The organism is Polymorphospora sp. NPDC051019, from assembly GCF_040683055.1.
Classification (GTDB): Bacteria; Actinomycetota; Actinomycetes; order Mycobacteriales; family Micromonosporaceae; genus Polymorphospora; species Polymorphospora lycopeni.
Map to the genome: position 1 here is coordinate 343464 of NZ_JBFBCH010000002.1, position 115343 is coordinate 458806.

Here is a 115343-nt window from a genome sequence, read left to right on the forward strand (position 1 = left end):
CAGCCGACCCGCTTGCCGAGCACCAGGGCGAGGGCCAGGGCCGCCGCACCGGCATTGATGTGGACGGCGGTGCCGCCGGCGAAGTCCAGGACGCCCATCTCGAAGATCCAGCCGCCGCCCCACACCCAGTGCGCGACCGGGAAGTAGACCAGGGTGGCCCACAGGCCGGCGAAGATCAGCCACGGGCCGAACTTGGCCCGGTCGGCGATGGCGCCGCTGATCAGCGCGACGGTGATCACGGCGAACATCAGCTGGAAGCCGGCGAACAGCAGGTCGGGGATGCCGCCCTCGGTGCCGGACTCCAGCATCCCGCGCAGGCCGGCGGCGGACAGGTCACCGGTGATCCCGCCGATGTCCTCGCCGAACGCGATGCTGTAGCCGTAGAAGACCCACAGCAGGCTGACGAGTCCGATCGCGCCGAAGCTCATCATCATCATGTTGAGTACGGACTTGGAACGCGTCATGCCGCCGTAGAACAGCGCCAGACCGGGTGTCATGAGCAACACCAGGGCGGCGGACGTCAAAATCCAGGCGGTGGCACCAGAATCTAGCTCCGGCACGCTGCCTCCTCTCAGGTGAGATAACCACCGGCCTATGAGGCAGCATCGCCCGACGCCGGTTGCTGGGAAGCTTCCGGCGCCGCTGTTTCACCCGCCGTCACCACGCGGTTTCGACCACGTCACGGGTTGTTTCGCACGTGTGAAGAAAACCTCACAACAGCGGGAACGGACAGGGGCATATCAACCGAATAGCCCATGCCAGCTGTCGAAGAGGTGACAGGTGTACCGCGCTTGTTAACGCAGTGCGTATTCGAGGGTGTGCCGCTCGTAGTCGAGCAGCCGCAGGTCGCGCATCGGACGGCGCAGATGCCCCTTGTGCACGATCCGCACGAACGCCGGGTCACCGGCCGCCGCCATCCGGCGGATGCCCTCGACGTGGTCGACGACCCGCTTGCGGATCGTGCGGACCAGCCGGTGCCGGTCGCGCGGGATCAGCCCGTACGCGTCGGCGAACAGCCGCAGCCGGCGCGGCCGGTCGGGGCGCTTCCAGCCCAGCGTGTAGGAGTCCCGGTCGGAGAAGAGCGGCACCCACGTCCACGCCGCGTACGCCACGTCGTAGATCCGGGCGCCGGGCGAGGCGAGGTCGAAGTCGATCAGGGCGAGGGTGCCGTCCGGCCGCCAGATCACGTTGTGCGGGGCGGCGTCGTGGTGGCAGATCACCTCGGTGTCCGGCGGCGGCGGCCCGAACGAGCGCCACACCGCGTTCGGCGGCGGCTGGAAGCCGTACTGGGCGTCGTGGAACATCCGCAGCATCGTCGCGACGGTCACCAGCGCCTCGTCGGTGACCCAGTGCGGCGCCAGCGGGTATTCGCCGCACTCCCCCTCCAGGTACGACAGCACCTCGCGGTTGCGCTCGTCCATGCCCAGGGCGCGGGGCGAGCCGGTGAAACCGACGTACTCCAGGTGGCGCAGCAGGGCGTGGACCGACTGGGTCCACGGCCCGACGTTGCGCCGGACGGTGTCACCCACCCGCACGACGGTGCTCACGTTGCCGCCGTGGAGCGGGATCTCCTGCGAAGTCACGTGCGGTCTCCCGTGGCGTAGCGCCTGATCGCGGTAAGTCACCCGAGGTTACGCGTCCGTGCCAAGCGGCTCGGTACCCAGGAGCGCGTCGACGAACTGCGCCGGGTCGAACGGGGCCAGATCGTCGGGGCCCTCACCCAGCCCGACCAGCTTGACCGGGATGCCCAACTGCCGCTGTACGGCGATCACGATGCCGCCCTTGGCGGTGCCGTCGAGCTTGGTGAGCGCCACCCCGGTCACGTCCACGACCTCGGTGAACACCCGGGCCTGGCTCAGCCCGTTCTGCCCGGTGGTGGCGTCGAGGATCAGCAGCGTCTCGTCGACCGGGCCGTGCTTCTCCACCACCCGCTTGACCTTGCTCAGCTCGTCCATCAGGCCGACCTTGTTCTGCAGCCGGCCGGCGGTGTCGATCAGCACGGCGTCGACGCCGGTGTCGATCCCCCGGCGCACCGCGTCGAACGCGACGCTCGCCGGATCGGCGCCCTCCGGGCCACGGACCACCTCGGCGCCGACCCGGCCGGCCCAGGTGGTGAGCTGCTCGGCGGCGGCGGCCCGGAACGTGTCGGCGGCGCCGAGCAGCACGCTGTGGCCGTCGGCGACCAGGACCCGCGCGATCTTGCCGCAGGTCGTCGTCTTGCCCGCGCCGTTGACCCCGACGACCAGCACGACGGCCGGGTTACGGACGCCGTCACCGGCAGCGGTCGGATTGACCTTGAGCGAGCGGTCCATCGCCGGGTCGAGGGCGTTGACCAGCTCGGCGGCGAGCAGCGCCCGCAACTCGGTCGCCGACCGGGTGCCGAGCACCTTGGTCCGCTCGCGGAGCCGGTCGACGATCTCGCGGGTGGCGTCCACCCCGACGTCGGCGGTGATCAGGCTGTCCTCGATCTCCTCCCACGCGTCCTCGTCGAGGTGGTCGCGGGAGAGCAGACCGAGCAGGCTCTTGCCGAAGGCGTTCTGCGAACGGGCGAGCCGGGCCCGCAGCCGGACCAGCCGGCCGGCGGTCGGCTCCGGCTTCTCCACCGTCGGTGGCGCGACCGGTGGCGGCGCCGGCGGGGCGGGCACGGTCGGCGTCTCGACCGGCGGCGGCGCGACCAGGACGTCCTGCTCGGCCTCCGGGGTCAGCACCGGTGGCGGCACCGGCCGGTCCTCGACGCTGGTGCCGGTGGTGGTCCCGCCGGGCGGGGGGCCGGGGCGCCGGCGCAGCCGGGGCACCATCAGTCCGAGACCACCGAGCACCAGGACGCCCAGCAAGATCAGAGCGAGGACGACGTAATCCATGCGGGAAATCCTGTCAGATGGCGCCCGGTGTGTGTCGGGCACCGCACCCGTCGGGCGGTAAACGTCACCCCCACGGTCGGGCAGGGGTAGCGGCCGGGGCGCCGGGGTAACAAGGATGGGCTTCCAAGCCCCCACCCCCGGAGGTCCACCATGGGTGTCCAGCCCATGCCCAGCGCCACCGCCGAACTGCTGATCGGGCCGCTGCTGCGGCGGGTGGTCGGCACCCGCGCCACGGTCTGGGTGGAGACCAGCGGCCCCGGCACGGTCAGCGTGCGTACGCCGGACGGGGCGGGCGGCTCCGCGGCCACGTTCACCGCGTTCGATCACCACTACGCGCTGGTCGTGGTCGACGGGCTGGCCCCGGACGCGGTGACGCCGTACGAGGTCTTCATCGACGACGAACGGGTCTGGCCGCTGCCGGACTCGCCGTACCCGGCGAGCGTGATCCGGACCCGGCGGCGCGACGGCGACGACGCGGGTGCCGTACGGCTGATCTTCGGCTCCTGCCGGGAGACGACCCAGCACTCGACGACCCGGCGGCTGCGGCCGGACGCCCTCGACGCCTACGCCCGGCGGCTGATGACGCGCGGCCCCGACTCGCCGGAGCGGCCGGACCTGATGGTGCTGCTCGGCGACCAGGTCTACGCCGACAACACGTCGCCGAAGGTCCGCCAACTGCTGCGCGGGCGGCGGAACCGGCCGGCGGGCGCCCCCGCCGACCAGGTGGTCAGCTACGACGAGTACACCAAGCTCTACCTGGAGTCGTGGCGCGACCCGGAGATCCGCTGGCTGCTCGCGACCGTACCGAGTGTGATGATCTTCGACGACCACGAGGTGATCGACGACTGGAACACCTCCCGGTCGTGGCGCGACGACGTACGGCGGGAGCCGTGGTGGGCCGAACGGATCGCCAGCGGGCTCGCCTCGTACTGGGTCTACCAGCACCTGGGCAACCTCGAACCGGAGGAGATCGCCACCGACCCGGTCTACGCCGCGGTGGTCGGTGCCGACGACGCGACCGGGGTGCTGCGGGAGTTCGGCGCGCGGGTCGATGCCGAGTCCGACTCGTCGCCGCCGGCGCGCGGCTACCGGTGGAGCTACCGGGTCGACGTCGGACGGACCCGGATCGTCGTGCTCGACAACCGGTGCAGCCGGGTGCTGGACAACGGGTCGCGGGCGATGCTGCCGCCGGACGAGTGGTCGTGGTTCGTCGACCAGACCCACGGCGACTACGACCACCTGGTCGTCGGGGCGTCGCTGCCGTGGCTGCTGCCGCCCGGCATCCACCACCTGGAGGCGTGGAACGAGCGGCTGGCCGGGTCGGCGCGGCCCCGGGTCGCGGCCCTGTCGGAGAAGATCCGCCAGGTCTTCGACCTCGAACACTGGGCGGCCTTCCACCGCTCGTTCGACGACCTCGCCGAGTTGTTCGCCCGGCTGGGCAGCGGCGGGCGCGCGGCGGCCCCGGACCGGGTCGGCGCCGGGGCGGGGGCCGGGAACGCCGCGTCCGGGACCGCCGGGCCTGGGACCGGCGGGGCCGGCGGGGCCGGTGAGGCTGCCGAGGCCGGGGGCGGTACGGCCGGCGGGCAACGGGTCGGGGCCGGGCCGGCCTACCCGCCACCGGCGTCGATCAGCGTGCTCGGCGGCGACGTGCACCACTCGTACGTGGCCCGGGCGCACTTCGCCGTCGAGGTGACCACCCCGGTGCACCAGTTGACCTGCTCGCCGATCCACAACCAGGTGCCGGCGTTCATGCGGCCGGTGATGCGGCTGGGCTGGTGGCGCGGGCCGGCGTCGGCGGCCGGGGCGCTGGCCCGCTCCGCCGGGCTGCGGCGCCCGGTCGTCGGCTGGCGCAAGCTCGCCGGCCCCTACTTCGGCAACGCGATCAGCACCCTGTTGCACGAGGGCCGGTCGGCGCGGGTGACCGTCGAGGGCACCCGCAAGGACGGCGAGTTGCGGATCGTGGCACAGCAGGCCCTGGCGGCAGGTGGAAGGATGCCGGGATGACCTGGACCGCCCCACCCGCCGAACGCGCCACCGAGCCGTACACGGGACCCGAACGCCCGATGCTGGAGGGCTGGCTCGACTGGCACCGGCAGACCCTGCTGACCAAGTGCGCCGGGCTCACCGCCGACCAGTTGCGTACGGCGAGCGCCGAACCGTCCAACCTGACCCTGCTCGGCCTCGTCCGGCACATGACCGAGGTCGAGCGGGCCTGGTTCCGCAGGCGGTTCGCCGGCGAGACGATCGGTGAGGTCCACTGCTCGGAAGCCAACCCCGACGGCGACTTCGACGACGTGGCGACCGCCGACGCCGCGGCCGACCTCGCGGCGTTCCAGCGGGAGATCGAGCTGGCCCGGGCCGCGGCCGCCGGCCACGACCTCGACGAGACGTTCTTCCACCAGCGTCGCGGGGCCGAGATGAGCCTGCGCTGGATCTACCTGCACATGATCGAGGAGTACGCCCGCCACAACGGCCACGCCGACCTCATCCGCGAACGCATCGACGGCGCCACCGGCGACTGACGCGGGGCGCCACCGGCGCCCGACGAGTGTCAGGCGGCGCCCGACGAGTGTCAGGCGGCCAGCGCGGCGCGGACGTACGGGAGGTCGGCCGGACCGCTCCAGCGCAGGGCCGACAGGCCCGCGGCGCGGGCACCGCGTACGGCGCGGTCGTCGTCGTCGACGAGAAGCACCTGGTCGGGCACGGTGGCGAGCGCGGTGGCGGCGGCGTGGAAGTACTCCCGCGACGGCTTGGCCGCCCCGACGACCGACGAGTTGACCACCAGATCGACCTCACCGGCGAGCCCGAGCGCGGCCAGGTCGGCGTCGAGCAGGTCGGTGGCGTTGGTGCCCAGCCCGACCCGTACGCCGGCGGCCCGGACCTCGCGGACCAGGGCGAGCACGTCGGGGTCGACCTCGCCCCGGTACGCCTGCCAGGCGCCGACGGCGGCCCGGGCGGTGTCCACGCCACCGGCCTGCTCGGCGAGCGCCTCGGCCACCCCGGCCATCCAGTCGGCGTGGCTGACCTGCCCGGTGACCGCGGGGTTCAGCCGCTCCGGTGCCATCGCGGCGCCGTGCAGGCTGCCCGTGGCGAGGCTGTACTCGCGTTCGACGCCGGCGGTGACCGCCGGATCCCAGCGGCGGAGCACGCCGTCGAGGTCCAGCAACAGGGCGGTGACGCGCTTGCGCTGGCTCATTCCCCGCCTCCGGTGTTGATCCGCTGGCTGATGACCTGGGTGACGCCGCCGCGCATGGTGACGCCGTAGAGCGCGTCGGCGACCTCCATGGTGCGCTTCTGGTGGGTGATGATGATGAGCTGACTCTTTTCCCGTAGCTGGGCCATCAGGGTGATCAGGCGGCCGAGGTTGACGTCGTCGAGCGCCGCCTCCACCTCGTCCATGATGTAGAACGGGCTGGGCCGGGCCCGGAAGATCGCCACGAGCATCGCGACCGCGGTCAGCGACCGTTCGCCGCCGGACAGCAGCGACAGCCGCTTGATCTTCTTGCCCGGCGGCCGGGCCTCCACCTCGACCCCGGTGGTGAGCAGGTCGTCGGGTTCGGTCAGCACCAGCCGGCCCTCGCCGCCGGGGAAGAGCACGGTGAAGACCTGCTCGAACTCGCGGGCGGTGTCGGCGTACGCGCTGGCGAAGACCTCCAGGATGCGGTCGTCGACGTCCTTGACCACGGTGAGCAGGTCGCGGCGGGTGGCCTTGAGGTCCTCCAACTGCTCGGAGAGGAACTTGAACCGTTCCTCCAGCGCGGCGAACTCCTCCAGGGCCAGTGGGTTGACCTTGCCGAGCAGGGTGAGTTCGCGCTCCGCCTTCGCCGCCCGCTTCTCCTGCGCCGGCCGGTCGTACGGCACCGGTTCGGGGACCGGCTTGCCGTCCTTCTCGGCGGCGGCCACGTCGGCCGGGGTCGGCGGCACCGGGTTGGCGGGGCCGTACTCGGCGATCAGGGTCGCCACGTCGAGGGCGAAGTCCTCGGCGGCCTTGGCCTCCAGCTGCTCGATCCGCATCCGCTGCTCGGCCCGGGCCACCTCGTCGCGGTGCACCTCGCTGGTCAGCCGTTCCAGGTCGGCGCCGAGCCGCTTGGCGGTCGCCCGGGTCTGCTGGAGTTCCGCCTCCCGGTGCGCCCGGGCGCGGGCGATCTCGTCGCGGGCCCGTTCGGCGGTGGCCAGCGAGCCGGCCAGCCGGGCGAGCGCGTCCCGGGCGCCGAGTTCGACGGCGCGGGCGATGCCGGCGCCGCGGACCCGGGCGGCCTTGCGGGCGGCGGCGCGTTCGCGGGCGGCCCGTTCGGCGTTCGCCTGGCGCAGCAGCGAGTCGGCCCGGCCGGCGATCGAGGCGACCCGCTCCTCGGCGGTGCGGACCGCGAGGCGTACCTCCATCTCGTTCTGCCGGGCCCGGGGCAGCGCGGCGGCGAGTTGGTCGCGCTCGTCGGTCGACGGGTCCTCGTCGATCGGGGTGGCCTCGGCCAGCCGCAGCCGCTCCTCCAGCTCGGCGATGCCGGCGAGGTCACGGTCGCGGGCCTGCTCGGCCCGGTCACGCGACGCCGCGAGCCGTTCGGTCTCGGCCTTGGCGGACCGGGCGGCGGCGCCGAGTTCGGCGAGCCGGCGGGCGGCGGCGTTGCGCTGCCCCTCGGCCTCGCGCTTGGCGGCCGCGGCGACCGAGACGGCCTCCTTGCGGTCGGCGACCTCGGCCCGGGCCGCGACGAGTTGCTCCTTGAGTTCGGCGCTGGTCGCCTCGGCGGCGACCCGGTTGGCCCGGGCCTCCTCGACGGCGGCCTGGACCTCGATGAAGCTCGGCGCCTTCGCCGAGCCGCCGGCCGCCGCGTAGGCGCCGACCACGTCGCCGTCGGGCGTGACCGCGCGCAGCTCCGGGTTGCGGGCCGCCAGCCGGGCCGCCGCCTCAAGATCATTGACGAGTACGACGTCCCGCAGCGCCCGGTGCACGGCCGGTCGTACCTCTTCGGGGCATTTGACCAGGTCCGGCGCCCAGCGGGCGCCCTCGGGCAGGGCCGGGCGCAGCGCGTCGGCCGACCCGGTCATCCCGGGACCGTCGGGACCACCGACCAGCAGGTCGGCCCGCCCCGCGTCGGAGATCTTGAGCAGCCGCATCGCCTCGGTCGCCTCGTCGACGCCGCTGACCGCGACCGCGTCGGCGAGCCCGCCGAGCGCGGCGGCCAGCGCCGCCTCGTGCCCCGGCTCGACGGTCAGCATCGCGGAGAGGTTGCCCAGCAGGCCCGGCACCTGGTCGGCGCGGGCCAGCAGCGCCCCGGCGCCGTCCTTGCGGCGCAGGCCCATCGCCAGCGCCTCCTCGCGCGCCTTCCAGGTCGCCGCGTCCTTCTCGGCGGCCCGCTCGGCGTCGGAGAGCTGCCGTACGGTCGCGCCGGCCGCCTCGTGCGCGGCCACCGCCTCGTCGTGCCGGGCGTCGAGGTCGGCGTTGTCGCGGTCGGCCTCCGACGAACTGGCGGCGACCGCGTCGACCTCGGCCTGCGCCTTCTCGGCCCGGCCCAGCGCGTCGGCGTGCGCGGCGGCCAGCCGGGCGATCTCCTCGGCGGCCGAGCCACTGCGGGCCCGCGCCGAGTTGACCTGGCCGGTGAGCTTCGCCAGCCCTTCCCGCCGGTCGGCGATCGCCTTCGCGGCGACGACCAGCGCCCGTTCCGCCTCGGCGAGCTGCCGCTCCAGTTCCTGGCGGCCCTCGACCGCCTCGGCGAGGCGTACCTGGTCCTCGGTCAGCGCGGCCCGCAGGTCCTCCTCCTGGGCCCGGACCCGCTCGGCCTCGGCCGCGAGCTGGTCCGGGTCACGGCCCGGGCGCTCGTCCTCGGGCGCGACGCTGAGGTGCCGGTGCCGCTCGCCGGCAAGCTGCTGGGTGGACCGGAACCGCTCCTGGAGCGTGGACAGCCGGTACCAGGTGTCCTGGGCGGCGGCGAGCAGCGGGGCGTCCTGCGCCAGCGCCGCCTCCACCTCGGCCAGCCGCTCCTGCACCACGGCGTGCTCGGCCTCGACGATCTCGCGACGCTCGCGCAGCGCCGCCTCGTCGGCGATCTCCTTGTCCAGCGTGGAACGCAGGGTCGCCAGGTCGTCGGCGAGCAGCCGCAGCCGGGCGTCGCGCAGGTTGGCCTGGATGCCGGCGGCCCGCCGGGCCACCTCGGCCTGCCGACCAAGCGGCTTGAGCTGGCGACGCAGCTCTGCGGTCAGGTCGGTGAGCCGGTTGAGGTTGACCTGCATCGCGTCGAGCTTGCGCAGCGCGCGTTCCTTGCGCTTGCGGTGCTTGAGTACGCCGGCGGCCTCCTCGATGAAGGCGCGCCGGTCCTCCGGCTTGGCGTGCAGTACGGCGTCGAGCCGGCCCTGCCCGACGATGACGTGCATCTCCCGGCCGATGCCGGAGTCGCTGAGCAGCTCCTGGATGTCGAGCAGCCGGCAGGAGTCGCCGTTGATCTCGTATTCGCTCTCGCCGGACCGGAACATCCGGCGGGTGATCGAGACCTCGGTGTATTCGATCGGCAGCGCACCGTCGGTGTTGTCGATGGTGAGGGTGACCTCGGCCCGGCCCAGCGGCGCCCGGCCCGCGGTGCCGGCGAAGATCACGTCTTCCATCTTGCCGCCCCGCAGCGCCTTGGCGCCCTGCTCGCCGAGCACCCAGGCGATCGCGTCGACGACATTGGACTTACCGGACCCGTTGGGACCGACCACGCAGGTGATCCCCGGTTCCAGCTTCAATGTCGTGGCGGAGGCGAAGGACTTGAAGCCCTTCACCGTCAGGCTCTTGAGATGCACGCTTCCGATCCTCGTCGACGTGGCCGCCGGGCTGCCGGCCCGGCGCTGGCCGCCGGCCGGGCGGGCGGCCGCGGTGCCCACTCCTCAGCTCGTCGGGGGCCACCGGTCGGCCCGTCACCGGGGCGGACGGTCCCGGCCATTGCGCAGCGTAACCCGCATCGGCACGGTCGACGGAACGGCACGCGCCGGCCGGCCGGGCCGAGGGCAAAAAGCTGCGCGCCGACACGGAATGGTCGGCGCGCGTTTCGTGTGGTGCGATTCAGATGTGCGGGCAACGGCGCCGGGGTCACCGGCCTCCGCAGTTCGGATCAGGCCATTGCCGGCTCTGCCAGCCGCAGCAGTTCGTCTGCTTCGGCGGCAGCCGCGGCGAGCCGATCGTTGTCGGCGCGCAGGCGGGTGATCTCGAACTCAAGTGCCTCGACCCTGGCACGCAGTCGGGTGACCTCGTCGAGCAGGCGCCGGTCGGGCGCCACGCCAACGTGGCCGTAGAGGGCCTTCGCCATATCAACTCCTTGTAATGCGCTGCCGGAAAGGCCGGTCAAACGCGCGCCCAGCTTGGTCGCGGCGAAGTCCCCGGGCACACGGGGACAGGATCGGGCGCGACTGGCGACACCTCTATAGTCCGCCGATGTCGGGGCAACGTCAAGCTGCGCGGGGCACGGATCACTCTCACGGCACCCCGCCCGGCCGTGGCGGCCACCTCCGGGTACAGACAGAGATCACTGTCCGGACGCCGCCGATGCTACCGACCGGACGTTTCCGGCCCGCTAACGATGATCTCTTCCCAGCCTTATGTCTTCCTTAGCCGGATTGCCCGGGCGACGGCCGGCTGCGTACGGTCGCACCGGCCCCGACCCCGGCCGACCCGAGCAGACGGAGGCGACAGCGTGTACGGCGACAGCCACGACACCGACCGGCGACCGGCGTTGCGCGGACGGGGTCGGCACCGCGGCCCGCGCCGGCTGCCCGGCCTCTTCGGGCTCGCCGCCGTGGTCAGCGTGCTGCTGGTCGGGCTCGGCGTCGGCGCGGCCCTGCTGCCGTCGTACCTCGCCGGCGGACCCGAATCGACCTCGACCGGGGTCACCACCGGGGACGGCGCCGGCAACGGTCTGGTCAGCCCGGACGAACTGCCGCTGCAGACCGACCCGGCCACCCCGACCGGGGAGCCGTCGACCCCGGCCACCCCGAGCGGCAGCCCGTCACCGAGTGCCACCCCTACCTCGGCCGGCCCCAGCCCCACCCCGAAGGCGTCGAAGACCAGCGCCACGCCCCGGCGCACGCCGAGCCGTACGCCCACGACACGCACCGAATCCGGCGGCGGCAGCCAGGAGGAACAGGTCGTCGCGATCGTCAACCAGCGGCGGGCCGAGGCCGGCTGCGGCGCCGTACGCACCAACGCCGACCTGGCGAAGGCGGCCCGGCTGCACAGCGAGGACCAGGCGGCGCACAACCGGATGTCGCACGAGGGCAGCAACGGCAGCTCGCCGTGGCAGCGCGCCGAGCAGGCCGGCTACCAGCGGGCGATCAGCGAGAACGTGGCCGCCGGCTACCGGACCCCGGCCGCGGTCATGGAGGGGTGGATGAACAGCCCCGGCCACCGGGCCAACATCCTGAACTGCGACGCCAAGGCGATCGGCATGGGCATCGCCCGGTCGGGCGACGGCACCATCTACTGGACCCAGATGTTCGGCTCCGTCGCCTGATCCCCCGGGCGGCCGGCTCCCCCGGTCGCGCCGCCCGCGCCCGGTGCCCACGCCGTCCGGATCGCGCGCCCGGCCGGGCCGCCCGCGGCCGTGCCGCCGGACACTTCCGGCTCGTTGACCCCGGGTGGAGCGGTGTGCCGCGGCCGGACGGCGGGGCGGCGTCGTCGGCGGCACCCCGCCCCGGCCTGGCCAGCACGGCCCGCGCCGTTCCAGAGCCCGGGGGAGCTCATCGATGACCGTACTGCTGCCTCTCTACGTCCATCCGGCGGTGGACCCGGCGGCGTGGGAACCGGACCGGCTGCGCGGCGCCACCGTCGTGGTCGACGGGCACGACGCCCCCGCCTATTGCCGGGTCACCGCCCGGCTGGCCGCGGCCGGCGTGCCGGTGCTCGGGTACGTCGACCTGGCACGGGCCGCCCGGCCGCTCGCCGACGTACTCGCCGACGTCGACGGCTGGACCGGCCACCCCGTCGCCGGCGTCTTCCTCGACCGCGCCCCCACCGGCCCGGCCGCCGTCGGCCCGGTCGCGCTGGCGGTACGGGCGGCCCGGCGGGCCGGGCTGACCGAGGTCGTCCTCAACCCCGGGGCCCCCACCGACCCGCTCTACCGCCGGCTCGGCGTCGCCATCTGCACCTTCGAGGGCGGCTGGCCGGACTACCGGCGGTGGACCGGTGCCGGCGGCGAACTCGGCGACGGCCACTTGGTGCACTCGGTGCCGCCGGCGCAGCTCGCCGCGGCGCGGCGGCTGATGGACTGGCGGGGCGCCGGGTTCGGGCTGGTCACCGACCGGGGGCTGCCGCACCCGTACGGCGGGCTCCCCAGCCGCCTGGACGTTCCCACCCCGGCGCGCTGACATGCCCGGGGCGTGCGCGCCGCGTACCCGCACCGCCGGGTCGGTGGCCGTGGTGCTGGTCGTACTGGTGGCCGGGGTGGCCTGCGGCGACGACCGCGACCCGCCGGTCCCCCGCCCCTGGCCGACGCAGACGGCGCTGACCTGGCAGTGGCAGCTCACCGGCGAACCGGACGTCACCGTCGACGCCGACGTGTTCGCCCTCGACGGGTTCACCGCCACCGCCGACGAGGTCGACCGGCTACGCGCCCGGGGCAAGCGGGCCGTCTGCCACGTCGAGGCCGGAGTGCTGCGCACGTCGCGACCGGACGCCGGCCGCTTCCCGCCCCAACTGCTCGGCGAACCCACCGGGCGGCCGGGCGAGTGGTGGGTCGACATACGGCAGTGGGGGGTCCTCGAACCGATCCTGACCGACCGGTTCCGGCTCTGCCGGGGCAAGGGTTTCCACGCGGTGGCGCCGTACGACGTGGACGGTTACGCGCACGACCCCGGCCTGCCGCTGACCTTCGACGACCAGATCGTCTTCAACCGGCGGCTGGCCGACCTGGCCCGCTCGCTCGGGCTCTCGCCGGGCCTGGTCAACGACATCGACCAGGTCGCGGCGCTGGAACCCGACTTCGACTTCGCCGTCAACGAGGAGTGCTACGTGGCGGCCGAGTGCGACCGGCTGCTGCCGTTCGTCGCGGCCGACAAGCCGGTCTTCCACGTCGAGTACGACGCCGACACCACCGAGTTCTGCCCGACGACGCGCGCGCTGGGTTTCGCGTCGATACACAAGAGTCGCGAACTGGGTGCCTGGCGCGCGCCGTGCCTCTTCTGATCGCCGGGCCTCTGCTGATCGCCGGGCCGGTTCCGATCGCCGGGCCGGGGCGGCCCGGCCCGGCGCCCGGTCAGGGGCGCGGGAGGCGCGGGCGGGGCTGGCAGCGCGGGCAGCTGAAGGAGGAGCGGTTCATGAACGGCTCGCGGCGGATCGGGGCCCCGCACCGGTGGCACGGCAGCCCCTCCCGGCCGTACACGTCGAGCGACCGCTCGAAGTAGCCGCTCTCGCCGTTCACGTCGACGTACAGGGCGTCGAAGCTGGTGCCGCCGGCCTTGATCGCCGCACCGAGCACGTCGCGTACGTGCCCGAGCAGCCGGCTCACGGCCGGCCCGGTCAGCGCGGCGGTCGGCCGCAACCCGTGCAGCCCCGCGCGCCACAGTGCCTCGTCGGCGTAGATGTTGCCGACGCCGGAGATCAGCGTCTGGTCGAGCAGGGCCCGCTTGACCTCGGTGCGCCGCCGTCGCATCGCGGTCACGAAGTCCGCGTCGGAGAACTCCGGGTCCATCGGGTCACGGGCGATGTGCGCGATCTCCGTCGGCAGGTCGGCGCCGCCCTCGGAGTACGACAGTCCGCCGAACGTGCGCTGGTCCACGAAGCGCAGTTCCGGTCCGCCGTCGTCGAAGGTGAACCGGATCCGCAGGTGCGTCTCGTCGGGCGTCCCCGCCGGCTGCATCAGCAGCTGCCCCGACATGCCGAGATGCCCGATCACCGCGTCGCCGCTGTCCAGCGGCAGCCACAGGTACTTGCCCCGGCGGCGGACGTCGACCACCCGCTGGCCGGCGAGGACCGCCGCGAAGTGCGCGGCGCCGGGCAGGTGGCGGCGGATCGCCCGCGGGTGCCGTACGTCGACGGCGGCGAACCGGCGCCCGGTCACCCACCGGGCCAGCCCCAGCCGGACCGTCTCGACCTCGGGCAGCTCAGGCACGCCGGCTGCCGGACGGGTCGGGATCCGGGATCGACACCCCGTCGGCGGCCGCCGGGACGGGGCCGGCCGCCGCACCGGGCTCCCCCACCGGGACGGCGTCTGCCGGGGCGGTCGCGTCCAGGCCGGTCGCGTCCGGGGCCGCGGTCGGCCGGTCCGGCGGCACCTCCGTCGGCTCGGCGACCTGCTCCGACAGCGTCCGCCAGGCCGCCTCGGCGGCCCGCTGCTCGGCCTCCTTCTTGCTGCGGCCGTCGGCGCCGCCGTACCGCTCGCCGGCGACCACCACCCACGCGGTGAACGTCTTCGCGTGGTCCGGGCCGGCGTCGTCGATCCGGTACTCCGGCACCCCGACCCCGAGCGCCGCGGTCAGCTCCTGGAGGCTGGTCTTCCAGTCCAGCGCCGCGCCGCGCCCGGCGGAGTCCGCCATCAACGGGTCGAACAGGCGGTGGATCACGATCGAGGCGGTGTCCAGCCCGTACTGGAGGTAGATCGCGCCGAGCAGCGCCTCCAGGGTGTCGGCGAGGATGCTCGCCTTGTCCCGGCCGCCGGTGGTCTCCTCGCCCTTGCCGAGCAGCAGGTAAGGCCCGAGGCCCTGCGGCCCGAGGCCGCGGGCGACGTCGGCCAGGGCCCGCATGTTGACCACGCTGGCCCGCAGCTTGGCGAGCTGCCCCTCCGGCAGGTCCGGGTGGTTGTGGAAAAGCGCCGCCGTGATCACCACGCCGAGCACCGAGTCGCCGAGGAACTCCAGCCGCTCGTTGGTCGGCAGGCCGCCGTTCTCGTACGCGAACGAGCGGTGGGTCAGGGCCCGCTCCAGGAGTTCGGGGTCGAGGGAGATCCCGAAGGCCGCCTCCAGGTCGCCGATCGACGGCCGTCTGCGCCTGTCGTTGCTCATGTGCTCACCTCGCCGCTGTGGTCGCCGTGGATCGGGTGCACCGTGGCCGGTGCCGTCAAAGTCGAGGTCATGCGGTCCCCTCGCTCCGCTCGCTTCGCTCGCATGCGCCCCCCTCGCTTCGCTCGGTCATGCTGTCACCTCGGCCGAGGCCGCGAGCAGGGTGGCGACGGTGCGGGTCGCGGCGCGGCGGTGCAGGTGGGCGGCGAGCGCGATGCCGGAGGCGACGTCGGCGCCGTCGGCGGCACCGTGGCAGACCACCACCGTGCCGGGCACGCCGAGCAGGGCGGCGGCGCGGGGCACACCGCCGGCCGCGGGTGGCCCGCCCGCCATGGCGTACGCCCCCTCGATGCCCTTGAGCAGCACGTTCCCGGTGAACCCGTCGGTCACCACGACATCGGCACGGTCACCGATGCCGAGGTCGTAGCCCTCGACGAGTCCCACGTAGGTGGCGTCGCCCGGCAGGCCGACGGCGGCGAGGAGCGGGTCGGCGGCCCGGCGTACCCGGTCGCCCTTGCCCGGCTCGGCGCCGACGGAGAGCAGGCCCACCCGGGGCCGGGCGATGTCGTGGACGACGGCGGCGTAGGCGGCACCCAGGATGGCGTGCCTGGCCAGGGTCGTCGGCCGGGCCTCCAGGGAGCCGCCGACGTCGAGCAACACGACCGGGCCGTGTACGGCCGGCAGGCTCGCGACCAGCGCGGGGTGCCGGACGTCGGGCCAGCGGCGCAGGCCGAGTACGGCGGCGGTGACGGTCGCCCCGCTGGCACCGGCCGACACGACGGCGTCGGCGGCACCCTCGGCGACCGCGGCGACGGCGGCCCGGACGGTGGTGTCGGTCCGGCTGGCCCGGGTGGGTGCGTCGGCCATGCCGACCGCGTGGTTGACCGGGCGTACGGCGACCCGGTCACGCTGGGCCGGCGGGAGCACGGCGAAGACCTCGTCGGCCGTTTCGGGTGGCCCGACGAGTAGCAGATGCAGTCCAGGATCGGCGTCGCATGCCCGCAGAGCGCCGTCAACCACGACGGCGGGAGCGTTGTCCCCGCCGAGGAGGTCGACGGCGATCCGCACGGTCCCCGGCTCCACGGACCCGGCCGTCGAGTCGCGGCCGGCGGGAGCCGGGGCACCGGGCGATGGCCAGGGCCTGCGCGCCGCCTGACCGGAAGTCGGAGGCGTCACGCTGGCCGGCGTCAGACCTCGATGACCTGGCGGCCGTTGTAGGTGCCGCACACGGTGCAGGCGGTGTGGGGCAGCTTCGGCGACCGGCACTGCGGGCAGGCCACAGTCGCGACCGCCGCGACCTTCCACTGCGCCCGGCGGGACCGGGTGTTGCTGCGCGACATCTTGCGCTTGGGGACGGCCACGGTTCCTACTCCTCTTTACGGGTCAGTTGCGACAGGCTCGCCCAGCGCGGGTCGATCTGCTGGTGGCTGTGGTCAGCCGGCAGCTCGTCCCACTGCACCCCACACTCGGGGCACAGCCCTGGGCAGTCGTCTCGGCACAGCGGGTTGGTCGGCAGTGCGAGCACCACCGCATCCCGCAGCGCCGGCTCCAGGTCGATCAGGTCGCCCTGCAGCCGGCCCACCTCGTCCTCGTCGGTCGTCTCGTCCGTGGTGCTGTTCTCGTAGGCGTACAGCTCCTGGACCGTGACGGTCAGCGAGTCTCCGATCGCGCGCAGGCACCGCCCGCACTCGCCCTGGACGGAACCGCTGACGGTTCCGGAGACGAGCACACCCTCGGACACCGATTCGAGTCTCAGGTCGAGATCGAGGTCGGCGCCTTCCGGCACACCGATCAGCTCCAGTCCGAGGTCTGCCGGCGCCGGCACCACCCGCTTGACCGTACGCAACGCGCCAGGCCGGCGCGGCAGCTCCCTCGTGTCGAGGACCAGCGGCGACCTGGGGTCGAGGTGGATCGGCGAATGTTTGGGCATAGTCAGACTCCGGCCTGTGCGAGGCCGACGTTGAAGGTTACCTGAGCAGGGACCTCAGCGTCGAACCGGGGCACCGTAGCAGCGGCCCCGAACGGGTGGTCAGAAAGTCAGCGGGCGTTCGGTGTCCTCGCCACCGAAGTTGCCGATCTCGCGCAGGGCGTGCATCTTGTCCCGCCCCCGCTCGATCGAGGCGAGCGCCCGGGTGAGGAACTGCTCGAAGTTGGCCAGCGCGGTGTCGACGTAGTCGTCGACCTCCTCACGCAGCCGCTGCGCCTCGGCGCGGGCCTCGGCGACGATCCGGGCGCCCTCGTGCTCGGCCGAGACGGTGATCTCGTTGACCGAGACGAGACGGGCGTGTTCGGCCTCGCCCTCGCTGATGATCCGGTCCGCCTCGCGCTTGCCGGCGTCCATGATCTTGTCGCGCTCCTCCAGCAGGGCCGCCGCCCTGCGCAGGTCACCGGGGAGTTCGGCGCGCAGCTCGTCGAGGATGCCGATCATCTCCCCACGATCGACCATGCAGTTGTTGCGCGACATCGGGACGGACCGCGCCGTCTCCAGGATGGCGATGATCTCGTCGATGCGGTCGAGCGGGTCCACCCGGCACCTCACCCCTGTAGTTCGTCGGCCGACCTACATGATGCGGGGTCGACCCAGATCCCTGCTCAACCAATCATGCGGTGCGGGAGCGACAGGAGGACCGACCCGGGCCGACACGGCGCGTCGCCGGACGAAGCGAGCACCCCGGACCGTACGGGGACCTTCCGCCGGAAAACCACCCGTCGGACCTGTCACGCCCCCGCGGAGCGCAGGCGGTCGGCCAGGCGGGCGAGGACCGGTTCCGGCAGATGCGCCGACACGTCCCCGCCCCACTTCGCGACCTCCTTCACCAGGCTCGACGAGACGAAGGAGTAGAGCGGGTTGGTCGGCATGAAGAGGGTCTCGACGCCGGCCAGCCCGATGTTCATCTGGGCCATCTGCAACTCGTAGTCGAAGTCGCTGACCGCGCGCAGCCCCTTGACCACCACGCTCGCCTCCTGCGCGCGGCAGAAGTCGACCAGCAGGCCGCGGAACGACTCGACCCGTACGTTGCCGTAGCAGGCGGTGACCTCGCGCAGCAGTTCGATCCGCTCGTCGACGGTGAACAGGCCCTGCTTGGACTGGTTGATCAACACTCCGACGATCACCTCGTCGAAGAGCCGGCTGCTCCGGCCGACGATGTCTAGGTGTCCGTTGGTCACCGGATCGAACGAGCCTGGGCACACCGCACGTCTCATGATCGGCGACCGTACCAAAGCGTGGTCTCGCCGTAACGCCGGACGTTCTCGCCCGTGACGCCTTCCACCCAGGTGACCGCGCCGCCCCGGGTCGCCCGTTCGACCACCACGACGGCGTCCGCCGCCAGCCAACCGCCATCGACGAGGGCGGCCAGCATCGCGGTGACCTCGTCGTCCGGCACGGCGTACGGCGGGTCGGCCAGGACCACGTCGTACGGCTCCCCGTCCGGCGGCCCGGCGGCCAGCACGGTGCCGACCTTGCCGGTCACGACCCGGACCGCCGGGCCGCCCCGCAGGGCGGCCACGTTCTCCCGGATGGTCCGGACGGCCCGCTGGTCGGACTCGACGAGCAGCACGTGGGACGCGCCCCGCGACAGCGCCTCCAGGCCGAGCGCGCCGGACCCGGCGTAGAGATCGGCGACCCGGGCCCCGTCGAGGTCGACCCGGGTGTCCAACGCGCTGAACAGGGCCTCACGGACCCGGTCGGAGGTCGGCCGGGTCTGCCCACCCGGCGGTGCGGCGATCCGCCGTCCGCCGAACGTCCCGGCGACGATCCGCGTCATGACACCTCCAACCGTCCGTCCCGTCGCCGTCCACACGGGCGAGGACCGCCTCGACGCTACGCGACGAGCAGCGCCGTCCGGCCGCCGGTCGGACGATGACCATGCCACCCTCGGTGCGCGGCGGGCAGCTTTCCGTAGATCAAAGATCTCGGATGCGTATCAGCGTCCTTAGCGGTCCATGAGGGCCACCGGTGCGCGCCGCGAGCCGATATGGTCTGGCGCTGTGCCGGCGCATGTTCGCCGCCGGCGCACGTCGCCGCCGCTGGTCGCGCCCGTTCGGTGAGCGCGCCACCACCCCCCGGCGTCGTGCCTGAGAGCTTCCACCCCAGGAGTACGCGTGATCTCTTCCAAGCTGTCGCTGCGGCGACCGCTCGCCGTCGTCGGCGCCGCGTTCCTCGGCCTAGCCGCCGCGGTCGCGGTCGCCTCGCCCGCCAGCGCCCACCACAGCGTGGTCGACGGCAAGGCCGCCTGCGACACCACCACCGGTGAATGGGTCGTCGACTGGACCGTCACCAGCGTCGCTCCCGCCGAGTCGACCGGCTACCGGCTCTACGAGGTCCTCGCCAAGCCCGTCCCGGTGACCGGCATCGCCGTCACCGAGGGCGACGGCTACCCGCTCGACCCGCACACCCCGCTGACCGGCACCCAGCGCCTGCCGGGCACCACCCAGACGGCCTCGCTGCAGGTCAAGGGCGCCTGGGACAGCGGCCACGAGGACACCAAGTGGAAGAAGAAGACGATCACCCTCGGCGGGGTGTGCGAGAAGGAGGAGCCGCCGCCGGCGACGGCCGCGCCGACGTACACGATCGTCACCGACTGTGACGGCCTGGTCGAGGTCACCCTGACCAACGGCAAGGACGCCACCGCTCCGGCCAAGTTCAAGGTCGTCACCGCCGAGGGCTTCGAGAAGTCCGTCGAGGTCGCCCCGGGCGAGGAGAACACGGTGGAGATCCCGGCCGAGCAGGCCGGCGAGATCACGGTCACCGAGGCCGGCCAGGAGAAGCCGCTGTTCACCGGCTCGGCGCCCGAGGCGGAAGGCTGCCCCACCGCCGGCCTGGAGGTCAGCTGCGAGGACATGACCTTCAGCCTGACCAACCCCGAGGACGGCAGCGAGCCGTTCACCGCCGTCTTCACGCCGAGCACCGGTGACGTCCAGAAGATCACTGTCGCCCCGGGCGAGTCCAAGAGCGTCAAGTTCGCCGGCTCCGCCGGCCTCACCATCGACGCCGTGATCGAGGGCTACGAGGACGACGTGGTCACCTTCGCCTGGGACGAGGAGAAGCCCGAGGACTGCCCCGCCCCGGGCGGCGGTGGCGGCGGTGACCTGCCGCTGACCGGTGCCGCGGCCGGTGGCATCGCGGCCGGTGCCGCGCTGCTGCTCGCCGTCGGTGGCGTCCTGTTCTACCTGGCCCGTCGCCGTCGGGTGACCTTCACCGCCTGAGCATGACGTGCCACGGGGCGCGTCGGTCCGGTCGGACCGACGCGCCCCGTTTGTCGTGAGGTCGGACCGGCCCTCCCGTCCGTCAGCCCTTCTCCAGGTATTCGGCGCGTTCCTCGTCGACCAGGGCGGCCACCGATGCGGCCAGCGCCGGATGCCGCAGCAGCTCCGGATCCTCCTCGACCAGCGCGATCGCCTCCGCCCGCGCGTCGCGGATCAGGTCCGCGTCGCGCAGCAACGACAGCAGCCGCAGGTGCGAACGCCGCCCCGACTGCGTCGCCCCCAGCACGTCGCCCTCCCGGCGCTGTTCCAGGTCGAGTTCGGCCAGCTTGAATCCGTCGGTCGTCGACGCCACCGCGTCGAGCCGCTCCCGGGCCGACGATCCCTCGGCCATCTCGGTGACCAGCAGGCAGAGCCCGGCGGCCTGGCCCCGGCCGACCCGGCCGCGCAACTGGTGCAACTGCGACACCCCGAACCGGTCGGCGTCCAACACGATCATCACGGTCGCGTTGGGTACGTCGACCCCGACCTCGATCACCGTCGTCGCGACCAGCACGTCGAGATCACCGGCGGCGAACGTCCGCATCACCGCGTCCTTCTCGTCGGCCGGCAGCCGGCCGTGCAGCACCCCGATCCGCAGGCCGTGCAGCGGCCCGTCGGCGAGCAGCGGCGCGACGTCGAGCACGGCCAGCGGCGGCCGGCGCCCCGACTCGTCGACCTCGGCGGCCGCCTCCTCCGGCGACGACGAGTCCTCGCCGATCCGCGGGCAGACGACGTACGCCTGATGGCCGGCGGCCACCTCCTCGCGCAGCCGGCGCCAGGCCCGCTCCAGGTAGGCCGGCTTCTCGCTGGCCGGTACGACGTGCGAGGCGATCGGCGACCGGCCGCGCGGCAGCTGGGAGAGTGTCGAGACCTCCAGGTCGCCGTAGACGGTCATCGCCACCGTGCGCGGGATCGGGGTGGCCGTCATCACCAGCACGTGCGGCGGCTGCTCGGCCTTGGCCCGCAGGGCGTCACGCTGCTCCACCCCGAACCGGTGCTGCTCGTCGACGACCACCAGGCCGAGGTCGGCGAACTCGACGCCCTCGTAGAGCAGGGCGTGGGTGCCTACCACGATCCCGGCCCGGCCGCTGGCGACCTCGTCGAGGGCCTGCCGGCGGGCGGCGGCGCCCAGCGAGCCGGTGACCAGCGCGACGCCGGTGCCGGCCGGGTCGCCGTCCAGTTCACCCGGCCGGCCGAGCGGGCCGAGCAGGCCGAGGATGCCCCGGTGGTGCTGGGCCGCGAGCACCTCGGTCGGGGCCAGCAGCGCCGCCTGGCCGCCCGCGTCGACCACCTGGAGCATCGCGCGCAGCGCGCAGACGGTCTTGCCGGAGCCGACCTCGCCCTGGAGCAGCCGGTGCATCGGGTGGGCCGTCGCCAGGTCGGCGGCGATCTCGTCGCCGACCTGGCGCTGCCCGGCGGTCAGCTCGTACGGCAGCCGGCCGTCGAAGGTGGCGAGCACGCCCCCGTCGGTCCCGGGCCGGGCCCGGGCCGGCCGGTCGGCCGCCCGGTGCTTGCGCTGCACCAGGGTCAACTGCACGGCGAACGCCTCGTCCCACTTCAGCCGCCGCCGGGCCCGGAATAGTTCCTCCTTCGTGGACGGCCGGTGGATCTCGCGCAGCGCGGTGCCCAGCCCGACGAGGTTCCGGGTGGCGCGTACGGTCGCCGGCAGCGGGTCGTCCGGCGGGGTGAAGGTGTCCAGGACGACCCGTACGCACCGGGCGATGGTCCAGGTCGGCACCGCCGCCGCGGCCGGGTAGACCGGGATCAGCGCACCCGCGAACTCCTCGATCTCGCCCGCGGCCGCCACCTCGCCGTCCGCCGGCCCGTCGCCGAGCAGCACGTATTCCGGCCCGTTGAGCTGGCGCTTGCCGCGGAACTCCGTCACCTTGCCGGCGAACAGCCCCCACCGGCCCGGGGTCAGTTCCCGGCTGCGCCACGCCTGGTTGCCGAAGAACGTCAGCGTCAGCACCCCGCCGGAGCCGTCGCCGACGGTCACCTCCAGCAGGTTGCCGCGCCGCTGCCGCATCGGGCGTACGGTCGCCTGCCGGACCTGGCCGAGGACGGTGACGTCCTCGCCGACCTCCAGCGACCGGATGTCGGTGTGCTCGCCGCGCTCGTCGTAACGGCGCGGGAAGTGGTAGACGAGGTCACCGGCGGTGTGCAGGTCGAGCTTGTCGGCCAGCGCCCGCGCGGTCTTGTCGCCCACCAGCTTCTTCAGCGGCGTGTCCGCCGTCGACGGCTCGGTCATTCCACCCCCACCAGCAACGGATAGAACGGCTGGCCGCCGTCGTAGGTCTGCACCTCGACGAACGGCCACCGGCGTGCCGCGTAGCCGCGCAACGCCTCGTCCAGGCCGGTCGGGGCGTCGGCGCCGAGCAGCATGGTCACCAGCTCGCCGCCGCCGCCGAGCATCCGGTCCAGCAGCGCCTCGCAGGTCGCCAGCAGGTCGGTGCCGATCACGTGCACCTCACCCTCGACCAGCGCCAGTACGTCGCCCGGCTGGCACCGGCCGGCCATCGTCAACGCCTCCCGGCTGGCGAAGCAGACCTCCGCCGACCGGCACGCCCCGGCCGCCTCGGCCATCTCGATCACGTCGTCGTCGAACCGGCGACCGGGATCGCGTACGGCCAGCGCGGCGAGTGCCTGCACCGGCGACCGGGTCGGCACCACACTGACCCGCAACCCGAGGTGCTGGGCCTCCTCGGCGGCGGCGCGGGCGACCGCCTGGGCGTTGGGGTCGTTGGGCAGCACCACCACGTGGATCGCCCCGGTCGCCCGGATCGCGTCGAGCAGTTCGCCGGTCGACGGCCGGCCGGCGGCCACCACCGCCCCCTCGGCGACGAACAGGGCGGCGAGGCCGTCACCGGCCGCGACCACGACGGCGCCCCGGCCCGCCGGGCCGGCCGGCGGGCCGGTCGGTTCCACCGCCGGGGCGGCGTCGACCTGGTCGGCGAAGCGGGTGACCGCGATCTGGTAGGGCCGGCCGGCGGCGATCCCGGCCTCGATCGCCGCGCCGATGTCGTTGACGTGCACGTGCACGTGCCAGGTGGGCAGTTCGTCGTCGGCGCCGGTGCCGACCACGACCAGCGAGTCGCCGAGGGCGGCCAGGGTGGCGCGCATCCGCTCGAGGGCGGGCGGCCGCGCGTCGAGCAGGAATCGGACCTCGTACGCGAACTCCGGCGAGCCGGCCTCGCGGGCGACGACGGCCGGCGCCCGGACCGACGTCCGGTTGCCGTCGGCGGGCGGGTCCGCGGCGGCGGGCGGCTCCGGGGCCGGCGGGGTCGGGGCCGGCGGGGTCGTCTCGGTCGGCCGCGTTCCGGGCGGCTCGGGCCCGGTGCCGGTGACCACCGCGGTCAGGGCGTCCAGCAGGACGCAGAGGCCGCGTCCGCCCGCGTCGACCACCCCGGCCCGGGCCAGGACCGGCAACTGCTCCGGCGTGCGGGCGAGCGCCTCGGCGGCCGACCGGGACGCCGCCCGGACCACGGTCGCCAGGTCGTCGGAGTCGGCGGTGGCCGCGCCCCGGGCCGCGGCGGCCACGACCGTCAGCACCGTGCCCTCGACCGGGCTCGCGACCGCCGCGTAGGCGGCCGAGGCCGCCACGTCGAGCGCCCCGGCCAGGTCACGGCCACGGACCTCGGGGGCGCCGGCCAGCGCGTCGGCCAGCCCGTGCAGGATCTGCGACACGATCACGCCCGAGTTGCCCCGCGCGCCGAGCAGCGCCCCGCGCGCCATCAGCCGCAGCACCCGGCTGTGCGGCGGGCGCGATCCCTCGGGCGAGTTGTCGAGGTCGAGGGTGAGCGCCTGGTGCGCCGAGGCGAGGGTGAGCACGAGGTTGGTGCCCGTGTCGCCGTCGGGCACCGGATAGACGTTGAGCCGGTCGATCTCCTCCTGGTGGCGCCGCAGCGCGGCCAGGCCGTCCGCACACCATCGACGCACGGCCGCGGCGTCCAGGGTGTCCAGCACGGCGATGAGCCTACTTGCGCCGCCCGACACCCGCCGTCCAGCGCCACGATCCGCGTGATCAGGGAACGCGTCCCGCGTGTCGTCGGCGGGTCGGGGTGCCAGGCCCCTGATCACGCGGATCATGTTGGTGGGCCGGGGGCGATTCGTTGGTCGGCCGGGGTATCGGGTAACCTGACCAGGTTGCCCGGCGACCCTGGTCATCCGTGCCCGCGAGCGGGACGGTGACCGGCCAGGTTCCCGCCGGCGATCGACCGAACGAGCAGATTCCCCAGGAGTATCCCGTGGCTAGCGTGTGTGACGTCTGTGGCAAGGGACCGGGCTTCGGCCACAACGTTTCCCACTCGCACCGGCGGACCAACCGCCGCTGGAACCCGAACATCCAGTCGGTGCGTACCCCGGCCGGTGGTGGCACCACCCGCAAGCTGAAGGTGTGCACCTCCTGCATCAAGGCGGGCAAGGTCACCCGCGCCTGACGCGTCCGCGTCACCGCATTCTTCCGGCCAGCCGCCGGGTCACCACGACCCGGCGGCTGTTCGCGTGCGCCGAATCAGCGGTTGCCGGTCCGGACCGGCAACCGCTGACTACAGGGCGCGCGCGAACGAGATGCAGCCGGGCGCGTCCCGGTAGTAGCCGAAGTTGGGGATCCGTTCGAAGCCGGACGACTCGTAGAGCGCGATCGCCTCGGGCTGCTTGTCGCCGCACTCCAGCACGAGTCGCTTCCGGCCGTGCTCACGCGCCGACCGCTCCACCGCGGCCAGCACCACCCGGGCCAGGCCACGACCGCGGGCCGCGGGCGCGGTGTACATGCGCTTGATCTCGCCCACCTCGCCGCTGTCGCCGTGACTGCGCCACGCGCCGCAGGCGACCGGCTCCCCGTCGACGTACGCGACGAGGAAGGCACCGGCCGGCGGGTCGAACTCGGCGGCGTCGACGGGGGTGTCGTCGCCGCTGCCGCCGTACCGCTGGCCCAGGTCTGCCAGCGCGCTCGCCACGAGCTGCTGCGCGACCAGCGAGCCGTAGCGGACCGTGCGGATCTCGATGTCACTCACCGGTAAAGGGTAGATGGACCAAAGGCCCTTACCCCTGTGGGGTGGGGGTCACGATCGCCCCGGCCGACCGCCCGGCGGGGCCGGCCGGGAGGCGGCAGCGCGGCCGGCCCGGAGGCGGCAGCGCGGCCGGCCCGGAGGCGGCGGCGGGCCTAGCGGAAGTGGTCCCAGCCCGACGGCCCCTTGTACGGCCGGCCGTCGACCGTGACGCCATCCCCCTCGACGACCCGGCCGATCACCTTCCACTCCGGCGGCAACGCCAGCGTGTCCGGAAACGTCGCCGCGAGCGCGTGGTCGTCGCCGCCGCCGAGCACCCACTGGTAGGGGTCGACACCCAGGGCGTGTGCGGCGTCCCGCATCTGCCGGGGGATCTCGAAGGCGTCCCGCGTCACGTCGACCGCCACCCGGCTCGCGGTGGCGATGTGGCCCAGGTCGGCGAGCAGCCCGTCCGACACGTCGATCATGGCCGTCGCCCCGAGCCGCGCCGCCGCCGGCCCGGCCGCGTACGGCACGTCCGGCCGCCGGTAGGACTCCACGAGCAGCTTCGGGGTACGGAACCCACGGGACAGGACGGTGTATCCGGCCGCCGCGTAGCCGACCCTGCCGGCGAGCGCCACCACGTCGCCCGGCCGGGCCCCGCCGCGCAGCACCGGGGCGATGCCGTGCAGGTCACCCAGCGCGGTCACCGCGATGGTCAGGGTCGGGCTCGACGACATGTCGCCGCCGACCACGCAGGCACCCACCTTCGCCGCCTCGGCGGCCAGCCCGTCGGCGAGGTCCTCGGCCCACCGCACGTCGAGCCCGGGCGGTACGCACAGCGCGACGAGCAGCGCGGTCGGGCCGGCCCCCATCGCCGCGATGTCGGCGAGGTTGGCCGCCGCCGCCCGGTGCCCGATGTCCTCGGCGGTCGACCAGTCACGCCGGAAGTGCCGCCCCTCCACGAGCACGTCGGTCGATGCCACGACGCGCCCGTCCGGGGCAGCCACCAGCGCCGCGTCGTCGCCCGGGCCCAGCAGCGCGGTCGGCCCCACCTGCAACCGGGCGGTGACCCGGGCGATCAGCCCGAACTCACCGGTCCTCGCCACACTCACGCGACGGCCTCCCTTGGCTACCGTGATGGTTAGCCCCTACTCCGTACGGTAGTTTCACCTGCGAGCCGCTCGGCGGCGGACAGGAGTGGGGTCGTGGTCCAGGCGTACATCCTCATCCAGACCGAGGTCGGAAAGGCACGTGACGTGGCCGCAACCATCACGGATATCTCCGGCGTGGTCCGGGTCGACGCGGTCACCGGGCCGTACGACGTGGTGGTGCTCTGCGAGGCGCACACCGTCGACGAGCTGGGAAAGCTGATCGTGAGCAAGGTACAGATGGTGCCCGGGATCACCCGCACGTTGACCTGTTCGGTGGTGCATCTCTAGGTGGTGGATCAGATCACTCCCACGCATGAACCGGACCGCGACGCGGGTCCGGACCGCACCACCCGGCAGGCGGCGATCTGGGCGACCGTCGTGGCGCTGCCGATCGCCGTCCTCGTCGGGCTCTTCGCCTTCTCCCAGATCAACGGCGGCGGACCGATCGCCGGCCCCTCGCCGTCTGCCGACCCGGCCGCGGGGCAGCTGGCGACGCCGGTCGAGATGGCCGCACCGGAGCTGGCCGAGCGGCCCGCCGTCGTCTGCCGTGCCCTGTTGTCGCAGATCCCGCCGACCGTGCGCGATCTGCGGCAGCGGCCGGTGACCGCCGGCGCGGAGCAGAACGCGGCGTACGGCGAGCCGCCGATCACGGTCGCCTGCGGGGTGCCGGCCGCCGAGTTCCCGCCCACCGACCCGGTCTGGGTCGTCAGCCGGGTCTGCTGGCACTCGGTCGAGCAGACCGACGCGGTGGTCCTCACCACGGTCGACCGCGAGGTGCCGGTGCGGGTGACCGTGCCGCGCGCCTACCCGGAGGCGTTGCAGTGGCTGGCGCCGCTGTCCGACTCGATCGTCGAGTCGGTCCCGTCGGCGACGTCCGGAATCCCGTCCGGCTGCACCGGCTGACCGCGGGCCGGCCCGCGTATCCCGCCGGCCCGCGTATCCCGCCGGCCCGCGTATCCCGCCGGCCCGCGTATCCCGCCGGCCCGCGTATCCCGCCGGCCCGCGTGCCCGGCCGGCCCGCGTATCCCGTTGGCCGGGAAAGCCCGGCGGGCCGGTCGCTCAGTGCAGGCCGGAGCCGCGCCGCAGGGCGGTACGGATCAGCCGGCTGACCAGCTTCGGATACTCCAGCCCGGTGGCCGCCCACATCCGCGGGAACATCGACGTCGACGTGAACCCCGGCATCGTGTTGATCTCGTTGAGATAGACCGTGTGGTCCGGGGTGACGAAGAAGTCGACCCGGGCCAGTCCGGCGCAGTCGAGCGCGGTGAACGTACGGCAGGCGTACTCCTGGACCTGTCGGGCCACGTGTTCCGGCAGGTTGGCCGGGATGTCGTACTCGCAGGAGTTGTCGAGATACTTCGCCTCGAAGTCGTAGAAGTCGTGCCCCTGCTCGACGACACGCACCTCGGCGAGCAGCGACGCCTCCGGCGCCCCGCCGGCCTCGCCCTCCAGCACGCCGCACTCCACCTCGGCACCGACGATCGCCGCCTCGACCAGCACCTTCGGGTCGATCTGCCGGGCGGCGGCCACCGCCGCGTCGAGGTCGGCCCAGTCGCTGACCTTGCTGATGCCGTACGACGAACCGGCGCGCGACGGCTTGACGAAGACCGGCAGCCCCAGGCGCTCCTTGTCCTCCTCGGACAGGGTCACGCCGTTGCGCAGCACCGCGTACGGCCCGACCGGGATGCCCTCGACGGCGGCGAGCTTCTTGGTGAACTCCTTGTCCATGGCGGCCGCCGAGGCGAAGACGTTCGCCCCGACGTACGGGATGCCGGCCATCTCCAGCAGACCCTGGATGGTGCCGTCCTCGCCGTACGCGCCGTGCAGGGTGGGGAACACCACGTCGACGCCGTCGAGTGCCTGGCCGCCGCGGATCGGGTCGAGGATCAGCAGGTTGTTGCCGACCGGGTCGGCGGGCAGCACCACCATCTGACCCGAGTCGACGGTGATCTCGGGCAGCCGGCGCTGGGCGATGGCGAGTTGCGAAGCGTCACCGTCGGTGAGCACCCAGCGGCCGTCGCGGGTGATGCCGATCGGCACGACCTCGAACTCGTCGGGGTCGAGGGCGGCGAGCACGGCACCGGCACTCACGCAGGAGATCCCGTGTTCGGTGCTGCGACCGCCGAAGACGATGGCGACCCGGGTCTTCCGTGGGCTCGTCACGCAGGCTCCTTACTCGTTCTCGGCTGCCCGGATCTGGCGCAGCCGGTCCGTCGCGGCGCTACCCGCGTCCACCCGGCAGACCCTACTCTGCGTGCTCGGTCCGCGGGTCGATGACCGGAGTAAGCCCATCCGCCGGGCGACGGCCGGACAGGACGGTGGCTCCAAGATCTTCATCATGTACGACCGCGGCGGCAAGCCCGCTGTCCGCCATGATCCGCGCGGCCGCCACCGCCTGCGCCGCACCCGTCTCCACGACCAGGTGCCCGCCCGGCGCCAGCCAGCCGGTGGCCCGACCGGCGACCCGCCGCAGCACGTCCAGGCCGTCGGGGCCGCCGTCGAGCGCCGCGCGGGGCTCGTGCAGCCGGGCCTCCGGCGGCAGCAGCGCCACCGCGTCGGTCGGCACGTACGGCACGTTCGCCACGAGCAGGTCGACGTCGCCGGCCAGCCCGGCCGGCAGCGCGTCGAACAGGTCACCCGCGTACACCCGCCCGCCGTACGGGGCGAGGTTGCGCCGGGCGCAGCCGACGGCGGCCGGATCGACGTCGGCGGCGACCAGCCGGGCCGGCCGGATCCGGTGCGCCACGGCGGCGGCGACCGCGCCGCAGCCGCAGCACAGGTCGACGACGGTCGCGTCCGGCCCGGTCAGCTCGACGGCACGGCGGACGAGCAGTTCGGTACGGCGGCGCGGCACGAACACCCCGGGTTCGACGGCGAGCCGCAGGCCGGCGAAGTCGACCCGGCCGAGCACGTGCTCCAGGGGCAGGCCGGCGACCCGGCGGGCGACCCGGTCGGCCAGGTCGGCGGCGCCACCGCCGGCGGCGACCAGCAGCGCGGCCTCCTCCTCGGCGAAGACGCAGCCGGCGGCCCGCAGCCGACCGACGATCGCGGCGACGTCCGGCACCGGCTAGGCCGACCGGTCCAGCGCCCGGCCGATGTCGGCCACCAGGTCCGCGGTGTCCTCGACGCCGCAGGAGAGGCGTACGAAGCCGGGTGCGGTGTCGTCGCCCCACTGCGCGCGCCGGTCGGCGGTGGTGTGCAGGCCGCCGAACGACGTGGCGGCGAACACCAGCTCGGCGGCCGACAGGAAGCGCGCCACCCGCTCGGCGCTGCCGAGGTCGAACGCGACGATCCCGGGCACCCGCCGCATCTGGGTGCTCGCCACCGGATACGCCGGGTCGTCCTCGAGGCCGGGCCACCGTACGCCGGAGACGTCGGAGCGCGACCGCAGCGCCCGGGCGACGGCGGCCGCGTTGGCCGACTGCCGGGCCAGCCGCAGGTCGAGGGTTGCCAGCGAGCGGTGGGCGAGCCAGGCGTCGAACGGGCCGGGCACCGAGCCGGTGGTGTCCCGCCAGGTGCGGACCGTTGCCAGCAGCTCCGGTGACCGGGTCGCCAGGTAGCCGAGCAGCAGGTCGGAGTGGCCGGTGAGCGCCTTGGTGCCGGACGCGACGACGAGGTCGGCGCCGAGGTCGAGCGGGCGCTGGCCGAGCGGTGTCGCGGTGGTGTTGTCGACGGCGAGCAGGGCGCCGGCGGCGTGCGCCCGCGCGGCGAGGTCGGCGATGTCGCAGACGTCCAGGCCGGGGTTGGCCGGGGTCTCCAGCAACACCAGCCGTACGCCCTCGAACGACGGGTGCGGACCGGCTGTCGGCACCGTCCGCACCGTCACCCCGTTGGCCGCCAGCACCGAGTCCGCGAACGCCCGCACGGTGAAGTAGCCGTCCGCCGGCAGCACGACGGTGTCACCGGACCGCACGAGGGAGAGCAGCAGCGCGGTCAGCGCCGCCTGCCCGCTGGCGAAGGCGAGGCAGTCGCCGCCCTCCAGCTCGCCGATGGCGGCTTCCAGGTTGCGCCGGGTCGGGTTGCCGGGGCGGCCGTACCAGTCCCGGCCCGCGGCCGCGTCGCCGCCGGCGGGATCGAGGTGGTACGGCGCGGCGAACACCGGCCCGGGCAGGAACGGCTCCCCCGGCGCCGGCTCGGGCAACCCGGCGTGCACGCAGCGGGTGCCGTCGCCGTACCCGTCGGTCTGGCTCATCGTCGCTCCCGGTCCGTCGGCGTCACTCTGGCTTGGTGGTACGGCTCATCAGCGCGGTCAGCGCCACCCGGGGATCGACCCCCTCGTGGCAGACCCGCTCGACCTGCTCGGTGATCGGCATCTCGACCCCGTGGGCGCGGGCCAGGTCACGGATGGCGAGGCAGCTCTTGACCCCTTCCGCGGTCTGCCGGGTCGCGGCCTGCGCCTGCTCCAGGCTCTCACCGCGGCCCAGGTGCTCGCCGAAGGTCCGGTTGCGTGACAGCGGCGAGGTGCAGGTGCCGACCAGGTCGCCGAGGCCGGCCAGACCGGCGAAGGTGAGCGGGTCGGCACCCAGCGCGACACCGAGCCGGGCGGTCTCCGCCAGCCCACGGGTGATCAGGGTGGCCTTGGTGTTGTCGCCGAGCCGCATCGCGGTCGCGATGCCGTACGCGAGCGCGATCACGTTCTTGACCGCCCCACCCAGCTCGGTCCCGATCACGTCCCCGTTGGTGTACGGGCGGAAGTACGACGTCGTCACCGCGTTCTGCACGAGCGTGGCGCGGTCGGTGTCGGTGCAGGCGACCACGGTGGCGGCCGGCTGCCCGGCGGCGATCTCGGGCGCCAGGTTGGGGCCGGAGACCACGACGACCCGGTCGGCGGCCACCCCGGCCGTCTCCACGATCACCTGGCTCATGCGCTTGGTGGTGCCGAGTTCGATGCCCTTCATCAGCGAGACGAGGGTGGCGTCGGAACCGACGAACGAGGCCCACTCCGCGAGGTTGCCCCGCAGGGTCTGCGACGGTACGGCCAGCACGACCAGCCACGCCCCGGAGATGGCCTTGCCGGCGTCGGCGGTGGCCGTCACGTTCGCCGGCAACCGCAGGCCGGGCAGGTAGTCGGGGTTGGTGCCGGTGGCGCGGATCGTCGCCGCGACCTGCTCGCGCCGCGACCAGATGGTCACCTCGTTGCCCGCGTCGGCGAGCACCTTCGCGAAGGCGGTTCCCCAGGAGCCGGCCCCCAGGACCGCCACGTGCCCACCCGGGGCCCGCCCGCTACGCTCGCTCACCGGCCCGCCCCGGATTCCGGCGCGGTCGGCTGCCACAGCGGTGGGGGTGTGCCGCCACGGATCTCGGCGAGCAGGTCACGCAAGTGCAACATGATCTCCTCTGTCATCTCGTCGAGGGTCGCCTTGGTCGGTGCGGCACCGGTCCACCGTTCGAGGTCCACCGGCGGCCCGGCCTTCACCTCGACCGGGATACGCGGCCGGAGGCTGAACCTCTTCGTCCGCGGGTCGAAGATCTGCTGCGGACCCCACATCGACACCGGCACGACCGGCGCACCGGTGGCCAGGGCGAGCCGGGCGGCGCCGGTCTTGCCCCGCATCGGCCACAGTTCGGGCTCCCGGGTGGTCGTCCCCTCGGGATAGACCACCACGGCACCGCCGGCCTTGACCGCCGCGACCAGCAGGTCGAGCGACTTCGCGGCGTCGGTCGTGCCCCGCTCGACCGGAATCTGCTTGACCTTGAGCAACATGCGGCCGACGACCGGGACCCGGAACACGCTCGCCTTGCCGAGGAACTGCGGCCAGCGGCCGGCGTCGTAGACGAAGTGCCCGCAGACCAGGGGGTCGGCGTGCGAGATGTGGTTGGCCACGACGATGACGCCGCCGCCGGTGGCGAGGTGCTCCGCACCCGACCAGGTCCGGTGGGTCCACAGGGTGAGGACCGGCTTGACGACGACCACCACCAAACGCCGCCAGAACCCCAGCCTGCGCCGCGCCACGCTGCCTCCTCGTTTCCACACCGGCCACGGTCCGACCGGTGCCGCGATCGTTGCCGCGGCCGATTCTCCGGGTACCGGGGGCTCGAAGCGAAATCATGCCCGTTCCACCTGGGTACGACCAGGCAGGGTCGGCCACGTGCCGGGCTGGCAGGATTGGCGCGTGCGGGAGCCGACGTGGGTCGTGGTGGTGCCGGTCAAGCGTCTGGCCACGGCGAAGAGCCGGCTGCGCGGCGCGCTGGCCGACCCGGGCGCCGAGGCGCACGCGCGGCTGGCGCTGGCGATCGCCCTCGACACCGTCGCCGCGGTGCTCGCCTGCCCGCCGGTCGACCGGGTGCTGGTGGTCACCGACGACCCGATCGCCGGGCCGGCCCTGGCCGCGCTGGGCGCCTCGGTGGTGCCCGACGTCCCGGACGCCGGCCTCAACGCGGCCGTGGCCCACGGTGCGTCGCTGGCTACCGACCGGTGGGTGGCGGCGCTCGCCGCCGACCTGCCGGCACTACGCCCGGCCGATCTCGCCGGCGCGCTGCGGGAGGCCCTGGGAGGGCTGACCGTGGGCGGGCCGACCGTCGGCGGGCCGACCGTCGGCGGGCCGGGCGAGGGCACGGTGGCCGTGCGCGGGGCGGGCGAGGGTGGGGCGGCCATGGGCGGGGCGGTCGACCTGGGCGGTGCCGGGTGGGGCTCCGCTCCCCCCACCGCGCGGCGGCCGGCGCCGGGCCGGCCGGGGCGCCGGTTCCTGGCCGACGCGCCGGGCACGGGCACGGTGCTGCTCACCGCCCCGCCCGGCGTACCCCTCGATCCACGCTTCGGGGTCGACTCCGCCGCCCGGCACGCCGCCTCGGGCGCGCTGCCGCTCACCGGCGGGTGGCCGACCCTACGCCGTGACGTCGACACTCCCGCCGACCTCGCCGCCGCCGCCGGCCTCGGCCTGGGTCGCCACAGCGCCGCCCTCGTCCCGGCCGCCGCCGGACACCTCGGAGATGAGCGAAGGTGACGGCGAGAACCGCCCGACTACGGAGGACTGGGGCGGTTGTCGTGGAAGCGCCCGTTGGTGGTCCTTGCTGATCTGGGCGGGAGAGACCTTATCCAGGCTCGATAAGGTCTCTCCCGCCCAGATCAACCGCGTCTCCTTGTGACCCGCCCCATCCACGCACATCGTTCACGCGACCCGACACGCGATCATGGGGATGATGTTCACAAGTCGGGCGGGAAACGCCACGTTTTCTCCATGATCGGCGGACTGGGGGCGACAGGCGGCGGGGGGCAGGCGGCAGGCGGCGGGGCGCGGCAGGCGGCAGGCGGCGGGGCGCGGCAGGGGCGGGGCGCGACGCGTGACAGGTGCGGGGCACGAGGCGCGCGGGTACGGTGCTGGCATGCAGGGGACCGTCGCCACCTACGATCCGCTCACCCGCTCCGGGACGTTGCTGCTCGACGACGGCGACGAGATCGCGTTCGGGGCGCCGGCCTTCGACGCGTCGGGGTTGCGGCTGCTGCGCCCGGGTCAGCGGGTCCGGGTCGAGCACGACGAGTCCGGGCAGGTCAGCAGGGTCACGTTACCTACATTTCAATGATCGAAATGTGGCATGTTGATTTGGCGGTCACCCGGATCGGGTGATGATGAATGGGTGACGAATCCAGCCGGCCGCCGCCCCCCGCACCAGCGCCAGTCCCGTGCCGACCAGTCACCGACGCCCGACGACGAGCGCCCGCCGGTGCCGCGTGGCCAGGTCCGACGGCGTGGTTCCAACGGGCGATTCGTCCGGCGCGACAACTCGACGACGGCGCTGAGCCCGGGTGTTCCGCCGCGCCCCGAGCCGCCGGCCGGCACCGGTGATCCCGACCCGGACCGGGCGCCGTCGGTCGCGCACGACCCGACCGACTCGCCGCCGCCGGACGGCGTGCACCCGGCGACGCTGGAGCCGCTGCCGGAGGACCGGTTCCTCAACCGGGAGTTGTCCTGGCTCGATTTCAACGCCCGGGTGCTCGCCCTCGCCGAGGACCCGGCGACACCGTTGCTGGAGCGGGCGAAGTTCCTGGCGATCTTCGCCAGCAACCTCGACGAGTTCTTCATGGTCCGGATCGCCGGTCTCAAGCGCCGCCTCCAGGCCGGCCTGCCGATGCGCGGCGGCGACCGGCTGCCGCTGCGCACCCAGCTCGAGCTGATCGCCGAGAAGACCGCCGGCCTGGTCGCCCGGCACGCCCGCTGCTTCGTCGACGACGTACTGCCGCGGCTCGCCGCCGAGGACGTCCACCTGGTGCGGTGGGCCGACCTGGACGCCGGCGAGCGTGAGCAGTTGCGGACCTACTTCCGGGAGGCGATCTTCCCGGTGCTGACGCCGCTCGCGGTCGACCCGGCGCACCCGTTCCCGTACATCTCCAGCCGCTCGCTGAACCTGGCCGTGGTGGTGCGTGACCCCGATGGCGGGTCGGAACTGTTCGCCCGGGTCAAGGTGCCCAACAACGTGCCCCGGTTCGTACCGGTGGGTCCGAGCCGGCCGGCCCGGTTCCTGCCGGTCGAAGACCTGATCTCCACCCAGCTCGGGCAGCTCTTCTCGGGCATGCAGGTCGTCGAGTGCCATCTGTTCCGGGTGACCCGCAACGCCGAGGTCGAGGTCGACGAGGACCGCGACGAGGACCTGCTCCAGGCCCTGGAGCGGGAACTGGCCCGGCGCCGGTTCGGCCCGCCGGTCCGGCTGGAGGTCGCCGCGTCGGTCTCCGACCACGTGCTCGACCTGCTCGTACGTGAGCTGGACATGGACAGCCACGACGTCCTGCGGGTGCCGGGCCTGCTCGACCTGTCGTCGATGTGGCAGATCTACGACGCCGTCGACCGGCCCGATCTCAAGGAGCGGCCGTTCGTACCCGCGACCCATCCCCGGCTGGTCGAGGGCGAGGTGCCGCGCAGCGTCTTCTCCGTGGTCCGTGACGGCGACATCCTGGTCCACCACCCCTACCACTCGTTCTCCACCAGCGTGCAGCGGTTCATCGAGCAGGCCGCCGCCGACCCGAACGTGCTGGCGATCAAGCAGACCCTCTACCGTACGTCCGGCGACTCGCCGATCGTCGACGCGCTGATCGACGCCGCCGCCGCCGGTAAGCAGGTGGTGGTGCTGGTCGAGGTGAAGGCGCGCTTCGACGAGGTCGCCAACATCGGCTGGGCGCGGATGCTGGAACGGGCCGGCTGCCACGTCGTCTACGGCCTGGTCGGGCTCAAGACGCACTGCAAGACCGCGCTGGTCGTACGGCAGGAGGGCAACCAGATCCGCCGCTACTGCCACATCGGCACCGGCAACTACCACCCGAAGACCGCCCGGCTGTACGAGGACTTCGGGATGCTGACCGCCGACCCGGAGGTCGGTGCCGACCTGACCGACCTGTTCAACGTCCTCACCGGCTACAGCCGGCAGACCGCCTACCGCCGGCTGCTGGTCGCGCCGCACGGGGTGCGCAGCGGCATCATCGAGCGCATCGACCAGCAGATCGAGCAGACCCGGCGGGGCGGCCGGGGCCTGGTCCAGATCAAGGTGAACTCGCTCGTCGACGAGGACATCGTGGACGCGCTCTACCGGGCGTCGCGCGCGGGCGTACGCGTCGAACTGGTCATCCGCGGGATGTGCACGCTGCGGCCGGGCGTACCCGGGCTCTCCGACAACATCCGGGTCCGGTCGATCCTCGGCCGGTTCCTCGAGCACTCGCGGGTGTTCCGGTTCGGCGCCGACGAGTCGGCCGAGTTCTGGATCGGTTCGGCGGACCTGATGCACCGCAACCTCGACCGGCGGGTCGAGGCGCTGGTACGGGTCACCGACCCGGTCGCCCGCGCCGAACTGGACCACATCATCTCGTCGTGCATGAGTGACGACGTGGAGGCGTTCGAGCTGGCCGGTGACGGCACCTGGGCCCGGCGGGTCAGCAGCGACGACACCCCGCTGGTGCACCTGCAGGAGGCGCTGCTGCGCCGCGTCGTCGGCGGCGCGAGCTGAGCGGCGGGCCGGAAGATCTGGTTAGGCTGGCCGACATGCTGGAGGAGGAACGCAAGTACGAGGCCGATCCGGCGTACGCGGTCCCCGACCTGGCCCCGGCCCTGCCGGACGGGGGACGGGTGGTGGAGCGGTCGCCGGCCACCCTGACCGCGACCTATCTCGACACGTCCGATCTGCGGCTGGCGCGGGCCGGGGCGTCGCTCCGGCACCGTAAGGGCGACCCGCTGCCGTGGACGGTGAAGTTCCCGGCCGACCTGCCGGGCCGGCGGCACGAGGTGTCCCGGCCCGGCCGGCCCGGCCAGCTGCCGGCCGAACTGTCCGCGCTGGTGACCGCCTACTCGCGGGGCGCGGCGCTGGCCCCGGTCGCGGTCGTGCGGACCGTCCGCCGGGCGTACGAGCTGCGGGACGCCGACGACCGGCTGCTGGCCGAGGTCGCCGACGACGCGGTATCCGTGCTGGACGGGCGCAAGGTCCGCGCCACGTTCCGCGAGATCGAGGTCGAGCTGGGGGACGGCGACGCCGAACTGCTCGACCGGGTCGGTGAGGTGTTGTGCGCGGCCGGGGCGCGGTCCGGCGGGTTCACCCCCAAGCTCGTACGCGCCCTCGGCCCCGCCGCGCAGGAGGGTCCCGACCTGGTCGCCCCGGCCGGGCTGCCGGACGAGCCGACGGCCGGCGACGTGGTCACCGACGCGGTTCGCAAGCACGTCCGGCGGATCCTCGCCCACGACCCGCTCGTCCGGCTGCGGGTGCCGGTCGGCGACGACACCGCCGTGCACCAGATGCGGGTCGGCTGCCGGCGGCTGCGTAGCGACCTGCGTACGTTCCGGCCGCTGACGAAGTCGTCATGGTCGCGGGCGTTGCGCGACGAGGTGAAGTGGCTCGCCGACGCGCTCGGCGGGCCACGCGACGCCGAGGTGCTGCGCGACCGGCTGCGCCGCACGGCCACCGGCGACCCGCTCAGCCCGCTCGACGAGGCGGCGGTCGCCCGGATCGACCAGGTGCTGGCCGTACGGCAGGAGTCGGCGCTGGCGGCCCTCGACGAGGTCCTGACGTCCGACCGCTACGCCGCCCTGGTCGAGGAGCTGGTGGCCGCCGCCCGCGAGCCGCGGCTGACGAAGCGGGCCGGGCAGCCGGCGGCCGACGTACTCCCCCGGCTGGTGGCCAAGCCGTGGCGCCGGCTGGTGTTCGGCGCGGACGGCGTCGACGGTGCCGGCGAACTCGGCCCGACCGATCCCGACGAGCGCTGGCACGACACCCGGATCGACGGCAAGAAGGCCAGGTACGCGGTCAACGCCGTCAAGCCGGTCGTCGGCGCACCGGCCCGGAACCTGGGCAAGGCCCTGTCGAAGGTGCAGGATCTGCTCGGCGAGCACCAGGACGCGGCGGTGGCCGCCGACGCCTGGCTGTCGATCGCCGCCGAGCACCCCGCCGACCACGCGCTCGCGGTGACCGCCGGGCGACTCGCCGAGCGGGAACGCCAGATCATCCACCGGGTCCGGGCCGAGTTCCCGCAGCGGTGGAGCCAGGCCACCGAGCATCAGCTCGTCGCGTGGCTGCCGTGACCGTCCCGATCCGCGCCGCGGGCGGCGTGGTGTGGCGGCCGGCCGGCTCCGGCGAGGTCGAGGTCTGTGTGGTGCACCGGCCCCGCTACGACGACTGGACCCTGCCGAAGGGCAAGCTCGAACCGGGTGAGCATCCGCTGCTCGCGGCAGTACGGGAGATCGCCGAAGAGGCTGACGTCGGTGGGGTGCCGCAGGTCCGCTTGTCGGGCATCCGCTACGGGATGCGCGACGGCACACCGAAGTCGGTCGACTACTGGTCGGTGCGGGCCGTCGACCGCGGCGGCTTCCAGCACGAGACCGAGGTCGACGCGATGCGCTGGCTGCCGGTCGGGGCAGCGGCGGGACTGCTGACGTACGCGCACGACGCGACCGTCGTACGCGAGTTCGCCCTGCTGCCCCGGGTGACGGCCGTGCTGGCCGTCGTACGGCACGCCAGGGCTGGCAAACGCGCGACCTGGACCGGTCCGGACGTGGCCCGGGAGTTGGACGCGGCCGGGCGGGTCCAGGCGGCCGGGCTGGCCGGACTGCTGGCCGTGGTCCGGCCGGAGCGGCTGGTGTCGGCGGCGCCGCGGCGGTGCGTGCAGACGCTCGCCCCGCTCGCCGACCGGCTCGACCTGCCGATCGAGGTCGACTCGGGCTTCGACGAGCCGGTGCCGGGTCAGGACGGGGACGAGAACGCCCTGGCCGCCGCCGGCCGGCTGGTCGAGCTGGCGACGGCCGGGCGGCGGTCGGTGGTGTGCAGTCAGGGCAAGGTGCTGCCGGCGGCGCTGGCCGCCCTGGCCGGTGGGGCTGCGGGCGACTTTTACACGCCGAAGGGCACCGGCTGGCTGCTGGCGTTCGCCGGTGAGCGTCTGGTCGGTGCCGACCGACTCGACCCGGCGGCCGTCTGACCCCGGACGCGCGGCCTGATCCCGGACGCGATCTGATCCCGGACGCGGCCTGATCCCGGACAGCGTCCGGCTTCGGCCCGCCCAGGTGTCGGGTGTCCGCCCGGTGGCGGGTGTGCCGCCCGGGCGCACAGCGAATTCGCTGTGCGTACGCCGAATTCGCTGTGGCGTCGAACAGCGGTACCGGTCCGGGCGAGCGGCGGGCGGGCCGTCGGGCGCCGTCAGGCGAGCGGCGGGCGGGCGGATCGGGCGAGCGGCGTCACGTCCGGGCGCGGTCGAGGGTGACGGCGACCGCGAGGTGGTCGGAGGCGGTACTGGGCGGCGCGGCGGCGTCGGTCGCGGTCAGCCCGGCCGAGACGAAGATGTGGTCGATCTGCTCGTCCGGGGCGTCGGCCGGCGCGGTCGGCAGTGGTCGGGCCGGCGCCAGCGCGTCGACCAGGCCGGCGTCGGTGAACACCTGGAACGCCGGATCGCCCGGCTCGGTGTTGAAGTCGCCGGCGACCACCAGTGGCCGCCCGGCGGCGTACCCGGTGGCGAAGCGGACCACCTCGCCGGCCTGCACGACCGGCCCGTCGTCCGGTGGCGGCTGGAGGTGGGTGGAGACGACCACCAGTTCGCCGATGCCGGTGTCCAGGACGGCGGCCAGGGCCTGCGCCCCGGTGGGAGCGCCGACGGGCGTGAGACGCACGGTACGGGTCTCGGTCACCGGCAGCCGGGTCAGGATCGCGTCGCCCCACACGGCGTCGGCGGCGGGCGCGAAGACGTACCGCATGCCGAGCCGGTCGGCGATGAGGGCGAGGGTGTCGTGGCCGCCGTTGAGCAGCCAGGCCCGGTCGACCTCGCTGAGCGCGACGACGTCGGCCCGCTGCCCGGCGACGACGTCGACCAGCCCGGCGAGGTCGAAGCGCCCGTCGAGCCCGAAGCCCATCCGGACGTTGTAGGCGACCACCCGGACCGGGCCGGGTTCCGGTTCGCGGACCTGCACCGCGTTGTTCGGTACGGCGACCGCGGCGAGCAGGGTGGCGACGGCCGCCGCCACGGTCACGAGAAGGGGCCGGCGCACCGCGGATCCCGGTCGGCGTACGGGGCGCCGCATCACGACCGCCGCGACGAACAGGGCCAGGACGACCGGTACCCACTGGTTGGGGTAGCCGAGGTCGTAGGCGGAGTAGTAGAGCACCGCGCCGACGGCGAAGACCACCATCCCGCCCACGACGGCGAATCCGGCGCGCATTCCGGGTCGCCCGGAGCCCGGCACCCCGGCCGGTCCCCGGGTGGTGGCGGCGGCAGCGGAACCGGTGGCAGCGGCGGCTTCCGGAGCGGCGGGGGCTTGCGGGGCGGCGGGGGCCGCCGGGACGACGGGGGCAGCGGGGGCGGCCTGGGCCAGGCAGGCACCGAGCCCGACGGCGGTCAGCAGGATCGCCGGGATCAGCAGGGTGGTCGGCGGCACGACGAACATGACCGTGCCGGCCAGCAACGGCACGGGTGCCAGCCAGCGCATCGGGCCGCGGGGCGGGCGGGCCAGCCCGGCGCCGGCGAAGAGCGCGACCGCCGCCGCGGTGACCACCCCGGGCCAGGTGTCGCCCAGCGGGTTGGATCCGGCGGTTCCGGCCGCGCCGCCGTACAGATAGGACACCGCCGTGGTGGCCAGGGCCGGCGATCCGGCGATCATCCCGGAGAGCAGCAGGGCCGGCCCGACGAGCAGCCACGGCGCGGCCCGGACCGGCCCGGGTGCGGATTCGGCCCGCCAGCTCAGGGCGAGGAAGGCGGCGACCATGGCACCGGTCAGCACCCAGGACAGCGGATCGGTCCGCCAGGTGAGGTCCAGGGTGTCCAGGGCGGTGTGCAGTACGGTGCCGGCGGCCAGGCCGAGGACCAGTCCGGGGGTCGGATCGGCGGTTCCGGCGGCGGTGGCGGCGAGCCACACCAGTCCGGCGAGCAGGCCGAAGCTGGCCACGTAGAGCTGCACCTGACCGCCGTCGGTGGCGCCGAGGCCGGCCCGGCAACCGCCGAGCACGATCGCGGCGGCGAGCAGCACGGGACGTGGACCGACCCGGCGGACCAGTGGCGGGGCGCCGAGCGCGAGGACGAACCACATCAGGGCGAAGGCGCCCATGAGTTCGGCGGGCGTGGCGGCGGCCTGGCCGAAGATGGTGATGATCGAGGGCAGCCAGACGCGCAGGACGTCGACGAGCAGGGCGATGCCAAGTGCGGTGGCGGCAACCGACATGGACGACCGGCGCACGGTTCCCCCTCGGGTTGGCGGTCCCTCTCGGACGGGCGGGACAACCCGAGTCATTCTCGTGTTCCATCCCCCACCGATCAAGGGCCGCGTTTTCCGCCGCCCACGGGCCGCGATTCCCCACCGATCAGGGGCCGCGTTTTCCGCCACCCACGGGCCGCGATTCCCCACCGATCAAGGGCCGCGATCCCCGCCGGCCAAGGGCCGCGATCCGGGGCGGCCGGCCCCGGCACGCGAGAAGGCGCCCATCCCGTCGGGGATGAGCGCCTTCTACGCCGTACGCGCCGGGTCAGCTCCGGGCCGCGGCCTTGCGGGCCGGGGCCTTCTTCGCGGCGGTGGTACGGGTCGTGCTCTTGGTCGCCGCGGCCTTCTTGGCAGCGGTGGCGGACTTCTTCGCCGGCGCGGCCTTCTTGGTCGCGGCGGCCTTGGTGGCGGTGGCCTTGGTGGCCGCCTTGGTCGCGGTCTTCTTGGCGGCGGCCGTCTTGGCCGGCGCCGTCTTCTTCGCGGCCGCCGTCTTGGCCGGCGCCGCCTTTGCGGTGGTCTTCTTGGCCGCGGCGGTGGTCTTCGCCGCGGCGGCGGTCTTGGCAGCGGTGGCGGTCTTGGCGGCGGTGGTCTTCTTCGCCGCGGCCGTCTTGGCCGGGGCGGCCTTCGCGGTCGTGGCCTTCGCCGTTGTGGCCTTCGCCGCCGTGGTCTTCGTGGCCGCGGCGGTCTTGCGTGCCGCGGCGGCCTTCGGGGCCTTGCCACTGGCGACCATGTCCTTGAAGCCGGCGCCCGGCCGGAACGCCGGCACCGCCGTCTTCTTGACCTTCACCGCTTCGCCGGTGCGCGGGTTGCGGGCTGTTCGCGGTCCCCGCACACGCTTTTCGAAGACTCCGAAACCGGTCAGTGCAACGCGGTCGCCCTTGGTGACCGCCGCCTGGACCTCTGCGAGAACCGCGTCGAGCGCCGCAGTCGCCGTCTTCCGGTCCCCCAGGCGAGCGGCAAGCGCCTCGATGAGCTCGGCCTTGTTCACGACTTTCCCTCCCGAATGTACTTCTGGACTCAACGCGAGCCATTCTGCGCGCACGGTATGCCCTTTGCCACCAGTACACAAACATCCGCCGGAAAAAAGTCGTTGTGTCGTAACGGATTCGCCCCCGTCGGCCAGGCCGACGGGGGCGAAAACCGCTGTGCGGTCAGGCGTACGGCCTAGGCGACCACTGGCAGGAAGGGCAGCCGCCGCTCCTCGTAGGCGCCGATCGCCGACTCGTGCCGGAGCGTCAAACCGATGTCGTCCAAGCCTTCCAGCAGCCGCCACCGGCTGAAGTCGTCGAGCGGGAACGACCAGGCCGCGTCGCCGACCCGGACCTCGCGGGCGGTCAGGTCGACGGTCACCGCGGTGGCCGGGTCGGCCTCCAGCCGGGTCCACAATTCTTCGACGACAGCCAATTCCAGCTCGACCGGCAGAAGACCTTCCTTGAGCGCGTTGCCGCGGAAGATGTCGCCGAAGCGCGGCGAGACGACGGCCCGGAACCCGAAGTCGCGCAGCGCCCACACGGCGTGCTCGCGCGACGATCCGGTGCCGAACTCCGGCCCGGCGACGAGGATCGACGCACCGGAATACCTCGAATCGTTGAGCACGAATGCGGGATCCTCCCGCCATGCGCTGAACAGACCGTCGGCGAAGCCGGTTCTGGTCACCCGCTTCAGATACACCGCCGGGATGATCTGATCTGTATCCACATTGGAGCGCCGCAGCGGCACCGCGCCGCCGGTGTGAACGGTGAACTTTTCCATCGTCTTCTCAGCCCTTCACAGGTCGGCGGGAGCGGCGAGACGGCCGGTCACGGCGGTGGCCGCGGCGACCGGCGGCGACACCAGATGGGTACGCCCACCACGGCCCTGCCGGCCCTCGAAGTTGCGGTTGGACGTCGACGCCGATCGCTCGCCGGGCCGGAGCGTGTCGGGGTTCATGCCCAGACACATGGAGCAGCCGGCGAAGCGCCACTCGGCACCGGCGTCGATGAAGACCTTGTCCAGCCCCTCGTGTTCGGCCGCCTCCCGCACCGCGGCCGAACCCGGCACCACCAGCATCCGTACGCTGTCGGCGACCTTGCGCCCGCGCAGCACGTCGGCGGCGGCCCGCAGGTCCTCCAGCCGGCCGTTGGTGCACGAGCCGACGAAGACCACGTCGACCGGCACGTCGCGCAGCGGCGTACCGGGCCGCAGGTCCATGTATTCCAGGGCCCGCTGGGCGGCGGTGCGCTCCGCGTCGTTGTCGAAGTCCTCCGGCGCCGGCACCGCGGCGTTCAGGGCGGCGCCCTGGCCCGGGTTGGTGCCCCAGGTGACGAACGGGCTGATCCGGCCGGCGTCGAGCGTCACCTCGGTGTCGAAGGTCGCCCCCTCGTCGGTGGGCAGGCTGCGCCAGTACTCCAGCGCGGCGTCCCAGTCCGCGCCCTGCGGCGCGTTCGGCCGTCCCTTGAGGTACGCGTACGTCGTCTCGTCCGGCGCGATCATGCCGGCCTTGGCACCCCACTCGATCGACATGTTGGCGATCGTCATGCGGCCCTCCATGGACAGCGCGCGGATCGCCTCGCCGCGGTACTCGACGATGTGGCCGCGGCCGCCGCCGGTGCCTACCTGGGCGATCAGGGCGAGGACGAGGTCCTTCGCCGTGACGCCGGGCGCCAGTTCACCGACCACGTTGACCGCCATCGTCCTCGGCCGGGCCTGCGGCAGCGTCTGGGTCGCCAGCACGTGCTCGACCTCACTCGTGCCGATGCCGAACGCCAGGGCGCCGAACGCGCCGTGGGTGGCGGTGTGCGAATCGCCACAGACGATCGTCAGGCCGGGCTGGGTCAGGCCGAGCTGCGGGCCGATGACGTGGACGATGCCCTGGTTGTCGTCGCCGAGCGCGTGCAGCTTGACGCCGAACTCGGCGCAGTTGCGGCGCAGCGTCTCGATCTGGGTACGCGACGTCGGGTCGGCGATCGTCAGCAGGTCACCGCGGCGGGCGTTGAACGACGGATCGTCGTACCCGGTCGGGGTGTTGTGGTCCTCGGTCGCGAGCGTGAGATCCGTACGTCGCACGCGGCGGCCGGCCATCCGCAGGCCGTCGAACGCCTGCGGGCTGGTCACCTCGTGGAGCAGATGCAAATCAATGAAGAGCAGATCCGGCTCACCCTCGGCGGATCGCACCACGTGAGCGTCCCAGACCTTCTCGGCCAGGGTCCTGGGCGATGTTGGCTTCGGAGTGACTCCCACCATCTGGACATCCTAAATTCTGGGAGGTATGTTTCGGCTTGTGGGACACAGTATGAGCGGTGTCGGCGTTCTCGACAAGGCGGTCGTCATCCTCGCCGCCTGCGTCGACGGCGCCAGCCTGGCCGAACTCGTCGACCGTACGAAGCTGCCGCGGGCCACCGCGCACCGCCTCGCGCAGGCGCTGGAGATCCATCGGATGCTGGTCCGCGACACCCAGGGACGCTGGCGGCCCGGCCCCCGGCTCGGCGAACTCGCCAACGCCGCCCCCGACGTGCTGCTGACCGCCGCCGAGCCGCTGCTCGCCGCGCTACGTGACGCCACCGGCGAAAGCGCCCAGCTCTACCTGCGCCGCGCCGACGAACGCATCTGCGTCGCCGCCGCCGAGCGGGCCAGCGGGCTGCGCGACACCGTCCCGGTCGGTTCCGTACTGCCGATGACGGCCGGCTCCGCCGCCCAGATCCTGCTCGCCTGGGAGCCGCCGGAGGCGGTCATGCCGCTGCTGCCCCGCTGCAAGTTCACCGGCCGCACCCTGGCCGAGGTACGCCGCCGCGGCTGGGCCCAGTCGGTCGCCGAACGCGAGGCGGGTGTGGCGAGCGTCTCCGCCCCGATCCGCGACCGGACCGGCCGGGTCATCGCCTCGATCAGCGTCTCCGGTCCGCTGGAGCGCCTCGGCCGCCGCCCCGGCGACCGCCACGCGATGGCGGTCGTCCGCGCCGGCCAACGCCTGAGCGGCCTCTGACACTCCCCCTCTTTGATCCGCGTGATCAGGGATTGAATCGCGCGTGTCGCCGGCGCGGCGCCTGTCGTACTCCCTGATCACCGGGATCAAGGAGGACACCACCCACCACCGCCCTGCCACCTCGGCCACCGGCCCGCCGACCGGCTGGCCCGCCGGGCTGCTGGGCCGCCGGACCGCCAGACCGCCCGCCGAACCGCTGACCCCGGCCCGCCGGACCGCTGGGCCGCCGGCCCGCCTCGGCCCACAGGAGCGGTCCAGCCCAGCCGCCACCGGACCAGCCGGCCCTCGGCAGCACCTCGGGGCGCGGACGCCCCGCCAGCTCAGCCTTCCTTGATCCCGGTGATCAGGGAGTACGACACCCGACACACCGGCGACACACGCGACTTAATCCCTGATCACGCGGATCAACGGGGGTGAAGGGGGTATGAGGGGGACGCGAGGGAGTCCAGAGAAACCGAAAAGTCCGTGCCACCGGAGTGGCACGGACTGTCGACTGTAGCCCCGACGGGATTCGAACCCGCGCTACCGCCTTGAGAGGGCGGCGTCCTAGGCCGCTAGACGACGGGGCCAGGACTTTCTTCACTTTTTGCCGTTTTCCCTTGCGGTCCAACGGTGCTGAACTCTATCAGAGGCCAGCGCCGGCGCCCTATTCGGACATCGGTTGCTGGGGTACCAGGACTCGAACCTAGACTAACTGAACCAGAATCAGTTGGGCTGCCAATTACCCCATACCCCATTGGTGCCTATGGCCTTCCTGCTCACAGCGTTCCCACTTGTTGCGCTGTTACTCAAGTCGGTGTGACTTGATGCAACGCGACTGATGCAACTCGTGGTCCTGCTGCTTGCGGCACCGGGGGTGAACTTTACCGGACCCGGTGGAGGGTGCCAAATCCGATCCCCCCACCGGCCCCCAAACCACCGTGGCCTGCGCCGGCGCACCGCGCCGGCAGGGGCACGGGCCCGACTCAGTCGAGCGCGACGACGGGGTTGGCCAGCTCGCCCAGCCCTTCGATCCGGACGACCACGGTGTCGCCGGCCGTGACGGGACTCACCCCGGCCGGGGTGCCGGTCAGCACCACGTCGCCGGGCAGCAGCGTCATCACGTGCGAGATGTACGACACCAGGGCCGGCACGTCGAAGACCATGTCCTTGGTCCGGCCGAGCTGGCGTACCTCCATCTCCTCGGGCTTGCGCCCCACCTCGCAGCGGACCTCGAGGTCGCTGACGTCGAGGCCGGTGACGATCCACGGCCCGAGCGGGCAGAACGAGTCGAACCCCTTGGCCCGCGTCCACTGGCCGTCGGAGCGTTGCAGGTCCCGCGCGGTGACGTCGTTCGCGCCGACGTACCCGAAGATGGCCTTCTCGGCCGCGGCCCGGTCGGCGCGACGGGCGCCCGGCGGGCCGATGACGACGCCGAGTTCGGCTTCGTGCTCGACCTGCTTCGACTGGACCGGCAGCCGGATCGCGTCGCCGGGGCCGATCACCGACGTCGACGGCTTGAGGAAGAGCAGCGGCTCGGCCGGGACCTCCGCGCCGTGCTCGGCGGCGTGGTCGGCGTAGTTGCGCCCGACACACACGACCTTGCTGGGCAGGATCGGCGAGAGCAGGCGTACGTCGGCGAGCGCCCACCGCTGGTTGGTGAACGTGATCCGGCCGAACGGGTGTCCCTCGATCTCGGCGACGGTCAGCCCTTCCGGGCCGGCTCCGGCCTCGCCTTCGACGACCCCGAACGACATTCCACTGGCATGGGCAAAACGAGCGATTCGCACCTGCCCAATCTAGTCCGCCGGGCCGGTGGCCTGGGCGGCGGAGCGTACCAGCGGGGCCCCGGGCGGTTTCCGGAACAGACCTTTCTCGCATAACGCACCGACGTCCGGCCTAGCGTCGGTGCGGGAGGTCCCGAACCGAGATGACCCGATCCTCGCTCCGCCTGGCCGCGCTGACCGTCCTGGCGTCCGTCGCCATCCCGGCCACAGCCGTCGCGGCCGGCTCCACCCAGACACCGACCAGCGCGGCGCGGACCGGCGCCCACGCCGTCACCGTCAAGGTCTCCAGCAGCGGCGGCTCCGCCCCGTACTACCGCGCCGAGGTACACAACGAGAGCCCGGAGCCGCTCGACGTGGTCGTACGGCAGGGTGTGCCGGCGGGCACCGCCGTCGCCGCGGTGAGCGACGGCGGCTACTCCGCACGTGACGAGGTCACCTGGCGGGTCCGGCTCGTGCCGGGCGAAACCCTCCAGCGCAGTACGTCGCTCGCCCCGGCCGGCACCATGCGCGAGGTCGTCGTACCCGTCTGCGCGTACCCGACACAGGGCGACCAGCCGTACGACTGTGCCTCCGCGACCTGGGCCGCACCCCCGCTCCCCGTCGTGAAAGCGGCGCCACCGTGGTGGATGACGCTGCCCGCCCTGATCGCCTCGATCGGCGTGGTGCTGCTCGCCGCCGCGATTCTCACCTGGCGGCGGTGGAGCAAGCCCCGCCGGCTCGCCCGCGCCGAACGGTTCCGCCGCGAGATGCCCCGCTACACCTGGCGGTACGGCCCTCCGGTGTGGACACTCGTGCTGCTGTCGGCCGCGCTGGTGACCGCCGTCGGCGCGCTCGCCGCCTGGCAGGGCGTGGTCCGGTTCAACCGGGCCAGCGAGACGACCCGGGCCGCGCTGGAGGAGGGCAAGGGCTGGATCGGCGACACCACGCTGGGCCAGCTCGGCGCACCGATGCGGGAGCAGTACTTCGAGTTCGCCGTCTACCGGATCACCTGCGAGCCGCCGGCGGGCGGCAAGGGCCGGTGCCTCGCGGTCGTCGGGCTGCGCAACGTCAGCGGCGAGAGCCAACCCTGGTACGGCATGCTCCAGCGGGCGTACCAGCCGAACGGCAACTGGGTCAGCGTCGACGAGGAGGCGACCCGGGCGGTCAACGGCGGCCGGGACCTGTTCGCCACCCCGGTACCCGCCGGCGAGAAACTGCTCTTCCCGCTCGCGTTCACCGTCGACGGCGGGACGCGGCCGGACCGGATCGAATTGCGCGGCGGGGTCTTCTCCGCCGGGGTCACCGTCCGCCTGCCGTAGGCGCGGCACCGCCGGCCACGCTGCCCATGGGACGCAAGGCCCGCCCCGCCGGTGCCGGAAAGGCCCGCCGGGTACGGCGATCCGCCCGCCGTACCCTGGGTGGGTGACCGCTCCCGCCGCGACCGTCGCCGTGCTGCCACCGGCAGTGTGGCGGGCCCGGCGCGCCGCACACGAGGAGCGCGTCGACCGGTGGCTCACGCCGCACCTGGAGCGTCGCCGGACCGGGGTGCGGCATCCGGTCGAGGACTTCCTGTTCACCTACTACTCCTACCGGCCGGCGCAGTTGCGGCGCTGGCATCCCGGCGCCGGGGTGGCGCTCGACGACGCCGACGTGGCCGGGTTCGGCCGCGACTACCGGGTCACCCCGGACGGGGTGACGGTCGACACCGAGGCGCTGCGGGGGCGCCGGGGCGAGTCGGTCGCCTGGATCCACGACCTGCTCACCCGCACCGCCGGCCGGCCGGCGCACCTCGGCTGTTTCGGCATGCACGAGTGGGCGATGGTCTACCGCCAGACCCAGGACGAGATACGCCACAACGCCTGGCCGCTGCGGCTGTCGCCGGCGGAGACGGCGGCCACGGTCGAGGCGAACCGGATCCGGTGCAGCCACTTCGACGCGTTCCGGTTCTTCACCGCACCGGCCCGGCCGCTGAACCTGTTGCAGCCGACCCGGGCGGCGCAGGCCGCCAACGAGCAGCCCGGCTGCCTGCACGCCAACATGGACCTCTACAAGTGGGCGTACAAACTGTCGCCGCTCGTGCCGGCCGAACTGGTGGCGGACTGCTTCGAGCTGGCCCGCGAGATCCGGACGCTCGACATGCGGGCGTCGCCGTACGACCTGGCGGCGCTCGGTCATCCGCCGGTCCGAGTGGAGACCCCGGAGGGCCGTTCCGAGTACGCCGTACTGCAACGCGGCTTCGCCGAACGCGCCGCCCCTCTGCGGGAACGTCTCGTCGCGGAGTGCCGGCGGCACCTTCCCGCGTCGGACGGGTAGCCGCTACTCGCCCACCGCCCCGCGGCCGCGCTTCAGTTGGGACTGGCGGCGTTTGGCCTCCAGGCGGCGTTCCTTGGCGGCCCGGCTCGGCCGGGTCGGCTTGCGGGCCGGCGGGGGCGGCGCGACGGCGTCGGCGAGCAGGGCGGCCAGCCGGGCCCGGGCCGCCTCCCGGTTGGCGAGCTGGGCGCGGTGCTCGCGGGCGGTGATGGTCAGTACGCCGTCGACGAGCCGGCCGGACAACCGGTCGAGGGCCCGTTCCCGCATCCAGTCGGGCAGGGTCGGCGAGGAGCCGACGTCGAAGGAGAGCTCGACGCGCGAGTCGGTGGTGTTCACCCCCTGGCCGCCCGGACCGGACGACCGAGAGAAACGCTCGCGCAGCTCACCACCGGGGATGGTGAGCCGGTCGTTGATCCTCAGTTCGTCGGCCATGCTCCGAGCATGCCCTACCCCGCCAGTGATTAACCGCGCGCCCGACCGCCGCGCTGATCAAGGGGATCATCGTCCCGAAGCGGGCGGGATTCCCCACGGTTGCTCCTCGATCGACGCGCGAGAAGACGGTCAGCCGGAGGGTTGGGCGGGGATGCGGCCGAGGTCGATCACGGCGTCCGGGCGGGGACCCCGCGTCCCGTCCAGCGGTGACGACGCCGGCGGTGGCAGCTCGTCCGCGCGGTCCGCGGCCGGCAGCCACAGCAGGAACGTGCTCCCGCGGCCCAGCGTGGAGAAGACCGCGACCTGCCCGCCGTGCGACTCGGCGATCTGCCGCACGATCGCCAGCCCCAGCCCGGTACGCCGCTCCCGGGAACCCGACGGGCCGCTCTCGCCGCGCCAGAACCGGTCGAAGACGCGGGGCTGGTCGGCGTCGGCGATCCCCGGCCCCTCGTCGGTGACGGCGAGCCACAGCCAGCCGCCCGTCCGTCCGGTGGTGACGGTGACCGCGCCACCGGCCGGGGAGAGCCGTACGGCGTTGGAGAGCAGGTTTCCCGTGGCGCGGCGCAGCGCGTCGTGGTCGCCGATGAGGTCGAGGCCGTCGCGTACGGCGTACCGCAGGTCGATCCGGCGTTCGGCGGCGACGGCGGCGAACTCGTCGGCGGACTCCCGGGCGACGGCGCCGAGGTCGACGTCGGTGTCGGCGAGGCCGGTGGCGTCCCGGCGGGCGGTGGCGAGCAGATCCTCGACCAGCCGGGACATCCGGTCGGTGGCCCGGTCGATGACGGCGATGGCGCGGTCACGTTCGGGGCCGGTCGCCTCGGCGGCGTCGATCAGGGAGGCGTCGAGGTTGGCCCGGATGATGGCGAGCGGGCTACGCAGTTCGTGGGAGGCGTCGTCGATCAGCTGGCGTTGGGCGCGGAAGGCGTCGTCGAGGCGGTCGAGCATCGAGTCGATGGTGTCGGCGAGTTCGCGCAGCTCGTCGCGGGCGCCGTCGAGCCGGATACGCCGGGACAGGTCGGTGGCCTGGATCTCGCGGGCGGTACGGGCGATGGCGCCGACCGGGCGCAGGGCCCGGCCGGACAGCACCCAGCCGATGCCGAGGCTGGCGACGAACAGCCCGCCGAGCGCGATCGCCGAGTAGTTGCGCATGGTCTTCAAGGTGTTGAAGTTGACCGCCGACTCGATCTCGTCGACGTCGGCGACATCGACGGTGCCGACCGGGATGACCCGGCCGTCGGACTTCTCCTTGACGATGCGGGCCTGCTGGGCCGTGATCGGCTTCGGGTCGGTGGTGCGTTCGACGGCGACGTACGTGACACCGAGCGCGGTGGCGGCGAGCGCGAACAGCAGCGTCGAGTAGAGCAGCGTCAGCCGGAACCGGATCGACTGGAACAGGCGCGGGGTCCTCACATCGCCTCCTTGAGGCGGTAGCCACGCCCGACCACGGTCTCGATGAGCTGGGTCGGGCCGAGCTTGCGGCGCAGGGTGCCGACGGTGACCCGTACGGTCTGGGTGAACGGGTCGGCGTTCTCGTCCCAGACGTGTTCGAGGAGTTCCTCGGCGGAGACGACGTGGCCGGGCCGGGTCATCAGATACTCGAGCACGCCGAACTCCTTCCGGGTCAGGTGCAGGGCGTCGCCGTCGAGGCTGGCCGCGTGCCGGGCCGCGTCGAGCCGCAGGGCCCCGACCTGCACGACGGCGGTGGTGCCGCCGGTGTCCCGGCGCAGCAGGGCGCGTACCCGGGCCAGGAGTTCGGCCAGCGCGAACGGTTTGACGAGATAGTCGTCGGCGCCCTCGTCGAGGCCGCGGACCCGGTCGTCGAGGCCACCGCGGGCGGTGAGCATCAGCACCCGCAGGTCGGCACCGCCCTGCACCTCGATGGCGCCGGAGCGGATCTCGCGGCAGAGGTCGAAGCCGTTGTCGTCGGGCAGGTTCAGGTCGAGCAGCATCAGGTCGTACGCGTTGACGGCCAGCCGGTCCCGGGCGCCGGCGGCCGCGCCGGCCACGTCGACCGCGTAGCCGGCGCGTACCAGCCGCAGGCGGACCGCCTCCGCCAGGTCTTCCTCGTCTTCCACCACCAGCAGGCGCATCCGCGCAACCCTCGCCTTCCGCACCGCCCCGCTCCCGGGCCGTCGCACCACCCGGTCCGCCGCCGCACGGCGGCGGACCCGGGGACCTTCCGAAACTAGCCGCCCCGACCGATGATGCCGTCCGCCGACTGTTGGGCCCGTTCGATCGGGATCGCGAAGCCGATTCCGATCGAGCCGCCGCCCTCCAGGGTGGCGATCGCCGTGTTCACCCCGACGACCTCGCCCCGCGCGTTGACCAGCGGGCCGCCGGAGTTGCCCGGGTTGATCGACGCGTCGGTCTGGACCGCCTTCTGCCGCCCGCCGGTGCCGAGCCTCACCTCGCGGTCCAACGCGCTGACGATGCCGGCCGTGACGGTTCCGGACAGACCGAGCGGTGACCCGACGGCCAGGACCGGTTCGCCGACGCTGGTGGTGCCGGGCGCGGCGATGGCGAGCGGGGTCAGGTTCGCGGCCGGGTCGACGCGCAGGACGGCGATGTCGCTGCCCGGGTCGCGGCCGACGACCTCGGCGGGGAACGTCCGCCCGTCCGGTGCGACGACGATGACGTCGTCACCGCTGCCGGCGTCGAGGATGTGGTCGTTGGTGATGATGTGCTGCTTGTCGTCGATCGCGAACCCGGATCCGCCGGCGGTGCCGCCGTTGCCGCGTACCTGCACCGAGACGACGCCGGGCAGCGCGGTCGCGGCGGCCGCGACCAGGTCCGGTGGCACGTTGGCGACCGCCGGCGTCGGGCTCGGCTGGGCGGCGACGCTGGCCCCGGGCCGGGGCGGGTCGCCGCCGCTGGCGACGTAGCCGCCGGCGAGCGCGCCGGAGACCGTCGACAGGGCGACCACGGCCAGGCCGGCGAGCAGGGTCCGCCGCCACCGCGCGGCCCGCGCCACCGCCGGCTGTTCCTCCGGTACGTCGACGCGGGGCGGCCCGTACGGGTCGATCCGGGGCGAGACGAACCACGGACCACGCGGCTCGCCGAGCCCGGTTGGTGTGCTCATCGATCCCCTCCTTCGTGGGATGCCGTGGGGGCGGCGGGGCGGGTTCTGTCCGGCGGCCGGGCCGGGTCAGGGCAGCCGGGCGGACCGGCCGGGTCGGGTCAGGGCAGCCGGGCGGACCGGCCGGGTCGGGTCAGGGCGGCCGGGCGGACCGGCCGGGTCGGGTCAGGGCAGCCGGGAGAACCACAGCATCGAGCCGGCCCCGGCGGCGAGCGCGAGCAGCAGCCCGAACCCGATGAACCGGGCGGAGACGTCCTGGCGTTCGACCTCGTAGCCGACCGAGCTGCCGATGTCGGCGTAGACGGCGCGCAGTTCCTCGCTGCTGCCGGCCTCGTAGTAGCCGCCGCCGGTCTGTTCGGCGACGTCACGCAGGCTCTGGCCGTCGACCGGTACCCGCATCGGCCGGCCGGTGCCCTGGCTGATGTAGCCGGAGTCGGTGCCGAACGAGATGGCGTCGACCGGTACGCCGGCCGCGACGGCGTCGGTCGCCGCCTCGTCCGGTTCCCGGCCGGAGGTGTTGGCGCCGTCGGAGAGCAGCACGATCCGGGCCGGCGGCGGGTCGTCGGCGGCCTTGGCGTCCAGCGAGCGGATGGCCTCCAGCGAGGTGTTGATCGCCTCCCCGATGGCGGTGCCCTGGATGCCGGTGCTGCCCTCGGCGAGCCGGTCGATGCCGCCGGCGATCGCCTCCCGGTCGGTGCCGGGTGCGACGAAGACGGACGCGTTCCCGGCGAAGGCGACCAGTCCGACGTTGAACTGGTCGGGCAGTCCCTCGACGAAGCTGAGCGCGGCCGACTTGGCGGCGGCGAGACGGTCCGGGCTGACGTCGGTGGCGAGCATCGACGTGGAGACGTCGACGGCGATGACGACGGTGGTGCGTTCGCGCGGCACCTGTACGTCGTCCATCGGGCGGGCGAAGCCGACGACGAGCAGGGCCAGCATGGCCAGGAAGAGGCTGGCCGGCACGTGCCGGCGCCAGGCGGGCTGTTTCGGGGCGACCCGGTCCAGCAGCCGCAGGTTGGTGAACCGCACGGCGTAGCGGCTGCGGCGGCGCTGCATGAGGACGTACCCGCAGGCCAGGGCGAGCACGCCGAGCAGCAGCCAGAGCCGCTCGGGTGACTGCCAGTTCATCTCGATCCCCCTCTCATGCCGCACCGCCGGGATCAGAGCCGGGCGTACGGCCGCGCGGGGTGCCGGCGAGGCGGCGCTGTGCCTGCACGTGCCGTACGAGGTCGGCGACCCAGTCCCGGTCGGTGCGCAGCGCCAGGTGGGTCGCGCCGCTGCGGCGCAGTGCCCGGCGGACGAGCTGGCGCTGCCGGGTCGCGGCGGCCGCGTACCGCTCGCGCAGCCGGCGGTCGCCGGTCGACACCTCGCGCCGCTGTCCGCTCTCCGGGTCGACCAGGGTGATCAGCCCGACGTCGGGCAGTTCGAGTTCGCGCGGGTCGGTGATCTCGACGGCGAGCACCTGGTGCCGGGCGTCGAGCCGGCGCAGCGGTGTCTCCCACGCCGGTTCACCGATGTCGTCGTCGGGCAGGCCGTCGAGGAAGTCGGAGACGACGACCATCAGCCCGCGCCGGGCGGTGGACCGGTGCAGGCCGTCGATCGCGGCGGCCAGCGCCGGGGCCGGCCCGGCCCCGTCGAGCCGCGGGGCGGCGAGCAGCAACCGCAGTACGGCGAGCAGGTGGTTGCGGCCGCCGCGGGCCGGGAACCGGCGTACGGCCTCCTGGGTCACCACGTGTGCGCCGAGCCGGTTGCCGATCCCGGCCGTGAGGAAGCCGACCGCCGCGACGGCGGCCACCGCGAGTTCGCGTTTCTCCAGGTCGGCGGTTCCGAAGTCCATGCTCGGGGTGCCGTCGACGAGCAGCCAGGTGGACAGTTCGCGGTCGGCGTCGACCTGCCTGACGTGCGGCACGGCCGTACGGGCGGTGACCGCCCAGTCCATCCGGCGCACCTCGTCCTCGCCGGGCCGGTACTCGCGGCTGCCGGCGAGTTCGCTGCCGGAGCCGGGCAGCAGGCCGAGGTACTGGCCGTGCAGCAGCCCGTCGAGCCGCCGGGTGATGGTCAGTTCGAGCCGGCGCAGCCGCCGTTCGGGAGCCAGCTCGTGGATGGTCGCCGGGCCGTCGCCGCCCGCCGCGCCACCGCCGCGGGTCCCCGCCGGGCCGCGGCCGGCCGTCCCGGGCATCATGCCGCCGCCGGCATACCGACGCGGCGGACGTCCTGGGCCGGGGCGATCCGGGGCGGCGGGACGACCTCGACGACGCGGCGCACGATCGACTCGGCGGCGACGCCGTCGGCGACCGCGTCGAAGGAGAGCACCAGCCGGTGCGCGACGACGTCGACGGCCAGTTCCTTGACGTCCTCCGGCAGCACGTAGTCGCGGCCCCGCAGCAGGGCCAGGCCGCGCGCGGCGGCGACCAGCCCGAGGGTGGCCCGGGGACTCGCCCCGTACGCCAGCAGTGGCACCACCTCCGGCAGGCCGAACCGGGCCGGGTCGCGGGTGGCGAGCACCAGCCGTACGACGTACTCGGCCAGCGCGTGGTGCACGAACACACCACGGGCCGCCTCCTGGAGGGTGCGCAGCCGGTCGGTGTCGAGGACCCGGCGCGACGCCGGGCGGGCGGTGCCCATCCGGTAGAGGATGCCGAGTTCCTCCTCGTCGCTCGGGTAGCCGACGACGACCTTCATCAGGAACCGGTCCCGCTGCGCCTCCGGGAGCTGGTAGACGCCCTCGGACTCGATCGGGTTCTGGGTGGCCAGGACGAGGAACGGGTCGGGCACCGGATAGCTGCGGCCGCCGATGGAGACCTGGCGTTCGGCCATCGCCTCCAGCAGCGCCGACTGTACCTTCGCCGGGGCCCGGTTGATCTCGTCGGCGAGGACGAGGTTGGCCATGACGGGGCCCAGCTCGACATCGAAGTCCTCTTTGGACGCCCGGTAGATGCGGGTGCCGACGATGTCGGACGGCACCAGGTCGGGGGTGAACTGGACCCGGGAGAAGGTGCCGCCGACCGCGGTGGCCAGGGTCTGCGCGGCCAGCGTCTTGGCCACCCCGGGTACGCCCTCCAGCAGGCAGTGCCCCTCGGCGAGCAGCGCGGTGAGCAGCCGCTCGACCAGCCGGTCCTGCCCGACGATGACCCGCTTGACCTCGAAGAGGGTCTGTTCGAGTTCGGTGGCCGTACGGCCGTCGGTCTTGGCCCGGTCGATGGTGGCGACCGGGATCTCGCCGGTCGCGTCGGCGGCGCTCACAGGTCGGCCGCCGGGGTGTCGGTGGCCTTCCCGGGGCAGTCGCGCCCGGCGCCCGGCTCGGGCGCGTCGGTCACGATCTGCAGCACGGGTTCCGGGTGCCACTGGTCGGCGGCGTGGGCGATGCCGCCGAAGGTCCCGGCCGCGGCGGCCGCCCCGGCGAACGCCAGCCCGGCGATGGTCTTGATCCGCATCGTGTCGGTTCCCCTCCGTCGCGCGTGTGGCGCCCCCGGCCGGCAGGCCGGTGCGCCCGTCTGCCACATGTCACCAGGAGGGACCGAAAGCGGGCCGAAGGAAGCGGGACGGTTTCCCGGCCGGGCGGATGGCGGGGTCGGCTACCGTTCGCCGGGTGAGCGTGGATGTGGGCCGGGCGGGCGTCGAACGGGTGTCGGCGCGGCCGGCCCGCCGGGGCGCCCGGGCGCTGGCGGTGCTGTGCTGGCTGGTCGCCGTACCCGGGCTGCTCTGGGCCGTCGTCCGGCTCTTCGGGCTGGAGCGGGGGCCGCTGGTGCAACTGCTCGCCTTCACCCCGTACGTGGCCGCGTGGAGCGTGCTGCCGGTGGTCCTGGCGCTCGCGCTGCGCCGGTGGTGGGCCGCCGGCGTGGCGGCGGTCGCCGCGCTGGTGCTGCTGGGCGTGGTCGTGCCGCGGGTCGTGCCGGACCGTGGACCGGTGCCGGACGGTCCGGTCCTCAGGGTGCTGACCAGCAACGTGCTCGCCGGGGCGGGCGATCCGGCGGCGGTGCTCGCGCTGGTGCGGGCGGAGCGGGTGGACGTGCTGGCGGTGCAGGAGTTCAGCCCGGAAACGCAGGCCGCCCTCGACGCGCTGGGGGTCGCCGACGTGCTGCCGCACCGGGTGACCAACCCGATGGTCGGCACGCAGGGTTCCGCGCTCTACTCCCGGTTCCCGTTGACCGACACCGGGATCCGGTGGAACGACGGCGGCTTCAGCCAGGCGTACGGCACGGTCCTGGTGCCGGGCGGGCCGGCGGTGGTGGCCGAGTCGGTGCACCCGGCGGCGCCGTACGCCCTGTCGGTGATCGACGACTGGCGCACCGACCTGGCGGCGCAGCCGGTGGCCACCCCGGACGGGCCGCTGCGGGTGCTGGCCGGCGACTTCAACGCCACCCTCGACCACGCCCCGCTGCGGGACCTGATCGACACCGGGTACGTCGACGCGGCCGCCGCCCGGGGTGCCGGGCTGCTCGGCACCTGGGGCCCGTACGACGGCGACCCGATCCCGCCGGTGGCCATCGACCACGTGCTGGTCGACCGGCGGATCGGGGTGCGCGCGGTCGCCGTGCACCCGGTGGCCGGCAGCGACCACCGGGCGGTGCTGGCCGAGCTGGCCCTGCCGGCCGGATAACGCCCGTCCGACCGGCAGGGCCGTGGGCGTCAGGCCGCCGGGGTCCGGGCCAGCCCGTACGTCAGCGCGTCGACCAGCGCCCACCAGCTCGCCTCGACCACGTTCTCGTGCACGCCGACCGTGGTCCAGTCCCGACCGCCGTCGTCGGCGGTCTCGACCAGCACCCGGGTGATCGCGCCGGTGCCGTGCGTGCCCTCCAGGATGCGGACCTTGTAGTCGGCGAGTTCGAAGCCCTTGAGCTGCGGGTAGTGGCGCAGCAGGGCCAGCCGCAGCGCTTCGTCGAGGGCGTTGACCGGGCCGTTGCCCTCGGCGGTGGCGATGACGCGTTCGCCGCGTACCCGGACCTTGACGGTCGCCTCGGAGACGACGGCGCCGTCCTCGCGGTGCTCGACGATGACCCGGTAGGACTCCAAGGTGAACGGCCGGACCACCTCGGCGCCGGGGAGTTCGGAGCGGACCAGCAGTTCGAACGACGCGTCGGCGGCCTCGAACGACCAGCCGCCGGCCTCCATGTCCTTGACCCGGTTGGTGACCCGGGAGACGGCTTCGGGATGGCCGGCCAGGTCGAGCCCGAGCTCGCGGCTCTTCAGCTCGATGCTGGCCCGGCCGGCCATCTCCGTCACCAGGATCCGCATGTCGTTCCCGACCACCGCCGGGTCCACGTGGTTGTAGAGCAGCGGATCCACCTTGATCGCGCTCGCGTGCAGCCCGGCCTTGTGGGCGAAGGCGGCGGCCCCGACGTAAGCCTGGTGGGTGTCGGGGGCGATGTTGGCGATCTCGGCGATGGCGTGCGAGACGCGCACCATCTGTTCCAGGCAGCCGTCCGGTAGGACGGGCAGCCCGAGCTTGAGTTGCAGGTTGCCGACGACGGCGAACAGGTCGGCGTTGCCGGGGCGCTCGCCGTATCCGTTGGCGGTGCCCTGGAAGTGGGTGACGCCGGCCTCGACGGCGGCGACGGTGTTGGCGACGGCGCAGGCGGTGTCGTTCTGGCAGTGGATGCCGAACCGTTCGGCGGGTACCCCGAGCCGGTCGACCAGTTCGCCGATCACCCGGGTCACCTGCGACGGCAGCATGCCGCCGTTGGTGTCGCACAGGACCACCCGTTCGGCGCCGGCCGCCAGCGCGGTGGCGACGACCGAGCCGGCGTACGCCGGGTCGTGGCGGTAGCCGTCGAAGAAGTGTTCGCAGTCGAGGAAGACCCGGCGGCCCTGCGCGACGAACCAGGCGACGGTGTCGCGGACCATGTCGAGGTTTTCCGCCCCGGTGGTGCGCAGGGCCCGTTCGACGTGCCGGATGTCTGACTTGGCGACCAGGCAGACCGCCGGGGTCTGCGCGTCGAGCAGGGCGCGTACCTGGGGGTCGTCCCCGACGGCGACGCCGGCCTTGCGGGTGGCGCCGAAGGCGACCAGGACGGCGTGTTTCAGGTCGAGTTCGGTGCGGGCGCGGCGGAAGAACTCGGTGTCCTTGGGCATGGCCCCGGGCCAGCCGCCCTCGATGAAGCCGACGCCGAACTCGTCGAGCAGGCGGGCGATGGCGAGCTTGTCGGCGACGGAGTAGCTGATTCCCTCGCGCTGTCCCCCGTCGCGCAGCGTCGTGTCGTACACCTGGTAGGTCATGGGAGGTTCCTTTCGAGCCGGTTGGGCGGCGGTTCGCGGCGGGTCCGGACCAACAAAAAGACCCCCCGCGGATGCGGGAGGTCTGCGCGCTCGGCGAGGGGGCTGCCGGCGCGCTAGGTGCCAATAATGAGGGCGAGGCTGTTCACCCGTCACACTCTGCCACCTCCGCCAGGATTCGAGAGCAGGAATCCATATTTCGGGAAGCCCGATTCGGGACGCAGTGGACCCCGTCGATCGGTCCGTTTTGTCAGTCCGTGACAGGATTCACACTTCATCACTGCGCCATCGGACCGAAACAGGAGCCGGGCAAAATCTGGATCGAATCCAGATACGGCCCACCAGGAGGTACCGTGCTCACCGTCGGTGACCACTTCCCGCAGTACGAACTCGCCGCCTGCGTCTCGCTCGACGCCGACGACGCCTTCACGACGATCACGAACAAGAGCTACGAGGGCAAGTGGCGGGTCGTCTTCTTCTGGCCGAAGGACTTCACGTTCATCTGTCCGACGGAGATCGCCGAGTTCGGCCGCCTGAACGGCGAGTTCGCCGACCGCGACGCCCAGGTGCTCGGCGTCTCGGTCGACTCCGAGTTCGTGCACTACGCCTGGCGCAAGGACCACCCGGACCTGCGCGACCTGCCGTTCCCGATGCTGAGCGACATCAAGCGGGAACTGTCCGCCGCCGCCGGCGTGCTCGGCGAGGACGGGGTGGCCCAGCGGGCGACGTTCATCGTCGACCCGAACAACGAGATCCAGTTCGCGATGGTGACCGCAGGTTCGGTCGGCCGCAACGTCTCCGAGGTGCTGCGGGTCCTCGACGCGCTGCAGACCGACGAGCTGTGCCCGTGCAACTGGAACAAGGGCGGCGAGACCCTCGACGCCAAGAAACTCCTCGCGGGCGCCTGATCCATGGGCCTCGACGTCATCAAGGCGGCCCTGCCGGACTACGCCAAGGACATCAAGCTCAACCTCGGCTCCACCGTGGGCACCTCGACCCTGAGCCCGGAACAGTCCTGGGGCACCGCACTGGCCTGCGCGGTGGCCGCCCGCAACCCGGTCGTGCTGCGGGAGATCGCCGCCGAGGCCGCCGGCACGCTCAAGCCCGAAGCCGTCGAGGCGGCCAAGGGCGCGGCGGCCATCATGGCGATGAACAACGTCTACTACCGGGCCAAGCACCTGATCGGCGACGAGTCGTACGCGACGATCCCGGCCCGGCTCCGGATGCAGATCATCGCCCGGCCCGGCGTCGACAAGGGCGACTTCGAACTGTGGTGCCTGGCCGTCTCCGCGATCACCGGCTGCGGGGTGTGCCTGGAGTCGCACGAGAAGACGTTGCGCGGCACGGGATTCACCCGTGAGCAGGTGCACGAGGCGCTGCGGATCGCCGCCGTCGTGCACGCCGCCGCGGTCACCCTCGACGCCGAGACCGCCCTGGCCTGACCCCGACGCGTCCCGGCCCGGCGACACGTCCGTCGATGAAGATGTGTCGCCGCGGCCGGACCGGGGTAGGAATCCTCTCGACCGAGGAAAGTCAACGTCGAGAAGAGGAGGCAGCCAGATGACCCGGCTCGACCCTCAGACGACCCCGTACGGCACCCAGGATCCGGTGCACCCGACACAGGACCCGATGTACGACGGCGCCCAGGGCGTCGTTCCGGGCGGTCCTCCCGCGGGCGCCTTCGATCCATGGAGCTACCGCGAAGACGCCGGGGTCACCGGTGCCGACCTGGTCGGCTACAAGGTGGAGGCCACCGACGGCGGGATCGGAAAGATCGATTCCGCGAGCTACGAGGTGAACTCGAGCTACCTCGTGGTCGACACCGGACCGTGGATCTTCGGCAACAAGGTGATGTTGCCGGCCGGCGTGGTCAACCACGTCGACCATGATGACCAGAAGGTCTACGTCAACCAGGACAAGGCACACATCAAGGCCGCACCCGAGTTCGACCCGGACCGGCACCACGATCCGGCGTACCGGGAGAAGCTGGGTGGCCACTACGGCGACTCGTACGGCTCCCCCGGCACGACCGCCCTGCCTCCGCAGATCATGTAGGCGGCGGACCGAACGATCCGACGGCCGGCCGGGGCATCCGCCCCGACCGGCCGTCGCTGTCTTCCCGTCCGGCGGTTCAGACCGCGGGCGCGGCGACCTTCGCGGGCGGCTGGTCGGCGGGTATGACGGCCGGCCCGGAATCGCTCAGGCGCATGTTGCGTACGCCCGGCGAGCACAGGGCCGCCAGCGTCGACAGCACGATCAGCCCGGCGCAGGCGATCAGCGTCGGGCGGGCGCCGAACACCGCCGCCGCCGGGCCGGCGACCAGCAGCCCGACCGGCCCGAACATCAGCGAGCCCAGGGCGTCGTACGAACTGACCCGGCTCAGCGCGTCCGGCGGGATCTCCCGCTGGAGGCTGGTCTCCCACAGCACGCCGAAGATGTCGAAGCAGATGCCCATCACGACCGCCCCGAGCACCACCATCCACAGTGGTGCATAGATCCCGAGCAGCAGGTAGGGCAACGCGGTCGGCACGGTCAGCAGCACGGACACCAGCATCGGCCGGCGCGGCCGGATGCGGATCGCGATCACCACTCCGACGACCATGCCGACCGCCTCGCCGGCGAGCACCGCCGACCAGGCCGCCGCCCCGCCCATCTCCTCCTTGGCCACCACCGGGCCGAGCACCCCGTGTGCCGCCTGCAGCGCCATGACGAGGAACGCGAACTGGAGCACGATGACCCAGATCCACTGCCGCGAGACGAACTCCCGCCAGCCGTCGCGCAGATCGGCGAGCGGGTTCGTCCCCGTTCCGGTCGCCGACCGTACCCGCGCCGGCAGCCGCAGCGCGGCGATCAGCAGGGCCGACCCGGCGAACATCGCGGCGCTGACGGCCAGCGCCGGCCCCGCCCCGACCAGCACGACGGTGGCGCCGGCGAGGGCGTACCCGGCGATCCGGGCGAAGTTCGTGCCGAGCCGCAGCAGCCCGTTGGCGGCCTGGAGGCGTTCGGCGGCGACCACCTCCGGCACGATCCCGACCAGCGACGGGTAGAACAGCGCCACCCCGATCCCGGACAGCACCGCGCCGACGACCAGGCCGGGCAGCGGCGCCCACCCGGTCACCAGCATCGCGGCGAGCACCGTGTACGCCGCCGCGCACAGCACCTCACCGGCGATCATCACCCGGTAGCGCGGGAAGCGGTCGGCGAGCACCCCGCCGGCGAGCATGAACACGACCTGGGGAATGGCCTGGGCGGCCAGCACCACCGACAGGGTGGTGGCGTTCGCACCGGCCAGTTCCAGTACGCCGAAGGCCAGCGCCACCGGGGCGAAGGCGCTGCCGAGCACGGAGACCGTACGGGCGGCGAGCAGGAGGGCGAAGCGCCTGTCGCGCAGCAGTTGCAGGTCCCGGCGATAGCTGTGCACGACGTACGGTAAGCACCGGACGGGGCCGCGGTCATTCCGTTTTCCGGTGTCCCGCACCACACCCGGCCGGCGCTACGGTGAGGGCGTGGATGTCACCCCGGTCAACCGTTCCCTGTCCTTCTCGACCATGTTCAATTTCCGCGACATCGGCGGCTACGCCGGTCTCGACGGCCGTACGGTCCGCTGGAAACGGCTCTACCGCTCCGACTCGCTGCACCGCCTCGACGGTGCCGACCGCGACGCGTTCGCGCTGCTCGGCGTCAGGACCGTCATCGACCTGCGGCGGCCCACCGAGGTGAGCCGCGACGGGCGGGTGCCCGACTTCGTCGGCCTGGACTACCGGCACATCCATCCCGAGCACCGGGACTGGATCGAGATCCCGTACGACGAGACGCTGGGCGTCGGCCGCTACCTCGCCGACCGCTATCTCGAACTCGCCGAGACGGGTGCGGCCGGGGTCGGCCGGGCGGTGGGGATCGTCGCCGACGCCGACACCGCGCCGGCCGTGGTGCACTGCGTCGCCGGCAAGGACCGGACCGGCGTGGTGTGCGCGCTGACGCTGTCGACGCTCGGGGTGAGCGACGAGGACATCGCCGCCGACTACGCGCTGACCTCGGCCGCGTCGGAACGGTTCGCCGCCTGGATCCGCGGCAAGTTCCCGGACCACCCGATCCCGGCGCCGTTCCTGGCGTCGCCGGCCCAGGCGATCCTGCTGTTCCTCACCGAGTTGCGGACCCGGCACGGCTCGATCGAGAACTACCTGCTGGGCGCCGGCGTCACCCCGGCCCAACTGGAGGCGATGCGGACCCACCTCCTCGAATGACGAAGATCCCCGTGATCAGGGACCTTTTCCGGCGCGTCGTCGGCGCGCCGCGCGACAAGGTCCCTGATCACGCGGATCAGAACACCCGGTGGACCCAGCCGTACGGGTCGTCGGTCCGGCCCCGCTGGATGTCGACCAGCCGCTGCCGGATTCCCATGCTGACCTCGCCCGGCCCGCCGTCGGCGACCGCGAACTCGCCCTCCGGGAACCGCACCCGGCCGATCGGCGTGATCACCGCGGCGGTCCCGCAGGCGAACACCTCCCGCAGCCTGCCGCTGGTCGCGTCGGCCTGCCACTCGTCGAAGGCGACCGGCCGCTCGACCACCTCGTGCCCGGCCTCGCGGGCCAGGGTGATCACCGACTCCCGGGTGATGCCCGGCAGGATCGTCCCGGTCAACGGCGGGGTGACCAGCGTGCCGTCGTCGTAGACGAAGAAGATGTTCATCCCGCCGAGTTCGTCGACGTAGCGACGCTCGACGGTGTCGAGGAACACCACCTGGTCGCAGCCGTGCTCGATCGCCTCGGCCTGGGCGACCAGCGAGGCGGCGTAGTTGCCGCCGCACTTCGCGGCCCCCGTGCCGCCGGGCGCCGCCCGGGTGTAGTGCGGCGACACCCAGACGGTGACCGGCTTGACACCGCCGGAGAAGTACGACCCGACCGGCGAGGCGATCAGCACGTACAGGTATTCGGCGGCCGGCCGGACCCCGAGGAAGACCTCGCTGGCGTACATGAACGGGCGCAGGTAGAGGCTGCCGTCGTCGCCGGCCGGGATCCACTCGCGGTCGACCTCGACGAGGTGCCGCAGCGAGTCCAGGAACGCCGGTTCGGGCAGCGGCGGCATCGCCATCCGGCGGGCCGAGGCGGTGAACCGGGCGGCGTTGGCCTCCGGGCGGAAGAGCGTCACCCCGCCGTCGCCGGCGTGGTAGGCCTTGAGCCCTTCGAAGATCTCCTGGGCGTAGTGCAGGACCGCGGTGGCCGGGTCCATCGGGATCGGCGCGCGGGCCTCGACCCGGGCGTCGTACCAGCCTTTGCCGTCGGCGTAGCGGATCGTGACCATGTGGTCGGTGAAGATCCGGCCGAATCCCGGGTTGGCCATCAGCGCGGCTCGTTCGGCGGCGGATACCGGCGCAGGATTCGGACGGATCTCGAAGTCGAGCTTGTCACCACCGCTCATCGCGTTTGACCTCCAGATTGCTGGGCGCGTGCGAACACGGGCACGCCAGGGGAACGGGACTGGTGCCTGGAATCTACCCCGAACGGTCGTTCATGGGCGATGGCCCGGCCAGGTGCGTCGACGGCGCGGTGACGGTCGCGGACGGCCGGTGGAGTCCCCGGTCGGGGTGGGCGAAACAGATCGGTACGGGCCGGCCGGACCGTGGTCCGGCCGGCCCGGCCGGCGGTTTGCGGGGCGGGTCAGCCGGCCGCGTGGGCGGCGAGCCGGTCGCCGACCTCTTCGGTACGCAGCGGTGCTCCGGGTACGCGGGCGGCGAGTTCGGCGGCGACCGCCTCGGATACCCGGTGGGCCGCCTCGGGGTGGCCGAGGTGGTCGAGCAGCAGCCCCGCGGACAGTACTGCGGCGGCCGGGTCGGCCACGCCCTTGCCGGCGATGTCGGGCGCCGAACCGTGTACCGGCTCGAACATCGACGGGTAGGCCCGCTCGGGGTTGATGCAGCCGCTGGCGGCCAGCCCGATGCCACCGCTGACGGCGGCGGCGATGTCGGTGAGGATGTCGCCGAAGAGGTTGTCGGTGACCACGACGTCGTAGCGCTGCGGCTGGGTGACCAGGAACATCGCGGCGGCGTCGACGTGCTGGTACTCGGTGGTGACGTCCGGGTGCTCGGCGGCGACCGCCTGGAACGCCCGGGCCCACAGCGAACCGGAGTGGGTCAGCACGTTGGTCTTGTGGACCAGGGTCACCTTGCGGCGCTCGCGGCGCTCGGCGCGGGCGAACGCGTCCCGGATGACCCGCTCGACGCCGTGCCGGGTGTTGAGGCTCTCCTCGGTGGCGACCTCGGCGGGGGTGTCGCGGTGCAGCGAGCCGCCCGCGCCGGTGTACAGCCCCTCGGTGCCCTCGCGGACCACGACGAGGTCGATCTCGCCCGCCTTGACACCGGCGAGCGGGCTCGCGGTGCCCGGCCACAGCCGGGAGGGGCGCAGGTTGACGTACTGGTCGAAGGCGAAGCGGAGCCTGAGCAGCAGGCCGCGCTCCAGGACGCCCGGCGGGACGCTGGGGTCGCCGACGGCGCCGAGCAGGATCGCGTCGTGTCCGGCGAGTTCGGCCAGCACGGAGTCGGGCAGCACCTCGCCGGTGCGGTTGTAGCGGGCGGCCCCGAGGTCGTACTCGGTCGCCTCCACTCCGGGCAGTACGGCGTCGAGGACCTTGCGGGCCTGGGCGACCACCTCGGTCCCGATGCCGTCACCGGCCACCACCGCGATCCGTGCCACCGACACGTCGAACTCCTTAACCCTCGCTGTTTACCGAACGTTAGGCGATCGTCCCGTCCTCCGGTACGCGCTTCCCAAGGTTTGGAAAGTTCTGCCGTACAGAAGCTTCACAGCGAAAATCCACCACGAGGTCACGTCCGGCGCCTAGGTTGGGTGACGTCCGGCAGAGGGGGGCCGAAGGCAATGCCGATCCACCGCACCATCCGTAACACCGACACCGTCCGAACCATCGCTCCCGGTGACCAACCGGCCAGACCCGACGTACGCCTCGGCGGCCCGGCCGCGAGGTCCCGGCCAACGAGTGCCGGCGCCGGTCCCGACCGGCTGGTCGCCCGGCACACCGTGCAGACCTCGACCGCGGACTACTCGCTGGTCCTCAACGGGCCGGCCTGGATGACCCGGCGGATGCTGAGCGAGGCGATCGGTGACGCGGTCGCCGAACTGCGGGCGATCGACGTGACCTACAGCCCGCTGCGCGAGGGCAGCCTGGTGTCCCGGCTGCGCCGCGGCGAGGTGGCCCCCGAGGCCTACCCGCCGCTGCTCGACATCGTCGAGCGGTGCAACGCGATGCGGGCGGCGACCGACGGCTGGTTCGACGCCTGGGCGGTGCCGGGCGGGTTCGACCCCAGCGGCCTGATCAAGGGCTGGGCGGTCGAGCGGGCCGCGGCCCGGTTGCGCGCCGCCGGCATCGAGGACTACGCCGTGGTCAGCGGGGCCGACCTGACCGTACGCGGGCACGCGCCGCACGGCGGGCCGTGGCGGGTCGCGATCCACCACCCCTACCAGACGAAGCGGCCACCGATCATGCTGGCGATGACCGGGGGTGCGGTCGGCACCTCGGGGGTGGCCGGCCACCAGAACCACGTCGTCGACCCGCACACCGGCGAGGCGGTCCACCACCTCGCGGCCGCCACCGTGACCGGCCCGGACCTGGCCGTCGCCGACGCCTACGCGACGGCACTCTTCGCCGCCGGCCGCGCCGGACTGGCCTGGTTTCCCACCGCGGACGGCTACCGGGCGCTGCTCGCCCCGACCCGCTGAGCGGACGGTCGGCCGCCCGGAAAGACGACCGGCCCCCACGATCTCGGCAACAGATCGCGAGGGCCGGTCGAAGACGAGTACGCGTGGCTCGCGCACAAGTGTCGGCACGCACCCGACGTGGTGTCCCATCACCCGAAGACGAGCCCACGCCCGGGAATCGCTGCGTAACCGCGCGGATACGCTATCGATTGCAGCTCACCGAGCGCAAGAGGTACGTCCACCGCGTGTCGATCCGGGGTTGCGCGAAACCTGACCCCGGTCGGATGGCAGTCTGTGGCGCGTGAGTTTCGATCTGGTCGTGTGGGCCCTTGACGCAACGGGCGCCACGGCGGCGAATGTGCGCGCCGCCCACGAGTCGTGCCGGCGGGGCGAGCACCGGGCGGGGCCGCCCGATCGCCGCATCCTCGCGTTCCACGCCGCGTTGACCGCGAGCTATCCGGAACGGGCCGCCAACTCCCCGTGGGCGGTGACACCACTGCACCTGGCCGCCGACCACCTGGAGATGAACCTGACCGAGACCTGTGCCGACGAGGTGCTGCTGACCGTGGAGCGACTCGCCGGCGTATACGGGTTGCTGTTGTTCGACCCGCAGGACGGCTCGGTGTATCCACCACCGGCCACCGTAGGACGCTGATCACGCGCCGCCGGACCGGGGCGCCGCCGGCCGCGGCGCAACGGGCCGGCGGGTGACCGACCGCGGTCGGACACCCGCCGGGTCGCCGTTGCCTACTCGTCCCGCAGGTCCGCCGCGCTCGCGGCGACGGCGCCGACCGCGTCGGCGGCCGAGGCGAGCAGTTCGACGCCGACCGCCGAGTCGACGGTGAGGGTCATCAGCGCCTCACCGCCGGCCTCGCGCCGGGCCACCTGCATCGCGGCGATGTTGACGCCGGACTCGCCGAGGATCGAGCCGATCGTGCCGACCACGCCCGGCCGGTCGACGTAGCGCAGGAAGAGCAGGATGCCCTCGGCGCCCAACTCCAGGTCGAAGCCGTCGACCTCGGTGAGCTTGATGACCTCGCGGGTGCCGCTGACGACCACGGTTCCGGAGACGGAGACGGTACGGCCGTCGGGCAGCGCGCCGCGCACGGTGACCAGGTTGGGCTGGTCGGCGGTGTCGGCGAAGGTGGCCAGCTCGACGGCCACGCCCCGGTCGGCGGCCAGGTGCGGCGCGTTGACGTACGTCACCTGCTCCTCGACCACCGAGGTGAACAGGCCCTTGGTGGCGGCCAGCTTGAGCACCGAGACGTCGTTGGCGACGATCTCGCCACGGACCTCGACGGTGACGCTGGCGGCGATCCCGCCGGCGACCGCGGTGAAGACCTTGCCGAGCTTCTCGGCGAGCGGCAGCAGCGGCCGGACGTCCTCGGCGACGACGCCGCCGGCCTGGACGTTGACCGCGTCCGGCACGAACTCGCCCTGGAGCGCCAGCTTGACGCTCTTGGCGACGGCGAGGCCGGCCTTGTCCTGGGCCTCGGCGGTCGAGGCGCCCAGGTGCGGGGTGGCGACGACGTTGTCGAACGCGAACAGCGGCGACGCCGTGCACGGCTCCTTGGCGTAGACGTCGACACCGGCGCCGCCGACCCGGCCCTCGGCGATCGCGTCGGCTAGGGCCTGCTCGTCGACCAGGCCGCCGCGCGCCGCGTTGACGATCCGGACGCCGGGCTTGACGATCGCGAGTTCCTTCTCGCCGATCAGGCCGACGGTCTCCGGGGTCTTCGGCAGGTGGATGGAGATGAAGTCGCTCTCGCGCAGCAGCTCCTCCAGGCCGACGAGCCGTACGCCGAGCTGGGCGGCGCGGGCCGGCTGGATGTAGGGGTCGTACGCGATCAGGCGGGTGCCGAAGGCCGCGATCCGCTGGGCGAACAGCACGCCGATGCGGCCGAGCCCGACCACCCCGACGGTCTTGCCCTGCACCTCGACGCCGGTGTACTTGGAACGCTTCCACTCGCCGGCCTTGAGCGCGGCGCTGGCGCTGGCGGTGTTGCGGGCCACGGCCAGCAGCAGGGCGACGGCCTGCTCGGCAGCGGAGACGATGTTGGAGGTGGGCGCGTTCACCACCATGACGCCGCGGGCGGTGGCGGCCGGCACCTCGACGTTGTCGAGGCCGACGCCGGCCCGCGCGACGACCTTGAGCCGCGGCGCGGCGGCCACGGCCTCGGCGTCGATCTGCGTGGCACTGCGCACGATTACCGCGTCGGCCTCGGCGAGCGCGGCCAGCAGGGCGACCCGGTCGGTGCCGTCGACGTGCCGTACGTCGAAGTCGTGGGCCAGGACGTCGAGCGCGGCGGGGGCGAGCTCTTCAGCGATCAGTACGACAGGAGTCATCGGTCCTCGTAGATATCGTCAGGGGCGGGTGGTGTGCGGCGGCGGGGGCGCCGCTCTGCGCCCAGCACTCCCCCGAGCGGGATACACAACGGGGATGCGGCCTACCGCGATCGTAGGCGCCACCGGCGCCACCACGGCCCGCACCCCCGCGTGAGTGCCCTCACAAACCCGACCTAACGCCCGCGCAACCGCTTCCAGGTGAGCCCCCTCACGCGGGGCTTGCGGTCTCCGGAGTGCGGCCTCGCGGGCTCGGTCTTTCCACGGCTGGACCGGTGCCGACCTGCCGGAAACTGTTCGCCTCGGCGGTCAGCGTGTCGAAGAACAGGTCGAAGTCCAGCGACCCCACCGGCGGGTAGATCCGCTCCCGGGGCGGCTCCTCGCCGGGGGCCAGCGCCCCCTGGGCGACCATGAAGTCGAGGATCGCCTCACGCACCGCCGGCAGCGACACCGGCGAGTGGTAGAGCACGTTCAGCGCCTGCATCCGCATGCCCTGGACGTGGTCCTCGCCCTTGTTGTCGTGGAAGTGCGGGTTGCGGGTCTCGATCTGCAGGACCGGCACCGAGCTGGTCATGACCTCGGGATAGGAGGCGGGCAGCACCCCGCCGAACTGCTCGAAGAGGTCGACGTACTCGAAGGGCTCGACGGCGAACCCGCCGGCCAGGCGCATCCGCAGCCCGAGGTCGAGGCTGAGCGCGTGCTCGCCGGCGTTGCCGGTCGCGATCACCTCGGTGCCGAAGCCGGAGTATTCGGCGACCAGCCGGTTGAGGAACTGGTTGGTGATCTCGGAGCTGCGGCCGCGTCGGCTGAAGAAGAGCCGCCCGTCGCGCAGCTTGGGCTTGGAGTGCCAGGAGATCCGGACCATGGCGTACGGGTTGGCGGCCAGGTGCAGGCCGGCGGCGTAGACCTTGACGTATTCGTGCACGGCGCCGGGCACGTAGTTGTCGGCGTCCACGTAGCCGATGTAGGCCCGTCCGGTCATCGCGGCGACGGCCATGCCGATCAGCATCGCCTCGCCCTTGCCGGCGCGGACCATCCCGTCGTCACCGACCAGTTCGGGCATCCCGGCCGCCTTGAGGGCCGCGGCGAGACCCGGGTCGCGCTGGTGGATGGTGATCGCGGGGCGCTCGGCCGACTGGCAGAACTGTTCGACGGTCTGCGCCTCGATCTCGAACCGGTCGACCGGATGTCGGTCGCTGTTCGAGACCAGCACGATCAGACAGTCGTGCGGGATACCGGAGAGCACACCCTCGATCACCCTCCGTGTCTCATTCATGCACGGAATGACAATTACCATCTCGCGCTCGATGGCGCGGATGGCATCGTGCGAGACGATGCCACTGCCCCGGGCCCCCGTGGCATCCCCGGAGTCCAGCTCGATAACGCGCTGAAGTTCGTGGATGCGAACGGCGCCGAAGCGTTCGGTACGGTGCGAGTGCTCCAGACGCATGCGGCGACAGTACCGGAGACTTAGATTAACTGGTTGTAACCAACGGTCAAATAGGCACAGCGCTCGACTTCCGCCACGAACGGACGCCGAATCGCAACCTGGACGTAACGCACAATGATCGAGGCGTTCCCGTTGCCGCCCAGGCGACATGTCGGGAACGCCTCGATGAAGTGCCGTTCGCTGCCCTTGGGCGTCAGGCGGTCTCGGTGATCGGTCGATCGACCCAGCTCATCATCCCGCGCAATTTCCGACCGGTTTCCTCGATCGGGTGCGCGGCGCCCTCGGCCCGCCACTTGTTGAAGTTGGGCCGGCCGGCGTCGTCCTCCGCGATCAGTTCGCGGGCGAACTCACCCGACTGGATCTCGGCCAGGATCTTGCGCATTTCCTCCTTGGCCCGGGCGTCGACCACCCGCGGACCACGGGTGTAGTCGCCGTACTCGGCGGTGTCGGAGACGCTGTAGCGCATCCGGGCGATGCCACCCTCGTACATCAGGTCGACGATCAGCTTCAGCTCGTGGAGGCACTCGAAGTAGGCGACCTCCGGGGCGTAGCCCGCCTCGGTCAGCACCTCGAAGCCGGTCTGCACCAGCGCCGAGGCGCCGCCGCAGAGCACCGCCTGCTCACCGAACAGGTCGGTCTCGGTCTCCTCCTTGAACGTGGTCTTGATCACACCGGCCCGCGTGCCACCGATGCCCTTGGCGTACGACAGCGCGAGCGCGAGCGCGTTGCCGGTCGCGTCCTGCTCCACCGCCACCAGCGCGGGCACGCCCTTGCCGTCGACGTACTGCCGGCGGACCAGGTGACCCGGCCCCTTCGGGGCGACCAGGGCCACGTCCACGTCGGCCGGCGGCTTGATGAGGTCGTACCGGATGTTGAGGCCGTGACCGAAGAACAGCGCCTTGCCGGCCGACAGGTGCGGCGCGATCGACTCGGCGTACAGCGAACGCTGCACGGTGTCCGGCGCCAGCACCATGATCAGGTCGGCCTCGGCCGACGCCTCTGCCGGGGTCAGCACCCGCAGGCCCTCTTCCTCGGCCTTGGCCCGGCTCTTCGAGCCCTCCGGCAGGCCGATGACGACCTCGACACCCGAGTCGCGCAGCGACAGCGCGTGGGCGTGCCCCTGGCTGCCGTAGCCGATCACCGCGACCTTCTTGCCCTGGATGATGCCCAGGTCGGCGTCGTCGTCGTAGAACACCTCAGCGGTCATGACTTCCCTTTCCTGCGACGGGCCCTGCGACCCGCCGTCACTAAGCGGCACGCAGCGCCGGGCCGGTGGTGATCGAGCGCGAGCCGCGCCCGATCGCCACGAGGCCGGACTGCACCATTTCCTTGATTCCGAACGGTTCGAGGTCGCGCAGCAGCGCGTCGAGCTTGTCGGGCGTGCCGGTCGCCTCGATGGTGAGCGTGTCCGGGGCGACGTCGACGACCCGCGCCCGGAAGAGCGCGACCGTCTCCAGCACCTGCGCCCGCGCCGCCCGGTCCGCCCGGACCTTGACCAGCAGCAGCTCGCGGGCGACCGCGGCCCCCGGGTCCAACTCGACGATCTTCAGAACGTTGACCAGCTTGTTGAGCTGCTTGGTCACCTGCTCCAGCGGGGACTCGTCGGCGTTGACGACGATCGTGATCCGGGAGACCTCCGGGTGCTCGGTCTCCCCGACCGCCAGCGAGTCGATGTTGAACCCGCGCCGGGAGTAGAGGCCGGCCACCCGGGCCAGGACGCCGGGCTTGTTCTCCACCAGCACCGACAGCGTGTGCTTGCTCATGCCTTCTCCTCGAACTCCGCCGGCGCGGTCACAGGTCGTCTTCGTCGAACGTGGGGCGGACCCCACGGGCGAACATGATCTCGTCGTTGCTGGTGCCGGCGGCGACCATCGGCCACACCATGGCGTCCTTGCCGACCACGAAATCGATCACCACGGGGGCGTCGTTGATGGCCATCGCCGCCTCGATCGTCTTGTCCACGTCGGCGGCGTTCTCGCAGCGTAGCCCGACACACCCGAGCGCCTCGGCGAGCTTGACGAAGTCGGGGATGCGGTGCTTGTGGGTGCCCAGGTCGGTGTTGGAGTAGCGCTCGTTGTAGAACAGCGTCTGCCACTGGCGGACCATGCCCAGGTTGCCGTTGTTGATCACGGCGACCTTGATCGGGATGCCCTCCAGGGCACAGGTCGCCAGCTCCTGGTTGGTCATCTGGAAGCAGCCGTCGCCGTCGATCGCCCACACGGTGGTGTCCGGCATACCGACCTTCGCGCCCATCGCGGCCGGCACCGCGTAGCCCATCGTGCCGGCACCGCCGGAGTTGAGCCAGGTCCGCGGCTTCTCGTACGAGATGAACTGGGACGCCCACATCTGGTGCTGGCCGACACCCGCGGCGTAGACCGCGTCGGGGCCGGCGATGGCGCCGATCCGCTGGATGACGTACTGCGGGGCCAGCGTGCCGTCGGCCGGCTCGTCGTAGCCCAGCGGGTAGCGGTCGCGCAGGTCGTCGAGCTGCGCCCACCACTCGGTGCGGTCACCGGTCCGGCCGCCGCTCTGCTCGACGGTCGCCGCCGCGATCAGCTCGTCGATCACGTGCCGGGCGTCACCGACGATCGGCACGTCGGCGGCCCGGTTCTTGCCGATCTCGGCCGGGTCGATGTCGGCGTGCACGATCGCCGCGCCCGGGGCGAACGAGTCCAGGTTGCCGGTCACCCGGTCGTCGAACCGCGCGCCGAGCGCCACGATCAGGTCGGCCTTCTGCAGCGCGTAGACGGCCGCGACGGTCCCGTGCATCCCGGGCATGCCCAGGTGCTGCCGGTGCGAGTCGGGGAAGGCGCCCCGGGCCATCAGCGTGGTGATCACCGGGATACCGGTCAGCTCGGCCAGCTTGCGCAGCCCCTCGGTCGCCTCGGCCTTGAGCACGCCGCCGCCGACGTACAGCACCGGACGGCGGGCGGCGTTCATCAGCCGGGCCGCCTCGCGGATCTGCTTGCCGTGCGGGTGCAGGGTCGGCCGGTAGCCGGGCAGTTCCAGGGTGGGCGGCCAGGAGAACGTCGTCTGCGCCTGCAGCACGTCCTTGGGGATGTCGACCAGGACCGGGCCCGGCCGGCCGGTGGAGGCCAGGTGGAACGCCTCGGCCAGGATGCGCGGGATCTCCTCCGGCGTCTGCACCAGGTAGTTGTGCTTGGTGATCGGCAGGGTGATGCCCTGGATGTCGGCCTCCTGGAAGGCGTCCGTGCCGATCGCCGGACGGGCGACCTGACCGGTGATCGCCACCACCGGCACCGAGTCCATGTAGGCGTCGGCGATCGGCGTCACCAGGTTGGTCGCGCCCGGACCGGAGGTGGCGATACAGACCCCGACCCTGCCGGTGGCCTGCGCGTAGCCGGTCGCGGCATGGCCGGCCCCCTGCTCGTGCCGGACCAGGATGTGCCGCACCGTCGAGTCGTAGAGCGGGTCGTACGCCGGCAGGATGGCGCCGCCCGGAATGCCGAACGCGACCTCGACGCCGAGCGCCTCCAGCGACCTGACGAGCGAACCCGCACCGGAGACCTGGGCCGGGCCGGGCGGCGGTACGGGCACGGCCGCCGAGCCGGACCCGGTGGCGAGGGTGGCCGGGCTGGGCGTCGCGTGGACGCGGTTGGCGAGCGTCTCTGGCGTTGGTCTAGTCATCGCAATTCTGGCCTTCGGTCGGTGCGGCACGCTCTACGCGTGATGCGGGTTCGGCGCGGACCGGTGCCCGCGCGGGCGGACCCGCGCCCGGACGGGCGACGGGTGGCTGGCCAATAAAAACGGCCCACGTGCAGATGCACGGGGCCAGCGCACTCTCGAACGATGAGAGTGCGCTCAGATAAGTACTCGAAACGACCTGGTCGGCGACATGGGGCTAAGCCTGACGCATCTCACGCGCTGAGTCAACTGATCTCACATCCTGGTCACCGCGTGTCGGATTCCGCTGGTCAACCTCGTGCGACGACTGCGCCGGGTCCGCGTCCGGCGTACGGTTCACCGGCGCGCCCACGCCCCCGTCGGCCCGCCCGCCGATCTGCCGGGGAACGGCCGGCACCGCCCGCGCGCCCGGCGACGTCGCCGACTCCAGCAGCGCCTCCAGGTGCTCGGCGGGAACCCCCCAGCCGAAGAGCTGCCCCTGCCCGAAGCGGCAGCCCGCCTCGACCACGGCCGCCATCTCGGTCTGGTTGGTCACCCCCTCGGCGATCACCTGCAGGCCGAGCTGGTGCCCCAGGCGCATCACGACGTCGACGTACGGGGCGAAGACCCGGTCGGGCCGGCCGTCCACCGGCGACTTCTGCTCGGCCACCAGGCTGTGGTCGATCTTCAGGATGTCGATCGGCAGGTGCCGGAGCTGGCCGAGCGACGAGTAGCCGGCGCCGAAGTCGTCCAGCGCGATCCGTACGCCGATGGCCCGCAGCGCCCGCAACCGCTTGATCAACTCGTCGAGGTCGGTGGCCACGGTGTGCTCGGTCACCTCCAGCACCAGCCGCTGCGACGGCACCCGGTGGGCGCGCAGCGCCTCGGCCACCTGCTCGACGTATTCCGGGGCGTGCAGCTCGCGCGGCGACACGTTGACCGACACCCACACGTCGTGGCCCGCCGCCCGCCACAGGGCGAGCTGGTGGCACGCCTGGTGCAGCACCCACGACCCGAGCGTGGCGATCATCCCGCACTCCTCGGCGAGCGGGATGAACTCGTCGGGGCGTACCTTGCCCAGCCGCGGGTGGGTCCAGCGCAGCAGGGCCTCGGCGCCGACCGGCCGGACCGCCGGGATCTCCGCCACCGGCTGGAACACCAGGTGCAGCTCGCCGCGCTCGACCGCACCGCGCAGTTCGTGCTCCAGGGTCGTCCGCCGGCGCAGCAACTGGTCGTAGGCGATGTCGTACTGCTCGACCCGGTTCTTGCCGCGCTGCTTCGCGTAGCGCAGTGCCAGGTCGGCGTTGCGCAGCAGGGTGGGCACGTCCGACCCGCCGGTGCGCCGGGCGATACCGATGCTGACCGACAGGAAGACGGTGCCGTCGCCCTGCTCGTACGGCCGGCACAGCACCCCCAGCAGCCGGTCCGCCGCCCGCTGCGCCTCGGCCGGCCCGGTGCGCATCAGCACGGCGAACTCGTCACCGCCCAGCCGGGCGGCGAGATCGCCCGGCCGCAGGTTCTGCCGCAGCCGGGCGCCGACGTCGCCGAGCACCGCGTCGCCGACGTCGTGGCCGCGCATGTCGTTGACGTACTTGAAGCCGTCGAGGTCCAGGGCCAGCAGGACCACCGGTACGTCACGTTGGTGCACCCGGCGCAGTTCCTCCAGCAGTCCGCGCCGGTTGGCCAGCCCGGTCAGCGCGTCGGTGTGCGCCAGGTCCCGGTAGTGCGCCTCGCTCTCGGCCAGCCGGTGCGCGTACGCCCGCACGTCGAGCAGCGCGACGTACTGCCGGGCGACCAGCGCGAACCCCTCCGCGATGCCGGCGGCGATCCCCGGGGCGGTGAACCGGCCCTCGAGCAGCAGGTGGTAGACCGCCGAGGCGGCCATGCCGAGCATCGGCAGGAAGGCGTAGGCGGTGCCCCGGCGGATCACGTCGCCGTGCGGCTCGCCGGGGGTGTCGGGGAACCGGACCGCCCAGACGAGGACGAGCACGCCGACCGGCACCGCCACGGTGCTCGCCAGCACCATCGCCGTGCCCGGCTGGCAGACGCCGGTGGCCACGCCGAGCCCGCCGACGGCGGTGGTGACGATGCCGGCACCGGTCAGGATCAGCCCACGGCGCGGCCGGGCGGTGCGCAGCACGGCGACCACGGCCACCCCGACCACGATCGCGACCGCCACGCTGGCCAGCAGGATCGCCGTGCAGGTGGTCGGGGTCGCCGCGCCCAGGATGCGGGTCGGCTCGGACAGCAGCACCCAGCCGACGAACCACAGCGCGGCCCCGACGACCACCGCGTCGAGCAGGTGGCGGGCCACCGTGCGGGTGTCACCGGCGAGGCCGGGCATCCGCAGCAGCCCGACACTGAACAGGACCCCGCTGAGCACGACCCCGATCGACACGACACCGGCCAGGGTGACCCGCTGCTCCCGGTATGCCGACCAGTCCGGAACCATCGCGACCAGGCCGACGAGACCGACGACCAGGCTGGCGGCGGCCACCCCGGCCCCGGCGGCGAGCACCAGGCGGGCGCGCCGGCTCGCGCCGGAGTGCCGGCGGGCTGACCAGACCAGCATCACCGTGCCGATCACGGCGGTGAACCCACCGGCCACGGCGGCGATCTCGACACCCGAGGGGAAGTGCACACATCAACTCTGCCGGATGGCGACCTGGCGTGGGGGGACGGGGTGTGCGACAGCGGGTCCGGCGGCTATGGCGGACACCACACCTTTTCCCGAGTGGTGGACCCGCCGTACGGCGCGGCGGCCGGTGGACGGGTCGCGGTGCAACACTGGGGGGCATGCCTGACCTGCGGTCCAAGACCTCCACCCACGGGCGGACGATGGCTGGAGCCCGCGCCCTGTGGCGCGCGACCGGCATGACGGACGACGACTTCGGCAAGCCGATCGTCGCCATCGCCAACAGCTTCACCCAGTTCGTGCCCGGGCACGTACACCTCAAGGACCTCGGCGGGCTGGTCGCCGACGCGGTCGCCGCGGCCGGTGGGGTGGGACGCGAGTTCAACACGATCGCCGTCGACGACGGCATCGCGATGGGTCACGGCGGAATGCTCTACTCGCTGCCGAGCCGCGAACTGATCGCCGACGCCGTCGAATACATGGTCAACGCGCACTGCGCCGACGCGCTCGTCTGCATCTCGAACTGCGACAAGATCACACCGGGGATGCTGCTGGCCGCGCTGCGGCTCAACATCCCCACGGTCTTCGTCTCCGGCGGCCCGATGGAGGCCGGCAAGACGGTGGCGATCGAGGGCATCGTCCACGAGAAGATCGACCTGATCGACGCCATGATCGCCTCGTCCAACGACGCGGTGACCACCGAACAGCTCGACAGCATCGAGCGGTCGGCCTGCCCGACCTGCGGCTCCTGCTCGGGCATGTTCACCGCCAACTCGATGAACTGCCTCACCGAGGCGATCGGCCTGGCGCTGCCCGGGAACGGCTCGACGCTGGCCACCCACGCCGCCCGCAAGGACCTGTTCGTCCGGGCCGGCGGCCTGATCGTCGAGATCGCCCGGCAGTGGTACGAAAACGACGACGCCTCGGTGCTGCCCCGCGCGCTGGCCAACCGGTCGGCGTTCGAGAACGCGGTCGCGCTCGACGTGGCGATGGGCGGCTCGACCAACACCGTCCTGCACCTGCTGGCCGCGGCCCGCGAAGCCGAACTGGACTTCGGCGTCGCCGACATCGACGCGATCTCCCGCCGGGTGCCGTGCCTTGCCAAGGTCGCCCCGAACAGCCCGAAGTACCACATGGAGGACGTGCACCGGGCCGGTGGCATCCCGGCCATCCTCGGCGAACTCGACCGGGCCGGGCTGCTGCACCGCGACGTACGCGCCGTGCACTCCCCCGACCTGGACACCTGGCTCGGCGACTGGGACATCCGCGGCGGCAAGGCCCGCCCGGAGGCCGTCGAACTCTTCCACGCCGCGCCGGGCGGCGTACGCACCACCGAGCCGTTCTCCACCACCAACCGGTGGAACCGGCTGGACACCGACGCCGAGGCCGGCTGCATCCGCGACCGGGCCCACGCCTACACCGCCGACGGTGGGCTGGCCATCCTGCACGGCAACCTCGCCCCGGACGGCTGCGTGGTCAAGACCGCCGGCGTCGACGAGGAGCTGTGGCGGTTCAGCGGGCCGGCCCGGGTCTTCGAGTCCCAGGACGACGCGGTCAGCGGCATCCTCGCCAAGGAGGTGCGGCCGGGCGACGTCGTGGTGATCCGCTACGAGGGTCCGAAGGGCGGGCCGGGCATGCAGGAGATGCTCTACCCGACCTCGTTCCTCAAGGGCCGCGGGCTCGGCAAGGCATGCGCGCTGATCACCGACGGCCGGTTCTCCGGTGGCACCTCGGGCCTGTCGATCGGTCACGTCTCGCCGGAGGCGGCCGGCGGTGGGCTGATCGCGCTGGTCGAGGACGGTGACGAGATCGTCATCGACATCCCGGCCCGGTCGCTGCGGCTGAACGTGCCGGACGAGGTGCTCGACGCGCGCCGGATCGCCCAGGACAAGCGGGACCGGCCGTACACGCCGGTCGACCGGCAGCGCCCGGTGTCCGCCGCGCTGCGGGCGTACGCCTCGATGGCCACCTCGGCCAGCGACGGCGCCTACCGCCGGGTGCCCGAGTAACACCTTCGTCGCGAGTAACACCTTCGTCGCGGGGCCGGGAGCGTCGCTCCCGGCCCGGGCGACGTCCACCGGGTCGGGAGCGCCGTGATCGTGCGGCCGCCCGGCGGGGTACTGCTGTCGCGGTCCACAGCGAAATCGGCGTATCGACAGCGAATTCGCTGTGGCGCGCGACAGCGACATACCCGGTGGCCCACCCCCGGTCGCCCGCCACGGGGACACCGACGATCGTCTGCTGTCCGACCGGACGACACGCCGTCCGAGGCCGGCGGAGCAGCAGACGATCACGCGGCGCGGGCGATCCGCGCGGCGTGGGTCAGGCGCGGGCGGCCTCCATCGCCAGTGCGGCCGCGCCGAGCAGCCCCGCGTCGCCGCCGAGGGTGCTCGGGTGAATCCGTACCCGGGTCACGAACGGCAGCCCGGCCAGCTCCGCGACCGCCGCCCGCAGCGGGTCGAAGAGCACGTCGCCGGCGCCGGACACGCCGCCACCGATCACCACGTCGTCGAGGTCGATCAGCGCGGCGGCGGAGACGATGCCGGCGGCCAGGGCGAGCGCCGCCCGGTCGAAGGCACGCCGCGCCACCGGGTCGCCGGCCCGGGCGGCGTCGGCCAGGGCCCGGGCGTCGGCCGGCCGGTCTCCCGGCGACCAGCCCTGCTCGACCGCCCACCGGGCGATCGCCGGCCCGCTGGAGAGCGCCTCCACGCAGCCCCGGCCGCCGCACGCGCAGTCGGGCCCGCCCAGGTCGACCACGATGTGGCCGATGTGCCCGGCGTTGCCGGTGCCGCCGGAATGCACCCGGCCGCCGATCACCAGGCCGCCGCCGACCCCGGTCGAGACCACGATGCCCAGCACCGAGCGGTCGCCGTACCCGCCCCGCCAGTGCTCGCCGAGCGCCATGCAGTGCCCGTCGCCGGCCAGCACCGCCGGCCGGCCGGGCAGCACGTCGCGCAACGCGTCGAGGATGCCGAAGTCGCGCCAGGCCGTGATGTTGACCGGGCTGACCGTGCCGGCCAGCGGGTCGAGCGGCCCGGCCGACCCGACCCCGAGACCGACCAGCCGCCGGCTCGGCCCCCGCTCGGCGACCTCGCGTACGAGCCCGTCGAGGGCGGCGGCCACGGTCTGCGCGTCGGGGCTGACGGGGGTCGGTACCACCGCCCGGGTGGCGATCGTGCCGTCCGGCTCGACCACCGCCGCGGCCAGTTTCGTGCCACCCACGTCAACAGCTAGAACGGGACCCGTCACACCGTCACCTCGCTCCGTCCGGTCGATCCGTCACGACCTACGACGCAGGCCGCCGGTCGTCCCGGCCCCTGACCTGGTCACACCGTGTTCCCGAACGGACGGGTTCATACCGTGCCGGCGGTGAGGTCGTTGACGCAGCGTAGAACCGGACGGGCGGCCAGGGCGGCCGGGTCCACCGGTCGGGACGTACGGACGGTGAAGCCCACCGACTCGCCCGGCAGCAGGGTGACCAACGCGTCGTCGACGACGGCCGCCGGGTCGAGCCGGTCGGCCAGCACGGTCAGGTCGCGCAGCACCGTACGGGCGGTCACGGTCAGCCGCAGGCCGCCGTCGACCGGCTCGACGGCCGTGTCGTAGGCCGCCGGCGGGTAGGCGATCTCCCGGTCGGTGGCGAAGAACCACCAGGCCCGCAGGTCACCGCTGGCACAGACCAGCAGTTCGCGCCGGGGGTCGCCGGGCTGGGCCAGGTCCGCCGGCAGCGGCACGGTCGCCGTCGCATACGGCGCCACGTCCAGCTCCACGACCGCCTTCGCCCGTGGTTCGCCGTCGAGCCCGTACCGGGCGACCGTCACCCGGGCCGTCCAGCGTCGCCCGCCGTCGTTGACGGCCACCAGGGCCGGTACGCCGTCGCGCGGCTGGACGGTGAGCAGCCGGTCGGCGTACGCGCGGCGCAGGGCGTACCACAGGGGTTTGCGGCGCCCGTCGCCGTCGACGGCCGACCAGGAGGTGACCGGCCAGCAGTCGTTGAGCTGCCACACGATCGTGCCCATGCAGACCGGCCGGTGCGACCGGAAGTGCTCGACCCCGAGCGTGATGGCACGGGCCTGGTTGACCTGGGTGAGGTAGTGCCAGTCGTCGAAGTCGCGGGGCGCGGGCAGGTGGGCGTCGAGGCCACGGCGCAGCTTGGCGTCGCCGTCGGCGGCCTTCTGGTGGTGCCGCATCCCGGGCGAGTCGGGGGCGAGCGGATCGTCGCGCAGCGCCCGGCGCAGGGTCGCGTACGCAGGCGGGGCCTGGTAGCCGAACTCGGCGACGAACCGGGGCACGTATTCCCGGTAGCGGACGTAGTCGTCGGTGTTCCACACGTCCCAGATGTGGGTGCTGCCGTGGGCCGGGTCGTTGGGGTGCCGGTCGTGGTCGCCGGACCACGGGCTGCCCGGCCAGTACGGCCGGGTCGGGTCGAGTTCGGCGACGACGGCCGGCAGGAGGTCGAAGTAGAACCCGGCACCCCAGCTCCGGTCGCCCAGCGGCTCCCGCCAGTCCCAGTCGTGCCAGCCCCAGATGTTCTCGTTGTTGCCGACCCACATGACCAGGCTCGGGTGGCTGGCCAGCCGGGTGACCTGCTCGCGGGCCTCGGCGGCGACCTCGGTGGCGAACGGCTCCTCCTCGGGATAGGCGGCACAGGCGAAGAGGAAGTCCTGCTCGACCAGCAGCCCGAGGGAGTCGGTGAGGTCGTAGAAGTCGTCGGACTCGTAGCGGCCGCCGCCCCAGACCCGGATCAGGTTGACGTTGGCGTCGCGGGCCTGGGCGAGCCGCTGCGCGTAGCGCTCCCGGGTTACCCGGGTCGGGAAGACGTCGTCGGGGATCCAGTTGACGCCGCGGACGAAGACCGGCACGTCGTTGACGACGAGGGTGAAGGCGCTGCCGTGGGCGTCGGCGGTGGTGTCGAGGCGTACGGTGCGGAACCCGATCCGCCGCTGCCAGGCGTCCAGCGGGTCGCCGTCGGCGGCGTGCAGGGTCACCTCCAGCGGATACCGGGTCGGTTCGCCGTACCCGTGGGGCCACCACAGTTCCGGGTCGGCGACGGTCAGGGTCAGCACGGCGGTGTCCCGGCCGGCGTCGACCGTGGTCTCGCCGGTGGCACCGGCGACGGTGGCGCGTACGGTGAGCGGGCCGGTGCCGGGGTCGGCCCGCTCGATCCCGACGTGCACCTCGACCCGCCCGGCGCCGGCCTCGACCGTCGTGAGTGGACGTACGTGGGCCAGTCGGGCGACCCGCCAGGTGTGCAGCCCGATGCCCTGCCAGATGCCGGCGGTGACCAGGGTCGGCCCCCAGTCCCAGCCGAAGTTGCAGGCCATCTTGCGGATGAAGTTGAACGGCTCGGGATACGAGTTCGGCCGCTCCCCCAACTCGTCGCGACGGGCCAGCGCGTAACGGTAGGCGGAGTCGAACCGTACCCGCAGGGTGTTGTCGCCGGCCCGCAACGCGGGGCGGGCGTCGAAGCGGTAGCCGCGGTGCATGTTGGCGGTGCGGCCCAGTTCGACGCCGTTGAGGGTGACCGTCGCGACGGTGTCCAGCCCGGCGCAGACCAGGTCGGCGCGGCCGGCGGCCGGCCCGGCGGTGAACGTCGTCTCGTAGATCCAGTCGGTGTGCCCGATCCAGGCCAGCCGGGTCTCGTTGTCGTCGAGGTACGGGTCGGGGATGCGACCGGCGGCGAGCAGGTCGGTGTGCACGCAGCCGGGCACCGTGGCCGGCAGGACGGCGCCGGCGACCTCCTCGGGCACACCGGCTCCGGGGTCGCCGCCGCCGGGCACCGCCCGCAGGGTCCAGCCGTCGTGCAGCGGTCGCAGGCCCGCCGCGTTCGCACCGTGGGTCAAGACTTCACCGCGCCTTCCATGATTCCTCGGACGATCTGACGTCCACCGATGAACAACATCACGAGCAGTGGCAGCGTGGCCACCAGCGCGCCGGCGAGCACCCGGCGGTAGAGCACGTAGTTGCCGCTGGCCAGGTCGGACAGGGCCACCATCGAGGTGGGGTAGTCGGTGCCGCCCAGCGTGATCAGCGGCCACTGGAAGTCGTTCCAGGTGGCCACGAAGGTGAGCAGGCCGAGCACCGCGAGGGCCGGCCGCACCGCCGGGAGCACGACGCTCCACCAGATCCGCATCGTCGTCGCACCGTCGATCCGGGCCGCCTCGATCAGCTCGTCCGGTACGGCCTCCATCGTGAACTGTCGCATGTAGAAGACGCCGAACGCGCTGACCAGACCGGGCACGATGACCGCGAGCAGGGTGCCGTTCCAGCCGATCTCCCCCATCAGGATGTAGAGGGCGACGACGCCGAGCTGGTTGGGCACCGTCAGGGTGAGGACGACGAAGACCATCAGCGCGTTGCGGCCCCGGAACCGCAGCTTGGCGAAGGCGAACCCGGCCAGCGAGCAGAAGAACAGCACCGAGAACGTCACGACGCCCGACACGATCGCGCTGTTGGCCAGCGACTGCACGAAGTACACGTCCTGCATCGAGAAGACCTCGCGCAGGTTGGTGAGCAGCATCCCGCCGGGCACGACCCGGGGCGGGATCTCGGCGAGGGCGGCGTCGGTGCTGGTGGCGACGACGAACATCCAGTAGATCGGGAAGGCCGAGAACAGGATCACCACGGACAGGAACAGGTAGCTCCAGAAACCGGCGGCCCGGTGCCGTGGTGCCCGCCCGGCCGGTCCGGCCCCGCCGGGGTCGCCGGACCTGCGGGTGTCGGGCTTGCGCGTCGTGACGGTCGTCATCGGCGGCCTCCTCCGAGCCGGTTCGTGACGACCGCGTTCAGCACGGCGACCACGATGATGATCAGGAACAGCGCCCAGGACATCGCGGCGGCGTACCCGAGGTTGAGGTCCTTCCAGCCGACCTGGTAGATCAGCAGGGCGATGGTCTGCCACTCCCGGTTGGCGCCGCCGGTGGCGGCCGCGGTGTTCTGCTGGAAGAGCATCGGCTCGGTGAAGAGCTGCAGCCCGCCGATGGTGGACAGGATGACCGTGAAGATCACCACCGGCCGGATCATCGGTACGGTGATCCGCCACAGCTGGCGCCACGGCCCCGCCCCGTCGACCGCCGCCGCCTCGTAGACGTCGCGCGGGATGGACTGCATCGCGGCCAGGTAGAGCAGCGCGTTGTAGCCGATCCACTTCCAGTTGACCATCGTGGCGATGGCGATCCACGACGACCACTTCGCCGCCCGCCAGTCGATCGGCTCGGCCATGCCGAACACCGACAGCACCCAGTTGGCCGCCCCGGTGTCCCGGGCGAACACCACCGCGAAGATCAGCGTCGAGGCGGTCAGCGGCGTGACGTACGGCAGCAGCACGCCCACCCGGAACCAGGTCTGCGCCCGCAGCCCGCGGTTGAGCAGCCCGGCCACGATCAGGGCGAGGGTGAGTTGCGGCACCGTCGAGAGCAGGAAGATGCCGAACGTGTTGAGCAGGGCGTTCCAGAACGCGTCGTCGGCCAGCAGCCGCTCGAAGTTGGCCCAGCCGGCCCAGCCTGTCAGGGTGGGGTCGTCGAGCCGCCAGTGGCGCAGCGCGACGACCCCGTTGAAGACGATCGGGAAGATCCCGAAGACCCCGAAGAGCAGGAAGAACGGCGCGATCAGGAGGTACGGGGTGTAGCGCAGGTCGAAGCGGAGCAGCCGGTTGCGCCAGCCGTGCGGCTGGGTCGTCACGCCTCCGCCGCCTTCTGGGCCTCCTTGACCGCCTCGGTCCACGCGTCGGCCGCCTTGCCCTTCAGGTCGCCGCTGGCGAGCCGGTTGAGCACGTTCTCCACCGCGACCCGGGTCGGCCCGTTACGCCGGCCGAGGTACTGCGGGGTGAGGTTCTCGGCGGTGCCGCTGAAGATCTGGCCGACCGGGGCGTTGCCGAAGAACGGGTTGGTGAAGTCGCGGATCGCCGGGTCGTCGTAGAGCGCCGGCTGCGAGGGCAGGTTGCCGACCTTCTTGAAGATCTCGATCTGCTGCTCGGGCTGGATCAGCCACTCCAGGAACTTGTACGCCTCGTCGATGTTCTTGCCCTGCTTGGGGATGGTCAGGAAGGAGCCGCCCCAGTTGCCGCCGCCGCCGGGGATCGCGGCGATGTCCCACTTGCCGCTGGTGTCCGGCGCGGTGTTCTGGATGTGTCCCTGCATCCAGGCGGGGCAGGCCAGCACCGCGAAGTCGCCCTTGACGAAGCCGGCGTTCCACTCCGGGGAGAAGGCGGCCAGGTCGGCCGAGAGCCCGGCGCCGATCGCCTTGGCGGCCACGTCGAACGCCACCTTCGGGCCGCCCTCCATCCGCAGCGTCTCGCTCTGGTCGTAGAAGCCGACCGGCTGCTGCCCGAGCACCGGGTTGAAGATGTTGGTGCCGGCGTCGATGAACTTGCGGCCGGTCCGGCCGGTGTAGGTCTGGCCGGTGGCGATGAACGCGTCCCAGGTGGGCCAGAGCGCCGACACCTGGTCGCGGTCGGTCGGCAGCCCGGCCGCGGCGAACAGGTCGGTGCGGTAGCACATGGCGAGCCCGCCGACGTCGGTGCCGAGCCCGATCTGGGTGGCGCCGTCGGGCGACAGCGTCTGCTGCCACTTCCAGGGCAGGTAGCGCTCCTGGTACTGGCCGGCGCCCTGGTCGAGCAGGTTGACGAACTTGTCGGCCTGGCCCCGGAACTGGATCACGAAGCCCTCGTCGATGGCGGCGATGTCCGGGGCGCCGGAGCCGGCGATCAGCTTCTTCTGGAGATCCTCGTGCTGGGCGTTGTACTCGCCGGTGTTGAGGCTGATCCGGACGTTCGGGTTCGCGGCCTCGTAGCGGCCCTTCAGTTCGTCGAGGCCGAAGTCGCCCCAGAAGTTGATTTTCAGCGTGACGGTGCCGTCGCCGCCACCACCGCTGTTGCCGCTGCATCCGGTGAACAGGAGCAGGCCGGCCATGCCGGCGGCGGCCATCCGGACGATCCGGGATCGTTTCATGTCATCCTCCGAGCACATCATGGGAACGCTCCCAAGATCGAGGAGCGTTGACTGAACCGGATAAGTGACGACACCGTACGGGCGGCATCGGAACATGTCAATCCTGTGTCCTGTGCATGCCGAACTGGTAACCTGCCTCGGTCCCATCACTGCTTAACCGAGAAAGGTCAACTGACCGGTGGGCCGGGCCGCCCCGGACCGGTAACCTGATGGGCCCGCCCGGTGCCGGGGCCGTCGACGGCCCGGCCGCCCGCGACACCGAGAGGAGACCGGTGAAACGGCCGACGATCGCCGACATCGCCCGGCGGGCCGGGGTCTCCAAGGGCGCCGTCTCCTACGCGCTCAACGGCCAGCCCGGGGTCTCCGCCGCCACCCGGCAGCGGATCATCGCGATCGCGCAGGAGATCGGCTTCAACCCCAACAGCGCCGCCCGCGCCCTGTCCGGCGCCGCCGCCAACGCCGTCGGGCTCACCCTCTGCCGGCCGGCCCGCACCCTCGGCATCGAACCGTTCTTCATGGAGCTGATCAGCGGCGTCGAGGCGGAACTGTCCGCCCGGTCGTACGCCCTGACCCTCCAGGTCGTCGCCGACCCGGAGGCCGAGATCGCGGTCTTCCGGCGCTGGTGGGGCGAACGCCGCGTCGACGGCGTGTTCGTCTGCGACCTACGCGTCGACGACCGGCGGATCCCGGTCCTCGAACGGCTGCAACTGCCGGCCATGGTGATCGGCGGCCCCGGCCACACCGGCACCCTGGCCAACGTGTGGTGCGACGACGGGGCGGCGCTGGTGGAGGCCGTCGAATACCTCGTCGCGCTGGGACACCACCGGATCGCCCGGGTCGGCGGCCTGCCCGGCCTGCTGCACACCGAGATCCGCACCCGCGCCTTCACCGACCTGTGCGCCCGGCTCGGGCTGTCGCGGGCGGTGACCGTGCCGTCGGACTACACCGGCGAGGAGGGCGGGCGGGCGACCCGGCGGCTGCTCAGCTCGCCGGAGCGGCCGACCGCGATCCTCTACGACAACGACGTGATGGCCATCGCCGGCCTCGCGGTGGCCCAGGAGATGGGGCTGTCCGTACCCGCCGACCTGTCGATCGTGGCCTGGGACGACTCGGCACTGTGCCAGCTCGTCCACCCCGCGCTGACCGCACTCGGCCGCGACATCCCGGCGTACGGCGCGAACGCCGCCCGCCGGCTGCTCGCCGTCGTCGCCGGCGACCCGGTCGACGACTTCCAGGACCAGACCGCCCACCTGACACCACGCGGCAGCACCGGTCCCCCGCCCCGCGACACCTGACCGGCCCCCGGCCGGATCAGCTCACAGGGACGGGGACTGGAAGGACTCCAGGAACGCCTCCATCCGCTCGGCCGGCGCCGGGCGGGACAGCGCGAAGCCCTGCCCGTAGCGGCAGCCCGCGGCACGCGCCTGGTCGACCTGCCCGTCGGTCTCCAGCCCCTCGGCGACGATCTCCAGCCCGAGCCGGCGGCCGAGGCTGACCACCACGTCGATCAGGGGCTTGCTCTGCGTGCCCCGGCCGGAATCCGCCACCAGGGCCCGATCGATCTTGAGGATGTCGACCGGCAGCCGGCGGAGCTGGGCCAGCGACGCCTGGCCGGCGCCGAAGTCGTCGAGCGCGGTCCGTACGCCGAGCGCCCGCAGGCCGGCGAGCTGGGTGACCACGGTCGGCACGTCACTGGCGACCCGGGCCTCGGCGACCTCGACGACGAGCTGCTCCGGGGCCAGGTGGTGGGCGGCCAGGGTGGCCGCCACGGTCGACACGAAGTCGGGCGCGGCCAGCTCGTGCGGCGTCACGTTCACCGCCATCCACAGCGGGCGGCTCGGGTGCGACCACGTGGCGAGCTGGCGGCACGCCCGGTCCAGCACCCACCGTCCGATCTCGACGGCGATGGCCAGGTCCTCGGCGACCGGCAGCAGCTCGGCCGGCAGCACGGTGCCCAGCGCCGGGCTGCGCCAGCGCAGCAGCGCCTCCACCCCGACCGGCTGACCGTCGTGCAGGCCCAGCACCGGCTGGTAGACCAGGTCGAGTTCGCCCCGTCCGGCGGCACCGGACAGCTCCCGTTCGAGGTCCATCCGGCGGACCAGCTGCTCCTCGAGGTACGCGTCGTACCACTCGATCCGGTTGCGGCCGAGCTGCCGGGCCCGGCGGCGGGCCAGGTCGGCCCGGCGCAGCACGTCGTCGACGCCGTCCCCGCCGGCCAGCTCGGCCAGGCCGATGCTCAGGTGCAGGTGCACGACCGCGCCCGGCAACTGGTAGGGCTCGGTGAGGGCGGCGAGCAGCCGGGTGCCCAGGGTGTACGCCAGCATCGGCCCCTCGACCGTGACGATCGCGAACTCGTCACCGGCCAGCCGGGCGGCGACGTCGTCACGGTCGATGGTGGCCCGCAGCCGCCGCCCCACCTCGATCAGCACCGCGTCGCCGACCTCCCGGCCGCGTACGTCGTTGATACCGGCCATGCCGTGCAGGTCGATGACGAGCAGTGCCCCGGTGTGCCCGGCCACCGACCGCTGGGTGACGATGGTCCGCATCAGCTCGCGGCGGTTGGCCAGCCCGGTGAGCTGGTCGGTGAACGCCATCTCGTGCAGCGTGCGTTCGAGGTGGCGGCGCTCGCCGACGTCGCGTACGTGCACCACCAGCGCGCCCACCTCGGGCACGCCGCGCTGGTCGCTGATGGTCGACTCGGTGTCGCGCAGCACCCCGTGCCCGTCGACCAGCCGGGCGGTGACCAGCGGCGGGCGACCGCCGTCGGCGGCCCGCCGGGTGAGGACCCCGGTCAGTGCCGAGGTCACGTCGGCGGCGTCGTCGGGATGCATCAGTTCGGGGAACGCCCGGCCGAGGACGTCGGCGTCGGAGAGTCCGAACAGGCGCGCCGCGGCCGGTGACTGCCAGCGGATCAACAGGTCCTCGCCGACCACCAGGGTCAGGTCGTTGGCGCCGGAGACCAGCGACCGGAAGTGCGCCTCCTGTTCGGCGAGGCGGCGGGCGTACCGGCGGACGTCGAGGGCCGAGAGCACCTCGCGCACGACCAGGGTCGGGATCACCGCGAGGCCGAGCACGATCGAGGTCACGTCGAAGGACCCGACGGCGACCAGGTGGTATGCGGCGGCCAGGGTGGCGATCACGGCCGGCACGGTGAGCAGCGGGTAGGCGGAGAAGTTCCCCTCGGCCTCACCGAGCGCCAGGGGCCGACCGCCGACCTCGGTGCGCGACGCCCCGATCCAGGTCAGCAGCGGCGCGCCGGCCAGCACGGCACCGGCCGCCAGCAGCGTGGCGGGCGGCGCGTCGTACGCCAGCAGCCAGGTGAGGATGGTCATGCCGAGTACCGTCGCGCTGGCCCCGGCGCCGGAAAGCAGTGCGGCCCGCCGGAAGCGGGCCGCGCGCAGTGCCGTGATCACGATGATCGACAGCCCGGCCGCCGCGACCAGCCCGGCCGCGAGCGCCGTCCCGGGAGTCGCCCCGTCCGGATGCAGCAGCCACCCGGCGAAGGCGAAGCTGGCGCCCATGCTCAGGCCGTCGAAGCCGCGCCGCAGCCGGACCGAGATGGTGACGGCCGCGCCGGGCAGGAGGAGCAGCCCGAGCACGCTCAGCACGGTGGCGGCGGCAAGGCCCGCCAGCGCCACCGACGGCAGCCGGCCGGTCGGCACCAGCGGCAGGGCGGCGGCGGTCAGGCCGGTGGCGAGCACGCCGAGGCCGAGCAGGCCGGCACCCCGGCACCCGCCGGTCCGCTTCTCGATGGCCCGGAAGGACAACGCGAGCCGGATCAGGCGGGCGGCGCAGACCGCGGCGACCGGTACGACGGCGGCGGCCACGGCCACCAGCACGGACACCGCCCCGGAAAGGGCGGCCGCGATCGCGAACGGCGCCACGACGGCGGGGGCGAACAGGGTCACCAGGCGGATCGGCACGGGGCGGGCGGGGGCACGCAGGAGGGGTTCCACTGACACGGCGGCGGTCACCTTCGCGGAGGGGGCGAGGGTTTCGTGGTGCGGCGGCACCGCACCTATCAACGGGTCAACGAGGAGTGCGGCGACCAGGTTACGCCCCGGCGCCGTGGCGGGTGGCAGGATGGTGGGGTGACCACTGCCCGACCAGTCCAGTTCCGTTATCCGCAGGCGATCCTGGTGGCGGCGATCGTCGGATTCGTCGGCGCGATCCCGCTGGCCAGCGTCTCGTGGTTCCTCGCGCCGATCCTGCTGGTGCCGCTCGCGCTGGCGATGTGGGCGTGGCGGGCCGGCACCGACGCCGATCCGGCCGGCATCCGGATCCGGGCGCTGCTCGGCGGCCGGCGTATCGCCTGGTCGCAGATCCGGGAACTGGCCGCCGACCGGCGCGGGCGGGCGATGGTGCTGCTGGCCGACGGGCACGCGGTCGGCCTGCCGGCGGTCCGGGCCGCCGACCTGCCCCGGCTCGTCGAGGCGAGCGGCAACCGGGTCGACGCGACCGGCTGACCGCCGGCCCGCGCGGGTGTCAGTATCCGTCGGCGACCTGGTTGACCAGCGGTTCACCGCCGGCGAACCGGCGCAACTGGGCCCCGGCGAGCCGGTAGGCCCGCGGGAGCACGCCCTTCACCGAACCCGCGACGTGTGGGGTGATCAGCACGTTCGGCAGCGTCCACAGCGGGTGGCCGGCCGGCAGCGGTTCCGGGTCGGTGACGTCGAGCGCCGCGCCGATCCGGCCGGTGGACAGTTCGGCCACCAGGGCCGCCGTGTCGGCGACCGGGCCGCGGGCCGCGTTGACCAGCAGCGCCCCGTCCGGCAGCGCGGCGAGGAACCCGGCGTCGATCAGGCCCCGGGTCTGGTCGGTCAGCGGCACGATCACCACCACCACGTCGGCCGTGGGCAGCAGGGCGGGCAGGTCGGCCACCCCGTGGACGCCCTCGTCCGGCCGGGGCGTACGGGCCACCCGGGTCAGCTCGACCTCGAAGGGCGCCAGCCGGGCCGCCAGTGCCGCGCCGATCGAGCCGGCGCCGACGATCAGCACCCGCTTGCCGGCCAGTTCGTCGGTGGGGGTGAAGTCCGCGTACGCCCACTCGCCGCGGGCCTGCGCCCGGATGAACGGCGGGAACGCGCGCAGGTACGACAGGATCGCGGTGACCGCCCACTCGGCCGTGGACGAGTCGTGCACACCCCGGGCGTCGCAGAGCGTGACGCCGGCGGGCAGCCGGCCGACCCAGGCGTCGGCGCCGGCCGAGAGCAGTTGCACCACCTTCAGGTCGGGCAGCTTCTCCGCGAGGCGTACGGTGCCGCCCTGGGCGAGGAACGGCGGGACCCAGAACGACACCCCGGCGGGGTCCGACGGCAGCCGGTCCGGGCCGGTCACGATCTCGACCGTGACCCCGTCCGGCAGCCCGCCCATCAGCCCGACGCCGTGCTCGTGCGCGACCCAGACCTTCACGACAGCACCCGTGTGATCATGACCCGACCCTAGTCGCCGGCCGCCGGCCCCGGCCGGCCAGGTCGGCAGGCGGTGGTGGACCGGTTCGACCGGGGTCGTCAGCGGCGGGGCAGGCCGACCCGTCCGGCGGGCTGGTGGATGTCGTGGCCGGCGACGGTCGTGATCGTCGAGGGCACCCCCGCGGCGGCGATCGCCGCGCCGACCGCCCGGCTGGCCGGGCCGCCGGCCGGCAGGACGTACGCCGGGTCGGGGGCGGCGGCGACCAGGTCCCGGTGCGGGCCGTAGCGGTCCCAGCCGGGGCGCAGGTCGTCGTCGATGACCGCGCACACGATCCGTTCCCGGGTGGCGAGGGTGATCGGCAGGCAGGTCCAGTACCCGCCGTAGAAGCGGGTTATCCCGCGCTCGTCGAGTGCCGCGATCAGCTCCGCGCGGGCGTCGGCCTGCCGGCCGTACGCCGGCAGGTGGGCGACGAGTGCGGCCGTCGCGGCGACCATCGTGGCGGCCAGGGCCGCCAGCGTGACGCGACCGGCCACCCGCCACCGCCCGCGCGCGGCCAGCGTCCACAGCGGCCAGAGCAGGGCCGGTAGGGAGATCAGCAGGCAGGACAGGTAGCGGGCGCTCTCCACCGGCGTGCTGCCGGCGGCGCCGCTGGACGCGTATGCGAGCAGGGTCAGCGCCGCGGCCACGACGAGCGCGAGCCGGCCGGCCGGCACGATCCACCGCGGGCCGGGACCGGCATACCCGGCACCGGCCGGTGCCCGGCGCAGTCCCCGCCAGGCGAGCACGCCCGCGACGACCAGCAGGACCGGCGCCGGCACCCCCCACAAGAGCTGCCACGGCGCGCAGCGGCCGGGGTCGCACAGCCCGGTGCCCATCGGCAGGCCGAAGAGCACGCCGCCGAAGAGCCGGTCCGGCCAGGACGCGTCGACCCCACCGCTGAGGTTCGCGTAGACGGCCAGCGACCGGTGCTCCGGCGCGGCGGTCAGGTTGTGGACGACGATCGGCACCAGTCCCACCACCAGCCCGGCCGCGAGCGCGGCGCCGGGGCGGCCCCGCAGCTCACGCCAGCCGGTCACGAGCAGCAGCAGGCCGGCCGCGCCGACGTACGGCAGGACCAGCCAGTCGTCCCAGAGGGTGAGGCCGGCGACCAGACCGAAGACGGCGTACGCGGCGGTGCGGCGGCGTACGACGCCCAGGCCGAGGTTGACCGCGAGCAGCATCAGCAGGGCGCCGGCCGGATTCATCTCGGGATAGCCGCCGCCGGCCACGAGTTGGTTCTTCAGGATCCGGTCGGAGCCCAGCGCCAGCAGGCCGACGGTGAAGGCGGCCAGCCACGGCGAGTAGAGGCGGCTGGTCAGCCGCCACATCAGGGCCAGGAAGGCGGTGTAGAGCAGCAGGTTGGGCAGGCGTACGGCGAGCACCGACGGCCCGGCCAGCAGGAACAGCGGCGTGGCCAGGTAGGACTCCAGCGCCCCCATGTAGTGCTGGCCGTAGAAGAAGAGCGGGAACTCCCGGCCCTGGCTCATGTGGAGGGCGACCAGGCCGGTGGTGGCCTCGTCGCTGTTGGTCGGCGGGGCCTGCGCGAGGAGCACCGCGAGGCGGTAGCCGACGCCGGCCACGGCGAGGGCCAGCGCGACCCCGACGGGGGTGGGTCGCCACCGTCGGCTGGTCACCGGGGCGGGCGCGAGAGCTTGCTCGGTGACCATGCCGGGCAGTCTTTCACGGCTACCGACCCGGCGGGGGCCGCTCCCCGCAGTCGCCACCGACCAGGTAAAACGCCGTACACACCACACGTATACGCACGGTGTATACGCGTGGTGTAGTGTCCCCCCCATGGCAATCGGACAGACGTTCCTGGGGCTGCTGGAGTCTCGGCCGTCGCACGGCTACGACCTGAAGCGCACATACGACGAACGGTTCGGCCAGGGCCGGCCACTGGCCTACGGGCAGGTCTACGCGACCCTCTCCCGGCTGCTCAAGAACGGCCTCATCGAGGTCGACGGGGTGGAGCCCGGCGGCGGCCCGGAGCGCAAGCGGTACGCCATCACCGACGCCGGGATCACCGACGTGCAACGCTGGCTCGCCCAGCCCGAAAAGCCCGACCTCTACCTCCAGAACACCCTCTACTCCAAGGTCGTGCTGGCGCTGCTGACCGGACGCCCCGCCGCCGAGATCCTCGACACCCAGCGGGCCGAACACCTGCGCCTCATGCGCGAACTGACCCGCCGCAAGAACAACGGTGGCCTGCCCGACCACCTCATCTGCGACTACGCGCTGTTCCACCTCGAGGCCGACCTGCGGTGGCTCGAACTCACCGCCGCCCGCCTCGACCAACTCGCGCAGGAGGTACGGCCATGAAACACGCGACCGACGCGGGCGCCCGGAGCCTGCCGAGCGAGACCCTGCTCACCGCCGTCGACCTGCACAAGTCGTTCGGTCCCACCACCGCCCTCGCCGGCGCGTCGATGGAACTCGCCGCGGGCGAGGTCGTCGCGATCATGGGACCGTCCGGCTCCGGAAAGTCGACCCTGCTGCACTGCGCGGCCGGGATCGTCGCTCCCGACAGCGGCCGGATCGTCTACCGCGGCCGTGAACTGTCGGGCATGTCGGACGCCGCCCGCAGCGCGCTGCGCCGCAGCGAGTTCGGGTTCGTCTTCCAGTTCGGCCAACTGGTGCCCGAACTGACCTGCCTGGAAAACGTCGCCCTACCGCTGCGGCTGGACGGGCACCGGCGCCGGGCGGCCGAACGCCGGGCCACCGAATGGCTGGAGCGGCTGGAGGTCACCGACGTCGCGCACAAGCGCCCCGGCGAGATCTCCGGCGGCCAGGGCCAGCGGGTCGCGGTCGCCCGCTCGCTGGTCACCGGCCCACGGGTGGTCTTCGCCGACGAGCCGACCGGTGCCCTCGACTCGCTCAACGGCGAGCGGGTCATGACGCTGCTGACCGAGGCCGCCCGGGAGACCGGCGCCGCCGTGGTGCTGGTGACCCACGAGCCGCGCGTCGCGGCGTACTCGGATCGGGAGATCGTGGTGCGCGACGGCCGGACCCGCGAGATGGAGCTGACGGGCCGATGACCGAGCGCGGGTTCTGCCCCGGTCATGCGGCCACCGGGCGAAGCGAGGTGACGCATGACCGAGCGAAGTAGGCGAAGGGTCGGCGTCGGGCGGTGGATCACCGACCTGCTCCTCGGTTGCCGGCTGGCGGTCAGCGGCGGCCGGGAGGGCTGGACGCGTACGGTCCTGACCGCGGTCGGGGTCGGGCTCGGCGTGGCCCTGCTGCTGGTCTCCGCCGCCATTCCCAACATGCTCGACGCGCGCTCGGAACGCACCTCCGCCCGCTCCGACCTGCGCTTCACCCAACAGGAACTGCCCGCCGGCGACGACACGCTGCTGATCGTCGACGTCGGCACCAGATACCGGGGCGAGCACGTCTACGGCCGGATGCTGCAACCCGAGGGGCCCGACGCACCCCGGCCGCCGGGGGTGACCGAACTGCCCGGTCCGGGCGAGATGGTCGTCTCCCCCAGCCTGGAAAAGCTGCTCACCGGCCCGGACGGTGCCCTGCTGCGCGAGCGGCTCGACGCCCGGATCGTCGGCACGATCGGTGACGAGGGGCTGGGCGGCGCGCTGGAGCACGCGTTCTACCTGGGCAGCGACAGCCTCGACCCCGATCACGCCCGCCGGATCGACGGGTTCGGGACGCCGGACGACAGCGAGGGGCTGGACCCGGTCCTCCTCATGCTCACCGTGGTCATCCTCGCCGTACTGCTGTTGCCGGTCGCGGTCTTCATCGGCGCGGCCGTACGGTCCGGCAGCGACCGCCGGGACCGACGGCTCGCCGCGTTGCGGCTGGTCGGCGCGGACGGCGCGATGACCCGCCGGATCGCCGCCGGTGAGGCGGCGTTCGCGTCGGTCCTCGGGCTCGGCGTCGGCGCCGTCTGTTTCTTCGCCGGGCGGCAACTGGTGGAGCTGGTCACCGTCGCCGACGTGACCCTTTTCGCCGGTGACATCCGGCCGACCCTGCCGCTCGCCCTGCTCATCGTGCTGGCCGTACCCGCCGCCGCGGTGGCCGTGACCGTCTTCGCCCTGCGCCGGGTGGTCATCGAACCGCTCGGTGTGGTCCGGCACGCCGCCGGCACCCGGCGCCGGCTCTGGTGGCGGCTGGTGCCCCCGGTCCTCGGGCTGGCCCTGCTCACCCCGCTGATCGGCACGATCGACGCGGAATCCGGGGGCGGCAACGAGACGCAGATCGCGGCCGGCGCGGTGCTGCTGCTGATCGGCGTGGCCGTCCTGCTGCCCTGGCTGGTCGAGGCGGTGGTCGGGCGGTTGTCGGGCGGCGCGGTGCCGTGGCAGCTCGCCACCCGGCGGCTACAGCTCAGCAGCGGTACGTCGGCCCGCGTCGTCAGTGGCATCGCGGTCGCCTCGGCGGGCGCGATCGCCCTGCAGATGCTCTTCGCCGGGGTGAGCGCCGACTACGTGGAGGAGACGGGGCAGGACCCCGAGCGGGCCCAGTTCCAGGTGTGGGGCTGGTCCCTGGGCGGCCACTCGGAGACCGAGTCGGCCCTCCGGCGGTTGCGCGAGACGACCGGGATACGCGACGTCTCCGGCTTCAGCACCGTGTACGCCGCCAGCGTCGCCGAGCCCGCGCCGGGGGGCCTGCCGGCCGGGGTGGACCTGGTCGTCGGCGACTGCGCCATGCTGGCCGAGTTCGCCCGGTTGGAAAGCTGTGCCGCCGGGGACGTCTTCATGAGCGAAGCCGCCCAGCCGGTCCCCGACGCGCCGGCGCCGAAGCCGGGTGAGCGGGTCGTGATGAGCGACGGTACGGCGACGGAGTGGACGATTCCCGCCGGCACCCGGATGGTCGCCGCGCACCCGGACTCACCACTACAGGACGCCGCCCGGCTGTACGTGACGCCGGAGGCACTACCGCCGGACGTCCTGCGACACGGCCGGGTCGAGTTCTACGTCAACCTCGACCCGGCCGAGCCGGACGCCGTCGAGCACCTGCGTACCACCGCGGTCAAGGCGAGCCCCTACCTCTCGGTCATCGAGCGGGTGGCGTTGCGGGAGAACGACCGGTTCGCCGACATCCGGCTGGGCCTGTTCGTCGGCGCCGTGCTGACCCTGCTGCTGATCGGCGCCAGCATGCTCGTGACCACCCTGGAGCAGCTCCGGGAACGTCAGCGGCTGCTCGCCGTACTGGTCGCCTTCGGCACCCGGCGCAGCACGCTGACCTGGTCGGTGCTGTTGCAGACCGCCGTACCGGTGGTGCTCGGGCTGGCCCTGGCGATCGGTGTGGGGCTGGGGCTCGGCGCGGTGCTGATGTCGATGGTCGACCTCTCGGTCCGGATCGACTGGACCAGCATCGGCCAGATCACCGGGGTGGCCGCCGGGGTGGTGCTGCTGGTCACCGTACTGAGCCTGCCGGTCCTGTGGCGGCTGATGCGCCCGGACGGGCTGCGTACGGAATGAGCGGGTGGGCCTGCCGGGACCGGTCCCGGCAGGCCCGCTTCGGCTCAGGTGGCGGTGGGCGGTACGGCCGGAGGGCGGTGCATCGCCCAGACCTGGGGGCCGCCGGGGATCTGGGCCCGGGCCCGTACGGCGAAACCCAGCCGGCGGTAGAAGTCGAGGTTGGCCGGGGCCGACGTCTCCAGGTAGGCCGGTGTGCCGGTGCGGTCCGCCTCGGCGAGTGCCGGCGCGAGCAGCGCCGGCCCGATCCCCCGCCCACGCGCGGAGGGCCGTACGCCGACGGTGGCGAGCACCAGGTGCGGGCTGTCCGGACGCAGTTCGGCGGAGATGGTGCCGGCCAGTTCCATCGCCGCGCGGCGGTCTCCGGCGTACTCCGCCTCCATCGGGGCGAGCCCGGCCCACACCGGCGCGGGTATCTCCCGGTCCGGCCACAGCCACACGGCCGCGCCGGCGATCCGGCCGTCGGCGCCGTCGGCCGCCCAGACCTCCCCGTACGGCACGCCGACCCGCTCGACGGTGAGCCGGAACAGCCCGGTGAGGCGGTCCCGGTGCCGGTCGGCGGCGACCGTCCATCCGGTGAACGGGTAGCCGTCGAACGCCTCGGCCAGCACGGCCGACACGTCGGCGACGGCTTCCGGCCCCACCCGGCGAACCCGCGCGGGCCGCTGGCCCGAGCGTGCCACGTGCTCCCCTTTCCGGGATCGGTGCTGCGACGCCGACCGTACCGCCTGCTGTGACGCCGGGGCAGCCGGCGGTCGGGATCGTGGCGTCGAGGCCCGGGATAGGGGCGGTTGGCGGGTTCGGCACCATGCTGACTGAGCGCAAGATCTGACAGATATAGATAGTTGACAATGTAATGCTCGACTCCCAATCGACCTCATTCGATGGGAGTGGTTATGCGTATCCGTCCCTTCATACTCGCCGCCGCGCTCGTCGCGGCACTGGTGGCCGTCGTACCGACCGGGGCCGCCCCGGCGCAGGCGGCCGCCGCCGACCGCTGGGGCTTCGCCCTCGTCGACAACCCGACCGTGCCCACCTGGTCCATCCTCAACACCACCCGCCAGTGGGGAAGCTGGAAGCCGGGCTTCCCGGGGCTGTGGGCACTGGGCGGCAAGCTCGCCCTCGGCCGGTTCCAGGTCAGGTTCCCCCAGCTCGCCACGTCGGTCCCCGGCATCGTCCACGTGACGCCGGTCAACCGCACCGGGCACTACTGCGAGGTGGTCAGCTCGGTCCCGGCCGGCGGCGACCAGCTCGTCACCGTGCAGTGCCACGCGCCCGGCGGCAGCCCTTCCGACACCGCGTTCACGATCCTCTGGACGTTGAGTTCCGGCGTCGTCCCGGTCAGCCAGGGCACCCACGCCTACGTACGGTCCACCGCCGCCGGCGGCATCGTGCAGGCGTACAACTCGACCGGGGGCGGCGTCGGCGTGCTTCCCGGCCCACCCGGGCAGTACCAGGTCACCCTCGCGGGCGTCGGGGGGACCGCCGGCCCGTCCGGCAACCTCCAGGTGACGGCGATCAACCCGGGCGGTGCCCCGCGCCGCTGCAAGATCGGTAACTGGGGCCCCAGCGGGCTCGACATCGTCGCCATCGTCACCTGTTTCAACCAGGGCGGCGTGCTGACCGCCACCGAATTCAACCTGTCGTACCACCGCGAGCGGTCGGTGATCGGCTCCTTCGCGCCGCCGAAGTACTTCGGTTACTTCTCGCCGTTCGCCGGTCAGACCAACTTCAACTATCTGCTCGGCTTCGGGTTCAACACGCTGTCCGGCGGGCCGATCTGGCAGTTGACCTACCCCCAGCTCGCCTTCGCCGAGACACACGCACAGGTGGTCGCCCAGGGCACCGGCCCCGAGTACTGCCACCTGACGTGGCCGTGGACGTACGTCGGACTCGACGCCAACGTCTCGATCATCTGCTTCAACAACGCCGGCACCGTGGTGCCGTACCGCTTCCTGTCCACCTTCACCTCCAAGGACTGACCCGCGCCGCGCCCGCCCCACGCCGGGGCCGGCAGGCCCGCTGATCAAGGAGAAGTCGCGTCCGGTACGCGACGAATGCCGGACCACTTCTCCTTGATCGGCGCGATCATGAAGCGCCGGGCGAGAGCGACCGACCCGGCGGGCGGAGGGCGGGACGGGACGTACGGGATCGGGGCGTCACCCGGATAGGGTGGGTGGGGTGAACGCCCGTCCCCCGTACTCCCGTGTCGGCCGCACCCGCGCGGCCGTCGCCGCCGTCGCCGCCCTGGTCCTCCTGACCAGCGGTTGCGCCTTCGGCGACCCGCCCCCGGACCCGGCCGGCGAGCCGCCGACGTTCCCGACCCCGTCGGTGTCGGCGACCCCGCCCGCCGGCGCCGGCCAGGAGGTCGCCTCGACGGTGCTGGCCAAGGGACTGCGCGTGCCGTGGGGGGTGGCGTTCCTGCCTGACGGCGGGGCACTGGTCACCGAGCGGGACACCGCCAAGATCCTGAAGGTCGGTCCGGAGTCGGACACGAACGGCCTCAAGGTCACCACCGTGCAGACCCTCGACGAGGTCGACGCGGCCGGCGAGGGCGGGCTGATGGGCATCGCCGTGTCGCCCGACTACGCCACCGACCAGACGGTGTACGTCTACTACTCGACCGAGGACGACAACCGGGTCGCCCGGCTGACCCTCGGCGGCGAGCCGACCCCGGTGGTCACCGGCATCCCGCTGTCCGGCATCCACAACGGCGGCCGGATCGCGTTCGGCCCGGACGGTTTCCTCTACGTCACCACCGGCGACGCGTCGGAGCGCGGGCTGGCCCAGGACCGGGAGAGTCTCGGCGGCAAGATCCTGCGGATGACGCCGGACGGCAAGCCCGCCGCCGGAAACCCGTTCCCCAACTCGCTGGTCTGGTCGCTCGGCCACCGCAACGTGCAGGGCATCGCCTGGAACGGCGAGGGCCGCCTCTACGCGACCGAGTTCGGCCAGAGTTCGTGGGACGAGATTAATCTGATCGAGCCGGGTAAGAACTACGGCTGGCCCGAGAAGGAAGGCAGGGGCAGCGACCCCAGATTTGTCGATCCGCTGGTCACCTGGCGGACCGACGAGTCGTCGTGCTCGGGCGTCGCGGCGCTGGAGCGGCTGCTGATCGCGGCGTGTCTGCGCGGCGAACGGCTGTGGCTGGTCGAACTGACCGGATCCGGCACCGTGTTCGGGCAGCCCCGGGCGATGCTGACCGGCGAGTACGGCCGGCTGCGTACCGCCGTCACCGCCCCGGACGGGTCGGTCTGGGTCACCACCTCCAATCACGACGGACGGGGGGAGCCTGCGCCGGATGACGACCGCATCCTCCGGTTGGTCTTCTCCGGCGGCGGAGCGGGTAAGAGCTGACGACGGGCAGCCGAGATTCGCGCGCGACGCGCGTTCGTTTCACAAGATCGCCGCGTGGGCAGGGTGATGATGTGAGCATGGAAGAGGACAAAACCGGCAAGGACCGTGCTGCCGAAGGTACGGCGGAGACAGCGGTGCGCGGCCGGCCGCTGCCGGACGGCGTACGCGCCACAGGCCGGTACCTCCAGCGCGCCGCCGCGTCGCGGGCCAGCCGCCGGATCGGGATGGGGCTGGCCGTCCTCGTCGTCACCCTCGTCGGCGTCGTGGCGGGCGTACTCATCGGGGCCCGCAACCAGATCGACGTCGGGCCGTTCACCGCCGAAATGTCGATCACCCCGTCGACCGACGGCGGCACCACGTTCAGCATCCCGCCGCTGGGCGCCCTGCAACTCGACAGCCACGACGGGCCGGCCCACCTCAACGTCCGGCTCGGGGCGCTCGACCAGCGCCGCACCGAGGCACTCATCGGCGACCCGGCCGGGATCACCCGGGCCAGCCAGACCGCCGTACACGACGTGACCACGGGAATCGTCCGGCTCGGCGCGCAGACGATCGCGGTGTCCGTGCTCTCCACCCTCGTGCTGTCGGCGCTGGTGTTCCGAAACGTACGCCGGGTCGCCTGGTCCGGCGCGCTGGCGCTCGCGATCACCGCCGGCAGTCTCGGCACGGCCGCGCTCACCCTGCGCCCGCAGTCGATCGAGGAGCCACGGTACGAAGGACTCCTGGTCAACGCACCGGCGATCGTCGGTGACGCGCGGCGGATCGCCAACGACTACACGAAATACTCCGAGCAGTTGCAGCGACTGATCGGCAACGTCGGCCGGATCTACACGACGGTGTCGACGCTGCCGGTCTACGAGCCGGCCGAGGGCACGACCCGCATCCTGCACGTGTCGGACCTGCACCTCAACCCGACCGCCTGGCAGATCATCCGCACCATCGTCGAGCAGTGGGACATCGACGCGGTGATCGACACCGGCGACATCACCGACTGGGGCAGCGAGCCGGAGGCGTCCTTCGTCGGCTCGATCGGCCTGCTCGGCGTTCCGTACGTCTACATCCGCGGCAACCACGACTCGCCGACCACCGAGGCGGCGATCGGCGGCCAGCGCAACTCGGTCGTGCTCGACAACACCGTCGCGAACGTCGCCGGGCTGAGCATCGCCGGGATCGGCGACCCGCGCTTCACCCCGGACAAGGAGACGTCCCCGGCCGGATCCGGCCAGACGAAGCAGGCCACGGAGCAGATCCAGGGGGTCGGGCAGCGGCTCGCCGACACGATCCGGGCCACCCCGGAGCCGGTCGACATCGCGCTCGTCCACGATCCGGCGTCGGCCGGGCCGCTGTCCGGCGTGACCCCGCTGGTGCTGGCCGGCCACACCCACAAACGTGCCGAGAGCATGCTGGGCCAGGTCCCCGACCAGCAGGCGACCCGCCTGCTGGTGCAGGGGTCGACCGGCGGCGCCGGGCTACGCGGCCTCGAAGGCGAGGAGCCGCTGCCACTGGCCATGTCGGTGCTCTACTTCGACGCCGAGAAGGCTCTCCAGGCGTACGACGACATCCAGGTCGGCGGCACCGGGCAGTCGCAGGTGGCACTGGAGCGGCACGTGATCAAACCCGAGGTGCCGGAGGAACCGCTCAACGGTTCGCCGTCACCGACGGCACCGACCCCGTCCCCGACCCGCTGAACGATTCGGCCGGCGCCCGCGTGGCGCCGGCCGAATCGGCGAATTCAGCCCTCGACGCCGAGCCGGGACAGGACGAGGTCGCGTACGGTCTTGGCGTCGGCCTGGCCCCGGGTGGCCTTCATGACCGCACCGACCAGGGCACCGGCGGCGGCGACCTTGCCGTCCCGGATCTTGTCGGCGATGGCCGGGTTGGCGGCGATCGCCTCGTCCACGGCGGCGGTCAGCGCGCCGGTGTCGGAGACGACCTCCAGGCCACGGGCGGTCATGATCTCCGACGGGGTGCCCTCCCCGGCGACGACGCCTTCGAGCACCCCACGGGCCAGCTTGTCGTTGAGCTTGCCCTCGTCGACCAGCCGCTGCAGCTCGGCCACGTGCTCCGGGGTGGCGCCCACGGCGGCCAGCTCGATGCCCTGCTCGTTGGCGCGCCGGGACAGCTCGCCCAGCCACCACTTACGGGCACCGGCCGGCGTCGCACCGGCGGCGATGGTCTGCTCGATCAGCTCGACCGCGCCGGCGTTCAGCACCGACTGCATGTCGAGGTCGGACAGGCCCCACTGCTCCTGGAGCCGCTTGCGGTGCACCCGCGGCAGCTCGGGCAGGGCCGTCCGCAGCTCCTCCACCCAGGCGGCGTCCGGCGCGAGCGGCACCAGGTCGGGCTCGGGGAAGTAGCGGTAGTCGGTCGCCGTCTCCTTCGAGCGGCCCGGGGTGGTGTCGCCGGTGTCCTCGTGGAAGTGCCGGGTCTCCTGCACGATCTTTCCGCCGCCGTCCAGCACCGCCGCCTGGCGCAGCATCTCCGACCGGACGGCCCGCTCGACCGAGCGCAGCGAGTTGACGTTCTTGGTCTCGGTGCGGGTGCCCCACGGGCCGCCGGGAACGTTCAGCGACGTGTTGACGTCGCAGCGCAGCGAGCCCTCCTCCATGCGTACGTCGGAGACGCCCAGGGAACGGAGCACGTCGCGCAGTTCGGTGACGTAGGCCCGGGCCACCTCAGGCGCCTTGGCGCCCGTGCCCGGGATCGGCTTGGTGACGATCTCGACCAGCGGGATACCGGCCCGGTTGTAGTCGACCAGCGATTCGGTCGCACCGTGGATCCGCCCGGTCGCGCCGCCGATGTGCAGCGTCTTGCCGGTGTCCTCCTCGAGGTGCACCCGCTCGATGCCGATCCGGACCATCTCACCGTCGACCTCGACGTCCAGCCAGCCGTCGACGCACAGCGGCTCGTCGTACTGGCTGATCTGGAAGTTCTTCGGCATGTCCGGGTAGAAGTAGTTCTTCCGGGCGAAGCGGCACCACGACGCGATCGAGCAGTTGAGCGCCAGCCCGATCCGGATCGTCGCCTCGATCGCCGCCCGGTTTGCGACCGGCAGCGAGCCGGGCAGCCCGAGACAGACCGGGCAGACCCGGGTGTTGGGCTCGCCACCGAAGTCGGTCGGGCAGCCACAGAACATCTTCGTGTTCGTGCCCAGCTCGACGTGCGTCTCCAGGCCGATCACCGGCTCGTAGCGCGCGACGACGTCGTCGTACGGCGGCAGGACGATCGTGCTCATCAACACTCCAGCTCACGACGGCATCCGGACAGAACGTGCACCAGCCTAGTGCAGCACCGCGCCGCCCTGTCGGGGTGTGGCCACCCGATCGCCGACCCGGGCCACACCGCTCGTCGATCTGGGCGTCAGCGACCTCATCCAGCGTGGATAACGTCGCTGACGCCCAGATCGCCACCCAGGGACCAGGCCCGACGAAAGCCGATCTCGGTCAACGCGTCCCGGGTGTCGGCCGACCACCGCCGGCACCCGCGCCAACCGGTCAAGCGACACCAACTCGCCCAGTTGCGCGAAATGGTCGGCGGAGGTCAGGTAGCGCATCAGCGGTCCAACGCAGCCATGACCTCGAACTCGGCGATCTCGGCCCGACTGACTACCGAGCCGATGTCCATGACCTCGTCGATGGCGAGCTGGTTGCCGCCGACCTATCGGGGTCGGGTCACTCGGCTACGCGGTTCCCCACGACGGGCTCGGGTCACGACATCCAGGAACACCGCGTTGCCGTGGCGCCCGGCATCCCCTTCGGCAAGCGCCCGCAGGATGGCGGGCGAGTGGCTGCTGAGAACCAACTGGGTCAGTGCTGTTCCACGCTGGGGGGCCGTATCGATGGCCCGGGTGACCAGGTTTCGCAGGTACCTGACGAACTGGGCAAGGCACTGCGGGTAGATGCCGTTCTCCGGCTCCTCGAAGCAGATCAGTCCCGCGCCGCGGGGATCGTAGAGCGCGGCGAGCAACGCGATCGCCCGCAGCGTGCCATCGGACACGACCTCGACTGGTCGGCGGCCCGTCGTATCCGGCGGACCGACTCACGGGCCACGTACGGCCGCTTGGTTCCACCAGGTCCACCCGGGCGTAGCTCGATCGTCAGCTCGTAGCGCAACCGCGTGTGGTTGACCTCGGCGGTGTCGCCGAACGCGTCGGTGACCGAGCGGTCGAGCAGGACCTCCACGGCGAAGGACATCCGGTCGACGGCAGTGCCGTCGGTGCGTCGGTGGAACAGGTCGACCAGGTCGCCACGCATGTGCTGGGCGGCTTCCAGAACCGGTTCCCCGGCCAGTCGGCCGAGGAACCGGATCGCGTCGAACAGGTTGGACTTACCGGCCGCGTTGCGGCCGATGATGACGAGGAACGGTGGTACGTCGAGTTCGAAGTCGCGGAACGACTTGAACCCGTCGATCTCGATCCTGGTCAGGATCGCACCGCCATCGTCAGAGGGCGGGTGGGGTCAGGGTGCCGACGGCGGATTCGAGGGCGGCGGCGACCCGGTACATCCGGTCGTCGGCCATCGTCGGGGCCATCACCTGGAGCCCGACCGGCAGCCCCTCCGACAGTCCACAGGGGACGGAGATGGCCGGGCCGCCGTACAGGTTGCTGGGGATCGTGAACAGGTCGGCCAGGTACATCTGGTAGGGGTCGGCCGTACGCGATCCGAGCGGGAACGCCACGAACGGGGTGGTCGGCGAGATCAGCGCGTCGACCTGCTCGAACGCGGCGGTGAAGTCGCGGCTGATCAGGGTACGGACCTTCTGCGCCTGCCCGTAGTAGGCGTCGTAGTAGCCCGAGGAGAGGGCGTAGGTGCCGAGCATGATGCGCCGCTTCACCTCGGCGCCGAAGCCCACGTCGCGGGTCAGCGACATGACCTCCTCCAGCGACCGCACCCCGTCGTCGCCGGTCCGCAGGCCGAAGCGCACGCCGTCGAAGCGGGCCAGGTTCGACGAGCACTCGCTCGGCGCGATCAGGTAGTAGGCCGGCAGGGCGTACTCGAAGTGGGGGCAGGACACCTCGACCACCTCGGCGCCGAGCTTGGTCAGCGCGTCGACGGCGTCGCGGAACGCGGCGGTCACACCCGGCTCGCCACCCGCCTCGGCGGCGAACTCGCGGACCAGGCCGAGCCGCATGCCGGTCAGGTCGCCGGCCGCCCCGGCCCGGGCGGCGGCGACGACGTCGGGCACCGGCTGCGGAACCGATGTCGAGTCGCGCGGGTCGTGGCCGCCGATGACCGAGTGCAGCAGCGCGGCGTCGAGCACCGTACGGGCGCACGGGCCCGGGGTGTCCAGAGAGGACGAGAAGGCGATGAGGCCGTAGCGGGAGGTGCCGCCGTACGTCGGCTTCGCCCCGACGGTGCCGGTGACCGCACCCGGCTGCCGGATCGAACCGCCGGTGTCGGTGCCGATCGCGAGCGGCGCCTCGTAGGCGGCCAGCGCGGCGGCGCTGCCACCACCCGATCCGCCCGGGATACGGCCGAGATCCCAGGGGTTGAACGTCGGCCCGTACGCGGAGTATTCGGTCGACGAGCCCATCGCGAACTCGTCCATGTTGGTCTTGCCGAGCATGACGGTGCCGGCGGCCCGCAACCGCTCGACGATCGTCGAGTCGTACGGCGGACGCCAGCCTTCGAGGATGCGCGACGCGGCCGTGGTCGGCACACCGCGGGTGGTCAGCACGTCCTTGACGGCGATCGGCACCCCGGCCAGCGGGCCCAACTCCTCGCCGGCGGCCCGGCGGGTGTCGACGGCGCGGGCCGCGTCGAGCGCGCCCTCGGCGTCGACGTGCAGGAAGGCGTGCACCCGCTCGTCGACGGCGGCGATCCGGTCGAGGTGGGCCTCGGTCACCTCGACCGCGGAGACCTCGCCGGACGCGATGCGCGCGGCGATCTCGGTCGCGGTCAGTCTGGTCAGGTCGGCCATGGTCACGCCTCCTCGTCGAGGATCCGCGGTACGCGGAACCGGTTGCCCTCGGCGTCCGGTGCACCGGACAGCGCCTCGGCGGGGGTGAGGCCCGGCACCACCACGTCGTCGCGCAGGACGTTGGTCAGCGGCACGGAGTGCGACGTCGGCGGGATGTCGGCGGCGGCGACCTCACCGACCCGGGCGACCGCCTGGAGGATGACGTCGAGTTGGCCGGCGAAGGTGTCGAGCTCGGTGTCGGTGACTGCGAGCCGCGACAGGCGCGCCAGATGCGCGACCTCTTCGCGGGAGATGGCGGCCATCTGCGCCCCCTTCGTGCGTAAACGTGACCGGCCGAGTCTATTTCTCGCCCCGGCAGCGCCTCCCCCCGCCCCGCCAACTCCCCCATGATCCCCATGATCAGGGACTGTTATTGGCGTGTCGCCGGCGCGCCGCCCGCCAAACTCCCTGATCACGCGGATCTTGCGGCGGGCGGAGCCGGGCCGGGCGGAGCCGGCGCGGCCGGCCGGGCGGGGCCCGGACCGGCCGGTGGGCAGCGGCGGCTCAGGTGGTCAGGTGGGGGCGGAGGGGGTGGTAGCGGGCCAGCCAGGCGGCCAGCTCGTCGGCGGGCATCGGGCGGGCGTAGAACCAGCCCTGGGCGACGTGGCAGCCCGCCTCGTGCAGCATCCGCCAGGTCCGCTCGTCCTCGACCCCTTCGGCCACGACCCGCAGCCCGAGCGCGCCGGCCAGTTCGATGATCGACCGGACGATCGCGGCGTCGTCGGCGTCGCCGGTCATGCCGAGTACGAACGACCGGTCGACCTTGACCTCGGACAGCGGCAGCCGGCGCAGGTGCTGCATGGACGAGTAGCCGGTGCCGAAGTCGTCGAGCGCGATCGCGACGCCGATCCGGTCGAGCCGGGCGATGGTGGCCAGGACCCGGCGCGGGTCGGCCATCAGCGCCCCCTCGGTGATCTCCAGTTGGAGCCGGTCCGGCGGTACGCCGTAGCGGGTGAGCCGGTCGTCGATCTGGTCGGCGATCTCACCGGTGTGCAGGTCGCGGACGCTGACGTTGAGTGCCGCCCGCAGCGGCAGGCCGGCCGCCGCCCACTTGGCGACCTGTTCGACCACGTCGTCGACGACCCGCCGGGTGAGCAGCCGCATCACCGCGCTCTGCTCGGCGACCCGGATCAGTTCCTCGGGGTCGACCATCCCGCGCCGGGGGTGCCGCCAGCGCAGCAGTGCCTCGACGCCCACCACCTCGCCGGTCGCGATCTCGACCTGCGGCTGGTAGTACATGGTGATCTCGCCCGCGCCGCCGGCCTCGCGGCCGGCGGTGGCACCGACCCGACCGGCGGTGGCGGCTTCCCGGCCCGCCGCCGGGCCGCCGCCGGAGTGCTGCGGGCCGGTCGTCTCCAGGACCCGGCGCAGGTCGGCGAGAAGGCTGAGCCGCTCCGGCGAACTGTGGTCGGAGTCCGGTGCATAGACGGCGACGGCGTCGCCGCGGTGCTTCGCGTCGTACATGGCGACGTCGGCGTGCCGCATCAGGGTCTCGAAGTCCTCGCCGTGCTCGGGGTAGACGGCGACGCCGATCGAGCCGCCGACGTCGAGCGGGAGGCCGTCGATCGGTACCGGTTCGGCGAGCACCTCGACGATCCGGGCGGCGAGGTCGGTGGCCTCGGCCGGGTCGGCGAGGTGCCCGCTGAGGATGGCGAACTCGTCGCCGCCGAGCCGGGCCACCACGTCCTGCGGGCGTACGGCCGCCGTCAGCCGGCCGGCGACCTCGACGAGGAGGCGGTCGCCGACGGCGTGCCCGAGCGCGTCGTTGACGTGCTTGAAGCGGTCGAGGTCGAGTACGAGCAGGGCGAGGTGCCGTTCGGCGGCGTGCCGGGCGGCGCGCTCGGCGTGGGCGGGCAGCCGGTCGGCGACCTCGCCGAGCAGCGCCTTGCGGTTGGCCAGGCCGGTGAGCGGGTCGAGCCGGCCGACCTGTTCGTGCTCGGTCGACAGCCGGGCCATCCGGTAGACGGCGTAGAGCGGTACGACGACCAGCGGGATCAGTGCGGCGTTGGTCCGCGCGGCGCTGGCCAGGATCGGGCCGAGCAGCAGCAGCGAACCGGTCGAGAGCAGTTCGAAGGCGAGCCCGTGGCTGACCGAGCGCCACCAGTGGCCGCCGGTCAGCAGCCGGATGGCGACGGTGACGGTGCCGTACTTGACGGCGAACCAGGTCGCCGCCGCGGCGACGACCGTCACCACGTACGGCAGGCCGGGTGCCAGGCGGATGACCGTGTAGGCGGCGGTGAGGGCGAGGGCGTACTGGGCGATGTTGAACACCGTCCGCCACACGGTGTGCCGCATCCGCCAGGAGGCGACGACGACGGCCGCCGCCTGTACGGCGATCGCCGGTGCCTCGCCCCACAGCAGCATGATGGCGAAGGTGAAACAGATCGACGGGAACACCGCCGAACTCTGGCGGCGGCCGGGCGGGGTGAAGGGGCGGGCGTCGCAGACGACGGCGAGGCCGGCCATCAGCCAGAACCCGACCGGCAGGGCCGGGATCTCGCTGGGGAGCGCGACCAGTGACACGGCGGTGACGGCGCCGGCCAGGGTCACGATCGCGGTGACGAAGGTGAAGAACGGCAACGCCCGCTCGGGGGGAACGGAGTTCCGCTGCGCTGCGGCCTCCATCGGACCTCCCGCCGTCTCTCGCCGGGGCACGACCTGATGCCGCGCTGGTGATGCTCCATCAAACTCCCCGACCGGCCAGGGCTGCGACCTCGGGGGACAAAGGGACTGTGTCGTGACTAATTTGGAATACGTAATCAGTTGCCGAAAATACTCACGTTCCGCGATTGACTGCAGAATACCCGCGATTTACTACCCAAAGCTCATGATTCACTACTTTGGGCAACGCTAGCGGCCGCCTCCGGCCCCTGCATCAGCAGAACGTCGAATCCTACCTCATCCAAAATGGGTAGTTTCAGGGAAATTGCCTTGTCCGCCTTCGAGCCGGGATTGTCACCGACCACCACGAAGCTGGTCTTCTTCGACACCGAGCCACTAACCCGCCCACCACGCGCCCGCACCGCCTCCGCGGCCCCGTCCCGCGAGTAGTTCGACAACGTGCCGGTCACCACGACGGTGACCCCCTCCAGCGGACGCGGCCCCTCGGCGGCCCGCTCCTCGGTCATCCGTACGCCCGCGGCGGCCCACTTGCGCACCACCTCACGGTGCCAGTCGACGCCGAACCACTCCTTCACGCTGGCCGCGATCGTCGGGCCGACCCCCTCCACCGACGCCAACTCCTCCTCCGACGCCGTCTCGATCGCCGCGATCGAGCCGAAGTGCCGGGCCAGCGCCTGGGCGGCGGTCGGGCCGCAGTGCCGGATCGACAGGGCCACCAGCACCCGCCACAGCGGGCGGCCGCGGGCGGCGCCCAGGCTGGCCAGCAGCTTGCCGGCGTTGCCGCCCAGCGAGCCGTCGGCGTTGACGAAGAACGGCACCCCCGCCAGCTTTCCGGCGTCGAGATCGAACAGGTCGCCCTCGTCGACGATCGCCCCGGCCTCCAGCAGCGCGCCGGCCGCCTTGTAGCCGAGCACCTCGATGTCGAGCGCGCCGCGCCCGGCCAGCGCGAAGACCCGCTCGCGCAACTGTGCCGGGCAGGTCCGCGCGTTCGGACAGCGGATGTCGACGTCGCTCTCCCGGGCCGGTGCCAGCGCCGTACCGCACGCCGGGCAGCGGTCCGGCATCACGAACGGTCGGGCGTCGGGCGGGCGTACGTCGACGACCGGGCCGAGGATCTCGGGGATCACGTCACCGGCCTTGCGCACCACCACCGTGTCGCCGATCAGCACGCCCTTGCGGGCCACCTCGCGGGCGTTGTGCAGGGTCGCCAGCGCGACGGTGGAGCCGGCGACCCGGACCGGTTCGAGTACGGCGAACGGCGTCACCCGGCCGGTCCGCCCCACATTCACGTCGATGTCGAGCAGCCTCGTGGTGACCTCCTCCGGCGGGTACTTGAAGGCGATCGCCCAGCGCGGTGCCCGGCTGGTCGAGCCGAGCCGGCCCTGGATCGGCACCGGGTCGACCTTGACGACCACCCCGTCGATCTCGTACCCGACGTCGTGCCGGTGCTCGGCGTAGTGGGCGACGAACTCGCGTACCCCGGCCAGGTCCGGCACCACCCGGACGTGCTCGCCGGTCGGCAGGCCGAAGCCCTTCAGCGCCGCGTACGCCCCGGACTGGGTGGCCGGATCGAACCCGCGCCGGGCCCCGATGCCGTGCACGACCAGCCGCAACGGACGGCCGGCGGTGACCCGCGGGTCCTTCTGCCGCAGGCTGCCGGCGGCGGCGTTGCGCGGGTTGGCGAACGGCGGCCGGCCCTGCTCGACCAGGCCCGCGTTGAGGTCGGCGAACGCCTCGACCGGAAAGTAGATCTCGCCCCGCACCTCGATCAGCTCCGGTACGCCGGCACCGGACAGCCGCCGCGGCACGCCCCGGATCGCGCGGACGTTGCCGGTCACGTCCTCCCCCGTCCGGCCGTCGCCACGGGTCGCCGCCCGCACCAGCCGGCCGCCCTCGTACGTCAGGTTGATCGCGACCCCGTCGACCTTCAGCTCGCACAGCAACGGCACCGGTCCGCCGGCGTCCCGGCGCACCCGCTCGGCCCAGGCGGTCAGCTCGGCATCGTCGAAGACGTTGTCGAGCGACATCATCCGCTCGGCGTGCTCGACCGGGGTGAACAGCGTCGAGAAGGTGCCACCGACCCGCTGCGTCGGCGAGTCCGGGGTCCGCAGCGCCGGATAGCGCTCCTCCAGCTCCGCCAGTTCACGCAGCAGCCGGTCGAACTCGCCGTCGCTGATCGTCGGCGCGTCGAGCACGTAATAGCGGTACTGGTGGTCGGTGACCTCCACGCTCAGCGTGGCGTGCCGGTCGCGTACGTCCGGCGGCGGCTCGACCCCCGCCCCGGCCTCCTGCTCGGGCGTGGGCAGTTCGCCGGTCAGTTCCTCGGACACCGGCCACCTCCTCGCTCACCAGCACGGTAAGACCGCCCGGACCGGTGCGGCACGCGGCTCGCCGGCCGGGCGGGGCGGGCTCGCCGGCCGGGCGGGGCGGAGGTGAGCGGTGGTGGGCGGGCCGGGCGGCGGCTACCGCCCGATCGAGAGCCGGAAGGCGGCGACCCCGGCCATCCAGAGCACACAGACCAGCGCCGCGGCCGCGATGGCCAGCAACACCACCCGCAACCCGCCACGTCGGCGGGGACTCCTGCTCACCCCGCCGACGCTAGCGACGTGGGACGCGTACCGGGCCGGTTCAGTCCCAGCCGGCGCCGAGGGTGGCCAACTGGTCGGCGTACTCGATCCGCTCGGCCCACCCGTCGGGCCAGGCGGCCGTCCCGTACGCGGCACCGAGCACCGCCCCGGCAAGGCAGGCGATCGAGTCGGAGTCGCCGGCGGTGGTGGCGCCCCGGGCCAGCGCCGAGACCGGGTCGTCCGGGTGCCGCAGTACGCAGAGCAGCGCACTGGCCAGCGCCTCCTCGGCGATCCAGCCCTCCCCGGTGTCGCGGCAGACGTCGCCGCCGTCGTCGCGCCGCGAAAGCGCCGCGTCGAGCCGGTCCAGCACGGCCAGGCACTCGTCCCAGCCGGCGGCGACGAAGTCCTCCGGCGAGCCGGCGCCGCCCTGCCGCCACAGGTCGCCGAGCCAGTCACCCCGGTAGACCCGACGCTGCCCGGCGGCCCGATCCCGCAGCAGTCGCGGCAAATCGGCCAGGTCGGCGCCGTCGCGCACGACCCGGACCGCGTACGCGGTCAGCTCGCTCGCCGCGAGCCCGGTCGGGTGGCCGTGGGTGAGGCCGGCCTGCAACTGCGCGACACCGGCGAGCGTGTCCAGGTCGTATCCGGGGACCAGGCCGACCGGGGTGACCCGCATGTTGGCGCCGCAGCCCTTCGAGTCGGCGACCGTCGCCTCCTGCCACCGGCGACCGGTGGACAACCCGGCACAGGCACGCAGGCAGGTGTTGCCCGGCGCCCGGTTGTTGTCCGGGCTGATCGCCCAGTCGAGGAACCGTCGACGCAGGAGCGGCTCCAGCACGGCGGGCGTCGCCGCGGGTGCCTCGCGCAGCGCCCACGCCACGGCCAGGCCCATCTGGGTGTCGTCGGTGACCAGCGCGGGATCCCCGGCCAGTTCGCGCGGGCCGTCGGGGCCGTACCGGGCGGTGATCGCCGCGACGGTCATGAACTCGGTCGGCTTGCCGAGCGCGTCACCGTACGCGAGACCGAACAGCGAACCGGAGGCGCGACGGGGGGCGGAGTCGGATCGGGACATGCCGACCATGATCGCCCATCCGGGCCAGCGTCCGGCCCGCCCGCCCTGGCTCGCCCTGGCCCGCCCGCGCTGGCCGGCCCGCCCGCGTTGGCCCGCTCGCGCTTCCCGGCCCGCTCGCGCTTCCCGGACGGTGATCGTCTGCGGTTGCGGCAGTCGACACGCCGGGCCGGGCACTGCTGAACAGCAGACGATCACCCCACCCGGTCCGTGGGCCGGGTGCTTCAGTCCTCGTGCAGGCGACGGCCGGCGTCCCGGCAGGCGGTGAGGACCGCGCGGGCGTAAGCCGGCGTGGCCCCGGCCAACCCGCAGGCGGGCGTCACCACGACCTGCTCGGCCAGCCGGCGGGCCGGGAACCCCAACTCGTCCCACACCCGGCGGACCCGCTGGGCGACCCCGGCCGACGTCGGCGGGCGGGCGCCGGGCGGCGCCACCGCCGACGCCGCACCGGCGAAAAGTCCGAGCCCGGCGTCGATGGCCTCCCCCAACGGGTCGAGCTGCCCGATCAGCGCCAGGTCCAGGGCCACGGCGGTCGCCCCGGCCGCCCGCACCAGGTCCAGCGGTACGTCGGGCGCGCAGCAGTGCACGACCACCGGCGTGTCCACCGCCTCGACCACCTCGCGCAGCAACGCCGTCGCGGTGCCCGTCTCCACCGCCCGGTAGGCGCTGAAGCCGCTCTCGGTCGGCACCCGTCCGGCCAGCACCGCGGGCAGCGAGGGTTCGTCGAGTTGCAGCAACACGGTGGCCCGGGGCAGCCGCCGCCGTACGTCCGCGACGTGGTTCCGCAACCCCTCGGCGAGCGAACCGGCCAGGTCGCGTACCGCCCCATGGTCACGCAGCATCCGGCCACCGATCGGCAGGTCGATGCCGGCCGCGAGGGTCAGCGGCCCGACCGCCTGGATCTTGACCGGCCCGGCCAGCCCGTCGCCCTGCTCGGTCAACTGGTCCAGGTCGCGTTCCAGCAGATCATGCGTACGACGCAGGTCACGGCCCGGATGTCCAGCGATGCGCCAGCGGCCGGCATACAACTCCACCGGCAGGTCGACGAGCAGCCCGGCACCCCGGCCGATCATGTCGGCGCCCGGTCCGCGCTCCGGCAGCTCGGGCAGGTGGGGCAGGGTGGGCAGCTCGCCGAAGATGATCCGTTGCGCCTCCGCGACATCGGTCCCGGGCATCGAGCCGATCCCGGACGCCGAACCCACCGGCCACGGCCACGTAGCGTCAGTCACGCCCGCTCACTCTACGCACCCACTCACCACCACCCGCCGGACCGGGCTCGCACCACGCCCGCCCCACGGCCGGGCGAACGCCCGGCGAAGGCCGGCCACAGCCGGGCTCCCCGCCGCGCGAAGGCCCGCCACAGCCCGCGCTCGCCACAGCCGCGCCGATCAAGGGGATGTAAAGGACAAACGAAGTGGGAAAACCGTCAACAAGACCTTGATCAGCGTGACGAGGCGAGACCAGGCGGGCGCAGCAGGCGCGGCGGGGCCAAACGTTATCGGGCGAAGCCGAGCGGGTGAGGCGAAGCCGAGCAGGTGAGGCGAAGCCGAGCAGGTGAGGCGAAGCCGAGCAGGTGGAGCGAAGCGCAGTGGGGCCAAGCGCGGTGGGCGGGCCGGGCCGGGCGGCCGGGCCGGGCGGCGGGGCCTTGTGCAGGTAAGAGCGGGCGGGGGCGGTCGGGTGCGTGATCGTCTGCTGTTCCGCCGTCACGACACGGCGAGTCGAACGGCTGGACAGCAGACGATCACCACGAGCCTGAGAGCAGGCGGCAAACCGGGGTTGCTGTCCCGGTCCACAGCAAACTCGCTGTGGATACGCGGACTTTGATGTGGACCGGAACGGCGATACCCCCGCCCCGCCAGCCCACCCGACCAGCCGCCCCGACCGTCCGACACCCGACCGCCCCGACATCCGGCCGGCGCCCCGACACCCGACCGCCGGCACCCGGCCTCGATCGTCTGCGGCACAGGCGTTCGACACGCCGTAACCGAGGTGTCTGAACCGCGGACGATCACGAACGGTCGCCGGGGAGCACCGCCGTCGGCCCGGCCACCAGCGGCCCGCCGGCCGTGGGCGGCCTGCGCCGTCAGCGGATGGTCGCCGATCCCAGGACGATGTCGCCGGCCGGGTCCGGGCGGTACGCGACGATCGCCTGACCGGCCGCCACCCCGCGTACCGGCCGGCGCAACTCCGCCCGCAGCACACCGTCGTCGACGGTGACCGTCGCCGGCACGACCGAGCCGTGGGCGCGCAGCTGCACCTCGCACTCGACGGGCGCCACGGGAGCCGGCCCGGCGGTCCATACCGGACGGTCTGCGGTCACGCTGGACACCTCCAGCGCCGCGGCCGGTCCGACCGTCACCGTGTTGGTCTTCGGGGTGATCGACAGCACGTAGCGCGGCTGGCCGTCCGGCGCCGGTACGCCGAGCGCCAGCCCGCGTCGCTGGCCCACCGTGTAGGCGTACGCCCCGGTGTGCGCGCCGACCACCGCGCCGCTGGCGCCGTCGACGATGTCGCCCGGCGTCTCGCCGAGCCGCTCGGCGAGGAACCGCCGGGTGTCGCCGTCGGCGATGAAGCAGATGTCGTGCGAGTCGGGCTTGTCGGCGACGGCGAGCCCGAGCCGGGTGGCCTCCTCGCGGACCTGCGCCTTGGTGGAGTCGCCGAGCGGGAAGATCGAACGGTCGAGCTGGTCGCGGCGCAGCACCGCGAGCACGTACGACTGGTCCTTGGCGGTGTCGACGCTGCGCCGCAGCAGCCCGTCGGGGCCGAGCCGGGCGTGGTGACCGGTCACGACGGCGTCGAAGCCCAGCGCCACCGCCCGGTCGAGCACCGCCTCGAACTTGATCTTCTCGTTGCAGCGCAGGCACGGGTTCGGGGTACGGCCGGCGGCGTACTCGGCCACGAAGTCGTCGACGACGTCCTCGTGGAACCGGTCGGCCATGTCCCAGACGTAGAACGGGATGCCGATGACGTCGGCGGCCCGGCGGGCGTCGCGGGAGTCCTCGAGCGTGCAGCAGCCGCGTGCGCCCGACCGGTAGGTCTGCGGGTTCCGGGCCAGCGCGAGGTGCACTCCGGTGACGTCATGTCCGGTCGCCACCGCCCGCGCGGCGGCGACCGCCGAGTCGACCCCGCCGGACATGGCTGCCAAGACCTTCACCGCACCGCTCCTTTCGCTCCGTCGAGGGTAGCCGCCCGCACCGCCCGCCCGGCACGCCGGCGCCGCGGCCCCGCACCACCCCGGTCAGGTACGGCTGGACCGGACCGCCCCGGCCCGGCGGGCCCGTTCGACGGCGCCCGGCAGCACGTTCAGCAACGCGTCGACGTCGGCGCCGGTGGAGGTGTGGCCGAGGGTGAAGCGCAGCGAGGAGCGGGCCCGGTCGTCGTCGGCGCCCATGGCCAGCAGCACGTGGGACGGCTGGGCCACGCCGGCCGAGCACGCCGACCCGGTCGAGCAGGCGATGCCGCCGGCGTCGAGCAGGAGCAGCAGCGCGTCGCCCTCGCAGCCCGGGAACGAGAAGTGTGCGTTGCCGGGCAGCCGGTCGGCCGGATCACCGTTGTAGACCGCGTCGGGTACGGCGGCCCGTACCCGCCGGACGAGTT

100 protein-coding genes, 2 tRNA genes and 1 pseudogene (2 of these 103 cut by a window edge) are annotated in these 115343 nt (G+C 73.0%); 34 read left to right on the plus strand and 69 right to left on the minus strand.

The window, feature by feature from the left end:
* From AB0M79_RS05680 to ftsY, 3 genes are all read right to left on the minus strand, one after another.
* Positions 1 to 560: the beginning of an ammonium transporter gene (locus AB0M79_RS05680; RefSeq protein ID WP_364208128.1), read on the minus strand. 775 nt of this gene lie to the left of the window's left edge; the window shows 560 of its 1335 coding nt (coding positions 1–560); its start codon is at positions 558 to 560; its stop codon lies off the left edge, out of view.
* Positions 561 to 794: 234 nt separating this feature from the next.
* Entirely contained in the window at positions 795 to 1625 is an 831-nt protein-coding gene (locus tag AB0M79_RS05685; RefSeq protein ID WP_364208131.1) for an aminoglycoside phosphotransferase family protein, read from the minus strand.
* A gap of 6 nt (positions 1626 to 1631) precedes the next feature.
* Positions 1632 to 2861, minus strand: a complete 1230-nt coding sequence (ftsY, locus tag AB0M79_RS05690) for a signal recognition particle-docking protein FtsY (RefSeq protein WP_364208134.1) — start codon at positions 2859 to 2861, stop codon at positions 1632 to 1634.
* Between the two features lie 165 nt (positions 2862 to 3026).
* On the opposite strand from ftsY, the gene AB0M79_RS05695 reads away from it, so the two are divergent.
* Positions 3027 to 4865, plus strand: a complete 1839-nt coding sequence (locus AB0M79_RS05695; RefSeq protein ID WP_364208817.1) for an alkaline phosphatase D family protein — start codon at positions 3027 to 3029, stop codon at positions 4863 to 4865.
* Positions 4862 to 5383, plus strand: a complete 522-nt coding sequence (locus AB0M79_RS05700; RefSeq protein WP_357535732.1) for a DinB family protein — start codon at positions 4862 to 4864, stop codon at positions 5381 to 5383. Before AB0M79_RS05695 ends, AB0M79_RS05700 begins: the two co-directional genes overlap by 4 nt.
* A gap of 50 nt (positions 5384 to 5433) precedes the next feature.
* Here the strand turns inward: AB0M79_RS05700 and AB0M79_RS05705 are convergent, their stop codons facing one another.
* From AB0M79_RS05705 to AB0M79_RS05715, 3 genes are all read right to left on the minus strand, one after another.
* Complete coding sequence (locus tag AB0M79_RS05705) at positions 5434 to 6057, minus strand: HAD-IA family hydrolase (RefSeq protein ID WP_364208137.1); 624 nt, start codon at positions 6055 to 6057, stop codon at positions 5434 to 5436.
* A complete protein-coding gene (smc, locus tag AB0M79_RS05710) occupies positions 6054 to 9635 on the minus strand; it encodes a chromosome segregation protein SMC (RefSeq protein ID WP_364208140.1) in 3582 nt (1193 codons plus the stop codon). The genes AB0M79_RS05705 and smc overlap by 4 nt, the downstream gene beginning before the upstream one ends.
* 308 nt (positions 9636 to 9943) lie before the next feature.
* Positions 9944 to 10138, minus strand: coding sequence for a hypothetical protein (locus AB0M79_RS05715; RefSeq protein WP_357535726.1), 195 nt, complete (start codon positions 10136 to 10138; stop codon positions 9944 to 9946).
* Positions 10139 to 10522: 384 nt separating this feature from the next.
* Here AB0M79_RS05715 and AB0M79_RS05720 point away from each other — a divergent pair, with 384 nt between their 5' ends.
* The 3 genes from AB0M79_RS05720 to AB0M79_RS05730 all read left to right on the plus strand — a co-directional run bounded on the left by AB0M79_RS05720 (position 10523) and on the right by AB0M79_RS05730 (position 13008).
* Positions 10523 to 11338, plus strand: a complete 816-nt coding sequence (locus AB0M79_RS05720; protein ID WP_364208143.1) for a CAP domain-containing protein — start codon at positions 10523 to 10525, stop codon at positions 11336 to 11338.
* A 232-nt stretch (positions 11339 to 11570) separates the two neighbouring features.
* Positions 11571 to 12191 carry a spherulation-specific family 4 protein gene (locus tag AB0M79_RS05725; protein WP_364208146.1) on the plus strand — a complete coding sequence of 207 codons (621 nt, stop codon included), beginning with the start codon at positions 11571 to 11573 and terminating at the stop codon, positions 12189 to 12191.
* A gap of 1 nt (position 12192) precedes the next feature.
* Positions 12193 to 13008, plus strand: a complete 816-nt coding sequence (locus AB0M79_RS05730) for an endo alpha-1,4 polygalactosaminidase (protein ID WP_364208149.1) — start codon at positions 12193 to 12195, stop codon at positions 13006 to 13008.
* A 70-nt stretch (positions 13009 to 13078) separates the two neighbouring features.
* Here AB0M79_RS05730 and mutM read toward each other — a convergent pair whose 3' ends face one another.
* The 8 genes from mutM to rsmD form a co-directional block, all read right to left on the minus strand.
* Positions 13079 to 13933: a bifunctional DNA-formamidopyrimidine glycosylase/DNA-(apurinic or apyrimidinic site) lyase gene (mutM, locus tag AB0M79_RS05735; RefSeq protein WP_364208152.1), complete on the minus strand. Its 855-nt coding sequence runs from the start codon at positions 13931 to 13933 to the stop codon at positions 13079 to 13081.
* Positions 13926 to 14822, minus strand: a complete 897-nt coding sequence (gene rnc, locus AB0M79_RS05740; protein WP_364208155.1) for a ribonuclease III — start codon at positions 14820 to 14822, stop codon at positions 13926 to 13928. Before rnc ends, mutM begins: the two co-directional genes overlap by 8 nt.
* 126 nt (positions 14823 to 14948) lie before the next feature.
* The gene (locus AB0M79_RS05745) at positions 14949 to 15902 is read right to left on the minus strand and encodes a phosphate acyltransferase PlsX (protein WP_364208158.1); all 954 of its coding nucleotides are present in this window, start codon (positions 15900 to 15902) and stop codon (positions 14949 to 14951) included.
* 104 nt (positions 15903 to 16006) lie between these two features.
* A complete protein-coding gene (gene rpmF / locus AB0M79_RS05750) occupies positions 16007 to 16180 on the minus strand; it encodes a 50S ribosomal protein L32 (RefSeq protein WP_357535714.1) in 174 nt (57 codons plus the stop codon).
* Positions 16181 to 16185: 5 nt separating this feature from the next.
* On the minus strand, positions 16186 to 16749 hold the full coding sequence (locus AB0M79_RS05755) for a YceD family protein (protein WP_364208161.1): 564 nt from the start codon (positions 16747 to 16749) through the stop codon (positions 16186 to 16188).
* A gap of 99 nt (positions 16750 to 16848) precedes the next feature.
* A complete protein-coding gene (locus AB0M79_RS05760) occupies positions 16849 to 17346 on the minus strand; it encodes a hypothetical protein (protein WP_357535711.1) in 498 nt (165 codons plus the stop codon).
* Between the two features lie 191 nt (positions 17347 to 17537).
* Positions 17538 to 18023, minus strand: coding sequence for a pantetheine-phosphate adenylyltransferase (gene coaD, locus AB0M79_RS05765; protein WP_364208164.1), 486 nt, complete (start codon positions 18021 to 18023; stop codon positions 17538 to 17540).
* Positions 18020 to 18586, minus strand: coding sequence for a 16S rRNA (guanine(966)-N(2))-methyltransferase RsmD (gene rsmD / locus AB0M79_RS05770; protein ID WP_364208167.1), 567 nt, complete (start codon positions 18584 to 18586; stop codon positions 18020 to 18022). Before rsmD ends, coaD begins: the two co-directional genes overlap by 4 nt.
* 337 nt (positions 18587 to 18923) lie before the next feature.
* Between rsmD and AB0M79_RS05775 the strand changes: the two genes are divergently transcribed.
* Positions 18924 to 20027, plus strand: coding sequence for a cell wall anchor protein (locus AB0M79_RS05775; RefSeq protein WP_364208170.1), 1104 nt, complete (start codon positions 18924 to 18926; stop codon positions 20025 to 20027).
* An 82-nt stretch (positions 20028 to 20109) separates the two neighbouring features.
* Here the strand turns inward: AB0M79_RS05775 and recG are convergent, their stop codons facing one another.
* Positions 20110 to 22314, minus strand: coding sequence for an ATP-dependent DNA helicase RecG (recG, locus tag AB0M79_RS05780; protein WP_364208173.1), 2205 nt, complete (start codon positions 22312 to 22314; stop codon positions 20110 to 20112).
* The gene (locus tag AB0M79_RS05785) at positions 22311 to 24029 is read right to left on the minus strand and encodes a DAK2 domain-containing protein (protein WP_364208176.1); all 1719 of its coding nucleotides are present in this window, start codon (positions 24027 to 24029) and stop codon (positions 22311 to 22313) included. The genes recG and AB0M79_RS05785 overlap by 4 nt, the downstream gene beginning before the upstream one ends.
* 281 nt (positions 24030 to 24310) lie before the next feature.
* Between AB0M79_RS05785 and rpmB the strand changes: the two genes are divergently transcribed.
* A complete protein-coding gene (gene rpmB, locus AB0M79_RS05790) occupies positions 24311 to 24502 on the plus strand; it encodes a 50S ribosomal protein L28 (protein ID WP_203899300.1) in 192 nt (63 codons plus the stop codon).
* Positions 24503 to 24610: 108 nt separating this feature from the next.
* On the opposite strand, the gene AB0M79_RS05795 is transcribed toward rpmB, so the two are convergent.
* Together AB0M79_RS05795 and AB0M79_RS05800 are read right to left on the minus strand one after the other, a co-directional pair.
* The gene (locus AB0M79_RS05795; RefSeq protein ID WP_364208181.1) at positions 24611 to 25078 is read right to left on the minus strand and encodes a GNAT family N-acetyltransferase; all 468 of its coding nucleotides are present in this window, start codon (positions 25076 to 25078) and stop codon (positions 24611 to 24613) included.
* A gap of 149 nt (positions 25079 to 25227) precedes the next feature.
* Entirely contained in the window at positions 25228 to 26166 is a 939-nt protein-coding gene (locus tag AB0M79_RS05800) for a thiamine-phosphate kinase (protein WP_364208183.1), read from the minus strand.
* Between the two features lie 93 nt (positions 26167 to 26259).
* Here AB0M79_RS05800 and AB0M79_RS05805 point away from each other — a divergent pair, with 93 nt between their 5' ends.
* Together AB0M79_RS05805 and AB0M79_RS05810 are read left to right on the plus strand one after the other, a co-directional pair.
* Positions 26260 to 26493, plus strand: a complete 234-nt coding sequence (locus AB0M79_RS05805) for an Lrp/AsnC ligand binding domain-containing protein (protein ID WP_357532655.1) — start codon at positions 26260 to 26262, stop codon at positions 26491 to 26493.
* The gene (locus AB0M79_RS05810; protein ID WP_364208186.1) at positions 26494 to 27108 is read left to right on the plus strand and encodes a DUF3515 family protein; all 615 of its coding nucleotides are present in this window, start codon (positions 26494 to 26496) and stop codon (positions 27106 to 27108) included. It begins immediately after the preceding gene.
* A gap of 156 nt (positions 27109 to 27264) precedes the next feature.
* Here AB0M79_RS05810 and AB0M79_RS05815 read toward each other — a convergent pair whose 3' ends face one another.
* The 5 genes from AB0M79_RS05815 to AB0M79_RS05835 form a co-directional block, all read right to left on the minus strand.
* Positions 27265 to 28368 (minus strand): D-alanine--D-alanine ligase family protein, encoded by a 1104-nt coding sequence (locus tag AB0M79_RS05815; RefSeq protein WP_364208189.1) that lies wholly within the window; start codon positions 28366 to 28368, stop codon positions 27265 to 27267.
* Between the two features lie 82 nt (positions 28369 to 28450).
* The gene (locus tag AB0M79_RS05820; RefSeq protein WP_364208192.1) at positions 28451 to 29269 is read right to left on the minus strand and encodes a putative protein N(5)-glutamine methyltransferase; all 819 of its coding nucleotides are present in this window, start codon (positions 29267 to 29269) and stop codon (positions 28451 to 28453) included.
* A 3-nt stretch (positions 29270 to 29272) separates the two neighbouring features.
* Positions 29273 to 30397: a cystathionine gamma-lyase gene (locus tag AB0M79_RS05825; protein WP_364208195.1), complete on the minus strand. Its 1125-nt coding sequence runs from the start codon at positions 30395 to 30397 to the stop codon at positions 29273 to 29275.
* 22 nt (positions 30398 to 30419) lie between these two features.
* Complete coding sequence (locus AB0M79_RS05830; protein WP_364208198.1) at positions 30420 to 31442, minus strand: NAD(P)H-dependent glycerol-3-phosphate dehydrogenase; 1023 nt, start codon at positions 31440 to 31442, stop codon at positions 30420 to 30422.
* Complete coding sequence (locus AB0M79_RS05835; protein ID WP_364208201.1) at positions 31439 to 32158, minus strand: lysophospholipid acyltransferase family protein; 720 nt, start codon at positions 32156 to 32158, stop codon at positions 31439 to 31441. Before AB0M79_RS05835 ends, AB0M79_RS05830 begins: the two co-directional genes overlap by 4 nt.
* Before the next feature lie 160 nt (positions 32159 to 32318).
* Here AB0M79_RS05835 and AB0M79_RS05840 point away from each other — a divergent pair, with 160 nt between their 5' ends.
* The 5 genes from AB0M79_RS05840 (at position 32319) to AB0M79_RS05860 (ending at position 38587) form a co-directional block, all read left to right on the plus strand.
* On the plus strand, positions 32319 to 33149 hold the full coding sequence (locus tag AB0M79_RS05840) for an NTP transferase domain-containing protein (protein ID WP_364208204.1): 831 nt from the start codon (positions 32319 to 32321) through the stop codon (positions 33147 to 33149).
* Between the two features lie 379 nt (positions 33150 to 33528).
* Complete coding sequence (locus AB0M79_RS05845; RefSeq protein WP_357532667.1) at positions 33529 to 33726, plus strand: cold-shock protein; 198 nt, start codon at positions 33529 to 33531, stop codon at positions 33724 to 33726.
* 141 nt (positions 33727 to 33867) lie between these two features.
* Positions 33868 to 36135, plus strand: a complete 2268-nt coding sequence (locus tag AB0M79_RS05850; protein WP_364208820.1) for an RNA degradosome polyphosphate kinase — start codon at positions 33868 to 33870, stop codon at positions 36133 to 36135.
* A 35-nt stretch (positions 36136 to 36170) separates the two neighbouring features.
* Positions 36171 to 37697, plus strand: a complete 1527-nt coding sequence (locus AB0M79_RS05855) for a CYTH and CHAD domain-containing protein (protein ID WP_364208207.1) — start codon at positions 36171 to 36173, stop codon at positions 37695 to 37697.
* Entirely contained in the window at positions 37694 to 38587 is an 894-nt protein-coding gene (locus tag AB0M79_RS05860; RefSeq protein WP_364208209.1) for a bifunctional NUDIX hydrolase/histidine phosphatase family protein, read from the plus strand. Before AB0M79_RS05855 ends, AB0M79_RS05860 begins: the two co-directional genes overlap by 4 nt.
* 256 nt (positions 38588 to 38843) lie before the next feature.
* On the opposite strand, the gene AB0M79_RS05865 is transcribed toward AB0M79_RS05860, so the two are convergent.
* From AB0M79_RS05865 to leuC, 4 genes are all read right to left on the minus strand, one after another.
* Entirely contained in the window at positions 38844 to 40814 is a 1971-nt protein-coding gene (locus tag AB0M79_RS05865) for an endonuclease/exonuclease/phosphatase family protein (protein WP_364208212.1), read from the minus strand.
* Positions 40815 to 41115: 301 nt separating this feature from the next.
* Entirely contained in the window at positions 41116 to 41838 is a 723-nt protein-coding gene (locus AB0M79_RS05870; RefSeq protein WP_364208215.1) for an HU family DNA-binding protein, read from the minus strand.
* A 176-nt stretch (positions 41839 to 42014) separates the two neighbouring features.
* Complete coding sequence (gene leuD / locus AB0M79_RS05875; RefSeq protein ID WP_364208218.1) at positions 42015 to 42602, minus strand: 3-isopropylmalate dehydratase small subunit; 588 nt, start codon at positions 42600 to 42602, stop codon at positions 42015 to 42017.
* 15 nt (positions 42603 to 42617) lie between these two features.
* Positions 42618 to 44072, minus strand: a complete 1455-nt coding sequence (gene leuC, locus AB0M79_RS05880) for a 3-isopropylmalate dehydratase large subunit (RefSeq protein WP_364208221.1) — start codon at positions 44070 to 44072, stop codon at positions 42618 to 42620.
* A 49-nt stretch (positions 44073 to 44121) separates the two neighbouring features.
* Between leuC and AB0M79_RS05885 the strand changes: the two genes are divergently transcribed.
* Together AB0M79_RS05885 and AB0M79_RS05890 are read left to right on the plus strand one after the other, a co-directional pair.
* Positions 44122 to 44808 carry an IclR family transcriptional regulator gene (locus AB0M79_RS05885; RefSeq protein WP_344141965.1) on the plus strand — a complete coding sequence of 229 codons (687 nt, stop codon included), beginning with the start codon at positions 44122 to 44124 and terminating at the stop codon, positions 44806 to 44808.
* A gap of 43 nt (positions 44809 to 44851) precedes the next feature.
* Positions 44852 to 45142: a hypothetical protein gene (locus tag AB0M79_RS05890; RefSeq protein WP_364208224.1), complete on the plus strand. Its 291-nt coding sequence runs from the start codon at positions 44852 to 44854 to the stop codon at positions 45140 to 45142.
* Between the two features lie 162 nt (positions 45143 to 45304).
* Here the strand turns inward: AB0M79_RS05890 and AB0M79_RS05895 are convergent.
* The 3 genes from AB0M79_RS05895 to AB0M79_RS05905 form a co-directional block, all read right to left on the minus strand.
* Positions 45305 to 45377: transfer RNA gene (locus AB0M79_RS05895), tRNA-Glu, on the minus strand.
* A gap of 95 nt (positions 45378 to 45472) precedes the next feature.
* Positions 45473 to 45544, minus strand: a tRNA-Gln gene (locus AB0M79_RS05900).
* Between the two features lie 229 nt (positions 45545 to 45773).
* Positions 45774 to 46577: a fumarylacetoacetate hydrolase family protein gene (locus AB0M79_RS05905; RefSeq protein ID WP_357532677.1), complete on the minus strand. Its 804-nt coding sequence runs from the start codon at positions 46575 to 46577 to the stop codon at positions 45774 to 45776.
* Positions 46578 to 46717: 140 nt separating this feature from the next.
* On the opposite strand from AB0M79_RS05905, the gene AB0M79_RS05910 reads away from it, so the two are divergent.
* Together AB0M79_RS05910 and AB0M79_RS05915 are read left to right on the plus strand one after the other, a co-directional pair.
* Entirely contained in the window at positions 46718 to 47872 is a 1155-nt protein-coding gene (locus AB0M79_RS05910) for a hypothetical protein (RefSeq protein WP_364208227.1), read from the plus strand.
* 103 nt (positions 47873 to 47975) lie between these two features.
* Positions 47976 to 48866: a 3-methyladenine DNA glycosylase gene (locus AB0M79_RS05915; protein ID WP_364208230.1), complete on the plus strand. Its 891-nt coding sequence runs from the start codon at positions 47976 to 47978 to the stop codon at positions 48864 to 48866.
* A gap of 3 nt (positions 48867 to 48869) precedes the next feature.
* Here AB0M79_RS05915 and arfB read toward each other — a convergent pair whose 3' ends face one another.
* The 8 genes from arfB to AB0M79_RS05955 form a co-directional block, all read right to left on the minus strand.
* Positions 48870 to 49295, minus strand: coding sequence for an alternative ribosome rescue aminoacyl-tRNA hydrolase ArfB (gene arfB, locus AB0M79_RS05920; protein WP_364208233.1), 426 nt, complete (start codon positions 49293 to 49295; stop codon positions 48870 to 48872).
* Between the two features lie 129 nt (positions 49296 to 49424).
* On the minus strand, positions 49425 to 50705 hold the full coding sequence (locus AB0M79_RS05925) for a HAMP domain-containing sensor histidine kinase (protein WP_364208236.1): 1281 nt from the start codon (positions 50703 to 50705) through the stop codon (positions 49425 to 49427).
* On the minus strand, positions 50702 to 51385 hold the full coding sequence (locus tag AB0M79_RS05930) for a response regulator transcription factor (protein ID WP_364208239.1): 684 nt from the start codon (positions 51383 to 51385) through the stop codon (positions 50702 to 50704). Before AB0M79_RS05930 ends, AB0M79_RS05925 begins: the two co-directional genes overlap by 4 nt.
* A 95-nt stretch (positions 51386 to 51480) precedes the next feature.
* Positions 51481 to 52374: a trypsin-like peptidase domain-containing protein gene (locus AB0M79_RS05935; protein ID WP_364208242.1), complete on the minus strand. Its 894-nt coding sequence runs from the start codon at positions 52372 to 52374 to the stop codon at positions 51481 to 51483.
* 162 nt (positions 52375 to 52536) lie between these two features.
* Positions 52537 to 53499, minus strand: a complete 963-nt coding sequence (locus AB0M79_RS05940) for a VWA domain-containing protein (RefSeq protein ID WP_364208245.1) — start codon at positions 53497 to 53499, stop codon at positions 52537 to 52539.
* Between the two features lie 13 nt (positions 53500 to 53512).
* Positions 53513 to 54553 (minus strand): DUF58 domain-containing protein, encoded by a 1041-nt coding sequence (locus AB0M79_RS05945; RefSeq protein WP_364208248.1) that lies wholly within the window; start codon positions 54551 to 54553, stop codon positions 53513 to 53515.
* Positions 54550 to 55587 (minus strand): MoxR family ATPase, encoded by a 1038-nt coding sequence (locus tag AB0M79_RS05950; protein WP_357533411.1) that lies wholly within the window; start codon positions 55585 to 55587, stop codon positions 54550 to 54552. The genes AB0M79_RS05945 and AB0M79_RS05950 overlap by 4 nt, the downstream gene beginning before the upstream one ends.
* 23 nt (positions 55588 to 55610) lie before the next feature.
* Positions 55611 to 55805, minus strand: coding sequence for a hypothetical protein (locus AB0M79_RS05955; RefSeq protein ID WP_364208251.1), 195 nt, complete (start codon positions 55803 to 55805; stop codon positions 55611 to 55613).
* Positions 55806 to 56038: 233 nt separating this feature from the next.
* Between AB0M79_RS05955 and AB0M79_RS05960 the strand changes: the two genes are divergently transcribed.
* Positions 56039 to 56971, plus strand: a complete 933-nt coding sequence (locus tag AB0M79_RS05960; RefSeq protein ID WP_364208823.1) for an endonuclease/exonuclease/phosphatase family protein — start codon at positions 56039 to 56041, stop codon at positions 56969 to 56971.
* 29 nt (positions 56972 to 57000) lie between these two features.
* On the opposite strand, the gene cimA is transcribed toward AB0M79_RS05960, so the two are convergent.
* Positions 57001 to 58587, minus strand: coding sequence for a citramalate synthase (gene cimA / locus AB0M79_RS05965; protein WP_364208254.1), 1587 nt, complete (start codon positions 58585 to 58587; stop codon positions 57001 to 57003).
* A gap of 350 nt (positions 58588 to 58937) precedes the next feature.
* On the opposite strand from cimA, the gene AB0M79_RS05970 reads away from it, so the two are divergent.
* The 3 genes from AB0M79_RS05970 (at position 58938) to AB0M79_RS05980 (ending at position 60639) form a co-directional block, all read left to right on the plus strand.
* Positions 58938 to 59492, plus strand: a complete 555-nt coding sequence (locus AB0M79_RS05970) for a peroxiredoxin (protein ID WP_357532695.1) — start codon at positions 58938 to 58940, stop codon at positions 59490 to 59492.
* Positions 59493 to 59495: 3 nt separating this feature from the next.
* Complete coding sequence (locus tag AB0M79_RS05975) at positions 59496 to 60026, plus strand: carboxymuconolactone decarboxylase family protein (protein ID WP_364208258.1); 531 nt, start codon at positions 59496 to 59498, stop codon at positions 60024 to 60026.
* Between the two features lie 187 nt (positions 60027 to 60213).
* Entirely contained in the window at positions 60214 to 60639 is a 426-nt protein-coding gene (locus AB0M79_RS05980; protein ID WP_357533414.1) for a PRC-barrel domain containing protein, read from the plus strand.
* Positions 60640 to 60715: 76 nt separating this feature from the next.
* Here the strand turns inward: AB0M79_RS05980 and AB0M79_RS05985 are convergent, their stop codons facing one another.
* Entirely contained in the window at positions 60716 to 62005 is a 1290-nt protein-coding gene (locus AB0M79_RS05985) for an MFS transporter (RefSeq protein WP_364208261.1), read from the minus strand.
* A gap of 127 nt (positions 62006 to 62132) precedes the next feature.
* Here AB0M79_RS05985 and AB0M79_RS05990 point away from each other — a divergent pair, with 127 nt between their 5' ends.
* A complete protein-coding gene (locus AB0M79_RS05990; RefSeq protein WP_364208826.1) occupies positions 62133 to 62828 on the plus strand; it encodes a tyrosine-protein phosphatase in 696 nt (231 codons plus the stop codon).
* A 76-nt stretch (positions 62829 to 62904) separates the two neighbouring features.
* On the opposite strand, the gene AB0M79_RS05995 is transcribed toward AB0M79_RS05990, so the two are convergent.
* Positions 62905 to 64002 carry a branched-chain amino acid aminotransferase gene (locus tag AB0M79_RS05995; protein WP_364208264.1) on the minus strand — a complete coding sequence of 366 codons (1098 nt, stop codon included), beginning with the start codon at positions 64000 to 64002 and terminating at the stop codon, positions 62905 to 62907.
* Positions 64003 to 64241: 239 nt separating this feature from the next.
* A complete protein-coding gene (locus AB0M79_RS06000) occupies positions 64242 to 65273 on the minus strand; it encodes a 3-isopropylmalate dehydrogenase (protein WP_364208829.1) in 1032 nt (343 codons plus the stop codon).
* Between the two features lie 183 nt (positions 65274 to 65456).
* Between AB0M79_RS06000 and AB0M79_RS06005 the strand changes: the two genes are divergently transcribed.
* Both AB0M79_RS06005 and AB0M79_RS06010 read left to right on the plus strand, forming a co-directional pair.
* The gene (locus AB0M79_RS06005) at positions 65457 to 66314 is read left to right on the plus strand and encodes an FAD:protein FMN transferase (protein WP_364208267.1); all 858 of its coding nucleotides are present in this window, start codon (positions 65457 to 65459) and stop codon (positions 66312 to 66314) included.
* A gap of 280 nt (positions 66315 to 66594) precedes the next feature.
* On the plus strand, positions 66595 to 66948 hold the full coding sequence (locus tag AB0M79_RS06010) for a hypothetical protein (RefSeq protein WP_364208270.1): 354 nt from the start codon (positions 66595 to 66597) through the stop codon (positions 66946 to 66948).
* A gap of 92 nt (positions 66949 to 67040) precedes the next feature.
* Here the strand turns inward: AB0M79_RS06010 and serA are convergent, their stop codons facing one another.
* The 6 genes from serA to AB0M79_RS06040 all read right to left on the minus strand — a co-directional run bounded on the left by serA (position 67041) and on the right by AB0M79_RS06040 (position 76282).
* Complete coding sequence (gene serA / locus AB0M79_RS06015) at positions 67041 to 68639, minus strand: phosphoglycerate dehydrogenase (RefSeq protein ID WP_364208273.1); 1599 nt, start codon at positions 68637 to 68639, stop codon at positions 67041 to 67043.
* A 208-nt stretch (positions 68640 to 68847) separates the two neighbouring features.
* Entirely contained in the window at positions 68848 to 70086 is a 1239-nt protein-coding gene (gene mpgS / locus AB0M79_RS06020) for a mannosyl-3-phosphoglycerate synthase (protein WP_364208276.1), read from the minus strand.
* Between the two features lie 193 nt (positions 70087 to 70279).
* Positions 70280 to 71293: a ketol-acid reductoisomerase gene (ilvC, locus tag AB0M79_RS06025; RefSeq protein WP_364208279.1), complete on the minus strand. Its 1014-nt coding sequence runs from the start codon at positions 71291 to 71293 to the stop codon at positions 70280 to 70282.
* A gap of 40 nt (positions 71294 to 71333) precedes the next feature.
* The gene (gene ilvN, locus AB0M79_RS06030; protein WP_357532712.1) at positions 71334 to 71849 is read right to left on the minus strand and encodes an acetolactate synthase small subunit; all 516 of its coding nucleotides are present in this window, start codon (positions 71847 to 71849) and stop codon (positions 71334 to 71336) included.
* A gap of 28 nt (positions 71850 to 71877) precedes the next feature.
* Positions 71878 to 73734: an acetolactate synthase large subunit gene (locus AB0M79_RS06035; protein ID WP_364208282.1), complete on the minus strand. Its 1857-nt coding sequence runs from the start codon at positions 73732 to 73734 to the stop codon at positions 71878 to 71880.
* A gap of 214 nt (positions 73735 to 73948) precedes the next feature.
* On the minus strand, positions 73949 to 76282 hold the full coding sequence (locus AB0M79_RS06040; RefSeq protein WP_364208832.1) for a bifunctional diguanylate cyclase/phosphodiesterase: 2334 nt from the start codon (positions 76280 to 76282) through the stop codon (positions 73949 to 73951).
* Positions 76283 to 76506: 224 nt separating this feature from the next.
* Between AB0M79_RS06040 and ilvD the strand changes: the two genes are divergently transcribed.
* The gene (ilvD, locus tag AB0M79_RS06045; protein ID WP_364208285.1) at positions 76507 to 78354 is read left to right on the plus strand and encodes a dihydroxy-acid dehydratase; all 1848 of its coding nucleotides are present in this window, start codon (positions 76507 to 76509) and stop codon (positions 78352 to 78354) included.
* Between the two features lie 313 nt (positions 78355 to 78667).
* On the opposite strand, the gene AB0M79_RS06050 is transcribed toward ilvD, so the two are convergent.
* From AB0M79_RS06050 to AB0M79_RS06070, 5 genes are all read right to left on the minus strand, one after another.
* Positions 78668 to 79567: an ROK family protein gene (locus AB0M79_RS06050; RefSeq protein WP_364208288.1), complete on the minus strand. Its 900-nt coding sequence runs from the start codon at positions 79565 to 79567 to the stop codon at positions 78668 to 78670.
* 131 nt (positions 79568 to 79698) lie between these two features.
* Positions 79699 to 82188 (minus strand): glycoside hydrolase family 2 protein, encoded by a 2490-nt coding sequence (locus tag AB0M79_RS06055; protein ID WP_364208291.1) that lies wholly within the window; start codon positions 82186 to 82188, stop codon positions 79699 to 79701.
* Positions 82185 to 83093, minus strand: coding sequence for a carbohydrate ABC transporter permease (locus AB0M79_RS06060; RefSeq protein ID WP_357532721.1), 909 nt, complete (start codon positions 83091 to 83093; stop codon positions 82185 to 82187). The genes AB0M79_RS06055 and AB0M79_RS06060 overlap by 4 nt, the downstream gene beginning before the upstream one ends.
* Entirely contained in the window at positions 83090 to 84025 is a 936-nt protein-coding gene (locus tag AB0M79_RS06065) for a sugar ABC transporter permease (protein WP_364208294.1), read from the minus strand. The genes AB0M79_RS06060 and AB0M79_RS06065 overlap by 4 nt, the downstream gene beginning before the upstream one ends.
* Positions 84022 to 85293, minus strand: coding sequence for an extracellular solute-binding protein (locus tag AB0M79_RS06070; RefSeq protein ID WP_364208297.1), 1272 nt, complete (start codon positions 85291 to 85293; stop codon positions 84022 to 84024). Before AB0M79_RS06070 ends, AB0M79_RS06065 begins: the two co-directional genes overlap by 4 nt.
* Positions 85294 to 85565: 272 nt before the next feature.
* On the opposite strand from AB0M79_RS06070, the gene AB0M79_RS06075 reads away from it, so the two are divergent.
* Entirely contained in the window at positions 85566 to 86588 is a 1023-nt protein-coding gene (locus tag AB0M79_RS06075; protein WP_364208300.1) for a LacI family DNA-binding transcriptional regulator, read from the plus strand.
* A 21-nt stretch (positions 86589 to 86609) separates the two neighbouring features.
* On the opposite strand, the gene AB0M79_RS06080 is transcribed toward AB0M79_RS06075, so the two are convergent.
* On the minus strand, positions 86610 to 89255 hold the full coding sequence (locus tag AB0M79_RS06080; protein ID WP_364208303.1) for an EAL domain-containing protein: 2646 nt from the start codon (positions 89253 to 89255) through the stop codon (positions 86610 to 86612).
* A 129-nt stretch (positions 89256 to 89384) separates the two neighbouring features.
* Between AB0M79_RS06080 and AB0M79_RS06085 the strand changes: the two genes are divergently transcribed.
* Positions 89385 to 89759, plus strand: coding sequence for a PH domain-containing protein (locus AB0M79_RS06085; protein ID WP_357532728.1), 375 nt, complete (start codon positions 89385 to 89387; stop codon positions 89757 to 89759).
* A gap of 19 nt (positions 89760 to 89778) precedes the next feature.
* On the opposite strand, the gene AB0M79_RS06090 is transcribed toward AB0M79_RS06085, so the two are convergent.
* Together AB0M79_RS06090 and AB0M79_RS06095 are read right to left on the minus strand one after the other, a co-directional pair.
* Complete coding sequence (locus AB0M79_RS06090) at positions 89779 to 90705, minus strand: 2-hydroxyacid dehydrogenase (RefSeq protein ID WP_364208307.1); 927 nt, start codon at positions 90703 to 90705, stop codon at positions 89779 to 89781.
* Between the two features lie 98 nt (positions 90706 to 90803).
* The gene (locus AB0M79_RS06095; protein ID WP_364208310.1) at positions 90804 to 92411 is read right to left on the minus strand and encodes a hypothetical protein; all 1608 of its coding nucleotides are present in this window, start codon (positions 92409 to 92411) and stop codon (positions 90804 to 90806) included.
* Between the two features lie 127 nt (positions 92412 to 92538).
* On the opposite strand from AB0M79_RS06095, the gene AB0M79_RS06100 reads away from it, so the two are divergent.
* The 3 genes from AB0M79_RS06100 to AB0M79_RS06110 are packed head-to-tail and all read left to right on the plus strand — an operon-like array spanning position 92539 to position 96176.
* Complete coding sequence (locus tag AB0M79_RS06100; protein WP_357532732.1) at positions 92539 to 93063, plus strand: PadR family transcriptional regulator; 525 nt, start codon at positions 92539 to 92541, stop codon at positions 93061 to 93063.
* Positions 93060 to 93779: an ABC transporter ATP-binding protein gene (locus AB0M79_RS06105; RefSeq protein ID WP_364208314.1), complete on the plus strand. Its 720-nt coding sequence runs from the start codon at positions 93060 to 93062 to the stop codon at positions 93777 to 93779. The genes AB0M79_RS06100 and AB0M79_RS06105 overlap by 4 nt, the downstream gene beginning before the upstream one ends.
* 54 nt (positions 93780 to 93833) lie before the next feature.
* The gene (locus AB0M79_RS06110; protein ID WP_364208317.1) at positions 93834 to 96176 is read left to right on the plus strand and encodes an ABC transporter permease; all 2343 of its coding nucleotides are present in this window, start codon (positions 93834 to 93836) and stop codon (positions 96174 to 96176) included.
* Positions 96177 to 96220: 44 nt separating this feature from the next.
* Here the strand turns inward: AB0M79_RS06110 and AB0M79_RS06115 are convergent, their stop codons facing one another.
* Complete coding sequence (locus AB0M79_RS06115) at positions 96221 to 96856, minus strand: GNAT family N-acetyltransferase (protein ID WP_364208320.1); 636 nt, start codon at positions 96854 to 96856, stop codon at positions 96221 to 96223.
* A gap of 213 nt (positions 96857 to 97069) precedes the next feature.
* On the opposite strand from AB0M79_RS06115, the gene AB0M79_RS06120 reads away from it, so the two are divergent.
* From AB0M79_RS06120 to AB0M79_RS06130, 3 genes are all read left to right on the plus strand, one after another.
* Positions 97070 to 98155 (plus strand): hypothetical protein, encoded by a 1086-nt coding sequence (locus AB0M79_RS06120; RefSeq protein WP_364208323.1) that lies wholly within the window; start codon positions 97070 to 97072, stop codon positions 98153 to 98155.
* A 199-nt stretch (positions 98156 to 98354) separates the two neighbouring features.
* Positions 98355 to 99530 carry a PQQ-dependent sugar dehydrogenase gene (locus AB0M79_RS06125; RefSeq protein ID WP_364208326.1) on the plus strand — a complete coding sequence of 392 codons (1176 nt, stop codon included), beginning with the start codon at positions 98355 to 98357 and terminating at the stop codon, positions 99528 to 99530.
* A gap of 77 nt (positions 99531 to 99607) precedes the next feature.
* Complete coding sequence (locus tag AB0M79_RS06130) at positions 99608 to 101218, plus strand: metallophosphoesterase (RefSeq protein WP_364208329.1); 1611 nt, start codon at positions 99608 to 99610, stop codon at positions 101216 to 101218.
* 44 nt (positions 101219 to 101262) lie between these two features.
* On the opposite strand, the gene gatB is transcribed toward AB0M79_RS06130, so the two are convergent.
* The 12 genes and pseudogenes from gatB to AB0M79_RS06190 all read right to left on the minus strand — a co-directional run.
* Positions 101263 to 102765, minus strand: coding sequence for an Asp-tRNA(Asn)/Glu-tRNA(Gln) amidotransferase subunit GatB (gene gatB / locus AB0M79_RS06135; RefSeq protein WP_364208332.1), 1503 nt, complete (start codon positions 102763 to 102765; stop codon positions 101263 to 101265).
* A gap of 422 nt (positions 102766 to 103187) precedes the next feature.
* Positions 103188 to 103538: pseudogene (locus tag AB0M79_RS06140) on the minus strand (AAA family ATPase); the annotation flags it as partial.
* Entirely contained in the window at positions 103457 to 103957 is a 501-nt protein-coding gene (locus tag AB0M79_RS06145; protein ID WP_364208835.1) for an AAA family ATPase, read from the minus strand. The gene AB0M79_RS06145 and the pseudogene AB0M79_RS06140, both read right to left, overlap by 82 nt.
* Positions 103958 to 103970: 13 nt before the next feature.
* Positions 103971 to 105449 (minus strand): Asp-tRNA(Asn)/Glu-tRNA(Gln) amidotransferase subunit GatA, encoded by a 1479-nt coding sequence (gatA, locus tag AB0M79_RS06150; RefSeq protein WP_364208838.1) that lies wholly within the window; start codon positions 105447 to 105449, stop codon positions 103971 to 103973.
* A gap of 2 nt (positions 105450 to 105451) precedes the next feature.
* Complete coding sequence (gene gatC / locus AB0M79_RS06155) at positions 105452 to 105751, minus strand: Asp-tRNA(Asn)/Glu-tRNA(Gln) amidotransferase subunit GatC (protein WP_357532744.1); 300 nt, start codon at positions 105749 to 105751, stop codon at positions 105452 to 105454.
* Between the two features lie 241 nt (positions 105752 to 105992).
* Positions 105993 to 108113, minus strand: a complete 2121-nt coding sequence (locus AB0M79_RS06160) for an EAL domain-containing protein (protein ID WP_364208335.1) — start codon at positions 108111 to 108113, stop codon at positions 105993 to 105995.
* A 200-nt stretch (positions 108114 to 108313) separates the two neighbouring features.
* Entirely contained in the window at positions 108314 to 110440 is a 2127-nt protein-coding gene (ligA, locus tag AB0M79_RS06165; RefSeq protein WP_364208338.1) for an NAD-dependent DNA ligase LigA, read from the minus strand.
* Positions 110441 to 110572: 132 nt separating this feature from the next.
* Positions 110573 to 110698: a hypothetical protein gene (locus tag AB0M79_RS06170; protein ID WP_357532749.1), complete on the minus strand. Its 126-nt coding sequence runs from the start codon at positions 110696 to 110698 to the stop codon at positions 110573 to 110575.
* Positions 110699 to 110738: 40 nt separating this feature from the next.
* Positions 110739 to 111758, minus strand: coding sequence for an ADP-ribosylglycohydrolase family protein (locus tag AB0M79_RS06175; RefSeq protein WP_364208341.1), 1020 nt, complete (start codon positions 111756 to 111758; stop codon positions 110739 to 110741).
* A gap of 212 nt (positions 111759 to 111970) precedes the next feature.
* Positions 111971 to 112975 carry a methionine synthase gene (locus AB0M79_RS06180; RefSeq protein ID WP_364208344.1) on the minus strand — a complete coding sequence of 335 codons (1005 nt, stop codon included), beginning with the start codon at positions 112973 to 112975 and terminating at the stop codon, positions 111971 to 111973.
* An 854-nt stretch (positions 112976 to 113829) separates the two neighbouring features.
* On the minus strand, positions 113830 to 114900 hold the full coding sequence (mnmA, locus tag AB0M79_RS06185; RefSeq protein ID WP_364208346.1) for a tRNA 2-thiouridine(34) synthase MnmA: 1071 nt from the start codon (positions 114898 to 114900) through the stop codon (positions 113830 to 113832).
* 84 nt (positions 114901 to 114984) lie between these two features.
* Positions 114985 to 115343: the final stretch of a cysteine desulfurase family protein gene (locus tag AB0M79_RS06190; RefSeq protein ID WP_364208349.1), read on the minus strand. The gene runs 820 nt beyond the window's last position; only the last 359 of its 1179 coding nucleotides appear in the window; its start codon lies off the right edge, out of view; its stop codon occupies positions 114985 to 114987.

What these genes read in the sequence shown, in the direction of transcription:
- ftsY (WP_364208134.1), bottom strand. Translation starts at nt 2,861, where the DNA reads ATGGATTACGTCGTCCTCGCTCTGATCTTGCTGGGCGTCCTGGTGCTC.
- AB0M79_RS05695 (WP_364208817.1), top strand. Translation starts at nt 3,027, where the DNA reads ATGCCCAGCGCCACCGCCGAACTGCTGATCGGGCCGCTGCTGCGGCGG.
- AB0M79_RS05700 (WP_357535732.1), top strand. Translation starts at nt 4,862, where the DNA reads ATGACCTGGACCGCCCCACCCGCCGAACGCGCCACCGAGCCGTACACG.
- AB0M79_RS05705 (WP_364208137.1), bottom strand. Translation starts at nt 6,057, where the DNA reads ATGAGCCAGCGCAAGCGCGTCACCGCCCTGTTGCTGGACCTCGACGGC.
- AB0M79_RS05715 (WP_357535726.1), bottom strand. Translation starts at nt 10,138, where the DNA reads ATGGCGAAGGCCCTCTACGGCCACGTTGGCGTGGCGCCCGACCGGCGC.
- AB0M79_RS05725 (WP_364208146.1), top strand. Translation starts at nt 11,571, where the DNA reads ATGACCGTACTGCTGCCTCTCTACGTCCATCCGGCGGTGGACCCGGCG.
- AB0M79_RS05730 (WP_364208149.1), top strand. Translation starts at nt 12,193, where the DNA reads ATGCCCGGGGCGTGCGCGCCGCGTACCCGCACCGCCGGGTCGGTGGCC.
- rnc (WP_364208155.1), bottom strand. Translation starts at nt 14,822, where the DNA reads ATGAGCAACGACAGGCGCAGACGGCCGTCGATCGGCGACCTGGAGGCG.
- AB0M79_RS05755 (WP_364208161.1), bottom strand. Translation starts at nt 16,749, where the DNA reads ATGCCCAAACATTCGCCGATCCACCTCGACCCCAGGTCGCCGCTGGTC.
- coaD (WP_364208164.1), bottom strand. Translation starts at nt 18,023, where the DNA reads ATGAGACGTGCGGTGTGCCCAGGCTCGTTCGATCCGGTGACCAACGGA.
- rsmD (WP_364208167.1), bottom strand. Translation starts at nt 18,586, where the DNA reads ATGACGCGGATCGTCGCCGGGACGTTCGGCGGACGGCGGATCGCCGCA.
- recG (WP_364208173.1), bottom strand. Translation starts at nt 22,314, where the DNA reads ATGACCGAGCCGTCGACGGCGGACACGCCGCTGAAGAAGCTGGTGGGC.
- AB0M79_RS05825 (WP_364208195.1), bottom strand. Translation starts at nt 30,397, where the DNA reads ATGAGCCAGACCGACGGGTACGGCGACGGCACCCGCTGCGTGCACGCC.
- AB0M79_RS05845 (WP_357532667.1), top strand. Translation starts at nt 33,529, where the DNA reads ATGCAGGGGACCGTCGCCACCTACGATCCGCTCACCCGCTCCGGGACG.
- AB0M79_RS05855 (WP_364208207.1), top strand. Translation starts at nt 36,171, where the DNA reads ATGCTGGAGGAGGAACGCAAGTACGAGGCCGATCCGGCGTACGCGGTC.
- AB0M79_RS05865 (WP_364208212.1), bottom strand. Translation starts at nt 40,814, where the DNA reads ATGTCGGTTGCCGCCACCGCACTTGGCATCGCCCTGCTCGTCGACGTC.
- leuD (WP_364208218.1), bottom strand. Translation starts at nt 42,602, where the DNA reads ATGGAAAAGTTCACCGTTCACACCGGCGGCGCGGTGCCGCTGCGGCGC.
- leuC (WP_364208221.1), bottom strand. Translation starts at nt 44,072, where the DNA reads ATGGTGGGAGTCACTCCGAAGCCAACATCGCCCAGGACCCTGGCCGAG.
- AB0M79_RS05885 (WP_344141965.1), top strand. Translation starts at nt 44,122, where the DNA reads ATGAGCGGTGTCGGCGTTCTCGACAAGGCGGTCGTCATCCTCGCCGCC.
- AB0M79_RS05910 (WP_364208227.1), top strand. Translation starts at nt 46,718, where the DNA reads ATGACCCGATCCTCGCTCCGCCTGGCCGCGCTGACCGTCCTGGCGTCC.
- arfB (WP_364208233.1), bottom strand. Translation starts at nt 49,295, where the DNA reads ATGGCCGACGAACTGAGGATCAACGACCGGCTCACCATCCCCGGTGGT.
- AB0M79_RS05930 (WP_364208239.1), bottom strand. Translation starts at nt 51,385, where the DNA reads ATGCGCCTGCTGGTGGTGGAAGACGAGGAAGACCTGGCGGAGGCGGTC.
- AB0M79_RS05935 (WP_364208242.1), bottom strand. Translation starts at nt 52,374, where the DNA reads ATGAGCACACCAACCGGGCTCGGCGAGCCGCGTGGTCCGTGGTTCGTC.
- AB0M79_RS05940 (WP_364208245.1), bottom strand. Translation starts at nt 53,499, where the DNA reads ATGAACTGGCAGTCACCCGAGCGGCTCTGGCTGCTGCTCGGCGTGCTC.
- AB0M79_RS05945 (WP_364208248.1), bottom strand. Translation starts at nt 54,553, where the DNA reads ATGATGCCCGGGACGGCCGGCCGCGGCCCGGCGGGGACCCGCGGCGGT.
- AB0M79_RS05955 (WP_364208251.1), bottom strand. Translation starts at nt 55,805, where the DNA reads ATGCGGATCAAGACCATCGCCGGGCTGGCGTTCGCCGGGGCGGCCGCC.
- cimA (WP_364208254.1), bottom strand. Translation starts at nt 58,587, where the DNA reads ATGACCTACCAGGTGTACGACACGACGCTGCGCGACGGGGGACAGCGC.
- AB0M79_RS05975 (WP_364208258.1), top strand. Translation starts at nt 59,496, where the DNA reads ATGGGCCTCGACGTCATCAAGGCGGCCCTGCCGGACTACGCCAAGGAC.
- AB0M79_RS05980 (WP_357533414.1), top strand. Translation starts at nt 60,214, where the DNA reads ATGTACGACGGCGCCCAGGGCGTCGTTCCGGGCGGTCCTCCCGCGGGC.
- AB0M79_RS05990 (WP_364208826.1), top strand. Translation starts at nt 62,133, where the DNA reads ATGTTCAATTTCCGCGACATCGGCGGCTACGCCGGTCTCGACGGCCGT.
- AB0M79_RS05995 (WP_364208264.1), bottom strand. Translation starts at nt 64,002, where the DNA reads ATGAGCGGTGGTGACAAGCTCGACTTCGAGATCCGTCCGAATCCTGCG.
- AB0M79_RS06005 (WP_364208267.1), top strand. Translation starts at nt 65,457, where the DNA reads ATGCCGATCCACCGCACCATCCGTAACACCGACACCGTCCGAACCATC.
- serA (WP_364208273.1), bottom strand. Translation starts at nt 68,639, where the DNA reads ATGACTCCTGTCGTACTGATCGCTGAAGAGCTCGCCCCCGCCGCGCTC.
- mpgS (WP_364208276.1), bottom strand. Translation starts at nt 70,086, where the DNA reads ATGCGTCTGGAGCACTCGCACCGTACCGAACGCTTCGGCGCCGTTCGC.
- ilvC (WP_364208279.1), bottom strand. Translation starts at nt 71,293, where the DNA reads ATGACCGCTGAGGTGTTCTACGACGACGACGCCGACCTGGGCATCATC.
- ilvN (WP_357532712.1), bottom strand. Translation starts at nt 71,849, where the DNA reads ATGAGCAAGCACACGCTGTCGGTGCTGGTGGAGAACAAGCCCGGCGTC.
- AB0M79_RS06035 (WP_364208282.1), bottom strand. Translation starts at nt 73,734, where the DNA reads ATGACTAGACCAACGCCAGAGACGCTCGCCAACCGCGTCCACGCGACG.
- AB0M79_RS06040 (WP_364208832.1), bottom strand. Translation starts at nt 76,282, where the DNA reads ATGCTGGTCTGGTCAGCCCGCCGGCACTCCGGCGCGAGCCGGCGCGCC.
- ilvD (WP_364208285.1), top strand. Translation starts at nt 76,507, where the DNA reads ATGCCTGACCTGCGGTCCAAGACCTCCACCCACGGGCGGACGATGGCT.
- AB0M79_RS06060 (WP_357532721.1), bottom strand. Translation starts at nt 83,093, where the DNA reads ATGACGACCGTCACGACGCGCAAGCCCGACACCCGCAGGTCCGGCGAC.
- AB0M79_RS06070 (WP_364208297.1), bottom strand. Translation starts at nt 85,293, where the DNA reads ATGAAACGATCCCGGATCGTCCGGATGGCCGCCGCCGGCATGGCCGGC.
- AB0M79_RS06095 (WP_364208310.1), bottom strand. Translation starts at nt 92,411, where the DNA reads ATGGTCACCGAGCAAGCTCTCGCGCCCGCCCCGGTGACCAGCCGACGG.
- AB0M79_RS06100 (WP_357532732.1), top strand. Translation starts at nt 92,539, where the DNA reads ATGGCAATCGGACAGACGTTCCTGGGGCTGCTGGAGTCTCGGCCGTCG.
- AB0M79_RS06105 (WP_364208314.1), top strand. Translation starts at nt 93,060, where the DNA reads ATGAAACACGCGACCGACGCGGGCGCCCGGAGCCTGCCGAGCGAGACC.
- AB0M79_RS06110 (WP_364208317.1), top strand. Translation starts at nt 93,834, where the DNA reads ATGACCGAGCGAAGTAGGCGAAGGGTCGGCGTCGGGCGGTGGATCACC.
- AB0M79_RS06120 (WP_364208323.1), top strand. Translation starts at nt 97,070, where the DNA reads ATGCGTATCCGTCCCTTCATACTCGCCGCCGCGCTCGTCGCGGCACTG.
- AB0M79_RS06130 (WP_364208329.1), top strand. Translation starts at nt 99,608, where the DNA reads ATGGAAGAGGACAAAACCGGCAAGGACCGTGCTGCCGAAGGTACGGCG.
- gatB (WP_364208332.1), bottom strand. Translation starts at nt 102,765, where the DNA reads ATGAGCACGATCGTCCTGCCGCCGTACGACGACGTCGTCGCGCGCTAC.
- gatA (WP_364208838.1), bottom strand. Translation starts at nt 105,449, where the DNA reads ATGGCCGACCTGACCAGACTGACCGCGACCGAGATCGCCGCGCGCATC.
- gatC (WP_357532744.1), bottom strand. Translation starts at nt 105,751, where the DNA reads ATGGCCGCCATCTCCCGCGAAGAGGTCGCGCATCTGGCGCGCCTGTCG.
- AB0M79_RS06160 (WP_364208335.1), bottom strand. Translation starts at nt 108,113, where the DNA reads ATGGAGGCCGCAGCGCAGCGGAACTCCGTTCCCCCCGAGCGGGCGTTG.
- AB0M79_RS06175 (WP_364208341.1), bottom strand. Translation starts at nt 111,758, where the DNA reads ATGGTCGGCATGTCCCGATCCGACTCCGCCCCCCGTCGCGCCTCCGGT.